Origin of the sequence: Pseudomonas inefficax (genome assembly GCF_032164165.1) — a bacterium.
In the GTDB taxonomy this organism is placed as follows: Bacteria; Pseudomonadota; Gammaproteobacteria; order Pseudomonadales; family Pseudomonadaceae; genus Aquipseudomonas; species Aquipseudomonas inefficax.
In genome coordinates this window covers 4,120,822-4,235,450 of sequence record NZ_CP134401.1, presented here as the reverse complement: position 1 = coordinate 4,235,450, position 114,629 = coordinate 4,120,822, and the positions used below count along the sequence as shown (strand labels likewise).

Genomic DNA, 114,629 nt, shown 5'->3' with positions numbered 1-114,629 from the left:
GGAAGGTTCGGGATCGCGCTTGCGCTTGTTGCCCATGCGCACGCCGATGTCCATCAGGAACTGGAAGAAGCCTTCCTGGTCCTCCAGGACATTGCTCCAGAACGGCGAGTGGTACAGCGCCACGGCGCCATGTACCAGCGCCCAGGCGGCGCAGTAGTGGAAATACGGCGGAACGTCTTCGAGCTTGCCTTCGCTGATTCGGCCCTTGATCAGCTGGGTCAGGCGGTCGAAGTTGGACGCACGGATGCTGTGCAGCTGTTCGACCATTTCCGGCACCTGGTTGCCCTTGACCACCTTTTCTTCCAGGCGGTCGAACAGCCGGTAGCGCTGCGGGTCGCGCATGCGGAACTCGAAGTAGGCTCGCGACAGGGCTTCCTTGTCGCGATCGACGTCGGCCGAATGCAACAGCGCGTTCAGGTCGCGCTCGTAGTCGAGCATCAGGCGCAGGTAGATCTCCGCCTTGGACTTGAAGTGCTTGTAGATCGTGCCTTTGCCGATGCCCACGGCGTCGGCGATCATCTCGACGGTGACGCTGTCTTCTCCCTGTTCCAGGAACAGCTTGAGCGCGGTGTCGAGGATTTCCTGTTCGCGACGGCGAAACTCACGGACCTTACGAGGTTCTTTCTGCATAGGAAGGACTGGATGACAATCGAAGCGGTTTATTATGCCTATCTTGCGGGAAATTGCACGGATCATCCAAGCATGTCTGTGTTTCACGATGCTTACTGCCATGCGCTGCGGGAGGAATGAAACCTTGGCGTATTCCAAATCTGTTTAAAAAACGATCAATATGCGCTGGCACTGCGCCAAACCTGACCAATACTTGAAGTGTTGGCGCGGCGCATCCCCCCCAAGTGGCGCGCCGATAAAGGTGCTCAGGGACCGCGTACCTTTGTTTTACTCCTAATGGTCTTAACCCGGATTCCCCCCCCAGAACCCGGGTTTTTTTTATGGGTTTCGGGGGCGAGGGCGCGGTAAGGGATTTCGGGGGATTGCATGGGAGCTTGCAGGTGCATGCCACAACCCATGCGGCGCCTGTGAGATCGAGCGCCGCCCGCGCGGCGCTTCGCGGGACAAGCCCGCTCCCACATTTGTTGCAACGTGGCCATGTCTGTGGGAGAGGCGTTGCCCGCCCTGGTGCATGGCTTGAGGTAGGTTGGGCGGCAGCAGCGCCAGCCGAGAAATTGAGTCAAGGCAACAAGGCTGGCAACCATGGCCTGACAGATTTGGCACGTTGCAACAAATGTGGGAGCGGGCTTGTCCCGCGAAGCGCCGCGCGGGCGGCGCTCGATCTCATAGGCGCTGAAATTGTTGTGGCAGGCTCCTGGTGCCCGGGCACCACCTCAAAGCCCTACGGCTCAGCTCACCCGCGCCAACGGGAACAAGCGCTTGAAGTTGGCAGTGGTCTGTTCGGCCAACTGTTCATAACTGGCCCCACGCAACGAAGCCACATACTCCGCCACCTCACGCACGTACTGCGGCAAATTCGGCTTGCCCCGATGCGGGATCGGCGCCAGGTACGGCGAATCGGTCTCCACCAGCAGCCGATCGACCGGCACCTGCCGCGCCACATCGCGCAGGGCATCGGCATTGCGGAAGGTAACGATGCCAGACAACGAAATGTAATACCCCAGGTCCAGCGCCGCCTTGGCCATGTCCCAGTCTTCGGTGAAGCAGTGCAGCACGCCGGCCTGCGGCAGGCTGGCCTCGCGCAGCAGCGCCAGGGTATCGGCACGCGCCGCACGGGTGTGCACGATTACCGGCTTGCCGGTCTGCCGCGAGGCCTCCAGGTGCAGGCGGAACGAGGCCTGCTGCAACTCGGCTGCTTCCGGCTCGTAGTGGTAATCCAGCCCCGTTTCACCAATCGCCACCACATGTGGGTGAGCCAGTTCGCGCAGCAGCCATTCCAGCGCCGGCGTTTCACCCGGTGCCAGGTCCAGCGGGTGCACGCCCACCGAGCAATCGACATCGGCGTAGCGCTCGCTCAGCGCCTTCACCGCAGCAGCATTTTCGGCACTGACGCCAATACAGAGGAAGTGCCCGACCCCTCGCTCACGCGCCGCCTGCAGGGCAGCATCGAGGGAGCCCTGGTGGGCGCTCAGGTCAAGACGGTCGAGGTGGCAATGGGAATCTACGAGCATGGGATAACGGCACACATGAAAAATGAAAATCAGCGGGCGCCCGGCAACTGCAGCCAGTGGGCCAGCAGCGATTCAAGCAGCAGGGCGCGGTTGAGGTTGGCCTTGCCCAGCACCTTCTGGCGTTGCTCCAGGATCCATGCCTGTACCTCCAGCACCTTGGCCTGACGGCTCTTCTGGGCCAGGTACTGCACCACCTTGCGCATATCGGCCAAGCCTAGCCCCTCCTCGTCCTGGGTCAACTGGTAGCGCAGGATCAGGTGCGCCCAATCGCAGAACCAGTCGAACAGCAGCAACAGCGGCACACCGTTCCAGGCATCAGCCAGCTGACTGGGGGATTGCTGCTGCTTGAGCAGCTTCTTTACCCCGTCGGTGACCAGCGCGCGCTGCTCGCGCACGCCTTGCGCCTGCAGGCTGACCGCCATCAGCGGCGAACCGGCAGCCAGGGTCAGCAACTCGTCGCGCTCGGCCTCGTCACTGTCGGGCAGCGCGCCGGCCAGCCAGGCCTGGCTCTGGGCCAGGCTGGGCTGCGGGCAGGCAACCTGCTGGCAACGGCTCTTGATGGTCGGCAACAGGCGGCTGGGCTGGTGGGTGACCAGCAGCAACACGGTATCGCCAGAGGGTTCTTCGAGGCTCTTGAGCAGGGCATTGGAGGCGTTGATGTTCATTGCCTCCACCGGCTCGATCAGCACCACCTTGCGCCCACCCAGCTGTGCGGTCTGCACTACGAAGGCCACCAGCTCGCGCACCTGATCGACCTTGATCGGTTTGTCAGCTTCCTCGGGTTCGAGGACAAAGTTGTCCGGATGGCTGCCGGCCTTGAGCAACAGACAGGACTTGCACCCGCCACAGGCATCCAGGCCTAAGGGCTGCTGGCACAGCAGACGCGCCATCAGGCGCTCGGCCAGGGCGCGCTTGCCGATACCCTGCGGCCCGTGCAGCAGATAGGCGTGGGCATGCTGGCTGCGACCGGCCAGTTGTTGCCAGAGGGCCTGCTGCCAGGGGTAGGCCTCAGCCACGGCAACGCTCCACGATGCCTGGTAGCAACGCATCGATGGCGCGCTGCACGGCCTCCAGCGACTGGCCGGCGTCGAGCAGACGGTAGCGCTGTGGCGCGTGCTCGGCGCGCTGCAGGTAAGCCTGGCGCACGGCTTCGAAGAACGCCTGGCCTTCCTGTTCGAAACGATCGAGACGACCGCGGGCGGCGGCGCGGGCCAGGCCCACTTCTACCGGCAGGTCGAAGACCAGGGTCAGGTCGGGGCGCAGGTCGCCCTGGACGAACTGCTCCAGGGTGGCGATACGCTCGACCGGCAACCCGCGGCCGCCACCCTGATAGGCGTAGGTGGCATCGGTAAACCGGTCACACAAGACGACGGCCCCGCGCGCCAGCGCCGGACGAATCACCTGCGCCAGGTGCTGGGCACGCGCCGCGAACACCAGCAGCAGTTCGGTGTCGGCCGCCATGCTTTCATCGCTGGGCGCCAACAGCAGCTCACGGACCTTTTCGGCCAGCGGTGTGCCGCCGGGCTCACGGCTCAGCACCACATCCAGGCCCTGCTCGCGCAGGCGCGCGGCCAGGTAGTCGCGGTTGGTGCTCTTGCCCGCGCCTTCGGGGCCTTCCAAAGTAATAAACAAGCCGCTCACAGGCAGTCCTTAATGTTGTTCGTCAGGCATCGGCCGCTCGGCCGCTTGCGCGCCGCCGGCAGGGGCGTCCTGCACAGGCGGCTGGTCGGGCGCTGGCTGCGCAGGTGACTCATCGGCAGGCGCCTCGGGCTGCTGGGCCTCGTCGGCACCTGGTTGTGGCTGTGTGTCTGGCTGCGATTGCGGCGCGGGGCTGGAGCGGTAGTCCGCACGGCGCTTGAGCTGGAACTCGCGCACAGCAGAGTTGTGGTCGTCGAGGTCGTCGGAAAACACGTGGCTACCATCGCCACGGGCGACGAAATACAGGCTGGTGCCATCGGACGGGTTGAGCGCCGCGTGAATCGCCTCGCGGCCAACCATCGCGATCGGGGTCGGTGGCAGGCCGGTGATGGTGTAAGTGTTGTAGGGCGTCGGCTCGCGCAGGTCGGCGCGGGTGATCTTGCCGTTGTAGCGCTCACCCATGCCATAGATTACCGTCGGGTCAGTCTGCAGCATCATGCCCAGACGCAGGCGCCGTACGAAAACGCCGGCGATCTGCCCGCGCTCCTGGGGTATGCCGGTTTCCTTTTCCACCAGCGAGGCCATGATCAGCGCCTGGTACGGGTCACGATAAGGCAGGTCGGTGCTGCGCTCGGCCCACTCCTTGGCCAGCACTTCGTCCAGGCGCATGTAAGCCTGTTGCAGCAGCTCGACGTCGGTCATGCCACGCACGAAGCGGTAGGTGTCCGGGAAGAAGCGCCCCTCGGGGAACACGCCGGTATGGCCAAGCTTGTCCATCACTTCCGAATCGGAAAGCCCGTCCAGGGTATGCTTGATCTTTTCATGCCTGGCCACGGCCGAGCGCACCTGGCGGAAGGTCCAACCTTCGACCAGGGTCAGGTTGTACTGCACCACATCGCCCCGGCGCCAGGCATCGAACAGTTGCTCCACGGTCATGCCAGGGGTCAGGCGGTACTCACCAGTGTGCAGGGGAGTGCCGGCCATGTTGAAGCGCCAGTACAGGCGCAACCAGACGGCATCGTTGAGCAACCCTTCGCTCTGCATGCGATAGAACATGCGATTGGGGTTGGTGCCATTGGGCACGTCGAGCAGACGCTCTTCTGTCACGTGCAGGGGCTGCTGCAGGACCGAGTTGACCTTCCAGGCCGACCAGCCCACGGCAAGGCCGGCGAGGATCAAGCCCATTTCCAGCAGCAGCAGGAATTTACGTCTCACGAATTCAGGTTTCCAGTAACGTACGGGCAACGGCCTGCAGTTTACGGGTGAGCGGGCCCGGCGACCAGTTTAGCGCGGCAACGCCGCGCACGGGCCAGACACCGTAGACGCTGTTGCAGACAAATACTTCATCGGCCTGCTCCAGCGCCTCGAACGGCAGGTCGCACACCTGCCCCGGGATGCCCAGCAGCGCTGCCTGCTCCAGCAACGCAGCGCGCATCACGCCAGCGACGCCACAGCGGCTGAGATCAGCCGTGAGCAGCACACCATCGCGCACCAGGAACAGATTGCTGTACACCCCTTCGATCACCCTGCCCTGCCCGTCACGCATCAGGCCTTCGGCATGTTCGCTGTCCTGCCATTCGGCACGGGCCAGTACCTGCTCCAGGCGGTTGAGGTGTTTGAGACCGGCCAGCAGCGGTTGTTCCCCGAGCCGGGTCTGGCACGGGAACAGGCGCACGCCATGCTCGGCATGTTCGACAGGATAGCTGGGCAATGGGCTGCCCTGCAGGATACGCCGCGGCGCGGCACCGGCAACCGGCGCGTAACCGCGCTGGCTGTCGCCACGAGTAAGAATGAGTTTGGCTACGCCATCTCCGAGCTGGCTGGCATAGCGCAGGAGTTCGTCGCGCACCAGCGCCAGGTCGGCACTGATTGCCAGCCGCTGGCAACCCAGCGCCAGGCGTGCGAGGTGGCCGTCCAGCAGGCTGGGCCGGCCACCACGTACGGCGATGGTCTCGAACAGCCCATCGCCGTAGGCCAGGCCGCGGTTCTGCAGGTTCACCGCAGCCGCCGGCTGGCCATCGAGCCAGCTTTGCATCAACCGGCGAACCGGCGGAACACCAGCGAACCGTTGGTGCCACCAAAGCCGAACGAGTTGGACAGCACCACATCGATCGGCATGCTGCGTGCCTGGTGCGGCACGAAGTCGAGGTCGCAACCTTCGTCCGGCTCGTCCAGGTTGATGGTGGGCGGGGCCATCTGGCTGTTGATCGCCAGCACGCTGAAGATCGCTTCCACGGCACCTGCAGCGCCCAGCAGGTGGCCAGTCATCGACTTGGTCGAGCTGACCGCCAGCTTGTAGGCATGCTCACCGAACACGCGCTTGATCGCCGCGACTTCGGCGATGTCGCCCGCTGGGGTCGAGGTGCCATGGGCATTGATGTAGCTGACTTCTTGCGGCTGGATGCCGGCATCGCGCAAGGCGTTGGTCATGCAACGGGCAGCGCCTTCGCCGGTGTCGGGCGGCGAAGTCATGTGGTAGGCGTCACCGCTCATGCCGAAGCCGACCAGCTCGGCATAGATGGTCGCACCACGTGCCTTGGCATGCTCCAGCTCTTCGAGCACCAGGGCACCGGCGCCGTCGGACAGCACGAAGCCGTCACGGCCCTTGTCCCACGGCCGGCTGGCCCGGCTTGGCTCATCGTTGCGAGTGGACAGTGCGCGGGAGGCACCGAAGCCGCCCATGCCCAGGCCGCACGCGGCCATTTCGGCGCCACCGGCGATCATCACATCGGCTTCACCGTAGGCGATGTTGCGCGCGGCCATACCGATGCAGTGGGTACCTGTAGTGCAGGCCGTGGCGATGGCGTAGTTCGGCCCTTGCAAACCCAGGTGGATCGACAGGAAACCGGAGATCATGTTGATGATCGAGCCCGGCACGAAGAATGGCGAAATACGACGCGGCCCCGAATCGTGCAGGGTGCGGCTGGTTTCCTCGATGTTGGTCAGGCCACCGATGCCCGACCCCATGGCCACGCCAATCCGCTCGCGGTTGGCGTCGGTGACTTCCAGGCCGGCATTACGCACCGCCTGGAAACCGGCCGCCAGGCCGTATTGAATGAACAGGTCGAGCTTGCGGGCCTCTTTGGCCGAGAGGTACTGCTCGACCTCGAAGCCCTTCACCGAGCCGCCAAAACGGGTGGAGTAGGCAGACAGGTCCGTGTGTTCGATCGGACCAATGCCACTGCGGCCAGCCAGAATGCCCTGCCAGGTGCTCGGTACATCGGTACCCAGAGGCGACAGCATACCCATACCGGTGACCACGACGCGTCTACGCGACACAGTACTCTCCTTTTCTAATCACAGAGTTTCTTGCCATTGCATTCAAGCAATGGAATGAAATGGCAACAAGCTCTTGGTGCGCGGTGAACAAAGCGGCCTGAAATGCGGGGCGCTCGCAAAGAAAAAACCGCACGCCGGCGAAGGCAGTGCGGTTTTCCCCGACAAGTAGCGTCGACTGGAGCGTCTTAGGCCTGGTGGGCTTTGACGTAGTCTACGGCAGCTTGAACGGTAGTGATCTTCTCGGCTTCTTCGTCAGGGATTTCGGTCTCGAATTCCTCTTCCAGAGCCATCACCAGCTCAACGGTGTCAAGCGAATCGGCACCCAGGTCATCGACGAAGGACTTCTCGAGAGTCACTTCTTCTTCCTTGACGCCCAGTTGCTCGGCGACGATTTTCTTGACGCGTTCTTCGATGTTGCTCATACCTAGGTTTACTCCTAATGGATATATGTCAGGCAGCTGGCCGGTGGCTAATTTTATAGAAAGACGTTCGCTTTTCAAGCTAAACGCACCTTCACACCAGTCACCACACCCGCTGCCTGGAATCTGGTTGCAGCTTTATAACGGATTTTAGGCTCGCAGTATGACTCTTTTTTTACGAAATCCGTCACATTGAGTTGCAGTTTTACATGTACATCCCGCCGTTGACCGGCACGGTGGCGCCGGTTACGTAGGCTGCGCCGTCGGAGGCCAGGAACGAAACCACCTTGGCGATTTCGTCGGCCTGGCCCAGGCGGCCCAGCGGGATCTGGGTCTGCAGGGCTTCGCGCTGCGCTTCTGGCAGCTCGCGGGTCATGTCGGTGTCAATGAAGCCCGGGGTCACCGAGTTGACGGTGATGCCACGCGAGCCCACTTCACGCGCCAGGGCGCGGCTGAAGCCTTCCAGGCCGGCCTTGGCGGCCGCGTAGTTGGCCTGGCCGGCATTACCCATGGCACCGACGACCGAGCCGATGCTGATGATACGACCCCAGCGTGCCTTGGTCATGCCACGCAGCACACCCTTGGACAGACGGTAGAGGCTGTTCAGGTTGGTATCGATCACATCGAACCACTCGTCGTCCTTCATGCGCAGCATGAGGTTGTCACGAGTGATACCGGCGTTGTTGACCAGGATGGCCGGTGCGCCGAACTGCTCGCCGATGGCGGCCAGTACAGCTTCAACCGATTCGGCGCTGGTCACGTTCAGTTCCATGCCGGTACCGGTGATGCCGTGCTCTTTCAGGGTTGCCGCAATGCGTTCGGCGCCGGAGGCCGAAGTGGCGGTGCCGATCACGGTCGCGCCCTGGCGGCCCAGCTCGAGGGCGATGGCCTGGCCAATGCCACGGCTGGCGCCGGTGACCAGTGCAACTTTACCTTGCAGGCTCATGCAAGCTTCTCCAAATCAGGCCAGCGCCGCGCGGGTGGCGGCGACGGCGTCAGGGGTGTTGAGGTTGTAGGTGGTCACGCCATCGGCGCAACGCTTGTTCAGGCCGGCCAGCACCTTGCCCGGGCCGCACTCGACCAGGTTGACGGCACCGTTGGCGGCCAGGGTCTGCACGCATTCGACCCAGCGCACGGGCTGGTACAGTTGCGCCAGCAGGTCGTGCTTGAGGGCATCGAGGCCAGCGGCAACGGCAGCGGTGACGTTCTGCACTACAGGAATTTGCGGGGCGTGCCATTCGATGGCGTTGACCGACTCGGCAAAGCGCTCGGCAGCCGGCTTCATCAGCGCACAGTGCGACGGCACGCTGACCGCCAGCGGCAGGGCGCGCTTGGCACCCTTGGCCTTGCACAGCTCGATGGCGCGATCGACGGCGGCCTTGTTGCCGGCGATGACAACCTGGCCTGGCGAGTTGAAGTTGACCGCGCTGACCACTTGGTCTTCGGCCGCTTCGGCGCAGATTTCCACGACCACGGCGTCATCAAGGCCGAGAATGGCGGCCATGGCACCATGACCGGCCGGCACGGCTTCCTGCATCAGCTGGCCACGGCGCTCGACCAGGCGCACGGCATCTTTCAGGCTCAGGCTGCCGGCGGCAACCAGGGCGCTGTATTCACCCAGGCTGTGACCGGAAACAAAGGCTGGCTTGGCGCCACCCTCTTCCAGCCACAGGCGCCACAGCGCGATGGACGCGGTGAGGATGGCCGGCTGGGTCTTGTCGGTCTGGTTGAGTTGCTCTTCCGGGCCTTCCTGGACCAGCTTCCACAGGTCGTAACCGAGTGCCTCGGACGCTTCCTTGAAGGTTTCGATGATCACTGGCTTCTCGGCGCCGAGCTCGGCGAGCATGCCCAGCGACTGGGAACCTTGACCGGGAAAGACGAATGCGAGAGATGCAGACATTGAACAAGCCCTTATGATCTTGTCGTCGGATAGGGTGCGCCAGGCCCTGGGCCAGGCGCGGAATCTGAAAGATTGGATGGAGACGGAACCTAAGCGGTCACATTTAAGCACTTCATCGGCGATATGCCTAAGGTCTTTGTTTACCTGTACCGGCCCTTTCGCGGGCTTGCCCGCTCCCACAGGGTTACCACAGGCCTGAAGGATGTGGGGCACCTGTGGGAGCGGGTTTACCCGCGAAGGGCCGGCACAGGCTACAGCAACAGATCTTCCAGCCGCCCATGCAAGCGCTGCGGCAGGTTTTCCTGGATCTCGATCAAGGCCCGCTGGATGGCACTCTGGAAGCCCTGCACCCCGGCCGAGCCATGGCTCTTGATGACGATGCCCTGCAACCCCAGAAAACTCGCGCCATTGTGCCGCGCCGGCGCCAGGTCGGCCTGCAGGCGCTTGAGCAGCGGCATGGCCACAGCCCCGGCAGCCCGCGACAAAACGCCCCCCTTGAACAACTGCTCGATGCGCGCGCCGATCATCGTCGCCAGCCCCTCGCTCGACTTGAGCAGGATGTTGCCAACGAAGCCGTCGCACACCACCACATCGGCTTCGCCGCGATACAACCCGTCACCTTCGACGAAGCCTATATAGTTGAGCCCGCGGGCGTTCTGCAACAGGCTGGCCGCCAGCTTGACCTGCTGGTTGCCCTTGATGTCCTCGGTACCGATGTTCAGCAGCGCCACGCGCGGCCGTTGCACACCCAGGGCCTGGGCGGCCACCGAGCCCATCACGGCGAACTGGTAGAGGTTCTCGGCGCTGCAGTCGACGTTGGCACCAAGGTCGAGCAACTGGCAGTAACCGGCCTGGGTCGGAATCGCAGCCACCATGGCCGGCCGGTCGATACCCGGCAGTGTCTTGAGCACGAAACGCGACAGCGCCATCAGCGCCCCGGTGTTGCCGGCACTGACGCAGGCCTGGGCCTTGCCGTCGCGTACCAGTTCGAGGGCGATGCGCATCGACGAGTCCGGCTTGCCGCGCAGCGCCTGGGATGGCCGCTCGTCCATGCCGACCACCTCGCTGGCGGCCACGATTTGCAGGCGCGCGCGATCCGCAGCCGCAAGGCCGCTGACAAGATCTTCAAGGAGGGAGGGTTGACCGACGAGGGTCAGATGCAGCGAGGGGGTAGCCGAAAGGCAGGCAATGCTAGCCTGGACAATGCTGCGGGGACCGAAGTCCCCGCCCATTGCGTCGATCGCGATGATCTGAGCGGACAAGGATTACTCGTCAGCGCCCTTGTCGACCACTTTGCGACCACGGTATACGCCTTCTGGCGAAACGTGGTGACGCAGGTGTACTTCACCGGTGGTTTTCTCTACCGACAGCGCGTTTTCCGACAGGGCGTCGTGCGAACGGCGCATGTCACGGGCAGAGCGGGATTTTTTGTTCTGCTGAACAGCCATAATTGATTAACTCCTAAACGTTTGGGTCACGCTTTAACTGCGCCAAAACACTGAACGGGTTGGACCGCGATACCTCGCCCTTGCTCGATTCGGGCTCGTCTGCGCCCGCCGGCTGCTGGCATTCTTCCGGATGGTGAGCAGGCACAATTGGCAAGGCGAGCAGAAGCTCCTCCTCGATCAATGCCTGCAGATCCAAAGGATCTTCGCCCAGTTCCAGCACGTCATAGCCTTTCGGCAACGACTGGGTATTCGCACCCTCCTTCACCACGGCGTAAGTACATTCGCTGTGGATCGGCAGGGTGACCAGCTCAAGACAACGCTGGCAAACCATCTTGACCTCGACGTCCAGCTCGCTGTGGATAACCACTACGTGCTGTTCATCTCGTTCAAAATCGAACTTCGCCTGCACCGTACCGACATTGTCGGAAAGCGGGTCGCAGAGTCTTTCCAAATCAGCGAGTTGCAGCGAACCGTTAAGGGTTACGCCACGATCGGCTAATTTGCGCGGGTCAACGTGAGGTGGAATCGGGTCATTCAACATAGGCGCAGCATTCTAGGGATGCCCCCCGCCCCTGTCAAAGGAAATTCGGCGGCATCGTGCGTGATAGAATTTGTTCAACTGATTCAGGAGTCTACCATGCTTCCTCTGTTACTGGCTTCCAGCTCTGCCTACCGCCGCGAACTGCTTGCGCGCCTGCGCCTGCCTTTCACCTGGGCAAGCCCCGATATAGACGAGCAGCGCCTGGATGATGAGCCGGCGATGGAACTGGTGCGCCGGCTGGCCAGGCAAAAAGCCGAGGCCCTGGCGGGCAGCCACCCCGGGCACCTGATCATCGGTTCGGACCAGGTTGCGGTACTGGGCGAGCAGGTACTGGGCAAGCCGCACACCTTCGAGCGGGCCTGCGAGCAGCTGCTGGAGTGCAGCGGGCAGCAGGTGAGCTTCCTGACCGGGCTGGCATTGCTGAACAGCGCCACCGGGCACTGCCAGGTGGACTGCGTGCCGTTTACCGTGACCCTGCGCGAACTGGACCGGGAGCGGGTGGAGCGCTATGTGGCGGCGGAACAGCCGCTGGACTGCGCCGGCAGCTTCAAGGCCGAGGGACTGGGAGTGAGTCTGTTCCAGAGCACGCACGGGTGCGATGCGACCAGCCTGATCGGGCTGCCACTGATTAGGTTGGTGGATATGTTGACCAGGGAAGGGGTGGTTATCCCGTAGTTCGCCTCAAGATTTTTGGCGCCTGGGAGATCGAGCGCCGCCCGCGCGGCGCTTCGCGGGACAAGCCCGCTCCCACATTTGTTGCAACGTGGCCATGCCTGTGAGGCCATGGTTGTCAGTCTTGACGGCATGACTGGAATTCGAGGTGGGCATTGGCGCCCCCCGTCTCAAGACATGCACCAAGGTTTGCAACCATGGCCTGACAGGTTCGGCACGTTGCAACAAATGTGGGAGCGGGCTTGCCCCGCGAAGCGCCGCGCGGGCGGCGCTCGATCTCACAGACGACGCAAAACCCAAGACAGCCATGCTGCACAAAATCAGCGCAATTGCGGCCCCTGGAACCCCATCCACATCGCCAAACGCTCGGCCACACTGGCCCCCACGCGCTTGGAGAAGCGATCGAGCGCCGACTCCTGCACGGTGAAGTCCACCAGGTCCTTCTCGCCCACGATCTCGCGCGCCACATAGCTGGCACTGCCCAGCCCATCGACCAGCCCCAGCTCCTTGGCCTGCTCACCCGACCAGACCAGGCCACTGAACAGCTCCGGATGCTCCTTGTCCTTCAGGCGCTCGCCCCGCCCCTGCTTGACCATGGCAATGAACTGCTGATGCGTGGTATTCAGCACGCCCTGCCAGAACTCGGTCTCTTCCGGCTTCTGCGGCGAGAACGGGTCAAGGAAGGCCTTGTGCTCGCCCGCCGTGTAGGTACGCCGCTCCACTCCCAGCTTCTCCATGGTGCCGACAAAGCCGTAACCGGCCGCCGTCACACCAATCGAGCCCACCAGGCTGGCCTTGTCGGCATAGATCTCGTCCGCGGCACTGGCGATGTAGTAGGCGCCGGAAGCACCAAGGTCAGCAATGACTGCATACAGCTTGATGGCCGGGTATTCAGCCCGCAGGCGGCGGATTTCGTCATACACGTAGCCCGACTGCACAGGGCTGCCGCCAGGGCTGTTGATGCGCATCACCACAGCCTTGGTCTTGCTGTCCTTGAACGCCTCGCGCAGGCTCTTGACGATATTGTCGGCGCTGGCCGGCTCCTGGTCGGCAATCACCCCGCGCACCTCGACCAGCGCGGTATGGCTGGTACTGCGCGACGCCGCCTTGTCCATGTCCATCAACGGTGTGAACAGGATCAGGATGCCGAACAGGTAGACGAAGGCCAGCAACTTGAAGAAGATCCCCCAACGTCGCGCCCGGCGCTGCTCCTGAACGCTCGCCAGCAGGGTCTTTTCCAGCAGCTTCCAGCTCTTGCGCTCTTCGCGCTCCTCGGGTTCGGCCTCGGGGGCTTTCCATTCGTCTGCCATGCTTACCTACCTTGGAAATGGAATTGCGGAACCACCCAGCCACTCACGCAACTGGGAAAAATGATCAATGCATACCTGCGGGCCGAATTCGGCCAGCGCCGACAGTGACATGGCACCATAGCCCACGGCCACCGAATGCATGCCGGCATTGCTGGCCATCTGCAGATCGAACGCCGAATCTCCGACCATCAGCGCACGCGCGGGTTCGACGCCGCAATGGCCGAGTATTTCCTCGAGCATCAGCGGGTGCGGTTTGCCTCGGGTCTCGTCAGCGGCGCGGGTGATGTCGAAAAACTGCTCCCAGCCGTTGGCCTTGAGCACCCGATCCAGCCCGCGACGGGCCTTGCCGGTGGCCACCGCCAGGCGGTAACCCTCGGCACGGAAGGCATCCAGCGACTCGACCACACCCTCGAACAGCGGCGAGGGCTGCTGGTCCAGGGCCATGTAGATATCGGCATAGTGCTGACGAAAGCTTTCGACCTGCGCAGGCGCCAGGTGCGGGTACAGGGTGTGGATCGCCTCGCCCAGGGCCAGACCGATGATGCCCTTGACCGCATCCTCGCTGCTTTGCGCCTCACCAGCACGCTCGGCGGCGGCATTCATCGCCTCGACGATACGCCCGATCGAGTCGGCCAGCGTGCCGTCCCAGTCGAAGATCAGTAGCTCATAGCCTTTTTTCATGGATCAGGACGCACTCAGACGTTCAACGGTTTTCGCCCAGACTTCATCCACTGGCGCCTCGAGCTTCAGCTCGCCACCATCCGGCAGCGGTACGGTCAGTGCGTAGGCATGCAGGAACAGGCGCTTGCCGCCCAAGTCACGAATTTCACGACTGAAGTCTTCGTCGCCGTACTTGCTGTCGCCAGCGATCATATGCCCGGCATGCAGGGTGTGCACACGGATCTGGTGGGTACGACCGGTGATCGGACGTGCCTCGACAATGGTGGCGAACTCGCCGAAGCGGCGCAGCACGCGGAACAGGGTCAGCGCCTCCTTGCCCTCATCATTGACTTCGACCATACGCTCACCGGAGCGCAGGTTGCTCTTGAGCAACGGCGCGTTGACCTGCTTCTTCGAGGTCGGCCAGTGGCCGCGCACCAGCGCCATGTAGCGCTTGTCGACCCCGTCGCCGCGCAGCGCGGCGTGCAGGTGGCGCAGCATGCTGCGCTTCTTGGCAATCATCAGCAGGCCGGAGGTATCGCGGTCCAGGCGGTGCACCAACTCCAGTTCCTTGGCGTCCGGGCGCAACTGGCGCAGCGCCTCGATCACGCCGAAGCTCAGGCCGCTGCCGCCATGCACGGCGATGCCGGCCGGCTTGTTCATCACGATCAGCGCCTTGTCTTCGTAGACGATGGCCGCTTCCAGGCGCTGCAACAAGCCCTGCGCTACCGGCGCCGGCTCGTCACGTTCCGGCAGGCGGACGGGCGGTACCCGCACGATGTCGCCCGCCTGGATCTTGTATTCCGGCTTGACGCGCCCCTTGTTGACCCGCACCTCACCCTTGCGCAGGATGCGGTACACCAAAGTCTTGGGCACGCCCTTGAGGGCCGTGATGAGGAAATTGTCGATGCGTTGGCCGGCAAGCTCCGGCGCGACTTCGATCAGCTGAACGCCGGAAGTCGGAGGGGTATTGGTCGTCATTGCGGGATCATAACAATTTTTTATGGAATTGAAGCACTTAATCATTGCTGCTATAGTCGCGAACGCCGCCAAAAGCGGCAGGCCAGTGGCACCAGGCTCGTTGCCGGTCCCTGACCAACGCAATTCTCCAGGACGCGAGGCCGTCCTACGGGGTGTTCGCCAGTTTACCGAATTGCCTGGAATCGCCACCAGCGCTGTGTAGAGAAGACCGAAAAAAAACGACAAGTGCGGTGTTTCACCTGCTTACCCGATTCTTTTCGCTGCACCTCTGCCCGCCCGTCGCTTCCACGCAACGCCCGGCGAATGCTTCGGAAATACCTGCCTTGGACATGAATGGCGCCAGCGCAGAACCTGCGTTGGCGAAAAATGCAACCCGTTGCGGATTCAGCGCGCGGCAGCACCCGAATTATCAGGGATACGTGCAGGGTGGAGATGCACAGCCCTCGGACCGTGTAGCACCGCGTCCGGCCCACCAGTCCACTGACGGCTGGCGAGCGGATAAGGTCCTGAACAGATGCCCCCGGGCGTCCACGGCTGACGGTTGATTCCTCCTCCTGACTGAGTGCACAAGGCCCGCTTGGTTGATTCGGATTCCAATTCGAAGCCACCGGGGCCTTGTTGGCACCGCAGCAAACAGGACGCGTCGTCGCGACAACGGCAGGCTGGGCAACCGGCTGGTGCCGAACGTCGCTCGACACGGGGGTGGCCCGGCCACCCTTTGCGCACCTTGGCACCGACCATGAGACGTCGTGTGTGCCGAACGCCGTTTCCGGCAGCCCGGAAACCGACGGTACAACATGAAAAGAATGCTGATTAACGCGACTCAACCCGAAGAGTTGCGTGTAGCCCTGGTGGACGGCCAACGTCTCTACGACCTGGACATCGAGTCCGGCGCGCGCGAGCAGAAAAAGGCCAACATCTACAAAGGCAAGATCACCCGCATCGAACCCAGCCTCGAAGCCGCCTTCGTCGACTTCGGCTCCGAACGTCACGGCTTCCTGCCGCTGAAAGAAATCTCCCGCGAATACTTCAAGAAGGCCCCCGAAGGGCGGGTCAACATCAAGGAAGTGCTGAGCGAAGGCCAGGAAGTCATCGTCCAGGTCGAGAAGGAAGAGCGTGGCAACAAGGGCGCCGCCCTCACCACCTTCATCAGCCTGGCTGGCCGCTACCTGGTGCTGATGCCGAACAACCCGCGCGCCGGTGGCATCTCCCGCCGCATCGAAGGCGAAGAGCGCAACGAACTGCGTGAAGCCCTGAACGGCCTGACCGTGCCGGGCGACATGGGCCTGATCGTGCGCACTGCCGGCCTTGGCCGCAGCAGCGAAGAAATGCAGTGGGACCTCGACTACCTGCTGCAACTGTGGACCGCCATCAAGGAAGCGTCCCAGGACCGCGCCGCGCCATTCCTGATCTACCAGGAAAGCAACGTCATCATCCGCGCCATCCGCGACTACCTGCGCCAGGACATCGGCGAAGTGCTGATCGACAGCATCGACGCCCAGGAAGAAGCCCTGACCTTCATCCGCCAGGTAATGCCGCAGTACGCCAGCAAGGTGAAGCTGTACGAAGACAGCGTGCCGCTGTTCAACCGTTTCCAGATCGAAAGCCAGATCGAGACCGCCTTCCAGCGCGTGGTCGACCTGCCGTCCGGCGGTTCGATCGTGATCGACCCGACCGAAGCCCTGGTGTCCATCGACATCAACTCGGCACGCGCCACCAAAGGCAGCGACATCGAAGAAACCGCCTTGCAGACCAACCTGGAAGCGGCCGAGGAAATCGCCCGTCAGCTGCGTCTGCGTGACATCGGTGGCCTGATCGTCATCGACTTCATCGACATGACCCCGGCGAAAAACCAGCGCGCGGTGGAAGAGCGCGTGCGTGAATGCCTCGAGGCCGACCGCGCTCGCGTCCAGGTCGGTCGCATCTCGCGCTTCGGCCTGCTGGAAATGTCCCGTCAGCGCCTGCGTCCGTCGCTGGGCGAAAGCAGCGGCATCGTCTGCCCTCGCTGCTCCGGCACCGGCATCATCCGTGACGTCGAATCGCTGTCGCTGGCCATTCTGCGCCTGATCGAAGAAGAAGCCCTGAAGGACCGCACCGCCGAAGTTCGTGCACAGGTGCCGATCCCGGTGGCAGCCTTCCTGCTCAACGAGAAGCGCAACTCGATCACCAAGATCGAACTGCGCACCCGTGCGCGCATCATCATCCTGCCGAACGATCACCTGGAAACCCCACACTTCGAAGTCCAGCGCCTGCGCGACGACAACCCGGAAGTGATGAACAACCAGTCCAGCTACGAGATCGCCGCCGCCGAAGCCGAAGAAGCGCCGCAGCCGACCGCCACCCGCACCCTGGTTCGCCAGGAGGCCGCGGTCAAGACTGCCCCGGCCCGCGCCAACGCACCGGTACCGGCCACTGTCGAAGAGCCGCAGCCTGCCGCACCGGCCGCCCCTGCCCCGGTCGCTCCGGAGCCAAGCCTGTTCAAGGGCCTGGTGAAGTCGCTGGTAAGCCTGTTCGCCGGCAAGGAAGAGCCTGCCGCTGCGCCAGTTGTAGCTGCCGCCGAGAAACCGGCCGCCGAGCGCAGCCCACGCAACGAAGAACGCCGCAACGGCCGCCAGCAGAGCCGCAACCGCAACGGCCGCCGCGACGAAGAACGCAAACCGCGTGAAGAGCGTGCCGAGCGCGCACCTCGTGAGGAACGTGCTCCACGAGAGGAACGCGCACCGCGCGAAGAGCGTGCACCACGTGAAGAACGGGCCCCACGCGAAGAACGTGCACCGCGTGAAGAGCGCGCACCGCGCCAGCCACGCGAAGACCGCCGCGGCAACCGTGGCGAAGAGCGCGTGCGCGAACTGCGTGAGCCACTGGACGCCACCCCTGCCGAGCGCGAGGAACGCCAGCCGCGTGAGGAACGTGTCGCCCGCGAAGAACGTGCCCCGCGTGAAGAGCGCGCACCTCGCGAGGAACGCGCCCCACGCGAAGAACGTGCACCGCGTGAAGAACGCACACCTCGCGAAGAACGCACACCTCGCGAAGAACGAGCTCCGCGTGAAGAGCGCGCACCTCGTGAAGAGCGTGCTCCTCGCGAAGAACGCGCCCCACGCCCACCACGTGAAGAGCGTCAGCCACGCGTAGCCGAAGAAGCCGCTGAGCAGGCTGCCGAGCTGGCCGAAGAGCAACTGCCGAACGAAGAGCTGCTGCAGGACGAACAGGAAGGCACCGATGGCGAGCGCCCGCGCCGCCGTTCCCGTGGCCAGCGTCGCCGCAGCAACCGTCGTGAGCGTCAGCGCAACGCCAACGGCGAGCTGATCGATGGCAGCGAGGAAGAAGGCAGCGAAGAGCAGCCACAACCGCACCAGGCCACCGAGCTGGGTGCCGAACTGGCTGCCGGCCTGGCCGTAACCGCCGCTGTCGCCAGCAGCAACATCAGTGCCGACGCCGAAGCCCAGGCCAACCAGCAGGCCGAGCTGGCCACCGCCGAAGTCGCCACCGTTGCGCAAACCGACGACAGCGAAGTCGCCCAGCCGGTCGAGCAGGCTGAGAAGGTCGAGCAGGTCGAAGCTGCCGCCAAGGCTGAAGAAGTGGCCGTGGCCCCAGTGGTCGAGCAGCCGGTCAGCGAGCCTGTGGCCGTGGTCGAGGCAACTGCCGAGCCCGTGGTCGAAGTCGCTCCGCAGCCAGTGGTCGAGCAAGCACCTGCTGCCGAACCGGTAGTGGTTGCCGAGGCACCGGTAGAAGCGCCTGCCGTCGAGGCCGGTGAAATCGAGCAGGCCCCGGCCGTGGTCGAAGCTGCTCCGGTTGCCGAGCAAGCCGCTCCAATTGTCGAAGCCCAGCCAGAAGTGGTGGCCGAGCCTGCTCCAGTGGCCGTCGAGCCTGCACCGGTCGAAGCCCCTGCGGCGGTGGAACCTGCCACTGTCATGCTGGCCAACGGCCGTGCGCCGAACGACCCGCGTGAAGTACGCCGCCGCAAGCGTGAGGCCGAGGCTGCCGCCAAAGCCGCGCAGGAAGCTGCTGCAGCCGCCGAGGAGCCAGCCCTGGAAGCCACCGATGAGCAAAAGCCTCATCACGGTTGATAGCCAAGGCTAAATGAAAAAGCCCCGCCAGTGCGAACTGGCGGGGCTTTTTCTTGGCTGGGCGTTTTGCCTGTACCGGCCTCTTCGCGGGTAAACCCGCTCCCACAGGGCCACCACCACCCTCAAGCCCTGCGAGGCCCCTGTGGGAGCGGCTTTAGCCGCGAAAGGGCCAGCCCAGTCAATGAATCAGTAGAGGTTAGGCTCCATCTCCAACTCCACCCCGAACCGCTCGAGGATATCGGCCTGGATCCGCCGTGCCAGTGCATGCATCTGCGCCCCGCTCGCCTGGCCGTAGTTGACCAGCACCAACGACTGCAAACGATGCACCCCGGCGTCCCCCTCGCGATGGCCCTTCCAGCCTGCCTGCTCGATCAACCAGCCTGCCGCCAGCTTCACTTGGCCATCGGCCTGCGGATAAGCCACCACCCCCGGGTGCTGCGCACGGATACGCTCGACCTGTTCCGCCGAGACCACCGGGTTCTTGAAGAAACTCCCGGCATTACCCAGCTCTGCCGGGTCTGGCAGCTTTTCGCGGCGAATACTGCAGATTGCATCACTGATCGCCTGCGCGGTCGGCGCGGTTACGCCCTGCTCGGCCAGGCGCTGACGCACCGGGCCGTAATCCAGGTGCGCCTGCAAAGTGCGATTCAAGGCAAAACGCACACGCAGAATCAACCAACGGCCAGGGTTGCGCTTGAAAAGGCTGTCACGGTAGCCAAAAGCGCACTCCGCCAAGCCGAAATCACGCAACTCGCCGGTCTCGCGATCCAGGGCGGTCAGGCCGGCGAACACATCCTTGATTTCCACGCCATAGGCGCCCACGTTCTGCATCGGCGCGGCGCCCACGGTGCCAGGGATCAGGCTGAGGTTCTCCAGCCCGCAATACCCCTGCGCCAGTGTCCACTGCACGAACGGGTGCCATGGTTCACCGGCCTCGGCCTCGACCACGATCCGTTCGCCATCGTCGCTGAGCACGCGCCGGCCACGGCTGGCCATATGCAGTACCAGCGCATCGATATCGCGGGTCAGCAGCAGGTTGCTGCCACCGCCAATCACCAGCACCGGCACGCCGCCTTGCTGCGCCTGGGCCAGCGACTGACGTACCTCCTGGTCATCATGTGCCTGGCTGAAGTAGCGCGCCTTCACATCGATGCCAAAGGTGTTGTAAGGCTTGAGCGATACCTGCTCCTGCCACTGCTCTGTCATAGCCGCCCCTTGATTTCCAGGACCAGCGCCTGGCACGCCGCTTCCACCAGGTCGAGCACCTGCTCGAAGCCGTCGGCACCGCCGTAGTACGGGTCTGGCACTTCATCCAGTGCTGCGCCATAGCGCCGCAGGAACAGGTCGAGCTCCCCCACTGCGGTGTGCGGGCGCATCGCACGCAAGTGACCAAGGTTGCTCTCGTCCATCGCCAGGATCAGGTCATATTCGGCAAAGTGCGACGCCTTGACCTGCTGGGCGCGCTGCTGCGACAGGTCATAGCCACGCGCCAGCGCTGCCTTGCAGGTGCGGCTGTCAGGCGCCTTGCCGACGTGCCAGTCGCCGGTGCCGGCCGAGGCCACATGCACCCGGTCGGCAAGCCCGGCAGCCTGCAATTGATGGCGCAGCACGCCTTCGGCGGTGGGCGAGCGACAGATATTGCCGAGGCAGACAAACAGGACGCGCATCAGGCCTCCAGCAAGCGCCGTACGCGCTCCAGGTCTTCAGGGGTATCCACGCCCACGGCAGGCGCCTCGATGGCGTCTTCGACGTGGATGCGTACGCCATGCCACAGGGCACGCAGCTGCTCCAGCGCTTCGGTCTGCTCGAGCCAGCACGGGCCCCAACTGACGAAGTCCTGCAGGAAACCGACGCGGTAGGCGTACATGCCGATGTGGCGACGATACGGCACGCCTTCCGGCAACAGGTTGCGGTCCTTGGCAAACGCATCGCGGGCCCAGGGCAGCGGTGCACGGCTGAAGGTCAGGGCCAGGCCGTTCTTGTCGCTGATTACCTTGACCGCGTTGGGGTTGAACACGGTTTCCGGCTCATGGATCGGCTCGGCCAGGGTGGCGATGCCGGCTTCCGGATGCGCCGCCAGGTTGGCTGCCACCTGGTCGATGATCACCGGCGGGATCAGCGGTTCGTCGCCCTGCACGTTGACCACGATGGCCTCGGCAGGCAGGCCGAGGTGCACGGCCACTTCGGCCAAGCGGTCAGTGCCTGACTCATGGTCGGCACGAGTCAGCAGCACTTCGGCGCCGAAGGCCTTGCAGGCCTCTACGATGCTGGCGTCGTCGGTGGCGATGACCACGCGGCTGGCGCCGCTCTTGCGGGCCTGTTCCCATACATGCTGCACCATCGGCTTGCCGGCGATCGGCAGCAATGGCTTGCCCGGCAGACGCGTGGAGCGCAGCCGGGCGGGGATTACCACGGTGAAGTCCAGGCTCATTTGTCCAGACGCTCGTCGTCGGTCAGGGTGCGTGCCTCGCTTTCCAGCATGACCGGGATGCCGTCGCGAATCGGGTAGGCCAAGCCAGCGCCCTTGCTGATCAGCTCGGTCTTGTCGGCACTGAGCTTGAGCGGGCCCTTGGTGATCGGGCAGGCCAGGATATCGAGCAGTTTGGTGTCCATTGGAGGCTTCCTTTAGGCCAGGTGGCCGGGAATTGAAAAAGGGCTCAGGGCTTGCGCAGCAAGCGTTGCAACTGGTTGTCGAACCAGGCGCTGAAGGCCGGGGTGGGCTGCGCCTCGACGGCCAGGTACCACCAGTCGTCAGCAGCGAAGGCCCGGCATTTCACCGCATCCTTTTCGGTCATGACCAGCGGCAGCGGCGGGCTGAAGGCCAGGCTCTGTGCGCTGAACTGTGCATGGTCGGCAAAGGCATGCGGCACCGGCTGCCAGTTTAGCCCCAGCAGGGTATTGAAGAAACGTTGCGGGTTGCCGATACCGGCCACCGCATGCAGGCGTTGGCCTGCGGGGAAATGGTCAAGCGCGCGGCGCTCACCAGTCCGCAGGTTGACCAGGGTGGACGGCTGCAGGCGGAAGCCGAAACCATCGGCGCGGTCTGCGCTGGCACCATTGAACAACACTGCGTCAGCCTCGTGCAGGCGCTCGGCCGGCTCACGCAGCGGCCCCGCCGGCAGGCAGCGGCCATTGCCCAGGCCTCGGGCGGCATCGATCAGCACCAGCTCCAGGTCGCGCGCCAGGCGGTAGTGCTGCATGCCGTCGTCGCACAGGATCAGGTCGAGGGGTTCGCTGGCCAGCAGGGCCTGCACGGCGCGGGAGCGGTCGGGGTCGATCATCAGCGGCACGCCGGTACGCTGCACGATCAGCAGAGGCTCGTCTCCGGCCTGCCCGGCTACCTGGTCGGCCTGCACGCGCCAAGGTAGCTGCGGCGGCTTGGCGCCATAGCCACGGCTGACCACGCCCACCTTCAGCCCCTGCTGCCGGCAGTGCTCGATCAGCCACAGGATCATCGGCGTCTTGCCGGTACCACCCACGGTAATGTTACCCACCACGATGACCGGCACCGGGGCCCGGTAGCTGGCGCTTTCGCCACTGAGAAAACGCGCCCGCTTGCGCGTGACCACGCGGCGATACAGCGCCTCCAGCGGGCGCAGCAGCGCCAGGGCCGGGTGCCCGGCGTACCAGGCGGCGAGCAGACGGTCGGCGAAGGCCATCAAGGCGTGCCCTGGGCCGCCTCGACGGTGGTCATGCGCAACTGGCTGAAACCGAGCTTGCCGGCAGCATCCATTGCGGTGACCACAGCCTGGTGCGGGGTCTTGCCGTCGGCGCTGATCGCCAGCGGCAGCTTGTTGTCACCACCCGACTCACGCTCGATCGCCTCGCTCAGGGTGGCCAGGTCGCTCTTGGGCAGCAGGTGGTTGTTCACCGAGTACACGCCTTCGGCGCTGATGGTGATTTCCACCAGCTTGCCCTGGTCGGGCGGCGCCTGTTCGGCGCTGGCGGCTTCGGGCAACTCGACGCGCAGTTGGGTCTCGCGAGTGAAGGTGGTGGTGACCACGAAGAACAGCAGCAGGACGAATACCACGTCGATCAGCGACGCCAGGTTGATGTCGACGTTCTCCCGCTGGCGGTTGCGCCGGAACTTCACGCCTTGCCTCCGGCCACTTCCACTTCACGGTCGCCCTGGATCACTTCCACCAGCTTGATCGCCTCCTGCTCCATGCCTACCACCAGCTCGTCGATGCGGCGCAACAGGAAGCGGTGGAAGAACACCGCCGGGATACCGACCATCAGGCCGGCCGCTGTGGTGACCAGGGCCTTGGAGATACCACCGGCCAGCACTGCGGCGTTGGCGGTCATCTGTGAGCCCATGAAAGCGCTGAAGATGTCGATCATGCCCAGCACGGTGCCCAGCAGGCCCAGCAGCGGGGCCATGGCAGCGATGGTGCCGAGGGTGCTGATGTAGCGCTCCAGTTCGTGGATGACACGCGAGGCGGCCTCCTCGATGCATTCCTTCATGATTTCGCGGCCATGGCGCGAATTGGCCAGGCCGGCGGCAAGGATTTCGCCTAGTGGCGAATCGGCGCGCAGGGCCTTGAGCTTGTCACTGGTCAGTTGCTTGTCCTTGATCCACATCCACACCTGGCCCAGCAAGTGCGGCGGGGTCACGCGACTGGCGCGCAGGGTCCACAGGCGCTCGACGACGATAGCCATGGCTGCGATGGAGCTCAGAATGATCGGCAGCATCATCCAGCCACCGGACTTGACCAATTCCCACACAGTAAACGCCCCTTTGGAAAAAGGCCGCCACTCTACCATAGGCGCGCCGGGGGCTCATCTGCCGGAGGTCAGGGAATTGACCGGGCCAGTTTCCACCTTGGGCTTTGGGGCGTCTGAACTCGCCTCTTCGCGGGTGAACCCGCTCCCACAGGTATTGCGCTGCTCTCAAGCCTTGCGCCGTACCTGTGGGAGCGGGTTAACCCGCGAAAGGGCCAGTTCAGCTACCGCCAACATCACGCCAGAAGCGCCGCTGTCGGCGCATACTCTCGACCTCCCCCAGCCTCCCCAACACCAAACGCAACGCCCCCTGCTCCGCCGTGTCATGCATCACCACCCCATGCCGCCGATAACGTTCGACCACCTGCGCATGCGGGTGGCCGAAGCTATTGTTGCGCCCGCGCGAGATCAGTACCCCGCGCGGCGCCGTGGCGCGGATGAAGGCCTCGCTGGACGAGCTGCGGCTGCCATGGTGCGGCGCCTGCAACCAGTCGATACGCGGCGCCTCGGTGGCCGACAGCCAGGCTCGCTCGGCACCGGCTTCCATGTCCCCCGCCAGCAACAACCGCTCACCCTGCGCCTCCACCAGCAACACACAAGAACGGTCATTGCTGCTGCGCCCATCAGCCCAGCGCCACAGCGAAAAGCGCACGCCATCCCACATCCATCGCTCGCCACTGGCACAAGGTTGCAATTGCATGTCATCCAGCACTTCGCCGGCGATCACCCGTTTGACCGGCAGGCCACGCTGGATTGCCCCAGCACCACCAGCATGGTCGGCATGGGCATGGCTGATGAGCATCAGGTCCAGGCTGCCCACCCCCAGCTTGCGCAAGGTTGGCAACACCACCCGCTCGCCCAGGTCGCTCTCTCCCCTGGCCGGCCCGGCGTCGTAGAGCATGTTGTGATGGCGGGTGCGCAACAGCACCGCCAGCCCCTGGCCGACGTCCATCTGCCAGACCTCGACTTGCCCGAAAGGCACCGGCGCCTTGGGCACCCACAGGGCCAGCAGCATGATGCCGCCCAAACCACGCAGCGGCACGCCACGGGGCAGCAGTACCAGCAGAGCGCCCAGGCACACCAGCAACCAGGCCCACAACGGCAGGGCTGGTGGCAGCCACGCCGACTGCTGCTGCGCGGCCTGCGCCAGCAGCCGGAACAGCACATCGAGCAGCCCCCCCGCCAGCCAGAGCAATGCCTCCCCTACCTCGCCCAACGGCAGCAACAAAGTGCCCAGCAGCGCCAATGGCAGTACCACCAGACTGATCCACGGCACCGCAACGAGGTTGGCCAGCGGCGCACTCAGGCTCACTGGCAAACCCGTAGCCAACAGTACCGGCAGCAAGCCGATGGCAATCACCCATTGAGCCCGGGTCCAGGCCTGCCAAGGGCGCCAGCCGCCCAGGCGGGCACTGAAGCAATAGACAAGCGTGGCCACGGCCGCGAACGATAGCCAGAACCCCGGCAACAGCGCGGCCAACGGTTCGACCAGCAGCACCGCGTCTAGCGCCAGCAACAACGGCAAGGTCGCGCCAAGATGGCGATAGCGCAGGCGCCAGAACAACACCACGGCCAGCATCAGGCAGGCCCGTTGTACCGGCACGCCTGCACCGGCCAGCCAGCCGTACGCCAACGCTGCGGTCATGGCCAGACCGCAGGCACAAGGCAGCCATGGCAGCCGTGCCGGCCACAGCCCCCAACGCGCCAGCCAGGCAACCAGACCATACAGCAAACCGGCAACAAGGCCGATGTGCTGGCCAGAGATCACCAGCAGGTGCACCGTGCCGGTGGCCTGCAACGTTTGCCAGTCCTCCCGGGCCAGGCCCGCCCCGTCGCCAAGTACCAGCGCCACCAACGCTGCCTGCTGGCCATTGGCCTCGACTGCCAACAGGTGCTGGCGCAGCGTGTCGCGCCAGCCGCCGGCAACCGGCGCCAGCAACTGCCCGGCCTTGACGGTACCGGTCGCACCGACCCGCCGCGCCAGCAGTTGCGCCTCACGATCCGGCCCATGCGGGTTAAGCAACCCGGCCGGGCGCTGCAAGGTCACCGCCAGCCGCCACTGCTCGCCCGTGCGCAGCGGCGGGCCATCGAACCAGCTCAGTTGCAGGCGCTGTGGCAGTTCTGCCCGCCGCGAACGGGGCGCGTCCAGCTCGAAGCGCACACCTTGCGCAGTCCGGGTCGGCAGGCCGACCACCTGGCCCTCAAGCCACAGGGTGCGTCCGTCCAGCCCGGCGGCCAGGCGGTCATCCAGCGCCTGCTGTGCGGACCAGCAGGCCCAACACAGGCCTAACAGAAAACAGCCCAGCGGCCACAGCCGGGTGAACAGGCCGGCGCCACCGGCTACTGCCAGCAGCACCAGCCATCCGACCGATGGCAATGCGGGGAGAAAGCCCAGGCACAACAGCCCGAGCGCGAGCGCAAGCATCCCTGTGCGCATAGAAGTAGAGCTCCAGAAGCAAAATCATCTTCTGAGGGATAGCCCAATTGCCGGCAGCGCTTGCTCAACAATTGTCACAAACTCTAAACGAGGCTGAGCGGGAATCAGGGCATACTGCCCGGATAAACGCTCCGGGAGCCTACATGCCGCGCCGACTTTTCAAACGCTACATGCCGGACCCGACCAGTATTCGGGAACACAAGTCCTTACGCTTTTTCGGCAAGTTGCTGCACGACCCGAACCTCTGGCACCTGAACCGCCACTCGGTGGCGCGGGCCATGGGCGTTGGCCTGTTCGCGGCGCTGATCCCGATGCCGGCGCAGATGCTGCTGGCCGCCGCGCTGGCCATTCCGTTGCGCGGCAACCTGCCGATCGCGGTCAGCCTGGTATGGCTGACCAACCCGCTGACCATGCCACCGGTATTCTTCGTCACCTACATGACCGGCGCCTGGCTTATGCAGGTACCGCCGCGTACCCTGCCCGACGAACTGACTTTCCAGTGGATTACCGACCAGCTGTCGACGCTGTGGCAACCCTTCCTGCTCGGCTCGGTGGTGTGCGGCGTGGTGCTGGGGATCCTTGGCTACTTCACCACCATGTTCTACTGGCGCTGGTGGGTGGGCCGGCAGTGGCGTCGCCGCCAATGCCGGTGCAAGGCTTCAGGCACGCATGCCGCGGCCGCTGACCAGCAGGCGCACGCACACCAGGTAGAGCACTGCGGTAGCGACCAGCATGAAGGTAATCGCCGTGCCAATGCTGATATCCGACACCCCTAGGATGCCGTAGCGGAACGAGTTGACCATGTGCAGCACCGGGTTGGCCAGCGACACGGTCTGCCAGAACGGTGGCAGCAGGTTGATCGAGTAGAACACCCCGCCCAGGTAGGTCAGCGGCGTCAGAACGAAAGTCGGGATGATCGAGATGTCGTCGAAGTTGCGCGCGAACACCGCGTTGACGAAGCCCAGCAGCGAGAAGATGGTGGCAGTCAGCAGCACCACGACCACGGTCACGCCCAGGTGGTGCACCTGCAGGTGGGTGAAGAACAGCGACAGGAAGGTCACGATCACGCCCACCGCCAGCCCGCGCAGCACGCCGCCCAGCACATAACCGACGAGAATCGTGTGCGGTGAGACCGGCGATACCATCAGCTCCTCGATAGAGCGCTGGAACTTGCTGCCGAAGAAGCTCGATACCACGTTGCCGTAGGAGTTGGTGATCACCGACATCATGATCAGCCCCGGCACGATGTACTCCATGTAGGTGAAGCCACCCATGTCGCCGATCTGCCGGCCAATCAGGTTACCGAAGATGACGAAATACAGGACCATGGTAATCGCCGGCGGCAGCAGGGTCTGCGGCCAGATACGCAGAAAGCGCCGCACTTCGCGGTAGACGATGGTGTTCAGGGCGACCCAGTTGGTGCGCATTTCCACACTCATACGGCCACCTTCGACAGGTTTTTTTCCACCAGGGACACGAACAGCTCCTCGAGTCGGTTGGTCTTGTTGCGCAGGCTCTGCACTTCGATGTTCTGCAGCGCCAGCTGGCCGAACAGCGCGGTGATGCCAATGTCCTTGTCCACCTGCACTTCCAGGGTGTGCGGGGTCAGCAGCCGGCACGGGTAGCCCTGCAGCACCGGTGCAGTGGCCAGGTCCTGCCTGATGTCGAGGACGAAGGTTTCGACATGCAGCTTGCCCAGCAACTGGCGCATGCTGGTGTTCTCGACGATGGTGCCGTGGTCGATGATGCCGATGTTACGGCACAGCTGCTCGGCCTCTTCCAGGTAGTGGGTGGTGAGGATGATGGTGATGCCCTTCTGGTTCAGCTCGGTAAGGAAGCTCCACATCGACCGGCGCAGCTCGATATCCACGCCAGCGGTTGGCTCGTCGAGAATCAGCAGGCGTGGCTCGTGGATCAAAGCACGGGCAATCATCAGGCGGCGCTTCATGCCGCCGGACAGCGAGCGCGACTGCACGTCACGCTTGTCCCACAGGCCGAGCTGGGTCAGGTACTGCTCGGCACGCTCCTTGGCCACCTTGGGCGGGATGCCGTAATAACCGGCCTGGGTCACGACGATGTCGAAGGTTTTCTCGAACTGGTTGAAGTTGAACTCCTGCGGTACCACGCCCAGACAGCGCTTGAGTGCCGACGGCTCGCGATCCAGATCGTGGCCGAACACGTTGACCGTGCCGCTGGTCTTGTTCACCAGGGTAGAGAGGATGCCGATGGTGGTGGACTTGCCCGCGCCGTTGGGGCCGAGCAAGGCGAAGAAGTCGCCTTCGGCAACATCCAGATCGATGCCCTTGAGGGCCTGGAAGCCGTTGCCGTAGGTCTTGGTCAGCTGTCGGATGGACAGGGCGGAACTCATAGCGGGTCACTTACCGAGAAAAAGGTGCAGGACACGCCAGGTAAAGGCACTGGCGCAGTGAGTGCGGCCAATGGTGCTTGGCCTGGCCGCACAAGTACAGTCATGTGTATTGATAATGACTATCGAAGTAGCCGTGGTGTTCGATCAGGTCAGCGCGGTCATTACCGCTGCCTGGTACGCAGGGCGGGCCTTGAGGCGCTCGTACCAGGCCTGCAGGTGCCGCATGGCCGGGCGCTCGATGGGCATTTCGAACCAGGCATAGATGAAACTACCCAGTGGGATGTCACCCATGCCGATCTGGTCACCGGAAAGGTACGGTTGTTTGGCCAGGGCTTCGTCGGCAATGGCCAGCAGTTGGGCGCATTGCTTGTGCGCGGCGTTGATCGCCACCCAGTCGCGCTGGTCCTCCGGGGTGCGCAACAGGCCCCAGAACAGTGGGCGGAACGGCGTGGCAAAGGACGAGGTGGTCCAGTCCATCCACTTGTCCGCCACGGCGCGCTGACGCGGGTCGCTCAGGTACCAGCCCTGCTCCGCGCCGTACTCGGCGCACAGGTAGCGGACGATGGTGTTGGATTCCCACAGGGTCAGGTCGCCGTCTTCCAGCATCGGCACCAGGCCATTGGGGTTGCGCGCGCGGTAGTGCGGCTCGTTGACCACGCCGAAGGCGCCGCCGGCGTCGATCGACTCGAAGTCCAGGCCCAGTTCATGGGCGATCCACAGTGCCTTGCGCACATTGCTCGAATTCTTGCGGCCCCAGATCTTCAGCATGACAACGTCCTTATGCATGAGTGCAGAGGCCAGCAGTGTACTGCAATCGTCCTCCGTTATCGAGATTGACCGCAGCCTTCAAATGACGCGTTTTAAACTTTCAACTGATAAAAATGCCAGTAGACATATAGTAATTACAGCCCAACACTAAAAAATACTCCCTCCTGAGATCCAGCCAATGAGCACACCCTCTCAAGAACTAAACCCAGAATGGGTACTTTATGGGTTTTGCCCGATTGACAAAGTCCACCAGCACTGGAAAAATTTTTACCAAGCCCAATCAACAAATACGCTAAACAATGAAATCATCACTACCAAACGAGATCTGGTTACCGGTGAACGTTGGGAGAGAAGTTCAATTTACCTCGGGCCGACAATACATGAATACGACACCTACTTTCGAAGCGCTACTATCCGCCGTCGAGTAGCAAAAGATACCCGCATCGTGACCAGCAGGGACAAAGGGATGCGAGGAAGCACCATCAGAGAGCTCAGTGATTACGGGCCCAGAGATGAAAGCACACTCACCTTCGTTATCGACCTGGACAGCAGCTACCTGACCCTCGAATATGACGATGTTTCTGCGGTAAGCTGGCATTGGAAAAAGACGCCAAAACTGAGCTGGAGCGGCGCCCCCGAGGACATGTTGATCTTTGAAAGGTACTATGCAGAACAGAAGAAAATCCTCTTGACCCGCTTGCCACTGTTGGTGCACAAACTGAATCTTTGGATTTACCTTGATTTCAGTATAAAGGATACCGTGCAGTGGATGGCCTACACATTGCCCTATGAGGAGCCCCCTGCCCCCCTGGCGCTCCCTGAGCAACAAATAGATAATGTCAACTTGATCATGTCCCTTGTTGCCAAATATTATCCCATCGTTGCGGGCGGCACCCCGCCGAGCGATATAGGTTTTTTTCCCGGCATCATCTTGCCTCCCCTCGGTTGGCTGTATACCGAGGGGGGCTTGATGTATCCGGATGTATTCGTGGCAACATTCTCCAACATCGACCCCAACAACATGAGCAACAACCACCTTGGCGATACGCCTGAGCCATTGCGAGCGGTTCCGCTGGCCACGACCATCTCCTCGACCGCAGGGCCACAGAAGCTGATAGCCACCCCGCAATCTGCCAAACCTAATTGGAGCGTCGAGCAACCGGGCGCAGGATCGATCAAGACCATTGACGGCGTTCAGCACTATCAGCCCCCCGCGCCCCTCAGCCCTAACGCCATTGTCAACCCCGATTGCAAGACCCTCATCCCCGCCATGCTCAAAAGCAGTACGCGGCAAATACTCCTGCCGGCGGTGGCCGATATTCTCAAGGCAACCGCCAGTATCGGTGAAGCCCACGCCACCTGGGTATCGGAATACTTCGCTCAAACGCACTATTTCAAGGCCGCGAAACAACTAGGCAAACTGCAACTGTCGATGTATTACACCTCGATGACAGGCAACGAAGTGACCGTGCCATTAAAAAACATCACCTGGCATGTTCTGGCAGGCAACGGCAAGGTCAACAGCCAAGGGGTATTCACGCCTGACAGCGAGGCGCCGTCACCCTGCACGGTGATATTGGCCGTGGATGTTGACGAGACCGAGGCGGATCAAAGCTGGTACTGGGCCATGACCATCATTCCACACCCGTTCCTCGAGGTAGACGCCATGCTCGAGCTTTTCAGCGACTAGCAACTGCCTCTCCCAAGCATCACGGCACACGAACTCCGCCAACCATACTCTGTCACTGTTCTGAGCAGGCCTTTGCAGCCAGGCTGTCTACGCTTGTTGCATCGGCTTGAAGCCCACGGTCACGGAGAAAAGACTATGTTGCTGTTGTGGTTGGCGGTCATGGTACTAGGCGCAGCCTATCTCACCCACCGGCGCTTGCCGCCCTTGCAGATACTCGGCGCGGTGGCAATCTATGTGCTGCTGATGGGCCTGTTCGGCAATGCACCCGGCTGGCTGTTGGCGGTATTGTGGCTGGCGCTGGCACTCAAAGCCGCTTTGCTCATGCTGCCGCAGTGGCGCCGCCAGGTGCTCACACGCCCTGTTTTCAACTGGTTCCGGCGCACGCTACCGCCCATGTCGCAGACCGAACGCGAGGCCATCGACGCCGGAACCGTGTGGTGGGATGGTGAACTGTTCAGTGGCCGCCCCAACTGGCAAAACTTGCTCGACTACCCGTCACCCACGCTGACAGAAGAGGAGCAGGCGTTCATCGACGGCCCCACCGAACAGCTCTGCGCCATGGTCAGCGACTGGCAGATCGGCCAGGATCTGGACCTGCCGCCCGCGGCTTGGGCCCATATCAAGTCCCAAGGCTTCTTCGCCCTGATCATTCCCAAGGAATATGGCGGCAAAGGCTTCTCGGCCTATGCCCATTCCCAGGTCGCGATGAAGCTCGCCACCCGTAGCGGCGACCTGGCCTCTACCGTGATGGTGCCCAACTCCCTGGGGCCTGCCGAACTGCTGCTGCACTACGGCACCGAAGAACAGCGAAACCACTATCTGCCGCGCTTGGCCCGGGGCGAAGAAATTCCCTGCTTTGCCCTCACCGGCCCAATGGCCGGTTCCGACGCGGGCGCCATGCCAGATACCGGCGTAGTCTGCCAAGGGCAGTGGCAAGGTGAAACCGTGATCGGCCTGCGCCTGAACTGGGAGAAGCGCTACATCACCCTGGGGCCCGTCGCCACCCTGCTGGGGCTCGCATTCAAGGCCTACGACCCGGACCACCTGCTGGGTGACCGCGTGGAGCTGGGTATCAGCCTGGCATTGATCCCTACCGATACACCGGGCGTGGAAATCGGCAAACGCCACCTGCCCCTCGGTGCCGCATTCATGAATGGCCCCAATAGCGGCAAGGATGTCTTCGTACCGCTGGACTTTCTCATCGGCGGCAAGGACATGCTCGGCAAGGGCTGGATGATGCTGATGAACTGCTTGTCGGTCGGCCGTTCGATCTCGCTGCCGGCCGTTGGCACCGGCGCGGCCAAGTACACCAGCCTGGTGACGGGGCAATATGCCCGCATCCGCGAACAGTTCAACGTACCGCTGGCCGCGTTCGAGGGCATCCAGGAGTCCCTGGCGCGCATCGGCGGCAACGCCTGGCTGATGGACAGCGCACGCTTGCTGACAACCAAAGCCGTGGATCTGGGTGAAAAACCCTCGGTGCTGTCGGCCATCCTCAAGTACCACCTCACCGAACGCGGCCGCGAATGCATCCGCCACGCCATGGACGTGCATGGTGGCAAGGGCATCATCATGGGGCCCAACAACTACCTGGGGCGAAACTGGCAGGGCGCGCCGATTTTCATCACGGTCGAGGGCGCCAACATTCTCTCGCGCAACTTGATGATCTTCGGCCAGGGCGCCATTCGTTGCCACCCGTTCGTACTCCAGGAAATGGCGCTTGCCGGGCGTGAGGACCACGACCAGGCACTCGGCGAATTCGATGACCTGTTGCTGAAGCACATGCTGTTCGCGGTCGGCAATGCCGCCAGCACACTGGTGCTTGGCCTGGGGCTGGGCGCGCTGGAAAAGGCCCCTGGCGACAGGTTGAGCCAAGGCTACTTCCGCGCACTGAATCGCCAGGCTGCCGCCTTCGCCCTGCTGGCCGACCTGTCGATGATGTTGCTGGGCGGGGCGTTGAAGCGCCGCGAGCGATTGAGTGCCCGCTTGGGCGACGTATTGAGCTACCTCTACCTGTCATCTGCTGCACTCAAGCGCTACCACGACCTGGGCTCGCCAGAGTACATGCAGCCGTTGCTGCGCTGGGCGCTGGAGGAGAGCCTGGGCCAGGCGGAAAGTGCCTTGGACCGTTTGCTCGACAACTTCCCCAACCGCTTCGTCGGCTGCGCCTTGCGCGTGCTGGTATTCCCGTTTGGGCGCCGCCACACCGGGCCGAGCGACGAACTGGATGCCGAAGTGGCCGAGTTGCTGGGGCGCCGCAAGGGCGACCCTGCCCTGGAGCAGCTGTTGGCCGGCTGCTTCCGGCCCGAGGCCGACGGTGATGCGGTGGCTGCGTTGCAGCGTGCATGCGATGCGCTGGACGACACCGCCCCCTTGCACAAACGTTTGGCCCAGGCGCTCAAGGAGGGCGTGGTGCAGCCAGCGCCGGGGCAGTGCCCGATCGATGCCGCTGTGCAAGCGGGTGTCCTTCAACAGCAAGAAGGCCAGCAGCTGCAGGCCGCCGAGCAAGCGCGCCGGGCGGTGATCGCAGTGGATGCCTTCGACAAGCAATACTTGCAGCCCATACCGGGCCAGGTACGCTGACCAGGTTTCAAACAGGGCCGCCAAGCGGCCCTGCCAGGCTTTCACCTGGCCACAAGCCACGTATACTTCGCGCCCGTTTCAACATTTCGAGGACCTCACCATGGCCACCCCTAACCTGGACTATCACCTGCAACTCCTCCAGCACCTGCGCACCATTCTGGTAGCGCTGGGTGAAGCCGACCAGGTACCAGAGGAAAGCCACGCCCTGTTCCTCGAACGCTTCGACGAACTGCTCACCTTGCTGCCTCAGGACCCGCTGGAAAGCCAATACCTTGGCCAGGACCTGATCTGCCAGGTCATTCAGCGCTACCCACAAATTGCCCATCTGGTACCCCGTGACCTGCTGTGGTTCTTCGGCGGCGACTGCCTGCATTTCATGCCGGACGAGGAGCTGGCGCTTTATCAGAGCCTGGAAGAGCGTCGCCATGAAGCCGAGCAACGCGGTGAGCCCTTTGACTGGCACCAGCAAAAGCAACTCCTCAGCCAGGCAGGTCAGCCCACCGATGACTGAAACCTGTGGCGACTCACAGGCAAACGAATGATCCACCACACATGCTGATTTAACTTACATACCCGCCGCCTCCGCCCTCCTAAGCTCCCCGTCCCGGCTGGTTTCACAAGACCAGCCGGTATCGACAGATCCGGCCTGACGCCTGTCTGATGTCAGGCCTTCCTATAGAGAACGGGGATAACAGTCATGCAAAAGTTATTGGTAACCGCGGCCCTGGCCTTGGGCCTGAGCAGCACGGCATTCGCCAACACGGGCAACATTCAATTCAAAGGGGCGATCACCAGTGGCACCTGCTCGATCGAAATCATCGACCCGGTAACCGGGGGCAAAATGGATAACGTCCGAATGGGCAATGTCGCCAGCGGACGCTTCAACACAATTGGCGACGAAGGCAACTCTCACCCTTTTGCCATGCGTGTCACTCCCGGCACTGGATGTGATACCACCACCAACCAGGGCTATGTAACGTTCAAAGACAAATACGGCGCTGTAGGCGCTGCCGGCGAGCTGCACGCACTGGTCGCTGGCGGGGCAACCAACCTGGGCCTGGCCATCAAGGACAATACCGGAACCCTGATTGCCAATGGTAGCGAGTCCAAAGCCTACGACCTGGACGACAGCGCCCCGACCGACATGCTGTTCTACGCGGCCTACCGCGCCTTCGGCATCCCTGTCACGGCAGGCGACGCGAACACGGACATCGGCTTCGTCTTTGATCTCAAGTAACACCGTTCCAGGCCGCACGATGTGCGCCTGGATCCACCCGCTACACATGGGCCTTCACATGAAATCCATCCAACCCTCCCTCGGCTTGCGACAAGCCATGCTCGGCCTTTGTCTGGCCGTTTGCCTACCTGCCGCCGAGGCAGCCCTGACCATCAGTAATACACGCGTGGTCCATGCCAGCGACGCGCGCAGTTCTTCGGTCGTGGTCGCCAACCCGAGCACCAAGGTTTTCGCCGCCCAGACCTGGGTCAATACCCACGAGGACAATACCGACACCGCCGTCCCCCTGATTGCTACCCCCAGCCTGTTCCGTCTGGACCCTGGTATGGAGCAACTTGTGCAGATTCAGAACTTGCCGAACGACCTGCCAACCGACAGGGAATCCCTGTTCTATTTCAACCTGCAAGAGATTCCACAAGTACAAGACCGCAGCGAAAACGTGCTGAACATCGCGATGCGCACGCGCATCAAGGTGTTCCATCGCCCAAGCCAGCTAAAGGGGCGCCCTGAAGACCATGTCAAGCACCTGCAGTGGTCGATACGCAAGATTGAAGGCGTGCGCCACCTGGTGGTGAACAATCCTTCCCCCTACCACTACACTTTCAGCCGCCTGGAGTTGAGCGATGGCAAGCAGACCGAGAAAGTGCGCAGCATGGCCATGGCTGTGCCATTCGGCGAGCAAACCTACCGTCTGAGCAACACCGCCTTGCGAGCAAAGTTGCAACTCACGTTTTCCACGATCAACGATTATGGTGTCGCAAGCGCTGCCACCACTGCAGTGCTACAACTCGACGAATGAAATCAAGGCAACACTTCCAGATCTTGCGAGCCCAGGTTCGGTGCAGAGGGCCACGTGTGGCCCCCATCGAAGCTGACCGTTGCAAACAGCTGCAGCCTGGATCCCAGCTTGAGCGTCTGCAGCCAGCTCTTGGGCACGACCAACGTATCATCACCGCCAATCAGTCGATCCCTGATTTCATTCTCATTCACCTGGTGGGGTCCCACCTCAAATGTCACCGGCTTGGTTGGGTCAATGCCTTTGAGGTCAATCCTGAGCACATGATCCGTGCTTACATAGGCCCATGTACCGATGCGAAGGTGCGCCTCATCGGTAATAACATCGCTTAATTTCAAGTAGCCCACCTCCGCTTCGTTGATCTGCGGAATCGGGTAGTAGGGAGCAAAGGCCAACACCCTCACCTGTCGATGCGGAGTGACCGACTCAACTACCTGACCATCGAAGGTGGTGACCTGATAATAAAAGGGCAACGTTTTGCCAGATTGCATGGCGAGCTTGTCCCGGGGGATCAGGAACTGCCCCTTGACCTCTGACTCTTCCAGGGTCAACGAGCCCAACTCACCGGGTTCCCCCCATTGCAGCACCAGCGTGTCTTGCGGATAGACCTCCGCCTCCTCAGGCAGTACTCCAAACAGGTCGCCAGTCAAGGCTTTCAGATCAAGCGTGAGCGTAGCTCCCGTGCCGCTTGCTTTCGGTAGCTCCGGCCACGGTAACTGCCGAGGAACAATTTCTGCAGCGACATCAAGATCGACGATACGCGCACGGGGGCTCTGGTTGCCCGCACGGTCCTTGATACGGTAATACGCATAGCGCACACCATCCTCGCGGTCACGAATCATCTGGCCGTCGAACACCAGTTTCACTGGTTGGCCGATATCTGCCAGGTTCAGGGTGCGCTCGCCCGCGTACTCCTCATCGTTCAGCTTACGGTTCCAGAAGTAAGTGATCGTGTCACCCACCGCAAGTACCTTGTAATCAGGCACCAGGGCCTCCAACTTATCGCCGTTGAGTGCCAGGTATTGGGCTGTCACGCCGTTGTTCAAGACCTCGTCCGGAAACACCAACATGCCTTCATCCCCGCCGAGTGCAGGCGGCTCGCGGTCGATTGTCAGCTGTAAAACCTTCGATCGGCCGGTTTCCCCATTGTAGATCTGAACCTCGTAATGAAGCGTTGGTCTGCCGTGCAACAAGTACTCGGTTCCCACTTCAATGATCAAATCCGCAGGCAACACTTTCGATGTGAAGGTTCTCGCTGTGTGTACAATGAATCGCCCCTGGTTTCGTAGACACCTCCAAGCCTCATAATGAGGCCCAAATAGGAGGTGCCATGAGTCGTCAGCGTTACCCCGAAGAATTCAAGATCGAAGCGGTCAAGCAAGTGACCGAGAAAGGCAAACCTGTCGCCGATGTCGCCCAGCGCCTGGGCATGTCCGTGCACAGTCTTTACGCCTGGATCAAGGTCTACAGCAAGCCCCAAGAGCAGCGTCAGCAAGACGACGATCAGCAGGCCGAACTGCGCAAGCTACGCGCTGAACTCAAGCGCGTGACGGAAGAGCGAGACATCTTAAAAAAGGCCGCCGCGTACTTTGCCAAGGAGTGCGGCTGAAGTACGCCTTCATCAAGAAGCACTCGACTGATTACCCGGTGCGGCGCCTTTGCCAAACCCTCAAGGTGCACCCCAGCGGCTATTACGCCTGGCTGGCCGAGCCTCAATCTGCCCGAGCAAAAGAAGATCAACGTCTGCTTGGCTTGATCAAACACGCTTGGCTGGAAAGCGGAGGTGTATACGGCTACCGCAAAATTCACGATGACCTGCGTGAGCTGGGAGAGGAATGCGGCCGAAATCGAGTCAGGCGCTTGATGCAGGCGGAGGGGCTGCGTTCTCAAACGGGCTATCGGCGGCGTCCAGGGTTCTATGGTGGAAAACCAACAGTGGCCTCGCCCAACCACCTCGCGCGGCAGTTCAAGGTAAGTGAGCCGAACAAGGTCTGGGTGACAGATATCACTTACATCCGCACCTATGAAGGGTGGCTCTACCTCGCGGTAGTGCTGGATCTGTTCTCACGCCAAGTAATTGGTTGGTCAATGAAGCCAAGGATGTGCAGCGACCTGGCTATCGACGCGATGTTGATGGCTGTTTGGCGACGCAAGCCTCAGCAGCAAGTTATGATTCACTCAGATCAAGGCAGTCAGTTCAGTAGCTCGGATTGGAAAAGCTTTTTGAAGGCCAACAATGTAATCAGCAGCATGAGCCGGCGGGGAAACTGCCACGACAATGCCGTAGCCGAGAGCTTTTTCCAGCTTTTGAAGCGAGAGCGAATCCGACGAAAGATCTACACAACCCGTGAAGAAGCCCGAAGTGATATTTTCGATTACATCGAGATGTTCTATAACCCTAAACGCCGACACAGCAGTGCTATGCAGCTGTCTCCAGTAGAGTATGAGAAACGCTATTTCCTGAGCTTGGAGAGTGTCTAGAAAACCAGGGGCGATTCAAAGTGATGCTTTTGCCAGTCTTGAATTTGCCATCTTTTGTCTGCGTCCAGCTGGTCTGGATTGGCCTTCCCCCCGATGCCACTGTGCCAATCGGGTCCGTCACATCGTAACGCCAGATATGGTCAGGGCCAATTTCACAATATTGCTGGCCCCAGGAATCGAACAGCATCGTACTGGAAAGCACCAGGTCTTTATCCCCCAACCAGTCATACTCATCCTCGGCAATCAAATTGCCCAGCGGATCGAAGTAAGCCTCATAGTTCGTCCGGAACGTATCCCGCCGCGAGGCTTGCGCCGCATCGGCGTCATACCGCTGGGTTTTGACGACTTTGTTGTTTCCATTGACGTATGTCTGGGTGGCCACGCCGCTGACGTTATACTCAATCTGGCTGGCTTGTTGGCCCAGGGTGGAGGTAAGGAAGTATTGATAACGGCGAGAGGCCTCATAGTCGGGATCATCGGGTGACACGGTCTCCTTGACGACGCGGCGCAGCCCATCGTACTCACAGGCAATTTTTACATCGTTATCATCCTGGCTCAGCATCGGTTCACCGAACAATACCGAATGCTGAACCGTTATCTCCTTGCTGGAATCACGTAGCTGCCCGTCCTCCATCACTTCGTCATGATCAAAGCCGATAACCGTCTGAGTTTCTTCAAGTATCGGATGTGACTGTGGTGTCAAAATCTCATAGCCATACGTGGTCAGTGTCTCTTGTTCATTTCGCACAACCGTCTGGGATTCAATACGGCCATGACGCAAGCTGTCCGATGTCGACCTGATATGCACGTAGTTTGTTTCACTCAACAGCCCACCGGGTTCCATGCTGCCCTCGTACAGGCTCTCGCGCTCCACTTCCAGCCAGTACTCGCCCAGCTTGCGTCGGAGCGTCCGATCGAGTTTGGAAACGATACAGTCGATAGGCGTATAACGATAATGCTTGAGCAGCACCCTGGCCTGCCCTTCCAAGCCCGGCTTTTTGCTAGGCGTGGTGGTGGTCGACTTGACACTGCGCTGGAACCCTTGCGGGTCCGGTGGGCAACCGTCCTCACCGTCCTTGTCGTAGTAGGCGTAGGTGGTGACGATGCCGTTGGGCTGTTCTTCAAGGATCAGGTTGCCATGTTCGGGATCGTACTCGGTGGTGGTGACTTCTTCACGCAGGGCGGTGCTGTCGCTTTCCAGCCGCCAGCGCTGGGTCACGGTGTAGGGCTGCTGGAAGTTGTTCAGCTGATACTCGAAACCGACGTTCGGGATTTCGTGGTAAACCGTCTCGGTTTCCTGGATATGCCAGTCCTGCTTGCGCGCATCTTCCGTCACATCTTCGATGACATCGCCGTACTGCGCGGTGGTTTGCAGGGTCAGCAGGTGATGGCGGTTATAGCGGTAGCTGGCCTTGCGCAACTCTTTGCCTTCGCTGGCCTCGCTGACGTGGACTTCATAGAAGTAATCGCTGCTTGCCCGGTACAGGTTGTCCTTGTCCTTTTCCCAGTTCAGCCCGCTGCCAAAGCCCAGGAAGTTGCGGTCGTTGGGGTAGCTGTAGGTGGTAGTCAAGGCCGGCTGATTGGCAAGAGGATCGACCGTGTGGGTTTTGACCCGTGGGATGCGGGCCACTGGGGCGCCGGCGAGGAGCTGGTGACCGGCATCGTCGTAGGTGATCGTCTCGATGCTGCCCAGCGGCGTCTCGACCCGGGTCAGGCAGGTCATGTTCTGCGTCGTGGCGCTGTTCTCATATTTGAACCGCCAGCTACCACGATCATGGCTCGGCAGGGTCACGCGCTCTACCCGACGGTCCTTGAGCGCTACCTCGTAACGGGTTTCGCCGAAATCTGGGTGCAGATGGTAGGTGATCAGGTTGTTCTCATAGGTGACGGACAGCAGCTTCAGGCCGCTACGGTCGACGATGCTGGACAGGCAGCGATGTTCGCCGAACCGGCCTTCATGGCTCAGCTCGATCCAGCGGCCCGATGGCGCATAGACCCGATGAGGCACGGCAATATCGAGCCCGCCCGAGCGGATGACTTTCAGCTGTTCCACCATGCCCGTGCGGTGCACGATCCTGTACTCGCCGTTGCCATCGTCCAGGAAGCGGAAGCTCTTGAGCTTCTGCTCGCTGATTTTCGGTTCGGCGCCACCGCCATCGACATGGAATTGTTCGCCGGTGTGTACCTGCAGCGAGCTGGTGGTGGGGGTGTAGCGGCTGAGGTTGAGGGTCCAGCCCTTGCCAAAGCCAGTGTCTTCTGGCGTCAGGGCATTGAAGGCCAGGCGCAAGGGGAGATTGGGGCCGATCAGGTAGTTACCGACCAGTGACAGCAGTTCGATGCCGAGGGTGTACTGGCCGGTGCGTGGGTCGACGCTGTGATTCAGGAAACTTAAAAAATTGAACGCATTCGAATGGACGATCGGTTGGCTATTCATACAAATAAACTCTGCTCGTGTAGGAAGCGCGGGGCGAACTTAGCTAGTTCACACCCGACTGCAATTCAAGTAACAGTTTGTTGCGCCGATGAGCACCCACTTCGTAATTGAATTGAAGGTAGTGGCGATTACCTTCATTATCTACAAGCATGAACTTGAATGGCCGATCCAACCCCTCGGGTATCTCATAGAGTTCAAGACTATCTTCCGGATGACGGTACGAAAAATTCGACAGCCGAACCAGGCCCACCATAAACTCACCCCGTGCAGGCCCTTGATGGTCTGCAAAATCATCTCTCAACTGAACACGGCGCTGTGCATTCAACCGCTGCAACCACCCAGACAACGTAAACTTCTCATTTGACTCACTGCCTCCCAAGGCAAAGCACGTATAACTTACGCCTCCTTCAGAGAATTGCTCTGACTCCCAGCGTACGGCGGATTTATTGTCATCGGGGCCCAGCACCACACTTACAAATGGAATACGCACGCCTTGCCGTTGCAGGTTGAGTCGGTAGCTATCTTTCGTCCACTCCATGTAACTGAACGTATCACCGTCATAAATTTGACCATTCGGGTCCTGATCAACACGAGTGACCCCGACAGTGTAAGCGTCAACTGAATAAGCCGGACGCTCCACCCCCTGGAGCTTGACCACCCCATTATCTGAGGATACGACTTGCGAATTAAAAGGCATATCATCAGCCGCTCGGGTAAAAACAGCATAGAACTCCTGCGCCAGCACGCTCGTCGTTTGCAGATAGTATCGTTTGTACACCGTAGCCTGTTCATTATGGAGCTCGGCAGCTGACACCGCGCCAGAGCCAGTCAACATTGCATAGCGAGGGTTATGAAGCAAATTGACTTTCCAGGAACCTGGGTCAGAACTATCCTCGGGGGGTGTAAAGCCCACATCGCCTTCAATAATTGGCAGTTCGCTGCCACCCCTCGAGTAGAACCTGAGCGTACTGAGGTCTTCCGGGCTGACCTTAACGTCCGGTTCCCCTTCATTTACCTTCGTTTGAATGGTTACCAATACCTCGATCTGCTGCAGGCCATTGGCATACCCTCGGCCCGCCCCTGTTGCCTTCACATAGAACTTGTCCAAATCCACCCAACTGGTCGGCTGTATGGATTTGGCCGTGCGTGTACCGTGCTCGATAATTGCGTAACCGGTAAACTGATCGTCCTGGCTTGCCATGACTACACTGCAGGACCTTGTCGAAGCTGCGGGTGGTGTATAGCGCCCACTGTTTTCATCGATATGACCGTCTCCGAAAACCTCCCATCTATAGCCGTCAAGGTTGACGCCTGGTTTTGCTCCCCAGCTAACTTTGAAGTCCATTGGGCCGGTGGTGTGTTCCCTGCGCACGTAATGCGGGGTTACCACCCGGGCCGCCGGCCAGACAATCATGACCACGCAGGCGCTGCCCGTCACCTCACCATCGGTAACCTCAAACTGCTGTAGCCGAACCAATGGTAGAAAAGTGTCTGATATATGCGGCGTAAAGCTATTCTCTGCACCTTCCGAGGCACCGAACTCGCCCCATACCTCACCCACCACTCTCCACTTCAAGGTTTTGCCATTCCCTCCTGATGCTCGCATCTCGATCGCCGGCTGACCGAGCTCCCAGACTGCAAGCCGCGGGTAGATCTGAATCGCCTCACGGGCCTCCACCACCAAGGCTGTACCGGATGATTCCTCTCCAGTTTTCTGCCCGTCCACCAGGACCAGTTGCGTTTGCTTGACAAACTCCGTCGACGCCTTGCTGGTGTAAACCCCTTCCTGGGTCATGCTGCCGCTGGCACTGGTAAGGTAGGTATTGGTCGCGCTCCAGTCCGCATTGGCGACACCCTTCAAGGCAAAGGCCTGAGTATTGCCTGCGGCAAGCGTTGCCAAGGCAGGCTCGACTCGACGTGTTTCCGGGGTGTCTTCCAGACTACCCAGCGTTACACCATTTCTGCCTTTCATCTTCCAGGTAAGTTGCCGCTGGTTTCGCAGGCTCAGTGCTTGAGCCGCGACAGTGGCATGGTAGCCACACTTGTCAATGTAGTCCGCGCCCAATATGGCCACTTGCGGGCCCGCATCACGCGTCAACCAATAGGGTAACGGAGCGTTGGGCAACGGCAGGGTTCCCTCTTTGACATCACTGTTCAATTGCATGAACAACAGCACCGCGCCATCACCCTCGGCATCAGGCTCCGCTGTCCAGGGGGCGGGTTGTGTCAGCACCTTCACATAATTAGGATCGAAAGCGCCGTAACCGCGAAGATCCCAGCTAAGCAACTCGCTGACCGGCATCGTCTTGAGCCACTTACCCAAGGCATTCGCTATGACTTGCTGGGCGTAATCCGTGCGCCCCAGGTTGCAGCTGAATTGCTCGGCACTGGACCAGTCAATGTTCACGGTCAGGTAGCCGTTATCACTATCGACAGCAGTGCTCACCTGAACCCGCGCTTGTAGATAGAGCCCCATGCCCTTGACGATGTTTGAACTGGACTCGATCAACGGCGGATGACCGGGCAGCCTGGTAACCACTGTGAAGTCGCCTGTAATCAACTCCAGGCGCGCATTGACCCAGTCGTCCAGCTGGTTTGTTCTGCTGAAGTCCAGCTCAGGTGGCCCCATGACCAGCCCGGAAAACTCAGCCCATTGCCGGCCACCATTATGGATGGCAAAGGTATCATTGAACGCAGGTGAAAAGCTTTGCAGGCGATAGCGCTCAAGAAACCGCTCTTGCAGTTGCAGATCCAGGGCAGCTTTGCTCACGCCAAAGATCGCACCCCAGCCCAGCGTTGAATCAACTTCAATATTGGCGCTTGAACCCTGCACGATATCATTAGCCATGAGACACCTCCTGAGCTGCGTCACCGAGAATACTGTTCAATTTTTCCAGCGAAACAAATGGCACCGGAATGATCTTGTAGCCGAAGGCCTGCAGGTCAATTATCTCCTTGCCGTCTTCATCGTAGGCCAACGTAATATGTAACCCTGCAACGGCGATATAATGCTCATGTACACCTGCCTTCGGCGTATAGACTCCCGTGTTCTCGTCAAGCGTCCCTTTACCCACCAGCAAACGCCACCATACTTCCTCAGGTTGTATCTGGCGTTCACCTCCGGTGAATGTCTTAGTCCAAAGTCCCATTTGCAATGCAGCCGTTTCCCCTCTCGACTTAGCCTCCTGGACCTTGACGAAGTATTGTCCTACCGACATCAAGGGAACAATCATGGCTATTTCGTTCGAAACACCGTGGGACGCACTCTTGATCATCACTTTGTCCACACGCAACACGTAATCCAGCAGGTCCTCCAGAGGAGATGACCAGCCTTCCTCAGGCACCTTAATCTCCGCTTTATACTTCCAGATCTGTTGTACAAGAGGATCATCGTCCGTAACCACGTCGCCTTCCGCATTACCTTCGACTGTTGCCGTCAATGCCTTTCCATCAACTGATGCTGCCCATAGGGTGAACTCGGCTCCTGTGGCAACACTCGCCACCAAAGGGAACACCGAGAGCGGAGTAGCTACCACGTTGACCAAAGCCTTGCCCGTCCACTCCCCTTTACTGGCAGTTACAATCACCCGCTTGAACGTGTGCCCAAAACTTTCGGCAGGCGGTGGTGTATACACACCATTTACGATTTCTCCCGCATTTCCCGTATCACCAGGCACATTTTCGACATCCCAGTGGAATCCGCTGGAGGCGGGTTCAATTGTGAATGTGAAAGGCACCCCCGCTGCGACAACGGGCATCGCGGGCGTCAGTGTGTATTCAGTGCGTGCAGCCGACAGTTTGCCCAACACACACATGTCACCGGGCACCCGCAAGACGTCGGGCTCCACAACACTTTCATCACTGAATAGCAGCCCGTTGAGCCGGAAGGCATCGAGCTCCAAACCCAGGGCCCTGAGGTCTTCCTGCAGCCATTCGAACTTTTCACGCATGTCCTGCCTGACGCTAACCAGACCCTTGTTGTATTCATCTCTGGCTACTACATTATCGCTTCCACGAACACGCTGATGTACGGTATCGAAGGTGTAATTACCCGACCCTGCCTTGAGCGCTATGTGTTTACGCCCGTCAACGGATGTCAATGACCACTGAAAACGCTGACTGAACGTCCAACTCGAGATGTAATAGCCTTCATAATAAACACTGCTCCATCCTGTACCTTGATAGTGACTGTAACGCCCGGTCCCTTCACACTCCTCTGTGGAACCCCTCCAATTCACGGCAAAATCTTCGCCAATAATTTCAGCACGCAAACGCTGATCGTCCCCCGCTACGTATTTCGAAAACTTACATTCAAACTTATCTACCTTGAACCCTCTCCAAACATTTGACTCTTCATAGCCATCTGACTCCCACGCGTACTGCATGCTTCCATTAGTCGCATAGTAGGCGCGCACCAACTCTCCCGGTTTAGTGCTCGGCTTGAACTCTACCCCTTTCAACTGTTCACGTTTGCCAAGCTCATGGACAAACAATTGCCTGAGAATCAGATCATTGGAAAGTACCAAGTTGCTCGTATACTCCCCCCCTTGGGCAACAGGTACATCATGTCTTTATTGGGACCGTCCCCCGCCTTGTTCCCTTTCAGCGCGACGAATATCAAGACCAGCCCGTCTTCAAAGCCGTCGCTACCCCAGACATTTGCCTCGTCACCTGCCTGGGTGCGGATGATGAAAACCCCAGGCTGCAATGCATCCTCGTCGTTGAGCCTCAACTGGCTCAGAGGGTAGACCTTTTCTGATTCTTTGAAATTTTCGTCAATATAGTTTTGCAAGTGCTTCGCGAGAATCGCAGCCTGAATGTCATTATCAACACCATTAAAATAGCTCTGAAGCACGTTTTTCGCACTCATATCGAGTACGACTTCACCCGCCTTGCCCACGCCACCAGTAACCGCTTTGAGCTTAATATCCATCTGCAGCGTCGGCCCAACCAATCCATCAACCATTGCGACACGCATGATTTCTCGCCGAGTGGTGCCCGGCGGCTGTTCAGCCTCGATCATCTTCCCCGATACACTACGCAACTGCAAACGCGCCATCGAATCGTCAATCGAGGCATTGATGAATGACAACACTGGCGTAGTGACCTGCAGACTCTCGAGATAGTGATAAACCCTGCCAGCAACCGTTTCGACCTTATCGTCGATTAACGGCAGGTAAGACTCGTTAGCGTGAAAACGATCGATATAGTCTTGCTGCATTATCTGATTAGTCTTACCCCTGGCGAACGCCAGCACCGCATCCCAGCGAAAGGTCTGAGGCTTTTCCTTCATTTTTGTTATAAATTCTTCTACAGTTTGCTTTTTCATGGTACCTCCTGGCACTGAGCGGTCGCCACTCATTCGAGAATCTGGAAATCCAGCGATGGGAACAATGTTTCGGATACATCATCAAATCGTACGCTCACATTTACGTATAACAGTTGACCCACCTTCAGCTTTTTCAATTCAACCAGCGGCAGCGGTAGGGTAAACTCTATGTTCTCAATCTCTTCACTGCTTACCGGTCGCCCCGCACGCAGGTCAAGTGCATAAGCCGATCCATCTTCTTTAACCCCTACCAGTGCAATAGTCAGCGGTTGCCCTTCGGCTATGAACGTCCATCGCCGTAGCACCAACGTGGCATCCTTCTCGCCCAGAGACTTGATCGAAAGCCCCCCCGGCTTCACTTCTTCACATCTAATCAGCGGATAACTTGTTCGCGGCAACGGTTGTATACGCAACTCCAAGGCTGGAGAGTCCGAAGTACCGTCAACGCGATATCTCACCGGGAAGCGCTTGCTCGTGTCAGCGGCGTCGCGCCCCATGTTGGCACCCAAGGCAGTTGGTGGTACCCGAAATCGGCGAGGCTTGTCAGGTTCATGCTCAAGGACAATGCACTTTCCACGTACCGGATCACCGTCAGCATTCACACTGAGTTTCTCGCCTGGACGCAACTCAAACTCTTCCGGCACGTCGACAAACATCCCGAGCGTCACGTTAGCGGCTGGGATAACAGCACCGTCAGTTTCTGCTGCCGCACCCACCACATTAGGAAGTACCCATTTACGGGGTTTTTCCACCATCAACTGCAGTCGCTGGGATGTCACGCCGCGGCCTTTGCGGGCGATCTGATAAAAGAGGTTTACCTCAAGGTCAACACTGGCACGCAGCGAATCGGGCGGTATCACAAATTGCATCTCACTGCCTTCAACACTGCTGGCATCCAAGTGAATGCTCTGCACCTGAGTGCTATCGGCTTCGCCACTCCACCAGTACAACAGCGCGACATCTCCAGCCTTCACACCCGGTGCTTGCCGAATGCGAACGGTCAGACCTTGTGGAAAACGCCCAGGATCGAGTGGGCCACCGGCGTATCTGTCGATCGTTGGTGGGTCAAGTAGTGCCTCATCGTCCTTCCGGGCAGGGTAGTTATCACGTATCTCGAAATCTTGAGCCGAAGATCTCAATTCAACGGCTTGCCCCTCCAGCTTCAGCAGGTAGTAAAATTGCGCACGACCGCCAACGCGAAACTTATTCTTCGGCACCCTGAAACGCAGAACTTTTCCTACATCTTCCTTTTCCAAGACATACGTATATTTCGTCGGTACTGGCGGTATGAGATCATCGTCTTCGTCGCGGATTTCTGCACACAACGTTACGGTATCGCCCTCGCCCATGGTCTGATAGGGTGCGACCCAGATATTGGCACCACTACCATCCAGTTCGCTTACCGCAATAACTCGATTATGCGATTCAAGAATGAGTGGCACTGAGAGCGCCTGCTCAACGGATGGAAGCAAACCAATGTTGCAAAAAACCCGGAAGGACTCATTCTGCTCAGCGTCATTAATGTAATAAGAATAGTAGGCCGTCCCACCCAGCGCCTCGCTCAGAATGCGATTGCTGATCTTGATTAACTGCCCCTGCGGGTCAGGATCTCTGACCGGTATGATCTGCTCAATATCGTCAAATGGTTCCCCCGCAGGGCTGGCCCCCACCCATCTCACGTGGATTTCATCGCCATCCTTCATGCCGTCATACTTTATATAAGTATCAAGATCCTCCCCCCCCAGCCCCACGACATCCACTTCATGGTCGGCCGTCAAGCCGGGAATATTAGGCATTGGGAGCCGTTCTGCTCTCACAGGCCTACTGTTCGTCGTTTTCATTGCAACGCCCTGAGCGATAGTGATTTCGCCTGATTATTCAAGGCTTCCACTGGTTTGCCTACTGTCAGAAATGCTAGGTCAGCCACCTAGCAAAACTGTCAGGTGCCCACACCCTCTACATTCGTTAACCTTGCATCAGGCGCCCTTATCACCTGCAAGTACGTTATTTATATGCTGCGGCCCCTAGGGCACGCGCTTATCTATCAAAGGAGCACAACCCCATGGCATTCGGAATAAAAAATCCCTCACGGCACCTGCGCTGCGGGCTGTTATTTTCCTCGGTCTTCATCGTTTCAATGGGCATATTGACCCATACCAGCTCCGCCCTGGCTGCGGGGGAGGGAACAATTACGCTCAGAGGTAAAACAGGTGATGTGCTAGACCCAGAAAATGACAGCCGCGGTTCGTGTCAACTTTCTATTCCCAGTGTCGCCGCGGGGCGCACGATCCGATACCAGATCAATAGCCCCGCCTCCCCTTGCTACACGCTTCGAGTTGACACAATAGAAATCGAGAAGGCGCCTTCTGCAGTAAGCATCTTGTTAACCGATGATTATCACTGCTCGACCGAATTGGGCAGCGAACATCATGCTCGTCGCGACCCGGAGAGCAATAAAAATTTCTCCATCGAACTTAAAACAACGCTTGCTGGTTCAACGCTCGTCTCGGAAAGTCTCAGCGGACTCATGGCCTATAAAGGTAAGTTCGTCACCAACATGGACAACATGAACAATCGCAGCAAGGGTTTCAGAGTCGAGAACGCTTCCGCCACGGCCAATGATCGAATCAGCTACAACCTTTCCTGCGTGCAGGTCACCGTTTCAGAAGGCCCTAGCCCCCCTGAAACGGTCGATGTCAAATTTACTACACCCTCAGACTGGATCGACGCCGGCAAAGAAAGCGAAAGCGAAGACTTCGATTGCCCTGAAGGCACCGTAATGGTGGGGCGCCAGCATCTGGGTAATGAGAATGCAAAAACTTATTACAAGTGCGCCAAACTTGGCAGCGATATAGTACAAGAAAAATCCACATGGACCGTCAAGTTCCCGGAATGTGGCTACCGACTAAAAGAGGACGACGACGACGATTTCACAACCTGCACCGACGCCTTGAATTACGACAAGAATAAACAAGAATATATTTATGCCTCCTGCAACCCAGATGAAGTCATGGTCGGGCGCTTCCATGAAGGCGATGAAAATCAATTATCGCAAATTCAATGCAGCAAACTTTACCAAGACAGCAATAAACCAGAAAACCGGTTACAGGTAATACCCTCCAGATGGCAGGGCCCCGTGGCGGAAAGCGAAAGCGATTACACCTGCCCTGACAACCAGGTACTGATTGGTAGAGCTCACCGGTCAGACGAAAATGGCTATACCCAGTGGCAATGCGCGAGCCTGAAAGCTCCTAAGTCTGCCAATTAAGCCAATTAAGCCAATTAAGCCAATCGGTATACACAGGAGCCTATCATGACGCTTTCAGCGGCCCACTCCAACGCGTACAACAACCTCAGTTTTGTGAATCACAGCGTCGACCCACGCACCGGCCAGTACACTCTTGGCATTGACCTGATGGCAGTGGTCGGCAACTACCTGATCGGCCCCAACTTGCCCTTGCGTCTGGCCTTCAACGCCCTGACGCCAGAAGACACTGGCTTTGGCAAGGGCTGGACCCTCAACCTCAGCCGCTACACCCCCACCACCAGCTCGCTGCAGGTACACACCGGCGAACAATTCCATGTCGATGGCGGTGGCGCCGAACCGAAAATCAGCGAGCAGAAGCTCAAGAGCTTCCGCTTCCTGGACGATGGCAACGGCGAGTACAGGATCGTGCACCGCACGGGCATGGTGGAACAGCTGAAAGTCATCCGCTCGGGCGGGCTCGATATTGCCGTGCCTCATCGGGTCTATGCGCCATCGGGCCGCTGGATCGAGCTGAGCCATGAAGGCCGGTTCGGCGAACATCGCTGCCTGTCCAGCATCGTCGACCGTAGCGGCCTGAAGCTGCTGTCCGTCACCTATGAGAACAACCTGATCACCTACCATCTGCACCCAGATTTCGGCGAAACCCGTTACGAGGTAGCGCTCAAGGACCGTCGGGTAGAGCGCGTGACCCTGCCGAGCCATGATCGTGGTAGCTGGCGGTTCAAATATGAGAACAGCGCCACGACGCAGAACATGACCTGCCTGACCCGGGTCGAGACGCCGCTGGGCAGCATCGAGACGATCACCTACGACGATGCCGGTCACCAGCTCCTCGCCGGCGCCCCAGTGGCCCGCATCCCACGGGTCAAAACCCACACGGTCGATCCTCTTGCCAATCAGCCGGCCTTGACTACCACCTACAGCTACCCCAACGACCGCAACTTCCTGGGCTTTGGCAGCGGGCTGAACTGGGAAAAGGACAAGGACAACCTGTACCGGGCAAGCAGCGATTACTTCTATGAAGTCCACGTCAGCGAGGCCAGCGAAGGCAAAGAGTTGCGCAAGGCCAGCTACCGCTATAACCGCCATCACCTGCTGACCCTGCAAACCACCGCGCAGTACGGCGATGTCATCGAAGATGTGACGGAAGATGCGCGCAAGCAGGACTGGCATATCCAGGAAACCGAGACGGTTTACCACGAAATCCCGAACGTCGGTTTCGAGTATCAGCTGAACAACTTCCAGCAGCCCTACACCGTGACCCAGCGCTGGCGGCTGGAAAGCGACAGCACCGCCCTGCGTGAAGAAGTCACCACCACCGAGTACGATCCCGAACATGGCAACCTGATCCTTGAAGAACAGCCCAACGGCATCGTCACCACCTACGCCTACTACGACAAGGACGGTGAGGACGGTTGCCCACCGGACCCGCAAGGGTTCCAGCGCAGCCTCAAGTCGACCACCACCACGCCTAGCAAAAAGCCGGGACTGGAAAGCACTGCCCCGGTACTGATCGAGCGATACACCTATACGTTGTACAATGCGCTGCCCGACGCGACACGCCCTCATGGCGTTACCGATCAATGGCTTGTGCTGACACAACAGACGTTGCATGAACAGATCAGCGAGGGTGAACGCCTGCTGCACACCCTCAACAAGGGCATCTACAAGGACGAGAATTCGCCCTACCTGTATGGTCGCCAGGCCTACGAAGAACAAACGTTTTACCCAATCGACGCACCTGCGGGCACCTTGCGCAACCTGCTCAAGCAGATGACCACCCGCACGGATTGGACCCACCTGCCACGCGATCCAGAGAAGCCATACGCCGATTACGGCATCACTGAGACGGTCAAAGGTTTCGAGCTTAGCGAACGAAAAGTTACACATTACCTGTCTGCAGTGTCCGGCGCTGTCGTTTCAACTGAAGACATGCACGGCACACAGACAATCTATGAGTATGACGACCTGAACCGCCAGACGCAGGCAATCGTGTCACCTACGGGTAACAAGGCAAAGCGCAGGTATAGCTACCAGTTGGCAACATCTGCCGGCGAACGTTTGACTCAGATCACCGAGGATGCCAATGGGGTAATCACTCGCACGGTGTTCAATGGCGCCAACCAGGTCGTGGAACAATGGCGCGAAATCAGCGACCCACAGTACTCGACATTGCGTCTACCCGAGATGCAAACCTACCTGGCCAAGTACAACGGCCTGGGCCAACTGGTCGAAGAGACCTTCTTCGACCATGGTGATGGGTTTGAAGACCAGCAGTTGTCCATGACCACCCTGTTCAGCTATGGCCCCTGGGGCGAGCTGACCAAGACCACCTATCCTGACAAGACTTGCCTGCACAGTGCCTATCGCCCGTTGAGCAAGGTCAATGACGAGGACCGTTACCTTTACGACTTCACCGCCAACTGGGAGACCAACCCAGATACCCCCGATGTACGGCTCAATCACCAGATCCAAAAAAGAAACCTGTTCAACAAACCCGTACAGGTGAAAAATCTTGGGCCAGCCAAGGAAGCGCTCGATCGCTATGACTATTACTATGACGGCAGTGGCCGCTGCACCCGCGAGGAAAGCCGGGTGCGTGAACCTGACAGCAAGGCCGAGTTGCTGCGCATCACACGCTTTGAATATGATGCCTATGACCGTATGACCAAAACCATACGGCCGAACCAGACTGCACTCAGTCGCAAATTTGCCGCCCATTCCGCCGAAGAGTTGGTCGAGCAACTGCGCCTGCACGCCGCAGGTGACAAAGAAGGCACAGTAGTGTCCCTGCGTGAATACGACGACCTCAGCCGCCTGAAAAGCCGGGTGGCAGGGCCGCGCACTGAGAAGTACACCTATGGCGAAAAAAATGACCAGATGGTCCCTTCCCGGCGCACGAGCAAACTGCGGACGTTCGACTACGAGTACTTGTTGGACCTGACCACTACGCCAAGCGCCATCACTGCGGGTGGGAAGCGCAGCGTATTCACCTTCGACCCCACCAGTGCCGCACTCAACAACGCCGATAACGATCAAGGCAAACGCAAATACGTTTACACAGACCAAGGCTACCTGCTTCACGAGGAATGGACCGACACTCAGACACCGGACACCTACCATCGTGATTACCGTGATTCGCTGCAAGGCCGCACCTTCGCACTGGACGACAGTAATGGCATGTCGACCCACCACGGCTATGACGCTCATGGACGCCTGATATGGACCACCCAGGGCCGACTGCGCGCCGATTTCACTTACGACAACAATGGCCGCCTGCAATTTACCCGTACGCGCGACCTTGACAGCGACTACACCCTGCAGTGCGAGCAACAGTATGACAGCCGCGGCCGGGAAGAAACCCGCATCCTGACGCTGTTCAAGGGTGAAACGCCCGGCGAACTGAAGATCATCAGGCAACGCTGGCGCGACGACGGCATGCTGCACAGCAGGTCTCTTTGGCGTGGGGACCAGCAGTTGCTGCAGGAGATCTTCAGCTATGATCCCCTCGACCGGCTCATCGGTTATGTCTGCGAAAGCGAAACGGGTGACTACCCGCGCAATGCCAAAGGCCGCCCGATCAAGGAACAGTCCTATGAATTCGACGACCTCGACAACCTGATCTACAGCCGTACCGACTTCGCTGGCGGCGATGCGGACAAGGCTTACTTCAACTGCGAAGGGTTCCAGTTGAAGAACGCCACCCACACCCATGCCGACTACCTGCCTTCAATGGATTTCGCCTACGACGATGATGGCAACATGCTCAATGACGAGTGGGGACACAAGCTGCGCTATGACGAATCTGGCCGCTTGCAGGAAGTGCGCAGCCAAGACGACAAGCAAACGCTGCTGACCTACCGCTACGACGGCCATGGCCACCTGATCGGCGTGAAAGCGGCCGAGGGAGAAGAGGAACTACGGCGCTACCAAGGCAACCGACTGGTCTGTACCCGGGCAGGCACGACCGACCTCTACTACCTGCACGATGGCGAACGCCCACTGGGCCTGCAACACGGCAAAGCCCCTGCTGCGCCGCGGCTGTACTGGACCAATATGGCGAACAGTGTGATTGCCGAAAGCGCGCAGGCCGATCTTGAGGATGCCAACTACACCGCGTGGGGCGATACCCCAGAGTCACTTGCATTGACCGGGCTGCTGGCCTTCAACGGCGAAGTCCGAGAACGGGCCATGGGCTGGTACCTGCTGGGCCGCGGTTATCGAGCCTACAACCCTGGCCTGATGCGCTTCCACAGCCCTGATGAGCTTGACCAGGAAGACGTCGGCATCAACCCGTACCTTTACTGCCATGGCAACCCTGTCATGTGGCGCGACCCTACTGGGCATGCCGCCAGCCCCATGGCGCCTCCCGACCAGGTTGGAAGCAGGCGTAAAAAGCCGAGCAAGACAGCTGCGTGGGTCACACTTGGGGTGTCAATAGCCGCCGCCATCCTTACCGTTGGCACCTTCGCGCCAGTCGCGCTCGGGGCGGTCACCGCAGCGGCTGCCGGGATAGCCTTGAGTGCTAAAACCGCCTTCTGGCTGACTGTGGGAACTATCGGCACTAGCTTGATAGTCGCTGGTTTGACTGTTCAGGGTCTTGGCGTCACGGAGGACGATCCGAACAAGAGCAATGTGCTGACGGCAATTGGTGGTGGGCTGGTTTTCCTAGGGAGCATGCTGACAGGCGCGGCTGCATATTATGGTTCATCTAGCCTGGTCAAAGATATTGCTAAGTTCGCATCAAGCAGCCCCGAAAATCTCGTTGTTGTACAGTCGACAAGTGGGTTCGGCTTTAACCGATACAAGGCGCAGGCACTGACACAAATGGGAGCGAACAAGCCAGGAGAAACTGGTGCTGCTGGGCCGGCAGGCCCGGCAGGCAAGCGAGGACGAGCAGGCGAGCAAGGACCAGCAGGCGAGCAAGGCCCGCAAGGACCAGCAGGCAAGCGAGGACCAGCAGGCAAGCGAGGATCAGGCTTAACTAAAGAAGACGTGCGGCAAATAGTCGCTGATATGACCGGTAACGTACACAATGACGTACCGTCTACTAGCCGGCCATTCCAAAACAAAGGTTCATTCAATGTACCCAAGAAGATCGTGACAAGCGACTTACGTCATACGACTCCCGAAGCATTCATGGACAAGTAAGCCCTAGCCACCATTACTCTCGCTAAGAAAGGGGAGTAATGGTGGCTATTTTACCAAACGACTTATCCCCCAACCTCTCAGACACCCCCTACATCTCCTACCCGACGCTCTCCTTAATCTCACGCGCTCACCGCTCACATCCCCGGCCCTACCGGCACCGGAGTTGAGCCAACACCTGCGCGCGGTGGCTCGCCACCGAGTAGATTACCGAGAATACCTATGTGCCCTCTCCCCCAGCGCTGGCGAGGCATCACGCCCTTGCTCGCCCTCGGTGGCAGTTACCTGGCAGCGCCTGCCTGCCTGGCACTGGCCAACGAACCCCCGCTGCAATTCCAATCCGGCTTCCTGCACCAGTCCAGCGGCCACGCCCCCGGCAGCGCCGACCCCGCCCTGCGTGCCCTGGCAAACGAGCAACGCTTGGCCCCCGGGCGATATCACGTGGAGGTCCGCGTCAACCTGGCCCCCGCTGGCGAACACGACATCGAATTCCAGCAACGCCAAGGCCAGCCAACACTGAACCCATGCCTGGCCCCAGGGCTGCTGTTCAGCCTTGGGCTGCGCGAACGCAGCCTGGCTAAACCGGAACTGGCCAAGGCACTGTGCATCGACCTGCCCGCCCTGGTGGAGGGTGCCCAGGTGGAGTTCGATTCGAGCCGCCTGCGCCTCGACCTGTCCATTCCCCAGGCAGCGCTGCAACGCGACAAGGCCGGCACCGTCGCCCCGGACCAGTGGGAGCACGGTATAAATGCTGCATTCGTCAATTACCAAGCCTCGGCCATGCACAGCAGCCAGCGCGACGGGCGCAGCCGCAGCCAACACGACCTGCTGCTCAACAGCGGCCTGAACCTGGCCGGCTGGCGCCTGCGCAGCAGCCAGAGCCTGCGCGAGGATGGCCAAGGGCACCGTCGCTGGCGCCACAGCAATACCTATGCCCAGACCGACCTGCCCGCCACTTGGGGCACATTGACCCTGGGCGAAACCTACAGCGGTGGCGAGGTGTTTCGCAGCCAACCCATCAAAGGCCTGCAACTGGCCTCCGACCTGGGCATGCTGCCAGATACCCTGCAAAGCTATGCCCCGGTAATACGCGGCGTGGCCCAGAGCCGCGCCAAACTCGAGATACTGCAGAACGGCTTCCCCATCTACAGCACCTACGTCGCCGCCGGTCCCTATGAAATCGACGACCTCAGTGTCGGTGGCGGCAGCGGCGAACTGGAAGTGGTGCTGACCGAGGCCGACGGCCAGGTACGCCGCTTCACCCAGCCCTACTCGACCCTGACCAACCTGCTGCGCGATGGCATCTGGCGCTACAACCTCGCGGCCGGGCGCTACAACACCGCCAACGGTGACGAAACACCCCAGCTGCTGCAGGGCACCCTTGCCCGTGGTATCGGCTGGAGCAGCACCCTGTATGGTGGCATGTTGACCAGCGACGACTACAGCGCCAACGCCTTGGGGCTAGGCAAGGACTTTGGCGCGGCCGGCGCATTGTCGTTCGATGTCACCCATGCCCGCAGCGACCTGGGCACAGCACTTGGCCAGGTCAGCGGCAACAGTTACGCTGCCCGTTATGGCAAGGCGTTTCCTACCCGTACACACCTGCGCTTTGCCGGCTATCGCTACTCCACCGAGGGCTTTCGCGACTTTGACGAAGCCGTGGCGCAACGGAACAACGACCAGCACTGGCCAGGCAGCCGCCGCAGCCGCCTGGAAGCATCGATCTACCAGCAACTGGGCCGCAGCAGCTCGCTCAGCTTCAACCTGAGCCAGGATGACTACTGGCAAACCCAGCGCCAGCGCCGTCAATACCAGTTCTACTTCAACACGCATCACAAAGGCATCAACTACAGCCTGTTCGCCTCGCAGTCACTCAACAAGACCCACGACAACGACCGCATTCTCGGCCTCAGTCTGTCCTTCCCTCTGGACTTCGGCCTGGGCAGCAGCGTCACCTTGGACACCCAGCAACAGGCTGGGCGTTTCAGCCAGCGCGCCAGCCTCAGTGGCGGTGCATTGGACAACCGCCTCAATTATCAGGCAGCTCTGGCCAATGATGGCCAGCAGAACAAGAGTGCCGAGCTATCGGCCGGCTACCTGACTCCGCACGTCAACTTTGGTGCCGGCTATTTTGAAGGCAACGACTACCGCAATTTGTCGGTCAACGCCAGCGGCTCCGCGCTGGTGCACGGCGATGGCTTGGTGTTCAGCCCCAGTTTCGGCGAGACCAACGCGCTGATCCATGTACCCGACACCCCCGGCGCCGGCATGGAAAACGCGACAGCTGCGCGCACAAACGCCAAGGGTTATGCCCTTGCACCGCACCTGCAGCCCTATCGGATCAACCGCCTGACACTCACCACCGACCAGCTCGAACCGGATGTGGAAATCGACAACGGCACAGCCCAGGCCATACCGAGACGAGGCGCAATCGTGCAGCGCACGTTCGCCGCACGTCGTGTTGCGCGCCTGGTACTGACCCTGCTGAACACCGAGGGTAAACCATTGCCTTTCGGTACTCAGGTCCAGGATACCCAGGGCAAGACGCTGGCGGTGGTGGGACAAGGCGGCCAAGCGCTGGTGGCTACCGAAGCAACCAGTCAGGTGCTGAAGGTGCGATGGGGCGAGCAACTGGCCGAGCAATGTCAGCTATCGATCAAGCCCGCCAGCATGCGTCAGCAGCAGGGCTTCTACTTTCAAACCCTGACCTGCCCCGCCACTGAAGCCTGATGACTTCTGCCCAACAACGGAACCTATTCATGCGACCTCAACGATACCTGCCAAGCTTGTTTGCCCTGGGCCTGGCCCTTGGCACACAGCTAATCAACCTACCGCAGGCCCACGCCATTCCAGGTTGCACCTGGCAAGGGGCGAGCGGCACGGTCGGCCACAGCGTCAACCTGGGCGAATTCTGGGTGCCCAGGGATGCCGAGCTCGGCACCGTCATCGGCTCCGTCCAGCGCTTGGTTTCAAAGGACCCCTCGAATCGGGAAATCCGCTGCGACAACGACGGCAGCAGCGTACTGACATTCCTCATGCCTGCCACTGTACCGGTGCATGGCAAACCGCTACCGCCCGTTAACGGCTGGGACGTCACCGGTAAAGTACTGGAAACCGGCATTACGGGGGTCGGCCTGTACATCCGCCTCAGGCACCCCTATACCGGGGCCAACAACGGCTTTCGACCCGTCGACGGTCATCCAGCCGTACCCTATGAAGGCCACAATACGGTAAACATCTCGCCATCACCGCTACTGATAAACGACCTGAATGCCGATTACTACCTGATCAAGACTGGCCCCATACCGGCAGGCCGCACTCACTTCAACACACGAGTTGCAACAGGCACCATCACCGACCTCGGTCCGGCGCTTCAGTTGAGCGTGGGAGCAGGCGTGAACCAGGCGCAATGCACGCTCAAAGCCGATGCGGTGAGCGACAACCCGGTTAGCTTGGGCCCCCACGATGCCGCCATCTTCTCCACGCCTGGTGATACTTCGCCGCCGGTCAACTTCCACATCACATTGAGCGACTGCGAGGATGACCCGGCAGGCAGCGTGGCGCGTGCGCACATTCGCCTGGAAGGCGCACTGGGTTCAAGTGTGATCGACCCCAGCCTCGGGTTATTCAGCCTCAATGACAGCTCTCCGGCGCAAGGCATTGCCATCCAGCTACTGCGCAGTGACAGCTCACCCATGACGCTTGAACAAGACGAGCCGGTAACCTGGCTGACGATCGGCGACACACGCCTGGATTTCAAGGCACGTTACTACCAGAATGGCCCAACGGTTACGGCAGGGCCCGCCAGCGGGGCACTGAAGTTCACCATCAGCTATCGCTGATGCCCTATGCCAGGGGCGCAGGACGCGCCCACTGGGGGGCTTGCGAAATTTAAACATGTAACGCAAAAAGGGACCTTAGGGTCCCTTTTTGCGTTACATGTTTGGAGCGGGAAACGAGACTCGAACTCGCGACCCCGACCTTGGCAAGGTCGTGCTCTACCAACTGAGCTATTCCCGCATTTTGAAGCTTTACCACTATCGGCGTGAAGCGCCTTGAAGACCTTCACCACCACTGCACCGCATAGACGCCACAGTATTTAAACTGGAGCGGGAAACGAGACTCGAACTCGCGACCCCGACCTTGGCAAGGTCGTGCTCTACCAACTGAGCTATTCCCGCATTTGGCGTCCCCTAGGGGACTCGAACCCCTGTTACCGCCGTGAAAGGGCGGTGTCCTAGGCCACTAGACGAAGGGGACACACGACACTTTTCAGTGCACCAGGTTTGAACCTCACGATTCAGTCTGGATTTTCTTTTCCTGCCCCGCCGTCAGGCGTTGCCGGAGAAACTGGAGCGGGAAACGAGACTCGAACTCGCGACCCCGACCTTGGCAAGGTCGTGCTCTACCAACTGAGCTATTCCCGCAATTTGGCGTCCCCTAGGGGACTCGAACCCCTGTTACCGCCGTGAAAGGGCGGTGTCCTAGGCCACTAGACGAAGGGGACACGCTGCTGGCATTACTGCCTGCTTTCACTCCCTGCGGCGTTTCGCTGTGTGCTTTACGCTGCAAGTGGCGCGCATTCTATGGATGGTTGGTACAGGCGTCAACCCCTTTGTAGAAATTTATTTAAATCAATGACTTCCGGATGGGTTGGGGTGCAGTTGCGGGCCGGTGTGCCGATATAGATGGAGGGGTGCCTGTACCGGCCACTTCGCGGCTGAAGCCGCTCCCACAGGTACATCACTGCACTTGAGGCCTGTGATGTACCTGTGGGAGCGGCTTCAGCCGCGAAGTGGCCAGTGCAGGCATGTAGCCGCTGTTCGTCTCCAGGCGAACTCACTACACTCAAGGGTGTAATTCTTCTTCAATGAGGCATTAACGGTGACACCACTTCTGATCACCCTGCTCATCGTGGCGGGCATCGCGTTGCTGATCGTGATCGGCTACCTCAACAATGTGGTCGAGAACGGCAAGCTCGAACGCGCCCGGATGAAGGTCGAGCTGGCCGACCGCCTGCGCCGTTGTGGCGAAATCACCGAGACCTTCCCCGGCCAGTTCATGACCCCGGCGCTGAAGCTGCTGCTGACCCGCCTGGAGCTCAACCTGAACCAGCGTCAACTGGCGATGGACAAGCACAACGCCGGATTCAAGGCGCGTATTGCCGAACTGGAGGCGCTGATTGCCCTAGGCGGGCAGATTCCGGTGAACAACCCGCCCAACCCGATCCAGACCGAGATCAAGGCCAAGGATGTGCGCTTCCTGCTGGAGGCTTTGCACAACCAGGTGACTCGCGCCGCCCAGGAGGGCTTCCTGCCCACGCCCGAGGCCAAGCAATGGGTCAAGGAAGTCCGCCATATCCTGGTGCTGCTGCATATCGAGTTCTTCAACAACCTCGGCCAGCAGGCCCTGCAGAAGAACCAGCCAGGCCAGGCGCGCCTGGCTTTCGAACGCGGCGTGCAGTACCTGCGCAAGCAGCCGGAGCCCAAGGTGTATGAAGAGCAGCTGACCTACCTGGAGAAGCTGCTGGCCCGGGCCAATGCCCAGGTGCTGGACCGCATGGCCCCGGCGGAGGATGAGCAGAATGAACTGACCCAGGGGCTCAAGACCGATGAGGAAGAGACCTGGAAGAAGAAAGTGATGTACGACTGATGCTTTAACCTGTACCGGCCTCTTCGCGGCTAAAGCCGCTCCCACAGGGAGCGCATCGCCCCCAAGCTTGATGCCATCCTTGTGGGAGCGGCTTTAGCCGCGAAGGGCCGGTACAGGCAACGACCATCAGCAGTCGGTCAGCTCCAGAAAAATCGCCGCCAACCGCTCCAGCCCTACCTGATCCGCCTCACTGAACCGCCCAAGTTTCGGGCTGTCCAGGTCCAGCACACCAATCAACCTGCCCTCCTTCACCAGCGGGATCACCAGCTCGCTGTTGGACGCACTGTCACAGGCAATGTGCCCAGGGAACGCATGCACATCCTCTACCCGCTGGGTCTGCCGGGTGGCCGCAGCTGCTCCGCACACGCCCTTGCTGAACGGGATCCGCACGCACGCCACCTGACCCTGGAACGGGCCCAGCACCAGTTCTTCGTTGCGATTGAGGTAGAACCCGGCCCAGTTCAGGTCGTCCACCTGGTTATAAAGGAATGCCGAAAACTGCGCGGCATTGGCGATGAAGTCACGCTCGTCGGCAAACAGCGCTTGCACTTGCGCCGCCAGCAGGTTGTAGCCGTCGAGGCCGGCGCCACTGGCATTGAGGTCGATCATTTACTTTTGCTCCAGCAATTGCAGCCCGACCCAGTAGCGGGCGAACTGATAGGCACAACGGCCATTACGGTTACCGCGGCCGGTGGCCCAGCGCACGGCGAGGATGTCGAGTTCTTCGCTGCGCTGCCAGGCCAGGCCGGCAGTTTGCGCGAGCTGGCCGATCCAGTGCTCGACCACGTTCAGGAAATGCTCCTGGGTAAAGGGGTAGAACGACAGCCACAGGCCAAAACGGTCGGACAGGGCAATCTTGTCCTCCACCGCTTCGCTGGGGTGCAGCTCGCCGTCAACGCGCTTCCAGTTTTCGTTGTCGCTCTCCTTCTCCGGCACCAGGTGGCGGCGGTTGGAGGTGGCGTACAACAGCACGTTGTCCGGAGCCTGCTCGAGCGAGCCGTCGAGCACGCTCTTGAGCACCCGGTAGTCGCCCTCCCCGGCTTCGAACGAGAGGTCATCGCAGAACAGGATGAAGCGCTGCGGCAACTTCTGCAGCTGCTCGACCACACGCGGCAGGTCGGCCAGGTGGTCGCGCTCGATTTCGATCAGGCGCAGGCCGGCACCTGCGTGCTCGGCCAGCAGGGCGCGGACCAGCGACGACTTGCCGGTGCCACGCGAGCCCCACAGCAGTGCATGGTTGGCCGGCATGCCGTTGATGAACTGATGGGTGTTGCGGCCGAGCTGGTCACGCTGCTGGTCGACGCCGATCAGGTCGCTGAGGCGGATATCCAGGCTGACTTCCAGCGGCAGCAGGTAGCCGCTGCGGCCATCGCGCTGCCAGCGCGCGGCCAGGGTGGTGGCCCAGTCGATGTCCGGGCGCTGGGCCGGCAACAGGGGTTCGAGGCGGGCCAGTACCGATTCGGCGCGGTCCAGGAAAGCAATCAAGCGGGCGTCCATGAAAACTCCTGCAAATTTTTGGATTCTAGGCTGCTGTGCCGGCCTCTTCGCGGGTAAACCCGCTCCCACAGGGCTCGCACCAGGCCTGAGGGCGTTGCAGTACGTGTGGGAGCGGGTTCACCCGCGAAGAGGCCGGCACCAGCAATTGAGCAATCAAGGCTGAATGTGCGACAGACCCACCAGTAGCCGGGGTTGATCGGCTATGCTTGCGCAGCGCAAGGGACGTGAAACCGGCTCGGGACACATGGATATCAAGTTCACCAATCGCCTGTCATACAAGCAAGCCCGGTTGACAGTCCTGGTCGGCTTCATCCTGGGAACATTGCTCAGTCTCATCCAGATCGGCATCGATTATGCCAGCGAAGACGCGTCCATCAACCGTGAAGTGCGTGCCTTGCTGCAAATCAGCCACAACCCGGCCTCGCGCATCGCCTACAACATCGACTCGGAACTGGCCCTGGAGCTGACCCGCGGCCTGCTGCAGTCACCAGCGATCGTCCGTGCGCGGCTGATCGATAACAACGAAACAGTGCTGGCCGACGTCGAACGGCCGCGCCTGGAGGACCGCTACCGGCCGCTCAGCGACTTCCTGTTCGGCGAGCAGCGCCAGTTCAGGGAACGCCTGTACCTGACCCACATGCCCGAGGAATACCTTGGCACCCTGTACCTGGAGGTAGACACCTATGCCTTCGGCAGCCGCTTTCTCGACCGTGCCGGCATCACCCTGCTCAACGGTTTCGCCCGCAGCCTGGTGCTGACCGGCATCCTCCTGGCGCTGTTCTACATGATGCTGACCAAGCCGCTGGTGACGGTGATCGGCGCGCTCAGTGGCAGTGACCCGCGCAAGCCCCGGCAAACCCGCGTGGCCTGCCCGCATGGCCACGAACACGACGAGATCGGCGTACTGGTGAGGGTCGCCAACCAGCAGTTTGTCAGCATGGCCACCGAGATCGAGCAGCGGCGCACCGCAGAAAACCGCCTGACCCAGTACCTCAACGAGCTGGAAGATATCGTCTCGGCACGCACCAACGAACTGAAGGCCAGCAACAGCAGCCTGAGCCTGTCCAACCAGGAGCTGGAAGAAGCCCGCCGCCGGGCGCTGGACATGGCCCAGGCGCGCGCCGCCTTCCTCGCCAACATGAGCCACGAAATCCGTACCCCGCTCAACGGCATGCTCGGCATGATCGCCCTTGCCCTGGACAGCCCGCTGCCCAGCGAGCAACGCCAACAGCTGGCGATTGCCCATGACTCGGGCAAGGTGCTGGTGGAGTTGCTCAACGATATTCTCGACCTGTCCAAGTTCGATGCCGGCCAGCTGGAGCTTGAACGCATTCCGTTCGACATGGGCTCGATGGTCGAGGACACCGCCAACCTGCTGTCACAGAACACCGCGCAAAGCGTGGAGCTGACCTGCCTGATCGCCCGCGACTTCCCCAGCAGCGTGCTTGGCGACCCCACACGGGTACGGCAAATCGTCAGCAACCTGCTGTCCAATGCCCTCAAGTTCACCCGCTTCGGCCGCGTGGATGTACGGCTGACGACCATTGTCGGCGGTGTGCGCCTGGAAGTGCGCGACACCGGCATCGGCATCCCCGAAGAAGCCCAGGCGCGGATCTTCCAGCCGTTCACCCAGGCCGGTGCCGGCATTACCCGCCAGTACGGCGGTACCGGCCTGGGCCTGGCGCTGACGCGCAACCTGTGCAAGGCCATGCAGGGCCACCTGCATATCAAGTCCGACCCGGGCTTCGGCAGCCGCTTCACCGCCGAGCTACCGCTGCCCGTGCACACCGAGGCCATCCCGCCAGCACCGTTGCACGGGCATGTGGCTGCGCTGAACGCAGCCGGCAGCGGGCTCGATGAACTGTTGCAGGACCTGCTGCCCGCCTGGGGCCTTGCCTACCAGCGCCATGACAGCAGCGCGGGGCTGGACGCCTCGGCCATCGACCTGCTGATCACCGACAGCCTGGACCAACTGTTCGAACTGCGCCCGGCGCTGAAGACACCGATCTTGCTGGTGACTGCCTACGGCAACTTCCTGCCCAGCGAACAGTCGGTCGCCCTCGCCCCCCTGCACCAACTGGCCCGGCCGCTGTCGCGCAACGCCCTGTACCAGACCCTGCGCCGCACCTTGCAGGGCCACGAGCCCGAACACCCGCTGGCCACCCCTGCCATCACCCTGGAGCAAGGCCGCGCGCGCATCCTGCTGGTGGAGGACAACCCGGTGAACCAGCTGGTGGCAAAGGGCATGCTGGCCAAGCTCGGCTGCCAGGTGCAGCTGGCCACCCAGGGCGCCGAGGCCCTGGAGCTACTGGAACAGGACGAGTTCGACCTGGTGCTGATGGACTGCAACATGCCGGTGATGGACGGCTACGAGGCCAGCCGGCGCATCCGCCAGAGCGGCCGCTGGCCCGACCTGCCGATCGTCGCTCTCACCGCCAACGCCATGCCCGAAGAACGCGAGCGCTGCCGGGCAGCGGGCATGAACGACTACCTGGCCAAACCGTTCCGCCGCGAAGAGCTGCTGGCACTGGTCGACCACTGGGTACCCGTCAACGGCTGAGTAGGCGCTCGATGTCGGCTTCCAGGGCCTGCGGCTTGGTGGTGGGAGCGTAGCGCGTTACCTGGCCAGAGGCCGGGTCGACCAAGAACTTGGTGAAGTTCCACTTGATCTTCTGGCTGCCCAGAATGCCCGGGGCGCGCTGCTTGAGCTCGGCGAACAGCGGGTGGCTGCCGGGGCCGTTGACCTCGACCTTGCGAAACAGCGGGAAGCTCACGCCGAAGTTGCGCTCGCAGAACTGGGCAATTTCCCGCGCATCGCCCGGCTCCTGCTTGCCGAACTGGTTGCAGGGGAAGCCCAGCACCACCAGGCCGCGTGCGCGATAGGCCTGCCACAGTTGCTCCAGGCCTTTGTACTGCGGGGTAAAGCCGCACTGGCTGGCGGTATTGACCACCAGCAGCGCCTTGCCGGGGAAGTCGCCGAGCTTCTTGTGCTCGCCGCCCAGGGTCACGCAGGGGATGTCCAGTATCGATCCAGCCATGGTCGGGCTCCGGTCAGTCGCGCGGGCGCAGGTCGATGCACACCGAGTTGATGCAGTAGCGCAGGCCGGTCGGTGGCGGGCCATCGGGGAACACGTGGCCCAGGTGCGCATCGCAGCGGGCACAGGTGACTTCGGTGCGGATCATGCCGTGGGATGTGTCGCGGATCTCGATCATCGCGCTGTCCTCGATGGGCGCGTAGAAGCTCGGCCAGCCGCAGCCGGAATCGAACTTGGTCTGCGCATCGAACAGTGGCAGGCCGCAGCAGATGCAGTGGTAGATGCCGTCGCGGCGCTCGCTATTGTACTTGCCGCTGAACGGCCGCTCGGTGCCTTTGAGGCGGCACACCTGGTACTGCTCGGGGTCGAGCATCGACCGCCATTGTTCCAGGGTTTTCTCGATCTTTTGCATGTAGGGACCTCGGCAGGCTGAATTTCGCTGCGCACCGTCTTTTCCGGGGCGCGGGTGGCACGTATATTAGTTGGCTTCGTGTGCCAGGCGTTCAGTCTGGCACCCGCTTCCTGCCCTTTCAAACCTTTCGGCGGGGCGTAGCGCGTTTTCTCAATCGGGATCCCATCATGCAGTTCAGCAAATCGAACAAGCTCGCCAATGTCTGCTACGACATTCGCGGCCCAGTGCTCAAGCACGCCAAACGCCTGGAGGAGGAAGGCCACCGCATCCTCAAGCTGAACATCGGCAACCCGGCGCCGTTTGGCTTCGAGGCGCCTGACGAAATCCTCCAGGATGTGATCCGCAACCTGCCCACCGCGCAGGGCTACAGCGACTCCAAAGGCCTGTTCAGCGCGCGCAAGGCAGTGATGCAGTACTGCCAGCAAAAAGGCATCGAAGGCGTCACCATCGAGGACATCTACCTCGGCAATGGCGTGTCCGAGCTGATCGTCATGTCGATGCAGGCACTGCTCAACAACGGCGACGAAGTGCTGATCCCGGCTCCCGACTACCCGCTGTGGACCGCCGCCGTGAGCCTGGCCGGCGGCAAACCGGTGCACTACCTGTGCGACGAGCAGGCCGACTGGTTCCCCGACCTTGAGGACATCAAGGCCAAGATCACCCCGAACACCAAGGCCCTGGTGATCATCAACCCGAACAACCCGACCGGCGCGGTGTACTCCAAAGAACTGCTGCTGGGCATGCTGGAACTGGCCCGCCAGCACAACCTGGTGGTGTTCTCCGACGAAATCTACGACAAGATCCTGTACGACGAAGCCGTGCACATCAGCACCGCCTCGCTGGCCCCCGACCTGCTGTGCCTGACCTTCAACGGCCTGTCCAAGTCGTACCGGGTGGCGGGCTTCCGTTCCGGCTGGCTGATCATCTCCGGGCCCAAGCACCACGCGCAAAGCTACATCGAAGGCATCGACATGCTGGCCAACATGCGCCTGTGCGCCAACGTGCCGGCCCAGCATGCCATCCAGACCGCGCTGGGCGGCTACCAGAGCATAAACGACCTGGTGCTGCCACCGGGCCGCCTGCTGGAGCAGCGCAATCGCACCTACGAGCTGCTGAACGACATCCCGGGCGTGAGCTGCGTGAAGCCGATGGGGGCGCTGTATGCATTCCCGCGGATCGACCCGAAAGTGTGCCCGATCCTCAACGACGAGAAGTTCGCCCTTGACCTGCTGCTGTCGGAGAAGCTGCTGATCGTTCAGGGTACCGCGTTCAACTGGCCGTGGCCGGACCACTTCCGTGTGGTTACCTTGCCGCGGGTGGATGACCTGGAGGCGGCGATTGGCCGGATCGGGAATTTCCTGAAGGGTTATTCGCAGTAAGTGCTGGCCCTGGGGGCGCTTTGCGCCCCTTTCGCGACACAAGGCCGCTCCTACAGGATTACGCGATCATTTGTAGGAGCGGCCTTGTGTCGCGATGGGCCGCACAGCGGCCCCAACATTCCCACAGGATGTTTCTTACATCCTGCAACGCTCTATCCCACAGCCCCCACGCCATCCTCTGCCATACTCCGCCGTACACAGTTTGAAATAGTCGCCCGATTGAATCGACACGGCCGGCACCTTATATACCCCGCAGTAAGCGACAATTCATCCGTCAGGAGAACGTAACAACCATGATGCGCATTCTGTTGTTTGTAGCCACCAACCTTGCGGTGGTGCTGGTTGCAAGCATTACCCTGAGCCTGTTCGGTTTCAACGGGTTCATGGCCGCCAACGGGGTCGACCTGAACCTCAGCAGCCTGCTGGTGTTCTGCGCCGTGTTCGGTTTTGCCGGCTCCCTCGTCTCGCTGTTCATCTCCAAGTGGATGGCGAAGATGACCACCGGCACCCAGATCATCAGCCAGCCGCGCACCCGCCACGAGCAGTGGCTGCTGCAAACGGTCGAAGAGCTGTCTCGTGAAGCAGGCATCAAGATGCCTGAAGTGGGTATTTTCCCGGCATACGAGGCCAACGCCTTCGCCACCGGCTGGAACCGCAACGACGCACTGGTCGCTGTGTCCCAGGGCCTGCTGGAGCGTTTCTCGCCCGATGAAGTGCGCGCAGTGCTGGCCCACGAAATCGGCCACGTGGCCAACGGCGACATGGTCACCCTGGCGCTGGTGCAGGGCGTGGTGAACACCTTCGTGATGTTCTTCGCGCGCATCATCGGCAACTTCGTCGACAAGGTGATCTTCAAGAACGAAGAAGGCCAGGGCATTGCCTACTACGTGGCGACCATCGTTGCCGAGCTGATCCTGGGCATTCTGGCCAGCATGATCGTGATGTGGTTCTCGCGCCGCCGCGAATACCGCGCCGACGAAGCCGGCGCACAGCTGGCCGGTACCACGGCGATGATCGGCGCCCTGCAGCGCCTGCGCGTGGAGCAAGGCCTGCCGGTGCACATGCCCGACACCATGAAGGCGTTCGGCATCAATGGTGGCCTGAAGCACGGCCTGGCCGGGCTGCTGATGAGCCACCCGCCGCTGGAAGACCGTATCGAGGCCCTGCGCCGTCGCGGTTGATCCAACTGGTAAGCGGAAAGGGCGACTTCGGTCGCCCTTTTTTGTACACCTGTGCCGGCCTCTTCGCGGGTAAACCCGCTCCCACAGGGATCCCGCAATCTTCAGGCCTGTGGTGTTCCAGTGGGAGCGGGTTCACCCGCGAAAGGGCCGGTACAGGCTACACACTTGTCAGCGGCTGACTCGGTAAACCCGCTCCAGCAAACTCGATACCCCGGCCTGCAAAAACTTCGGGCTCTCCTCAATCACCTCGACAACTTCCAGCTCATCCACCTGCCAGCCGGCAAACCCCTGCCGCAGCTCTTGATCCCCTACCGAAAACGGCGGCCCGCCCAGCAAAGCCTGGTCGTAATCCAGAGTCACCACCACCCCCTGGCAACTCGTCGGCAGCAAACCCGACAACAGCTGCATGTAAGCCCCACGCATCTGCGACGGCAAGGCAATCACCGCAGCCCGGTCATAAAGCCCCGCGCAGTCCCCGATATCCTCTGCCTGCAACGCAAAGATATCCCCACACCAGAGCTCCACGTCACCGCTGCGCCAAACCTCGAAAGCCCCCCGCTGCCCCACCTCGGCCTGTAGCCCATGCTCGCGGAAGAATGCCTCAACCGCACGCCGCGACAGCTCTACGCCCAACACGCGATGCCCCTGCCCGGCCAGCCAGGCCAGGTCAAGGCTCTTGCCGCACAACGGCACCAGCACACGGCTGCCCGGCACCAGGCCAAGCGTTGGCCAATACTTCTGCAGATAAGGGTTCACCTGCGCCTGGTGAAAGCCGATCTGGTTGTCGGCCCACCGCTGCTGCCAGAACGCTGGCTCCATGATCACTCCCGATTTTTAGATGGTTTGTCGGTAAAAGTTGGTTTGGATTTCGATCTGTGGTTGATCGAAGATGATTGCATCTTAACCGCCAGGACCCCGTCATGCTGCCCAGCCTGTTCATTTCCCATGGTTCCCCCATGCTTGCCCTGCAACCCGGCGCCAGCGGGCCGGCGCTGGCACGGCTGGCCAACACCTTGCCCCGGCCGAAAGCGATCTTGGTGGTGTCGGCGCACTGGGAAACCCGCGAACTGCTGGTGACCGGCAGCACACGACCAGAGACCTGGCATGATTTCTATGGCTTCCCACCGGCGTTGTATGCAGTGCAATACCCGGCGCCAGGTGACCCCACCCTTGCCGGCCAGGTCAGCGAACTGCTGCAGTCTGCCGGGCTGCCAGCCCGACTGGACGCGCAGCGGCCATTCGACCATGGCGCCTGGGTACCGCTGTCGCTGATGTACCCGGATGCGAGCATACCGGTAGTGCAGGTTTCACTGCCCAGCCACATGGGGCCGGCGCTGCAGGTCAGGGTGGGCAAGGCGCTGGCGGGGCTGCGTGGCGAGGGTGTGCTGCTGATTGGTTCGGGCAGCATTACCCATAACCTGGGCGAGCTGGACTGGCATGCCGGGCCGGATGTGATCGAGCCTTGGGCGCAGGCGTTTCGGGACTGGGTAGTGGAAAAGCTGCAAGCGGATGATCAGGAAGCGTTGCTGGGTTATCGGCAGCAGGCGCCATTTGCGGTGCGTAACCATCCCAGTGATGAGCATTTGCTGCCGCTGTTCTTTGCCCTTGGGGCTGGGGGCAAGTTTGCAGTGGTGCACCAAGGGTTCACCTTGGGGGCACTGGGGATGGACATTTATCGGTTCGACTGAAAGGCCTCTTCGCGGGTGAACCCGCTCCCACAGGGTCTCCACAGATTTCAAGGCTTGTGCTGTACCTGTGGGAGCGGGTTTACCCGCGAAAAGGCCGGCACAGGCAAAAAAATCCCCAGCCAAGGCCGGGGATTTTTTCATTGCGCCAGGATCAATCCTCGCGGTAGCGACGCAGCTTCAGCTGCTTGCCAGCCACGCGGGTGTCCTTGAGCTTGGACAGCAGCTTTTCAAGGCCATCTTCCGGCAGCTCGACCAGGCTGAAGCTATCACGCACCTGGATGCGGCCGATGGCGTCACGGGCCAGACCACCTTCGTTGAGGATCGCGCCCAGCAGGTTCTTGGCAGCGATGCCGTCACGGGCACCCAGGGCAGTGCGGCAACGCACACGGCCTTCAGCCAGCGGCAATGGCGCACGGCGCTCGCGGTCACCACGCTCCGGGCGCTCGCCACGCTCACCACGCTCGGTACGCTCACCACGCGGGGCGAAGCTCGGCACCAGTGGCTGCTCACGCTCTACCGCAGCCAGGTCCAGCGCCTGGCCATTGGTGGCCTTGCGCAGCAGGGCCGAAGCCAGAGCGCGGGCACTGCAACCCAGGTCGTTGGTCAGGCGGTCGAACAGGTCGCCGTGGGTGGCTTCTGCTTCGGCTACCAGCGGCGCCAGGCTGTTGGTCAGCTTCTTGATGCGGGCGTCCAGCACGGCCTGGGCATTCGGCAGGCGGGCTTCGGCAACTTTCTGCCCGGTTACGCGCTCGATCACCTGCAGCATGCGGCGCTCACGCGGGGTGACCAGCAGCAGTGCACGGCCTTCGCGACCGGCACGGCCGGTACGGCCGATACGGTGTACGTAGGATTCCGGATCGTACGGCATATCGACGTTGAACACGTGAGTGATACGCGGTACGTCCAGGCCACGGGCAGCGACGTCGGTAGCGACAACGATGTCCAGGCGGCCATCCTTGAGCGAGTCGATCACGCGCTCACGCTGGTTCTGGGCGATGTCGCCGTTCAGCGCGGCAGCCTTGTAACCCTTGGCTTCCAGCGCAGAGGCCAGGTCCAGGGTGGCTTGCTTGGTACGCACGAAGGCGATCAGCGCGTCGAACTCTTCCACTTCCAGCAGACGCAGCACAGCCGGGATCTTCTGGTCGGCGTGGACCATCAGGTGGGCCTGGTCGATCGCGGTAACGGTCTGGGTCTTGCTCTGGATCTTGACGTGCTTGGGCTCGCGCAGGTGGCGTTCGGCGATCGAGCGGATCGACGACGGCAGGGTGGCGGAGAACAGCACGGTCTGGCGGCTGGCCGGGATGGCATCGAAGATCACTTCGAGGTCGTCCATGAAGCCCAGCTTGAGCATCTCGTCGGCTTCGTCCAGTACCAGGTACTGCACGGTCGACAGGACTTTTTCGTCACGACGCAGGTGGTCGCACAGGCGGCCCGGGGTGGCCACGACGATTTGCGCGCCGTTGCGGATCGCACGCAGCTGTGGGCCCATCGGGGCACCACCGTAGACGGCGACCACGTTCACGCCCGGCATCTGCTTGGCGTAGGTTTCGAAAGCGGTAGCAACTTGCAGCGCCAACTCACGGGTTGGCGCCAGGATCAGGGCTTGCGGTTCGCGCTTGCTCACATCGATCTTGTTGAGGATCGGCAGGGCGAAGGCAGCGGTCTTGCCGGTGCCAGTCTGCGCCTGGCCGATCATGTCGTGACCGGCGAGGATGATCGGGATCGATTGTTGCTGAATGGCGGACGGCTCTTCGTAGCCGGTCGCCAGAACGGCAGCAACAATATTCGGATTGAGATCGAGAGCGGCGAAGCCGCCGGTTTCCTGGGTCATGGGTCTGCCTCTAGGTGCATCCGCAAAGACCCATGCTCCAAAGCTGCACAAGCCATGAAAGACCGACAGGTCACCCAGGCAGCTTTGGCGGCGGGGATTTGCGAAAACGATTGAAAAAGAAAACGTGGGAAAGTCCGCCTAGCGGACGTGCAGCCGAAGCTGGACTCGGAGGGTTTGCACCACCTGATTTTGCGGTCCGCTAAAAGACCGGCGCGTACTATACCCGAAATAGTGCGGGTACGTGAGGAATATTTTCAGGGTGTCCGGCCAGTATCAGGCCATCAGCAATATGCGGCTGAAACGATTCCAGTCTGCGATACCGCGTCGCCCGCTCCCACAGGTACAGCGTTGCTCTCAGGTCCATGACATCCCTGTGGGAGCGGGTTTACCCGCGAATCAGGCGACGCGGTATTCAGGTAGCCGGCCGAATCTCGCGGATCAGCCCCTCGAGGCTATACCCCAGACGCGGCGCCAGCGCCTCGGCCCGGGCCCTCAGCCCATCCAGGTCCAGTGTCTGCTCCAGGTCCGACGGCACCAGCAGGATCACATTGCCCTCCTTCACCGGCAGCTCCCAGTAATGCCGGTGGTACAACCCGCGCAGCAACGCCGCGCCCAGCGGCTTGCCGTCGTCGGTGGCCCACTGGTTGATCACCAGCCAACCACCCGGGTTCAGCTGCTGCTGGCAGTTTTCCAGGAAGTTCCACGCCAGGTGGCCCACCCCCGGCCCATGGTCGGTGTACAGGTCGACGAACAGCAGGTCGGCCTTCTCGGCCGTGGGCAACAGCTCCAGGGCATCGCCGATGCGTACATACAGCCGCGGGTCGTCGTCCAGGCCCAGATACTCCATGGCCAGGCGCGGTACGTCCGGGCGCAGCTCGATGGCCTCGATATCGTCCAGCGGCAGAAATTTCATGCAGGCCTGGGTCAGCGTGCCGGCACCCAGGCCGAGAAACAGCGCGCTCTCCGGCTGCTCGTGGCACAACGCGCCCACCAGCATGGCACGGGTATAGTCATACTCCAGCCAGCTGGGGTCGGCCGTGAACACGCAGCTCTGCTCGATCGCATCGCCGAACTCCAGAAAGCGGTAGTCGTCGACTTCATACACGCTGATGACGCCAAAGGCGTCCTCCACCCGTGCCAGTAGCCGCTCTTGCCGTTCCGCCGTCATGCTTGCCACCCACCCGCGCAAAAACGCGCATTGTCCGCCAACACCCTCGATGCAACAAGCGCAGCGCCAACTGTTACCATGGCCCATAGCCTACAACCGACAAGACCGAGCCCGAGATGAACCAACCGTGGAGCCCCGACAGCTGGCGCGCCCTGCCGATCCAGCAGCAACCGACCTACCCCGATGCCGCGCACCTGCTGAAGGTCGAACAGACGCTGGCCAGCTACCCGCCGCTGGTGTTCGCGGGCGAGGCACGCGAGTTGCGCCGGCAGTTCGCCGAGGTCACCGAAGGCCGCGCCTTCCTGCTGCAGGGTGGCGACTGCGCCGAGAGCTTCGCCGAGTTCTCGGCGGCGAAAATCCGCGACACCTTCAAGGTGCTGCTGCAGATGGCCATTGTCATGACCTTCGCCGCCGGCTGCCCGGTGGTCAAGGTCGGGCGCATGGCCGGGCAGTTCGCCAAGCCGCGCTCAGCGGGCGATGAAACCATCGGCGACATCACCCTGCCCGCCTACCGTGGCGACATCGTCAACGGCATCGGCTTCGACGCGAAAAGCCGCATTCCCGACCCGGAGCGCCTGCTGCAGGCCTACCACCAGGCCACCGCCAGCCTCAACCTGCTGCGCGCCTTCGCCCAGGGCGGGTTTGCCGACCTGCACCAGGTGCACAAGTGGAACCTGGACTTCATCGCCAACTCGGCGCTGGCCGACAAGTACCACCAACTGGCCAACCGCATCGACGAAACCCTGGCATTCATGCGCGCCTGCGGCCTGGACAGCGCGCCACAGCTGCGCGAAACCAATTTCTTCACTGCCCACGAAGCACTGCTGCTGAACTATGAAGAAGCCTTCGTGCGCCAGGACAGCCTGACCGGCGATTACTACGACTGCTCGGCGCACATGCTGTGGATCGGCGACCGCACCCGCCAGCTGGACGGTGCCCATGTGGAGTTCCTGCGCGGCGTGCACAACCCGATCGGGGTCAAGGTTGGCCCGAGCATGAACCCTGAAGAACTGATCCGCCTGATCGACACGCTGAACCCGGCCAACGACCCCGGGCGCCTGAACCTGATCGTGCGCATGGGCGCCGGCAAGGTTGGCGACCATCTGCCGGGGCTGATCCGCACCGTCGAGCGCGAAGGGCGCAAGGTGCTGTGGAGTTCCGACCCGATGCACGGCAACACCATCAAGGCCAGCAGCGGCTACAAGACCCGCGACTTTGCGCAGATCCTGGACGAGGTGAAGCAGTTCTTCCAGGTGCACCAGGCCGAGGGCAGCCATGCCGGCGGCATCCACATCGAGATGACCGGGCAGAACGTCACCGAATGCATCGGCGGCGCCCGGCCGATCACCGAAGATGCGTTGTCTGACCGGTACCACACCCACTGCGACCCGCGCATGAACGCCGACCAGTCGCTGGAGCTGGCCTTCCTGATCGCCGAAACCCTCAAGCAGGTGCGACGCTGAGCGCTTTTCGCTTTTCGCTTTTCGCTTTTCGCTTTTCGCTTTTCGCTTTTCGCTTTTCGCTTTTCGTTTTTGATCTTGCTTCTAAGCGCGCGATAGTTCAGGCGCTGCCGATTGCGACTTCAGGAGGCCGAGCGAAGGGACTGCGGAGGGAGGTGACGGGCATGGATGCCCGTCAAGCGCTGAGGCCCCATGGATGGGGCCTGCAGCGCGTACTCCCGGGAGCAGGCCCGTAGCGAGGGGACCCCGGAGCGCAGCGTAGGGGCCGGATGATGGGAGCGGACGGTTTTTGGTTCCTTTTTGCCACGACAAAAAGGGACCCGCCGTAAGGGCGGAAGGGTGAGCCAGCGTCGCCATCGCAAACGGACTGTTCGCCCTATCAAAACCGGCGCTTAAGCTTTTTGGCTTTTGGCTTTTGCTTTTTGCTTTTTTGGATGCGGGCATTCACATCGAGCAGACATTCATTCGCGATGGTGGCGCGAAATCACCTTTCCGCCCTTACGGCGGGTCCCTTTTTGTCGTGGCAAAAAGGAACCAAAAACCGTCGGCTCCCATCATCCGGCCCCTTCGCTTCGCTACGGGGTCCCCTCACTACGGACTTGCTCCCGGGAGTACGCGCTGCAGGCCCCATCCATGGGGCCTCAGCGCTTGACGGGCATCCATGCCCGTCACCTCCCTCCGCAAGCCCTTCGCTCGGCCTCCTGAAGTCGCAATCTGCGTCGGCTGGACTACCGCGCGCTTAGAAGCAAAATCAAGAGTGAGAGCGAGAGCGAGAGCAAGAGCAAGAGCAAGAGCGGCTGCCACGCTTGGCATCACTTGCTCAGCGGGTCATCCCAGAAATGCCGTTCGGCCTCTTGCTGGATATCCGCCCGACTCAACCCCAGGTCGTGCAAGGTTGCGTCACTGAGGCTGGCCAGTTCCTGACGTTGGCGGTACAGCTGCAGCCAGCGCGCCGGGCGCTGCAGGGCGGCATGCCACAGGTGGTTCAGGGAAAAGGCAGGTTGCTGGATGCTGCTGACATGACCTTTCATCGTGAAGCCCTCCGTGTTGATGGCTCCAGTCTCGCGCCAGGCATAAGATCAATCCAACGAATGTTTCTGATGCCATGCATCTCGGAGATTGATGCAATGTCCCAGTACCAGAGCCTCGATGCGGACGTACTGCGCACCTTCGTGGCCATCGCCGAGCAGGGTGGCTTCACCCGCGCCGGCGAGGTGGTCAACCGCACCCAGTCGGCGGTGAGCATGCAGATGAAACGCCTGGAGGAGGACATCCTGCAGCGCCAGCTGTTCGAGCGCGACGGCCGCCAGGTGCGCCTGACCGCCGAGGGCCAGGTGTTGCTGGGCTATGCCCGGCGCATCCTCAAGTTGCATGGCGAAGTGTTCAACACCCTGCGCATGCCGCACATGGTCGGGGTAGTACGCATCGGTACGCCGGATGACTATGCCATGCGCTTCCTGCCGACCATTCTGTCGAGCTTTGCCCAGGCTTACCCGCTGGTGCAGGTGGAGGTGCATTGCGACTCCTCCAAACAGCTGATGCTGCGCCAGGACCTGGACCTGACCATCGTCACCCGTGAGCCGGGCAACGAGATTGGCCAGCTGCTGCGCCAGGAACGCCTGGTCTGGGCCGCCGCGGAAGGCTTCTGTCCGCAGGAGCAACGCCCCATGCCGGTAGCCTTGTTCAATACCGACTGCTTCTGCCGGGCCTGGACCTGCAATGCCCTCGAGGCCCAGGGCATCGACTACCGCATCGCCTATACCAGCCCGAGCCTGGCCGCGATCTTTGCCATTGTCACCGCAGGGTTGGCGGTGACCGCACAGTTGCAGAGCCTGATTGGCGGGAATATCCGCATTCTGGGGGAGAGCGAAGGGTTGCCGCAGTTGCCCGTGGCCAATGTGATGCTGGTGCGCAGTACCCAGAACCCTTCACCGATCACCGATTGCATGGCCGACTACATTGTCGAAGGGTTCAAGTGATTTGGGGCTGCTGCGCAGCCCGTCGCGACACAAGGCCGCCCCTACAAGGGAACGCGATCCCCTGTAGGAGCGGCCTTGTGTCGCGATGGGCCGCAAAGCGGCCCCAAAATCTCAAAGCTCAAACCCGAGCATCACCGCACACACCACCAAAAACACGCAGAACATTGTCCGCAACACTTTCTCCGGCAACGCATGGGCCAACTTCACCCCCCAGCTGATACTCAGCAAGCCGCCCACCGCCAATGGCACCCCCACACCCCAGTCGACACTGTGGTGCACCCCGTAGGTCACCAGAGTTACCAAGGTACTCGGCGCCGCCAGCGCCAGTGACAGCCCCTGCGCCACCACCTGGGTGGTACCGAACACACTGGTCAGGATCGGCGTGGCCACCACGGCCCCACCCACCCCGAACAAGCCACCCATGGTCCCGGCAAAACTGCCCAGCACACCCAGCCACGGCCAGGCATAGCGCAACTCGGCGCTGGGCGGTGTCACCTTCATGAACATCCGCGCCACGTTCCACACTGCCAAGGCCACCAGAAAGCCGACAAAGCCCAGACGCATGGAATGCGCATCCAGCCCCACCGCCCAGATCGACCCCAGCCAGGCGAACACGAAGCTGCACAGCGACAACGGCAGCGCATGGCGCAACTCGATGCGGTTACGCTGGTGATAACGCCACAGCGCCAGCAGCACATTGGGAACCACCATCACCAACGCCGTGCCCTGCGCCAGTTGCTGGTCCAGGCCGAACAGAACGCCCAGGGCGGGAATCGCGATCAGCCCACCGCCAATGCCGAACAGGCCGCCCATGGTTCCCAGGGCCGCACCCAGCACGATATACAACAACCACTCGATCATCACGGCCTCACCCGCCTATGCATACAATGCGAGCATGCTAACGATTGCGGGCTGGCGGGGAAACGCACAGCAGCGCACAATGGCTATGCGTTTTTCGCAAAAGCAAGGCAGCCATGAGCCCCGATACCCTGACCGACCAGCTAAGCCTGTTCCTCGATGTGCTGGAAACCGGCAGCTTTTCTGCCGCCGCCCGCCGCCACCCGCTGACGCCGTCCGCCGTGGCCCGGCGCATCGACAACCTGGAAAGCGCCGTGGGCAGCCGCCTGTTCACCCGCAGCACCCACGCCGTGCGCGCCACACCTGCAGGCAATGCCTTTGCCGAACGGGCCAGGCGCATCATCGAGGAACTGCGCCTGGCTCGCGCCGAAGCGGTGTCGCTGAGCAATGCCCCCGAAGGCCTGATCCGTATCGACGCCCCCGCCGCATTCGGCCGCCGCCACCTGGCCCCGGCCATCGCTGATTTCCTGGTCGCCTACCCGGGCCTGGATGTGCAACTGCGCCTGATCGACAGCTTTGTCGACCTGCATGGCAGCCACCTGGGCGAGGTCGACCTGGTGCTGCGCGCCGGCCCCCTGGCCGATACCCGGCTGGTCGCCACGCCATTGGCCTACATGGTGCGCATCGCCTGTGCCAGCCCTGCCTACCTGGCCAGCCGCGGCATGCCCACCTGCCCCAGCGAGCTGCCCGGGCACGACGGCCTGGACTGGGACGGCCTGGCGCCGCCATTCGCCTGGCGTTTCAACGTGGCCGGGCAAACCCGCCTGTACCGCCCCTCGCGCATGCGCATGGCCGCCAACAATGCCGAAACCCTACTGTTCGGCGCCCTCGCCGGCTTGGGCATCGCCCACCTGCCCACTTGGCTGATCAGCGAATACTTGCTGCGCGGCGAGCTGATGCCGTTGTTTTGCGACGGTGGCTTGCCCAAAGCGGAAAGCAGCGGTATCTACGCGCTTCGCCTGGAACATGAAACGAACTCTCGCAGCCGTTTGCTGCTCGAATTTCTCAAGAGCCGCTTCAGCCCGATTCCACCCTGGGACCTGGCCTTGCGCAGTGAACTGCGCGAATAAAGCGCGCACTAACGATCAGCGTGCCAGACTTTCCCATTGATTACTTTCAAGGACCTGCATGAACGCCAACACCCAAGCCTCTTGTGACGAGCTGCTGCTGGACAACCAGGTCTGTTTCGCCCTGCACTCCACCTCGTTGCTGATGACCAAGGTCTACAAACCGCTGCTGCAGGCCCTGGGCCTGACCTACCCGCAGTATCTGGCCATGCTCGTGCTGTGGGAGCATGACGGCCTGACCGTCGGCGAGATAAGCCAGCACCTGCTCACCGACCCTGGCTCGCTGACGCCGCTGCTGAAGCGCCTGGAAAGCGAAGGCCTGCTGCAGCGCAACCGCAGCCGCGAGGACGAGCGAGTGGTACTGGTGCAGTTGACCGACAAGGGCCGCGCCTTGCAGCAGCAGGCCAGAGAAGTGCCGCAGTGCATTCTCAAGGCCAGCGGCCACAGCCTGGAACAGCTGCAGCAACTGCAGGCCGACCTGCTGGCGCTACGCGAGAACCTGCAGAAAAACCTCTGACAGCTATGCTGTGCAATGGCCGTTCGGATGAGCGGCGAAGATTTATCTTGCGCACAAACTAATTGCGCGCTAATTTAAATCCCACACCAACCCGCGCCCTCCTCCAGACGGGGAGCGCACAGCACATTAGCGAGGCTCAAGATGCAAAAGGTCACTCCGCTGTACATCGCAGAAGCTACCTCCACCGGTGGGCGCGACGGCAAATCCCGTTCCAGTGACGGCAAGCTGGTGGTCAGCCTGAGCACCCCCAAGGAACTGGGCGGCGCAGGCGGTGACGGCACCAACCCCGAGCAGATGTTCGCCGCCGGTTACTCGGCTTGCTTCATCGGTGCCCTGAAGTTCGTGGCCGGGCAGGAGAAAAAGGCCCTGCCGGCGGACGCCTCGATCACCGCGAAGGTGGGCATCGGCCAGATTCCGGGGGGGTTCGGCCTGGACATCGACTTGCACATCAACCTGCCGGGCCTGGCCCAGGCGGATGCAGAAGGGCTGGTGGAAAAGGCGCACAAGGTGTGCCCGTACTCCAACGCCACCCGCGGCAATGTGGATGTGCGCCTGCACGTGACCGTGTAAGGCTGTGGGAGCGGCCTTGCGTCGCGATGGGGCGCGAAGCGGCCCCAGAATCTCGGGTACCCTTGATATCGCCGGGGCCGCTTTGCGGCCCTTTCGCGACACAAGGCCGCTCCCACAAAAGCAAGAGCCAGCATCGAGAACCGCAAAAACGCAGGCATGAAAAAACCCGGCCAAGGCCGGGTTTTTGCGTTTCACAAGAAGGATTACTTCTTGGAACGGCCTTTGAAGCTGTTGTCGCGAGTGTCGATATCGATCCACTCGTCGATCTGGATGAAGTCGGCAACCGAGATCTCGGTACCGTTCTTCAGCTTGGCAGGCTTCATGACCTTGCCCGAGGTGTCGCCGCGTGCGGCGTTCTCGGTATAGACAACCTGACGGCTGATGGTGGTCGGCAGTTCAACCGATACCAGGCGGCCTTCAAAGAACACGGCTTCGCAGACGTCTTCCATGCCTTCTTCGATGTACGGCAGAACGGCTTCGATGTCCTCGGCGTTCAGTTCGTACATGGTGTAGTCGGTGGTGTCCATGAAGGTGTATTCGTCACCGTTGATGAACGACAGGGTCGCTTCTTTGCGATCCAGGATCACGTCGTCCAGCTTGTCGTCTGCACCGTAGACGGTTTCGGTCTTGTAGCCGGTCAGCAGGTTCTTCAGCTTGGTCTTCATGATCGCGCTGTTACGGCCCGACTTGGTGAACTCAGCTTTTTGAACCAGCCACGGGTCGTTGTCGATCCGCAGGACGGTACCGGGTTTCAGTTCTTTACCAGTTTTCATTACGAAGTATCCGAATCTGGATGGATTTATAAAAATCGAGGCCGCGTATCATAGCGAATTTCGGTAAAAGTGTACTAGCGCTGTGGCAAGGTCCGGCTGAGTGGCCTGTCGCGCCGCCCAAAGCCGCGCATGCTGCTGCAGCTCCGGCCAGTGCTGGCGGGCCGCCTGCCAGGCCTGGCCCATGTCACGGTCCATGTTCCAGGCTCGCCACAAGCCCAGCAGGGCGGCATCGGCATCGCCTGACAACCCGTGTCGATAATGCGCGAGAAACGCTTCGAGCTTTTCCCAATGGGCATTCTCGTCCTGCACGTAAATGTGCCACAGCATCGGCTGCCCGGCCCACTGTGCACGCACGAACGAGTCTTCGCCGCGCACGGCATTGAAATCACAGCTCCACAGCAACCGGTCGTAGTCGTCCTGGCTGACGAAAGGTAGCACCTGCACGGTCAGCGCCCCTCGCTTGCACAAGCTGCCCACTTGCAGCTCCACCTCGCCAAGCCACTGGCTGAGCCCCGCGACAACGCGCCCTTGCGGTACCAGCAGGTGACAAGGTTGCTCGCCTGAGGCCAGGGCATCAAGCCAGTTGCCCAGTTGCGGGTTTTCATAGGCGAACAGGGAAATCAGCAACGTCCCCGCTCCAGGGTTAACACCAAGCCCCTGCAAGAAGGCCTGCCGTGCGCCTTGCTGGAACGCATCACGCCGCGCCAGCAGCGAGCCCTCGCGCAGCAGGCCACCGGTTTTTTCGGTAAAGCCGGGAAAGAAGAATACCTTGCGCAAGCCATTGGGCTGCGGCGAAGGCAAGCCATGGCAACCCTCCACCCAGTCCTCGGCACTGAGGTATTCGAGGTTCAGCCACAGCGGCGGCGTGGCGCGAGCACGCATTGCCTCTACATAAGCTGCTGGCAACTGGCAGGCGAAGGCACCGATTACCACATCAGCCGGCGCCACCGGCAGCCAGGCCACCGGCCACTGGCGCACATCCACACCGTGCTGCCACTGCTGCGGGGCGTTGGCATCGGCCCCGGGGCACATGGGCGTGAACGCATTGAGGTCATCCACCCACAGCCGCACTGCCAGGCCGTGCTCGGCCACCAGCTGCCGGGCCAGGCGCCAGGTCACGCCTATATCGCCGTAGTTGTCGACGACACTGCAGAAGATGTCCCAGGTGGCTTTCATGTGCCCTGCCCTCGCCCAGCGGAAAAACCGCGCATTCTGCGCATAAATTGTCGCTGACAAAAGCACCTGCGCGGAAAAATGCCCAGGCGCATGCGACAATGCACCCCGAACACCCTGCCAGGAGGCTGCCATGCCGCGCCACCGTGAACTGAAGATCACCCTCAAGCCGTTGCCGTTGATCGTGTGCGTTGCCTTTGGCCTGTGGCTGGGCGCCGTGGCGATCGCCGCCAGCCTGTGGCTGGCCCTGCAACTGTGGCCACAGCAGGTACAGCCGCTGGCCCAGGCGATGGCCCCCGCCGCATACCGGCCTGCCACGCCGCCAGCGCCAGCCCCTGCGGCGGATGCCCAGGCGCAAATGTTCGAACGCTACAAGGACATCCTGCACAAGCAGGAGCTGCAACAGGCCGCCGAGGCCGCCCAGGGCAACCCGCGCAACCTCAACAGCCCCAAGTGCCAGTTCTGGCTGCAGCAGAACCGCACCGCGCCCACCGACAAAAGCCAGGCCAACGTGCTGGAGTTCTGTTACTGACCATGGACAAGCCCAGCCTGCTGGCGCAGATCGTCGCCGCCCTCGAACATGACCTGAATGTGCTGACCCGCGCGGCGCAAACCGCGTACGAAGCCGCCACTGCCGAGGAGAACATCGCCGAGAACAAGTACGACACCCTGGGCCTGGAAGCCTCGTACCTGGCCACCGGCCAGGCCCGCCGCAGCGCCGAGATCCGCAAGGCGCTGGTGACCTACCAGCAACTGCTGCTGCGCGATCATGACCCGGCACGCGGGGTGCAGGTGAGCAACCTGGTGACGCTGGAGGATGAACATGGCGGGCAGCGCCGACTGTTCCTCGGGCCCGAGGCGGCGGGGTTGAAGATTGGCGCGGGGGATGGGCTGGTGACGGTGATTACCCCGCGCTCGCCGCTGGGGCAGCAGTTGCTGGGCAAGAAAGTTGATGATGAGGTGAGCCTGGGGGCGCAGACTTTGATCATTGTCGATGTTGTCTGAGCAGGCCTCTTCGCTCCTGAAGCCGGTGTTGCCCCTGTAGGAGCAGCCTTGTGCTGCGAAGGGTCCCTGAGCAACACAGAAAATCTTTTTGCCTTACCGGCCCATTCGCAGCACAAGGCTGCTCCTACACCGATTGCAAGGCATCGAACCGCCCCGCCAGCCCCTGCTTCTCGAACTGCTCCACGACAAAATCGATAAATGCCCGGGTCTTGCCCGGTAGCAGCTTGTGCTCGGCGAAATACAGGCTGATATGCCCATCATCCACGTACCAGTCCGGCAGCACCCGCCGCAGCCGCCCGCCGTCCAGGTACGGCACGGCAAACGGCAGGCTCACCAGGGCAATCCCCAGGCCCTGCTCGGCCACCGCGCAAGCCGCATCCGAATCGCTCATGGTCATCGCCTGGCGCAACTGCAACGGCTGCTGCACCTGCCAACGACTGGTCAGCGGCCATGAACGCACCCGCCCGGTCTGCGGCGAGCGGATCAGGATACCGTCATGCCGTTGCAATACCTGCGGGTCGTCAATCGGTGCGTGCCGGCCCAGGTACGCCGGCGCTGCCACCAGCACCCGGTGCGCCGGGGTCAGCTTGCGTGCCACCACCCCCGGAGGCAGATCGAAGCCTCCGCCAATCGCCGCATCGAAGCCCTGGCCGATCAGGTCGACCTGGCGGTTGTCGAAATGCCAGTCCGGGGTAATGGCCGGGTAGCGACGCAGAAACTCAGACAGCAACGGCAACACATACAAGCGCCCGAAGACCGTGCCCATGCTCACCCGCAACAACCCGGCCGGCTGGCCTTCGCTGCTGGCCAGGTTGGCCACGGCGTACTGGATGGTGCGGAAGCTGTCACTGACCTCGCCCAGAAACCGCTGCCCGGCCTCCGTCAAGGTCAGCTTGCGGGTACTACGCTGGAACAACCGCACCCCCAGGCGCGCTTCCAGTTGAGCAACATGCTTGCCCACGGCAGCCGGGGTAATGCTGAGGCGCCTGGCGGCCTCGGCAAAGCTGCCGACTTCGGCACTGCGAATGAAGCATTCCAACGCGTTGAACGATTCCACGGCCATGATTGGCAACCAAAGGTTCACTCTGCTGATAGTGATTGCCATCTTATCAGCAGGTAATCAAGCGCCGATACTGCGTCCATCCAAGGCATTCCAGCCTGGCTACAGCAGGAGATCAACATGTCCAAGCAACACACACTCGAAGGCAAGGTGGCCCTGGTACAAGGCGGTTCCCGCGGCATCGGCGCAGCCATCGTGCGACGCCTGGCCCGCGAAGGCGCGCAGGTGGCTTTCACCTATGTCAGTTCCGCCGGCCCGGCGCAGGCACTGGCGCAGGAAATTACCGAAAACGGCGGCAAAGCCCTGGCCCTGCGGGCCGACAGTGCCGACGCGGCGGCCGTGCAACTGGCCGTGGATGACACCGTGAAGGCCTTCGGCCGGCTGGATATCCTGGTCAACAACGCCGGCGTGCTGGCGGTAGCGCCGCTGACCGAGTTCGACCTGGCCGACTTCGACCACATGCTGGCGGTGAACGTGCGCAGCGTATTCGTCGCCAGCCAGGCCGCGGCACGCTACATGGGCCAAGGCGGGCGCATCATCAACATTGGCAGCACCAATGCCGAGCGCATGCCGTTTGCCGGTGGCGCCCCCTATGCCATGAGCAAATCGGCGCTGGTCGGCCTGACCCGCGGCATGGCCCGTGACCTTGGGCCGAACGGCATTACCGTGAACAACGTGCAGCCAGGGCCGGTGGACACCGACATGAACCCGGCCAGCGGCGAATTCGCGGACAGCCTGATCCCGCTGATGGCGATCGGGCGGTATGGCGAGGCGGATGAAATTGCCAGCTTCGTGGCTTACCTGGCGGGGCCTGAGGCGGGGTACATTACCGGGGCCAGCCTGACGGTCGATGGCGGGTTTGCCGCCTGATTGACGGGTTGCCCGTTCCGCCCTCTTCGCGGGTAAACCCGCTCCCACAGGAATACCACGGCTTTCGAGTACTGTGGTGACCCTGTGAGAGCGGGTTTACCCGCGAAGAGGCCGGCACAGGCTATCCACTTATCCACCTGCCACGAGAAGCACATGCACACCCCCACACTCAGCCGCGCCCTGATCCTGCTGATGGCCACCGCCACCGGCCTGGCCGTCGCCAGCAACTACTATGCGCAACCGCTGCTGCACAGCATCGCCCAGCAGTTCGGCCTGAGCACTGCCAGTGCCGGCAGCATCGTCATTGCCGCACAACTGAGCTACGGCGCCGGCCTGTTGCTGCTGGCGCCGCTGGGCGATCTGTTCGAGCAGCGCCGGCTGATCACCGTGATGACCGCCATTTCCACCCTGGGCCTGATCATCAGCGCCTGCGCACCGAGCCTGCCGTGGCTGATCCTTGGCACTGCGCTGACCGGGCTGTTCTCGGTGGTGGCGCAGATCCTCGTGCCCATGGCCGCGACCCTCAGCGAGCCACACCAGCGCGGGCGCGCGGTCGGCACGTTGATGAGCGGTTTGCTGCTGGGCATCCTGCTGGCACGCACCGCCGCCGGGTTCATGGCCGAACTCGGTGGCTGGCGCAGCATCTACGTACTGGCCGCAGTGCTGATGGCCATCACCGCCGTGGCGCTGTACCGCAGCCTGCCGCAACACCACAGCCATGCCGGGCTGAAATACCCGGCGCTGATCGGCTCGGTGTTCCGCCTGTTCCTCGAAGAACCGGTGCTGCGCCTGCGCTCGCTGCTCGGCCTGCTGGCATTCAGCCTGTTCGCCCTGTTCTGGACGCCACTGGCGTTCCTGCTGGCGAAAGGCCCGTACCACTATTCGGATGCAGTGATAGGCCTGTTCGGCCTGGCCGGTGCAGCGGGTGCGCTGTCGGCCAACTGGGCCGGGCGCCTGGCCGACCGTGGCAAGGGCTCGCTGGGCACCACCGTGGGGCTGGTGGTATTGCTGCTGTCGTGGGTGCCGCTGGGCTTTGCCGAGCAGTCGTTGCCGGCCTTGCTGCTGGGCGTGCTGATGCTCGACCTGGCAGTGCAACTGGTGCATGTGAGCAACCAGAATGCAGTGATTGCCCTGCGGCCCGAGGCGCGCACGCGGCTGAATGCCGGGTATATCACCTGCTACTTCATTGGCGGGGCCTTGGGGTCGCTGCTGGGCACGCAATTGTTCCAGCGCCAGGGCTGGATAGGGATCGTGGTGGCCGGGTTGGTGATTGGCGGGCTGGCGTTGCTGGCGTGGCTTGCTTCCGCCCGCAAAGCTGACGCATAACCCCTGTAGGAGCGCCAGCCTGAGAGTGACAATGCACCGCACGACCCTCTGTCGCATGGCCGTTGACTTGCCTGCCCCGGCAGCGCTCAGTAGTCGCTGGCCAATGCCCTTTCCCTGACAGGACGACGTCATGACAAGACTCACGGTGCAATCCGGCGATTTCTTGCAAGGTGAAGGCGAATATCGCAACGGATCGCTCACACTCAAGACCCCGCGCAGCCCCTCCCCCGGCGAGCGGATTTCCCTGGCGCGCATCAGCGACCTGCGGCTGGCCAGCCTGGAATCCAACCGCAGCCTGGGCAGTGCCCTGGGCTGGGGCGTGGCCGGTGCACTGGTGGCCGGGCCGGTGGGGTTGCTGGCCGGGTTGTGGCTGGGTGGCAAGGAAGAAGAAGCTACCTTCCTGGCTACTTTCAAGGACGGGCGCAAGCTCATGGCCATTACCGATGGCAAGACCTGGTCGAAGATCGATGACAACTGGCGGCAGCACAGGCGGCCGGCCAGTAAAGGCTGACTGGATATCGGACGGTCCGGATCGTTTTATGTTGAAGGCGGCTGTAAGATGCCGCCTTTTTCATGGCCTGTGCCGGCCTCTTCGCGGGTAAACCCGCTCTCACAGGGATATCACTGCACCTGAGGATAGTGATTTTCCTGTGGGAGCGGGTTTACCCGCGAAGAGGCCGGCACAGGAGTGCGCATCCAGGAGCCCCACCGCATGCCCCCGCGTCACCCCCGCCTGCCCCTGAGCCTGCTCAGCCTGGGCCTGGCCCTGCATTGCCCCCATGTGCTTGCCGAAGACAGCGTGCTATTGGCCCCGCTGCAGGTGTCCGACACCTACGCCAACGACGGTTACCAGGCACGCCAGGCAGCCGTGGGCGGCTTCCAGCCCGCGCCCTTGCTCGACACCCCGGCCTCGATCAGCGTGTTCAGCCAGCAACTGCTGGAAGACCGCCAGGTGCGCCAGCTCAGCGAAGTGCTGCAAAGCGATGCCTCGGTGGGCGAAAGCTACGCCCCCATCGGCTACTACGAAAACTTCAATGTGCGCGGCTTCGAGCTGAATGCCGCCAGCAGCTACCGCATCAATGGCCAGACCATCGCCGGCGAGCAGAACGTGGCCCTGGAGAACAAGCAGCAGGTTGAGCTGCTCAAGGGCCTGTCCGGGCTGCAGAGCGGTGTCTCGGAGCCGGGCGGCCTGGTCAACTACGTGACCAAGCGCGCCGAAGACGTGCGCAGCGTCACGGTGTCGGCCAACGAACAAGGCGAACGCTACCTGGCCACCGACCTGGGCGGCTGGTTCGGCAGCGAGCGGCAGTTCGGCCTGCGGGCCAACCTGGCCCACGAAGACATCCGCTCCTACGTCGACCACGCCGACGGCAAGCGCGACTTCGCCTCGCTGGCCTTCGACTGGCAGATCAACCCGGATGCCACCTTGCAGCTGGATGCCGAATACCAGCACCGCGAACAGCGCTCGGTGCCGGGTTACCAGCTGCTCGGTGGCAGCGAAGTACCCCATGGCATCGACCCGGACGACCGCCTGGCCTACCAGCACTGGGCCAAGCCGGTGCAGAACGATTCGCTGAACCTGGGCGGGCGCTTCGAGTATCGTTTCAACGAAGCCTGGACAGCGGCCTTGAGTGCCTCGCGCAGCAAGGTGGTGATCGATGACTACAGCTCGTTTGCCTGGGGCTCGAGCGAAGGCGCGTTCTTCGCCAGCAACGGCGACTACGACATCTACGACTTCCGCAGCCCCGACGACACCCGCCGTACCGACGAGGCGCAGGCCATGCTCAACGGGCATTTCGATGCGCTGGGCGTAGGACATGAGCTGACCGTGGGCACCAGTGCGCAGCGGCGCACGCTGGATCAGCGCCCCAGCTATATGGAATGGGTAGGTACAGGCAACATCTACACTGGTGCACCGGCCTTTGACCCATCCGACAAGCCCATCAGGTCTAGCGAACGTCGCCTGGACAGCCGCCAATACGGGTTGTTCGTGAGCGACCGCATCAGCTTCAACGACCAGTGGCAGACCGTAGTGGGTGCCCGAGAAGTACGCCTGGACGAGAAAACCTGGAATGAGGACGGCGTTGCCGGTCGCCATACCCGGCAGTACGAGTTGCTGCCCAACGCCGCGCTCATCTACAAGCCACAGCCGGATACCACGGTATATGCCAGTTATTCCAAAGGCCTGTCGGCCGGCGGTACCGCACCCTGGTTCGCCGAGAACAAATTCGAAATACTCGCACCGACTACCTCGCACCAGCTGGAACTGGGCCTCAAGCACGACTGGCAAGGCCTGAGCTTCAGCGCCGCACTGTTCCAGATCCGCCAGGCATACCAGTACGCGCGCCCGGACGGCGCCGGCCACTTCACCTACGTGCAGCAAGGCCAGCAGAAGAACACTGGTCTGGAGCTGGGCGCCAGTGGCTGGGTGACATCGAACCTGCAGCTGCAAGCCAACGCCGCGGCCATTCGGGCGCGAGTGCAGAACAGCGGGACTGATGCCTATGAAGGCCACCAGGCGATCAACGTGCCCAGGTTCCGGGCAGCGCTGCAGGCGGAATACACCCTGCCGGTACCGGGGTTGGCACTGCTGGGCGGGGCGCGTTACAGCGCCAGCAAATATGCGAGCCAGGCAGGGAATGTGGAAGTTGGTGGGTACACGGTATTCGATGTGGGTAGCCGCTACCGCACGCGCATTGGGGGATATGACACGGTGCTGCGGCTGACTGTGGATAACGTGTTCGACAAGCGCTATTGGCGCGATGTGGGGGATTACCTGGGGGATAACTACCTGTTCCAGGGGGCGCCGCGAACGGCTCGGCTTTCGGCTTCGGTCAGCTTCTAGATTTTTTGGGGCTGCTTTGCAGCCCTTTCGCGACACAAGGCCGCTCCTACAGGGGACCGCGCACGCTTGTAGGAGCGGCCTTGTGTCGCGAAAGGGCCGCAAAGCGGCCCCCAAAGGCCCCAAAAACAAAAAGCCCCCGGCTTCTCAGCTCGGGGGCTCTTCGTAGAATGTGGCGGTGAAGAAGGGATTTGAACCCTTGATACGATTTCTCGTATACACACTTTCCAGGCGTGCTCCTTCGACCACTCGGACACTTCACCGTTTCTCTTCAAGCCTTGCAGCCTGTCGAGGTGCGCTAATTTAGTGAAAGACCTTCCCTTTGGCAAGCATTTTTTTCAATTTTTTCATGCATTTGCATTTAGGGCCCGGCGAACGCTGACCGACCAGTCAGCCTTACTGCTTTACCTCGCCCCTGGCGCTGGGTAACGTCGTCGCCACGCCAACAAAAGGACTCTGCCATGAGCGAGCTGATTACCTACCACGCCGAAGACGGCATCGTCACCCTGACCCTGAACAACGGCAAGGTCAACGCCATCTCGCCAGACGTCATCGCCGCCTTCAACACCGCGCTCGACCGCGCCACCGAAGAACGCGCGGTGGTGATCATCACCGGGCAGCCCGGCATTCTGTCTGGCGGCTACGACCTCAAGGTGATGACCAGCGGCCCCAAAGAGGCGATCAGCCTGGTCACCGCCGGCTCCACCCTCGCCCGCCGCCTGCTGTCGCACCCGTTCCCGGTGGTGGTCGCCTGCCCGGGCAACGCCGTGGCCAAGGGCGCCTTCCTGCTGCTGTCGGGCGACTATCGCATTGGCGTCGAAGGGCCGTACAAGGTATGCCTGAACGAAGTGCAGATCGGCATGACCATGCACCATGCCGGCATCGAACTGGCCCGCGACCGCCTGCGCCGCTCGGCCTTCCACCGCTCGGTGATCAATGCCGAGGTGTTTGACCCGCAGGGCGCGGTAGACGCCGGCTTCCTCGACAAGGTGGTGGCGGCCGAGCAGTTGCAGGATGCGGCACTGGCTGCGGCGCGGGAGCTGAAGAAGCTGAACATGCTGGCGCACAAGAACACCAAGCTGAAGGTGCGCAAAGGGCTGCTGGAGGCACTGGACAAGGCGATCGAGCTGGATCAGCAGCATATGGGCTAGCCGGGCCGGCCTCTTCGCGGGTGAACCCGCTCCCACAGGGAACTCCCAACCTTGAAGGTGTGGCGATCCTGTGGGAGCGGGTTCACCCGCGAAAGGGCCATCACAGGTTCGCACCTCAGGGTTTGCCCCGACCAGTGCACATCCGTACACTCCCCGGCGACTGTCTGGTGTGAGTCGTACCATGCTTTATTCATTGCGCATGTTCCTGCTGGCGCTGCATTTCCTTGTGGTTGGCGCCCTGGGCCTGGTCATTGGCCTGTGCCGCCCCTTCAACCCCGACAACAGCCGCGTGTTCGCCCGCCTCTACAGCCTGCCGGCCACCTGGCTGATGCGAATCAGGGTCAAGGCGGAAGTCGGCCCGCTATGGGATCACCCGCCAGGCTGCGTGATCGTCGCCAACCACCAGTCCAACTACGATCTGTTCGTGTTGGGCCAGGTGGTGCCCCAGCGCACTGTCGCCATCGGCAAGAAAAGCCTGGGCTGGATCCCGCTGTTCGGCCAACTGTTCTGGCTGGGTGGCAACGTGCTGGTCGACCGCAAGAACGCCTACCAGGCACGCAAGGCCATGCAGAAGACCACCCGGGTACTGCAGGACGACACCTCGATCTGGATTTTCCCCGAAGGCACACGCAATCCCGGCGAGCACCTGCTGGCCTTCAAGAAAGGTGCATTTCACATGGCCATCGAGGCCGGCGTGCCGATCGTGCCGGTATGCGTCAGCCGCTATGCCGGGCGCCTGAACCTGAACAGCTGGCGCCAGCGCACGGTGATCGTGCGCTCGCTGCCACCGATCGCAACGACGGGCATGACCCTGCAGGACCTGCCGGCGCTGATCGAACAGTGCCGGGGGCAGATGCAGCAATGCATCGACCGCATGGAAGGGGAACTGGCCAAGCGCTAGGTTGCTCTTGAGCCCACTACAGCCCAAGCTGTAACCCGTGTCCAACCGGAATAAGCGAACAACCATGGGTCGAGTCGTGGCATCGGCGGTGTACAGCGCCGGCAGAAAGGTCACCAACATCAGCATCGATGAAGGCAGCGAATGGGCCCGCAAGCCAGGGCACTTTGTGTGGATCGGTCTGGAAGAGCCCAACGCAGAGGAACTGGCCAACCTGCAGTGCCAGTTCAACCTGCACGAACTGGCCATCGAAGACGCCCTGGAAAAACACAGCCGCCCCAAGCTGGAAACCTTCGGTGACGCCCTGTTCATCGTCACCTACTCGCCGGTGCGCCACGAAGGCAAACTGGAGTTCATCGAAACCCACATCTTCGCCGGCAACGGCTACATCATCACCTGCCGCAACGGCCACTCCAAATCCTATGCCCTGGTGCGCCAACGCTGCGAGGCGCGGCCGTTGCTGCTGGAGCATGGCGAAGATTTCGTGCTGTATGCCTTGCTCGACTTCGTCACCGAGAACTACCAGCCGGTCAGCGAGGCCATTCATGGCGAGATCGAAGAGCTCGAGCAGAGCGTGCTTGGCGGTTCGCTGCAAGAGGACGATATCCGCCGCTTGCACAGCTTGCGCCGCGATATCCTGCGCCTGCGCCGCTACGTGGCACCGATGGTGGAAGTGAGCGAGGAGCTGCAGCGCCTGAGCTTCCCGTTCATCGACAAGAACATGCGCCCGTACTTCCGTGATGTGCAGATCCACGTGACGCGGCAAATGGAAGACCTGGCCGGCATCCGCGACATCGCCAGCCAGACCATCGAGATCGGCATGCTGCTGGAGTCGTCACGGCAGAGCATCGTGCAGCGCAAGTTCGCGGCCTGGGCGGCGATCCTGGCGTTCCCCACGGCAATTGCCGGGGTGTACGGGATGAACTTCCAGAACATGCCGGAGCTGGGGTGGCACTACGGGTATTTCGGGGTGCTGGGGGTGATCGGGCTGGGCTGTACGGCGTTGTATGCCAGCTTCAAGAAATCGGGCTGGCTTTGAGATTGTCGGGGCCGCTTTGCGGCCCATCGCGACACAAGGCCGCTCCTACAGGGGATCGCGTCAGTCAGGTTATTCGCGATCCCTGTAGATGGGCTGCAAAGCAGCCCCCAGCCATCACGCTGCAGAATCTTTGCGCACCGGCTGCTGGATAAACCGCAGCATCCACTCCCCCACCAGGTCGCCCTGGTGCTCGGTGGCCAGGCTGGCCACGGCTTTGTGGTACACCTCATCACCCAGATACTCCTGGCGTGCATCGAGCAGCGCACGGGAGTAGTCGTGCACGAACTCGGGGTGCCCCTGGAAGCACAGCACCTGGTCACGAATGTGGTAGGCAGCGTTCGGGCAGAAGTCGCTGGAGGCGATCACCGTGGCGCCTTCAGGCAACTCGGTCACCTGGTCCTGATGGCTGATCAGCAAGGTCAGCTCCGACACCTCCGGGTCCATCCACGGCGCATGGGCCGCCAGCGAATAGCGATGGATACCCACGCCCCAGCCCTGTTCGGCACGCTCGGCCTTGCCACCCAGAGTCAACGCCAGCAACTGGTGGCCGAAACACACACCCAGCAGCTTCTCGCCACGCTCGTACAGTTTCAGCAGGTAGGCCTTCAGGGTCTGGATCCACGGGTCGGTACCAAACGAGTCGGCTTTGCTGCCCGTCACCAGATAGGCATCGAACACTTCGCTGTCGGCGGGGTAATCGCCGTTCATCACGTTGTACACACGAAATTCAGCGGCGATCGGCTGACGCGAGAAGAGCTGCTCGAACATCCTGCCGTAGCCCTGGTACTGCGCGGTCAACTCCGGTCGCAGGACATCGGTTTCAAGGATGCAGATGCGTAACGACATAGGGATAGTCCTGAACGACATAGGTGGGAATCTGCTGTAGAGACTGACGCGAAAGGCACGTACAAGCAAGTAGGCCGCACTGACGAACGGTCACATTTCGTCGGTGACTTGCTGGCACTTGCGCCACCGTCTAGCGAGAGCATGCCAGCCGAATGGCAATTGGCCTCATAGCCAGAAGAAATCAATTATCAGCAGGGTTAGAACAAAGGGTTCTCAAACATGGATGACGTACACCCTACTGTTGGTTGTATATCCACTTTCAAGAGGCAGCAGTCAAGGCGTCACCAACGCTACTGCGATCGACCCGAAGCGCGACAGGGAAGCCAACGGGTATTCAGGAATAACAACAAGAAGGCGGTCCGCCATGTTCAGACAATCGAAAATTCGCCAAGCTGGGCTGATTCTCTTCGCCACGACTTTGCTGCTGATCCTGCCGAACCTCACACGTTTGTTCGGCTGACTGCCGCTGTGGCGTCAACAGGCAACGCACAGGTAACCTGCTGGCCTTGATGGTCGGAGATTACCCATGCGCCATTGCCTTGCACTGTTAGTGTTGCTCCTGAGCCTGCCGCTGTCGGCGGCGCAACTGCACCTTGAACTGGGTGCCACGACGCGCCAGTGGAGCAGTGCCGAACTGCTCGACCACCCGCAAGCCCGGGACATCAGCATCGACCAGGACGTTTCCTACAAGCAGCCCATGCGTTACCGGGCGGTGCCGCTGGCCGTGCTGCTGGACGGTGTGAGCGCCAACGACCACCTGCAGGCGGTGGCGCTGGACGGTTTTGCCGCCGAAATGCCAGCGGCGCCACTATTGCAGCACGGGCCGGCACAGGCCTGGCTGGCGGTGGAGGAGCCGGGCCGGCCATGGCCACCGCTGGGCCAGGGCAAGCCGAGTGCGGGGCCGTTCTACCTGGTGTGGACTGCACCGCAGGCCAGCGGCATCCGCCCGGAGCAGTGGCCGTTCCAGATTTCCACGATTCGCAAGCTGGCCTCTGTCGAGGCGCGTTTGCCGGCACTGCTGCCCGACCCGAAGCTGCCGGCTGACAGCCCGGTGCGCCGGGGCTTTGCCTTGTTCCAGCAGAACTGCCTGGCGTGTCACCGGCTGAACGGCGCGGGGGATGCGCAGGTGGGGCCGGACCTGAACGTGCCGCATAACCCGACCGAGTATTTTCGGCCTGAATATCTACGCCAGCTGATTCGTGACCCGCAGAGCCTGCGGCAGTGGCCGCAGGCGAAGATGCCGGGGTTTGCGGAAAGTGTCTTGAGTGAGCCGGAGCTGGATGAGTTGCTGGCCTATTTGAGGCATATGGCTGGGCGCAGGCCTTGAGAAACTGGGGCGCTTTGCGCCCCTTTCGCGACACTAGGCCGCTCCTACAAGGGTACGCGCACGCCTGTAGGAGGGGCCTTGTGTCGCGATGGGCCGCAAAGCGGCCCCAAATTCCCAAAATCTCAGGCTATGGGCCGCTCCTGCTTGACCCCCCACCCTTCCACCTCACCGCCATAAGGTGTCACCAGCTGCTCGAAGGCCTCTTCGAAGTCGCCAATCCCGCCATGGGTGGCATACATGACCTTGCTCAGTTCCAGATGCCAGGCACCGTCGCCCAACTCCTTAACCTGGGCATTCAGCGATTCACCGCGAAACTGCCCGGCCGCGCGGCGGGCCCCTGCTTCGTCGGGGAATATGGCGTAGAACTCGATGGGGTGGATCTGGGTGAAGTCGAAACCGCCTGCCTTCATCTGGCGCAGGACGTTGCTGCTGATATCGTCGTTCTGGCTGCTCATGAAACGTCCTCCTGAATAATGCGATGGATAGACTTTCCGTGCACTACGCACCTGCCGGCAGCGGCCGGGCAGTTCGAGCTGATGCAAGACGCGAAGGGATGCGGTGCCAGCCCGCAGAAAAGGCCGGCACCTTCATGCAGCGTAGTGCCTGCCAGGGCACCACGCAAACGTGTGGTTCAGGGCGTTTCCTGGATGCTGGTGATGGTCACGCCACTCTGTTCCTTGAGCCAGCGTGCGGTGGGTGAAACAGTGCGGTCCTGGAAGTCGTTGAGGTCCAGCTCGTCCATCACCGGGAACAGGTGCGAACGGATGGCCCGCGCAGCATCCTCCTCGCTGGGGCACTGGTCGCCGCGCAGCGTCAGGGTGGTGAGCACGCCTTTCTGATCGGCAAAGATGACTTCCCACTCTTTCATCGAACGACCCCTCTCAGTCAACGAACATCGGGTGTGTGATGCCTGAATAAATGACCTTGGGGCGGTGAGAATGTTCAGTCTGTGCCGGCCTCTTCGCGGGTAAACCCGCTCCCACAGGGATATCACTGCCCTCGGACCCTGTGATATCCCTGTGGGAGCGGGCATGCCCGCGAATGGGCCGCAAAGCGGCCTCTGTTGCAGCCTTACTTCGGTGTGCCGTGCACCACACCGGCGGTGTTATCCAGCAGGCTCTTGGTCGCGGTCTGGATATACGCTTCCAGCTTCTTCAGCATTTCCGGCTGGTCCGGGCTTTCGATCAGCTCGGCCTTGAACTCGCTGCCCAGCTGGTAGCGGTACATGCGCGGGGTCATGTCCTTGGACTCGATCAGGATGCGGTCGCCCTGCACCAGGCCGACGATCTGCTCGCTGCCCGATGGCTTGATCATGCCCACACCCTGGTCGCCCTCAGGCAGGTTGAGCAGGTCGCGGCCCCAGCACTGGTGACGAGCCTGGCCACCCAGGCGGCCCATGATGGTCGGCACGATGTCGACCTGGGTGCCCACGGTATGGTTGACCGCACCGAACTTCTCCTGGATGCCCGGGGCAATCAGCAGCAGCGGCACGTTGAAGCGGCCCAGGTCCAGCTCGGTGACCTGCTGGTGGTTGCCAAAGCCATGGTCGCCAACGATGACGAACAGGGTTTCCTTGAAGTACGGCTCCTTGCGCGCCTTCTCGAAGAACTGCCCCAGCGCCCAGTCCGAATAGCGCATGGCGGTCAGGTGCTCGTCCAGGCGGCCCTGGCCGGTTACCGGCTCTACCGGCAGGTCCTTGGGCAGCGCGTAGGGGGTATGGTTGGACAACGTCTGCAGCAGCGCGTAGATCGGCTTCTTGCCATCGTGCTTTGCCAGCTCTTCGTTGCCGCGGTCGAACATGTCCTGGTCGGAAACGCCCCAGGTCGGGTCGGAGAACACCGGGTTGACGAAGTCGTTCCGGCCAATGAAGGTGGTCATGCCCTGGTTGCCGAAGAAACCGGACTGGTTGTCCCAGGCGAAGTCGCCGTTGTAGACGTACACATCGTCGTAATCGCGGGCGCTGAGCAGGGCTGGCAGCCCGGACAGCTTGTGGCCGCCTTCCGGGGTCTGCATCAGGTATTCGAAGCCTGGCAGGTTGGGGAAGCAGGCCATGGTGGCGAACATGCCCTGGTGGGTATGGGTGCCGTTGGAGAAGAAGCGGTCGAACAGCAGGCCCTCTTTGGCCAGCTTGTCGAAGTACGGGGTGATGTTGTTGGGGCTGCCCAGCGCGCCCACCGAGTGGCCGGCGAAGCTTTCCATCAGGATCACCACCACGTTCTTGATCGGCAGGGTGCGCTCGGCCGGCGGCACGAAGTCGCGGCGGATGGCAGCCTCGTCGGCATCGACCAAGGTGTCGTTGGCAGTCAGCAGCTGCTCGCGCACGCTCTGCGTGGCCACGTCCTGCTCCAGCACCGGCTTCCAGATATTGGCGCGGTCTTCGCCGAAGCGGCTCTTGGCAGCATCGATCAGGGTCAGGGTGCCGTTCAGGCCCAGCTGGTTGACGAAGTTGGAATCGGTGGTGAAGGCATCACCCCAGCGCATTGGCGGGCCCTGGCGCAGGGTGCCACGGGCGGCGACCACGGCCACCAGCAGGATCACCATGAACACTGCCAGGCGGTTGTACCACGGCGCCGCGCGGCGCTGCAGGGTGACCTCGCCGGCGCCGTTGCCCCGGGTGATGCGGTCGATGCCCTTGAACAGCAGGCTCAGCAGCCAGGTGCCGAACAGCCAGGCCAGCAGGTAGCGCACCACCGGGAAGCCGTACCAGAGCATGCTCAGCACGGTCTTCGGGTCTTCCTTGATGTACTGGAACACCAGACCGTTGAGGCGCTGGTGGAACTCGCGATAGAAGTCCAACTCCATCAGGCCGAGGAACATCACCACGCTCGAGGTGATGGTCAGCCAGAAACGGAACAGGCCACGGCGGGCCATGGCCCAGGGGCTGAGGATGGCCAGCAGCAGCGGAATGCTGATGTACACCACCACGCGCAGGTCGAAGCGCAAGCCGTTGAGGAAGCCTTCGGCGACGGTCGCGCTGGGGGTATCGCCGATCATGTCGCTGTTGTAGACCAGCAGCGCCAGGCGCACGAGGCTGAGCATCAGCATGATCACCAGGCCGCTGAGCAGGGTGTAGGCCAGGTGGGATTTCAGGGTGGGCGAGAACGACGCTCGCGCGCCCCGTTGCTTCAAGGCGTCCGGGTTAGCCATGAATGGGAAGGTCCTAGGATTGCGGGTTTGCGGAGATGGCGCAGGTGTATACCAACGCAGCATTGTGCGGGTGCGGATTCTGTTTAAACCAATGTGAAAATTTTGTCACGGGGGTGTTGCCGTTTTTGTCCCTGATGGCCTCTTCGCGGGTGAACCCGCTCCCACAAGTACTCCACTCCCCTCAGGCCCAGTGATATCCCTGTGGGAGCGGGTTTACCCGCGAAGAGCCCAGCACAGGCATTCAGATCCGCACATTCCCCCGCGGCCCGGCGATCGCCCAGATAACCAGGCCCACCACCGGCAGCAAGGCGATCAGCAGGATCCACAACACCTTGATGCCCACTTCACTGCCACTCTTGATCACATTGAGGATGGCCCAGATATCCAGCGCCAGAATGATCAGCCCGACCAGGCTGTTGAACGTCGACCCCATGCCAAATCTCCCGTGAAAGGCTTTTGCTGCACAGCATAGTCAGCTATCACGTCAATAGAAGGGAATCCTTGGCCGTTTGCGTGGGTCACTGCTTAAACTGCTGTATCCATCGATTTCGAGGTTGCCATGCCCCCCGCCCATACCCACAGCGTCGCCCTGCCCTCGCCCGTCAGCGCCTGGCGCCAACAGATGCACGAAAACCCCTGGATCGGTGCAGGCCTGGCCCTGAGCATGCTGGTGGTACTGGTACTGCTGGGGGCGAGCCTGTGGAACGCGGTGAACGGCGACCACGCCGATAATCTTCACCTGGCCGCACTGGGCGGGCTGTCCGGCTTTGGCGCCACGGCGCTGGGCGCGGTGCTGGCGGTGGTGCTGCGCGATGTCAGGGCACGCACCCAGGATGTGATGCTGGGTTTTGCCGCCGGCATGATGCTGGCGGCCAGTTCGTTTTCGCTGATTCTGCCAGGCCTGGACGCCGCCCGCGAGATCACCGGCAACGGCCCGGCTGCGGCCTTTACCGTGGTGCTGGGCATGGGCCTGGGCGTGCTGCTGATGCTGGGCCTGGATCGCTTCACCCCGCATGAACACGAGAGCACCGGCCCTTGTGGCCCAGAAGCCGAGCGCATCAGCCGGGTGTGGTTGTTCGTGCTGGCGATTACCCTGCACAACCTGCCTGAGGGCATGGCCATTGGCGTGAGCTTTGCCAATGGTGACATGAACATCGGCCTGCCGCTGACCAGCGCCATCGCCATCCAGGACATCCCCGAGGGGCTGGCCGTGGCGCTGGCCTTGCGCGCCACCGGGTTGTCGAACCTGAAGGCCGCGCTGGTGGCGATCGGGTCGGGGCTGATGGAGCCGCTGGGTGCGGTGATCGGCCTGGGGATTTCGACCGGCTTTGCCCTGGCCTACCCGGTGAGCATGGGGCTGGCGGCGGGGGCGATGATCTTTGTGGTGAGCCACGAGGTGATTCCCGAAACCCACCGCAATGGGCATCAGACAGCCGCGACCCTGGGGTTGATGGGTGGGTTTGCGGTGATGATGTTCCTGGATACTGCGCTGGGCTGAAGCTTGAAGCTGCCTGCCGGCCACTTCGCGGGTAAACCCGCTCCCACAGGGATATCACTAGGCCTGAGGGGAGTGATATCCCTGTGGGAGCGGGTTTACCCGCGAAGAAGCAGAAGATGAAATCAGATGTGCACGGCGACCTTCAGGGCTTCCAGGGCCGGCTCGACCTTGATCCCCACCTCTGCCCCCAGCTCCAGCACCCGCGCCAGGTCGTTCTGCCCCACCATCACCATCTGCAGCTCGTCATCCAGCAACTGGCTGAAGTTGAGCAGCACGTAACCACCCGCCTCTTTGTTCAGCGCCCCCATCTGCACCTGGATGCGGTTGAGTGCGGTCAGCGGCTCGGTGCGGGCCAGTTGCTTGGGCTTGAGGGTGAACGGCACGCTCTGGTCGAACGAATCGCTGATCTGCTGAAACAGCTCCTGGTAGCTGTCGGCCTGGAACACCACGGTGTCCGGCAGGCTGCCCAGCACCACCCATTCGCCCAGGGGGATGGGGAAGCTGTCGTCGTAGTTGATGTCGGGGTTGGCGGACAGGAACGCGGCGGGGTCGGCGTAGGCCTGGGCGGCCTCGTCGGCGATGCGCTCGATGTCTTCCTCACGCATGCAGCCAGCGGCAATGAGGCGGATGAATTCGAGCAACTGAGTTTTCATGAAAGGGGGCCTGCGACGGGTGAAAAGTCGCCAAGGATAGCCGCAAATGCCCCCTTGCGGTTAGCCGGCCAGCACTTGCAGGCGCGCTGCAGCGTCCACGGCGCCCATGGTTTGCGCTGCCATCAGCGCGGTGGAACCACGGGCATCCTGACGGGCCGGGTCGGCACCCTGGGCCAGCAGGTAGTCGAGGATTTCGCTGCGGTTGAACATGGCGGCCAGCATCAGCGCGGTGCGGCCATCCTGCGCGGCAGCGTCCACCGGTACGCCGTGCTCCAGCAACAGGCGGATCATGGCCAGGTCGCCCTTGAACGCAGCGCCGGCGATGGGCAGCTGGCCGTTATCGTTGGCAATCAGCGGGTCGGCGCCATGCGCCAGCAGCACCCGCACTGCATCGTGGTGGCCGTGGTAGCTGGCCAGCATCAGCAGGGTGTCCCCCTTGTGATTGCGCAAGTTGGGCGGCAGGCCGCTGGCCAGCAGGCGCCCGAGCATCTCGGCATCGCCCTGGCGGGCACGCTCGAACACCTGCTCGGCAAAGGCGGCTGTTTCGTCGTCGGTCATGGTGGCGGGCGTGGGTTGGCTGGACATTTGGAACCTCCTGGCAGAAATCGTTGCCCAAGTTTTTGTCAGGCAAGGCTGCCGGGTCAAAGGTTCAGATTCTATCGGGCCGATAGCTGGCGGCGAGTCGTGCAATATGCACTGTGCAAAATGCACGACCGTGCAGGTTGCACGACAACGCTTTCAGCAGATAAACGCAACCTACTGAATTCAAAGAGATTTTTCAGAAAAAACATCCTGGCACGGTCACTGCAAACATCAACTCATGTCTGCCACGCAACAGCCAGGAGTTGATATGGACCTCATCCAGGAAAAGTTCGTTTCGGTATTTTCGGCCTATCAGGTGGATACCCAGGCCCGCCCTGACGGCGGTGTAATGCTGACCCTGCGCGCTGCTGACGGCAAGGTCACCCGCCGGGTGCTGACCTATGCGCAACTGCACAGCGCCGAGCAGCTTTCGTGGGCGATCAGCGCGATTCGCCGGGATCTGGCCGAGCAGGCCAGCGAGTTGCCGGTGATTTCGATGCTGCAGAGCCAGCAGCGGTTTGCCTTGCCGACTTATCGCTGAGTTTTGAGTTGGTTGATCTGGCCTCTTCGCGGGCTCGCCCGCTCCCACAGGCATCGCGCCGCCATCAGGCTCGGCGTTATCCCTGTGGGAGCGGGCAAGCCCGCGAACAGGCCGGCAAAGCCATCACAATTCATCAATGCCCAGGAACGCCCGCGCAGTCACATCGCCGGTAAACCTCGGCTGCATACCCTGCTCACTGCCATACAACCGTAACGCCAGGCAAAACGGTGTATCGCCCAGCTCGACCCAGCGCCGGGTCCCCGCCGGCATCACCAGCTGGTCACCCTTCTCGCACAGCACCGAATACACCCAATCCCCCAAACGCAGGCCAACCTGTGCCCGCCCGCTGACCACGGCAAACACCTCGTCGGCGTCATGCACATGCTCATCGCGCACATCCACCTGCGCCGGGGCCTCACCATCACGGTTGAGCACCACGAAGGCCTTGCTGCCATGCGCGGTCATCAACTGGTCCAGGTGCTCGCGACAAGCCTCCAGCACCTCATCCTGAGCCGTGCCCGGGCGCACCCGCAGGCCATGCTCGGCATGGGCGAAGCGCACGCCCTGCTCGGCCAGGGTGACGACGATATCGTCGTGGTGGGTCAGCACCTTGTTCGGCAGGTCCGGGCTGGAGGGGTGGAAAACGCAGAGAATGCTCATCAGGGACGGGTCCTGGTCGGTTGCGAACAAAGGGCAATGATAACGGCTGCAGCCAAGGCTGCGGCACTGGCCATACCAAAGGTGAAGGTGGGGCCCAGCAGGTTCCAGCTGTAGCCCGAATACAACGCCCCCAGCGCACCACCGGTGCCCGACAGCGCCGCATAAAGCGCCTGGCCCTGGCCCTGCTGACGGGCGCCGAAGCTGGCCTGGACGAAAGCGATGCTGGCGGCATGGAAGCAGCCGAAGGTGGCCGCGTGCAGCACCTGGGCGAAAACCAGCACCGCCGGCTCATCGGCCAGGTTGCCCAGCAACAGCCAGCGCAGCGCCGCCAGCACGAAGCTGGCCAGCAGCACCCGCTGTACCGAAAAACGCGCGAAGATGCGGCTCATGGCCATGAACACCAGTACTTCGGCCACCACCCCCAGTGCCCACAGCAAACCGATGGCACCCCGGGTATAGCCCAAGTGTTCCAGGTGCAGGGTGAGGAAGGTGTAGTACGGCCCGTGACTGAGCTGCATCAGGGCCACGCAGGCATAGAACGCGACCACCCCGGGCGCCCGAAGCTGCTGCAGGAAACCACCCGCGCCGCTGCGCTCGCCCTGCTCCGCTGGCTGGGCATTGGGCACCCACAGGCTGGCGGCGACGATGCCGGCCATGATCGTGACCAGCGCCACCGGGTAGATATCCAGGCTCAGCCACTCGAACAGCCGGCCCAGGCCGACCACGGTGAGGATGAAGCCGATCGAGCCCCACAGGCGCACCTGGCTGTAGCGCGCGGTCTGCCCGTGCAGGTGGGCCAGGGTGATGACCTCGAACTGCGGCAGCACCGCATGCCAGAAGAACGCGTGCAGGGCCATGACCAGCGCCAGCCAGGCGTAGCTTTTGCCAAGGAAGATCAGGGCGAAGGTGGCCAGGGTAGATAGCGCGCCCAGGCGCACGATCAGCAGGCGCTGGCCGGTGCGGTCGCCCAGCCAGCCCCACAGGTTGGGGGCGATGCAGCGCATCAACATCGGAATGGCCACCAGCTCGCCGATGCGTGCCGCAGAAAAGCCCAGGTGGTCGAAGTACAGCGCCAGGAACGGGGCGGTTGAGCCGAGCAGGGCGAAGTAGAACAGGTAGAAGCTGGACAGGCGCCAGTAGGGGATTGGTTGCATGGGGGTGGCCTTGTGGGGACCTGTGCCGGCCTCTTCGCGGGTGAACCCTCTCCCACAGGTACCTCACTGCCCTCAGGCCCAGTGATATTCCTGTGGGAGCGGGTTTACCCGCGAAGAGGCCGGCACTGGCGAATCAGAGCTGGCCCAGCACCGGGGTATTCACCTTCACATCGGCATTCTGCGCGCGGTGGCGCAGCAGATGGTCCATCAGCACGATAGCCATCATCGCCTCGGCGATCGGCGTGGCGCGGATGCCCACGCACGGGTCGTGGCGGCCTTTGGTGATGACGTCCACCGGGTTGCCGTCGACATCGATGGAGCGGCCCGGGGTGGTGATGCTGGAGGTCGGCTTCAGCGCCAGGTGGGCAACGATCGGCTGGCCCGAGGAAATACCGCCGAGGATCCCGCCGGCATTGTTGCTGAGGAAGCCTTCCGGCGTCATTTCGTCACGGTGCTCGGTGCCGCGCTGGGCCACGCTGGCGAAGCCGGCGCCGATTTCCACGCCCTTGACCGCGTTGATGCTCATCAGCGCGTGGGCAAGTTCCGCGTCCAGGCGGTCGAAGATAGGCTCGCCCAGGCCCGGCATGACGCCTTCGGCGACCACGGTGATCTTGGCACCCACCGAGTCCTGGTCACGACGCAGCTGGTCCATGTAGGCCTCCAGCTCGGGCACTTTGCTGGGGTCAGGGCTGAAGAAAGCGTTCTGCTCCACCGCCTCCCAGGCCTTGAACGGGATTTCGATCGGGCCCAGCTGGCTCATGTAGCCGCGCACGGTGATGCCCTGGGTGGCCAGGTACTTCTTGGCGATGGCACCGGCGGCCACGCGCATGGCGGTTTCACGGGCCGAGCTACGGCCACCGCCGCGGTAGTCGCGGATGCCGTACTTGTGGTGGTAGGTGTAGTCGGCGTGGGCCGGGCGGAACAGGTCCTTGATCGCCGAGTAGTCCTTGGATTTCTGGTCGGTGTTGCGAATCAGCAGGCCGATCGAGCAGCCAGTGGTGCGGCCTTCGAACACGCCGGAGAGGATTTCCACCTCGTCGGCTTCCTGGCGCTGGGTGGTGTGCCGGCTGGTGCCGGGCTTGCGCCGGTCGAGGTCGTGCTGCAGGTCGGCGAGGGAAATTTCCAGACCCGGTGGGCATCCATCGACAATGGCGACCAACGCCGGGCCATGGCTCTCGCCAGCGGTGGTGACAGTGAACAGCTTGCCGTAGGTATTGCCGGACATGGACGCTCCGCGAGATCTGCCTGAAGTGAACGAAAGCGGCAGTATACAGATGGATTGATCGCCTGTGCTGGCCTCTTCGCGGGTAAACCCGCTCCCACAGAGTCATCACAAGATGCAAAAATTGTGCTGTACCTGTGGGAGCGGGTTTACCCGCGAAGAGGCCGAACCTGCATGCACGGTCCGAGAACCTTCCCACCCACACTGGGTCAAACCTTCATCTCCCCAAGTAGTACCGCATGATGTCGCGCCTCGTCGCCCTCTTCTTCCTCCTGTGTACCAGCCTGGCCCAGGCCGCCGCCCCCACTGTGCTGCAGCGCCCGATCGACCTCGACACCGGCCAGGGCGTGCTGCACGGCAGCCTGCTGCTGCCGCAACAGGCCACCCCGCCGCCGGTGGTGCTGATCATCGCCGGCTCCGGCCCCACCGACCGTGACGGCAACAACCCGGCGTCAGGCCGGGTCGACAACCTCAAGCGCCTGGCCCTGCTGCTGGCCAGCGAGCACATCGCCAGCGTGCGTTACGACAAGCGCGGGGTGGCCGCCAGCCAGCCGGCCACGCCCGACGAGCGTGACCTCAGCGTGGATCGCTACGTGGCCGACGTGGTCGCCTGGAGCCACAAGCTCAAGGCCGACCCACGCTTCGGCCCGTTGATCCTGATCGGCCACAGCGAAGGCGCGCTGATCGCCAGCCTGGCCGCCGAGCAGGCCGGCGCCAGCGCGGTGATTACCCTGGCCGGCAGCGGTCGGCCGCTGGCCGAGGTGCTGCGCGAGCAACTGGCCCAGCGCCTGCCGCCGGCGCAACTGGCCGGCGGCAGTGCCCTGCTCGACCGCCTGCAGGCCGGACAGACCAGCCTGGAGGTGCCTGCGCCGCTGCGCCAGGTGTTCCGCCCCAGCGTGCAGCCCTACCTGATTTCGCTGTTCCAGCAGAACCCGGCGGCGGCCTTTGCCCGCCTGCCCATGCCCGCGTTGATCGTGCAGGGGCGCAACGATGTGCAAGTGAGCGTGGTCGACGCCGAACGGCTGAAGGCGGCCAAGCCGGACGCCCAACTGGTGCTGATCGATGGCATGAACCACATGCTGCGCATCAGCCCCAAGGCGATGAGCCAGCAGCGCGAAAGCTACCTCAACCCTGAACTGCCGCTGGCCAGGGAGCTTGGCGAGCAGATTGTGACGTTTATTCAGCATTTGCCTTCTGCCTGAGCCTCAGGTCTTGGCCGGTACGGCCGATAATTTCGGTATCAGCGGAACATTGGGGCCGCTGGCGCGCCCCATCGCCGGCAAGCCAGCTCCCACAGGAATACCACAGGCCTGAATGCCATGCGGTCCCTGTAGGAGCTGGCTTGCCGGCGATGGGCTGCACAGCAGCCCCTGCCGCATGCTCGTATCCAAGGACAAGCCCTGATGACAACCGCCCCCGCCGCCGTAGAGCCGGCCGAAGAGCCCGAGGAAACCGCCGCCCTGCCCTGGGCCGAGCTGGCCGTCGAACATTTCCAGCTGTTGCGCCTGGCCGCCCTGCCCACCGACCGCAACACCGGCGCGCGGCCGCTGCGCTTTGTGCAGTTCGGCTATGCCGAGCGCCATGACCAGGCCCACAGCCTGTTGCGCATGGAAGTCCAGCTGCCCGGGCAGAAGGTACACAAGGAAAAGAACCGCCTGGACATACGCGTCGACCACGCCACGCGCCTGGTGCGCATTGGCGATGAACATGGCCTGCAACTGGAACCTTTGAACCGTGGCCTGGGCCGTTTCCTGCTGGCCCAGGCCGCGCAGTGGCTGCAGCGCAAGTGGTCGCACTACCGGATCGAGGGCATGGCGCTGCCGAGCAAGGATGCGCTGAACGAAGACTCACGCCTGCGTCGTGACCACTGCCTGCGCGGGGTGGGGATCGAGGTGGAATACGAGGACAGCCAGCACCTCAAGGGCCGTACCGTGGAAATGACGGTGGGCCAGCTCAAGGGCGCGTGGAACAGCGAGCGCTTGCAGCGAGTGGAGATACTGGATGCTGCCGGCCTGCTGCAGCAGGCTGACCAGCAATTGCAAGAGAAGGAAGGGCAACTGCGTGAGCGGGATGAGCGGGTAGCCAAGTACCAGCGTGAAGACAGTGGGCTGCGCTTTACCATTACCTGCCTGGTGGCGTTTGCGGTGTTCCAGGCGGGGTTGCTGATCTGGATTGCCACGCGCTGACGCCGCGTCGCCTGCTTCGCGGGCTTGCCCGCTCCCACAGGAACTGCGTCGCACCTAAGGGCAACGCCATACCTGTGGGAGCGGGTTTACCCGCGAAGAGGCCATGAAATCAGACCCGGGCCTTGAACAGTTCCTGATGCTGGCGGCACTGCTCGGCAGTCAGCATGAACACCCCGTGCCCGCCGCGCTCGAATTCCAGCCAGGCAAAGTCCACCTCAGGGTACAGCGCCTCGACATGCACCTGGCTGTTGCCCACCTCGACAACCAGCAAGCCCTTGTCGGTCAGGTGGTCCGCCGCTTCGGCCAGCATGCGCCGCACCAGGTCCAGGCCATCGTTGCCGCAGGCCAGGCCCAACTCCGGCTCGTGGTGGTACTCGGCCGGCATGTCGTCGAAGTCCTCGGCATCGACATACGGCGGGTTGGACAGGATCAGATCGAAACGCTGCCCCGGCAAACCGCCAAAACCGTCGCCTTGCACGGTATACACGCGCCCGTCCAGGCCGTGACGTTCGATGTTCTGGTTGGCCACTTCAAGCGCTTCGAACGACAGGTCGGCCAGCACTACCTCGGCCTCGGGGAAGACGTCGGCGGCAACGATGCCGATGCAGCCAGAACCGGTGCACAGGTCGAGAATGCGCGCCGGCTCGCTCGCCAGCCACGGCTCGAAGCGTTTCTCGATCAGCTCGCCAATCGGCGAACGCGGCACCAGCACGCGCTCGTCGACGATGAACGACATGCCGCAGAACCAGGCTTCGCCCAACAGGTAGGCGGCCGGCACGCGCTCTTCGATTCGGCGCTTGAGCAGGTGCTGCAGGCGTACCCGCTCGTCGTCCTCGAGCATGCAGTCCAGGTAGCTGTCGGCCACCTCCCACGGCAGATGCACCGCCCCGAGAACCAGCAAGCGGGCCTCGTCCCAGGCGTTGTCGGCACCATGGCCGAAGAACAGGTCGTGCTCGTGGAAGCGGCTGACCGCCCAGCGGATGTAGTCGCGCAGCGTGCGCAGGCGGGATGTGATCACGGGGTACTCCTAATTCAGACCGGACAAAAGTCTAACAGCCCCACCCGCACATTTGTTCCTTTGCCTTGCCCAAAGGCTAGCCACAAGCCAGTAACCATGCCGCTTGCGTTGTCAACCATTCCCATTGGCGCCAAGGCAGGGGAGAATAGGTATACAAAAGCCCTATCCAAGGAGCCCTTGATGTCCGTTCCAACCACGATGTTTCGCCTCACTGGCCGCGATTACCCGCCGGCCAAGCTGAGCCACGCCAGCCTGATCATCATCGATGCGCAAAAGGAGTACCTCAGCGGGCCCCTGGCGCTGTCGGGCATGGACGAGGCCGTGGCCAACATCGCCAGGTTGCTCGACGCCGCGCGCAAGAGCGGCCGTCCGATCATCCACGTCCGCCACCTGGGCACTGTCGGTGGCCGCTTCGACCCACAAGGGCCGGCCGGCCAGTTCATTCCGGGGCTGGAGCCGCTGGAAGGCGAAATCGTCATCGAAAAGCGCATGCCCAACGCATTCAAGAACACCCAGCTGCATGAAACCCTGCAGGCGCTGGGCCACCTGGACCTGATCGTCTGCGGCTTCATGAGCCACTCCAGCGTCAGCACCACGGTACGCCGCGCCAAGGACTATGGTTACCGCTGCACCCTGGTGGAAGACGCTTCGGCTACCCGCGACCTGGCATTCAAGGATGGGGTGATCCCGGCCGCGCAGATCCACCAGTGCGAAATGGCCGTGATGGCCGACAACTTCGCTTGCGTGGCCCCCACCGCCAGCCTGATCTGATCAGCCAGGCAACCGCCCGGCAGCCGGGCGGAACCCGATGGGCGGCCCCAGGTCCAATTCCGGATATCCACAGAGGAGAGCGGAATGAAGCTCAAAGGCAGTTTCGACGCCAAGCGCCTGCGCCCGCGCGAACCGCGTAACTGGGGCGCCCGCCTGGCGGCCGGCCTGTCGGCCATGCTGGCGACCCTGGGCGTGCTGCTGGCGATGGCCGGCGTCGCCGGCCTGCTGGGCAACTACCCTGCCCTGGCGGAGCTCAATGCCAACAAACCGCTGGCCGGCATCCTCACCGTGGCCGGCTTGCTGCTGCTGTGGCTGGGCGTGCGCTTCTGGCGGCGCAGCCGCATTCGCCTGCGCCGCGGGCGGGAACTGAACCTGTCGCCGCACCTGATGAAAAAACACGACTGATAATTTTGTGTCGCCTGTGCGGGCCTCTTCGCGGGTAAACCCGCTCCCACAGGGCCCCACTGCCCTCCGGTCCGGTGATATCCCTGTGGGAGCGGGTTCACCCGCGAAAGGGTCGGCACAGGCTGCACAAGCCCCCACAGTCGCGTAAACTACGCCGCCCACGTGGAGGCATCATGCAAGACGACGATTTTTCCCTGTTCAAGGCCGAAGTGCGCGGTGTCAAACCGATCCGCCACGACCGCGCCGAAGTCGGCAAGCCCAAGGCCGACCGCCAGAAGCTGGCCGGCCTGCGCCAGGCGGCGACGGTGCGCAGTGACAAGGCGCTGGTGATCGACGGCATGTCCGACCAGTTCGTCATCGACGTTGGTGCCGAAGACGAGCTGATGTGGCGCCGCGATGGCGTGCAGGAAGGCCAGCTGCGCAAGCTGAAGCTGGGGCAGATCCCGTTCGAGGGCAGCCTCGACCTGCACGGCATGACCGTGGAAAAGGCCCGCGAAACCCTGTGGGACTTCATCGCCGAAGCCACCAAACTGGAAGTGCGCTGCGTGCGGGTGACCCACGGCAAGGCCGCGCGCCTGGACGGCAAGCGCCCGATGATCAAGAGCCACGTCAACACCTGGCTGCGCCAGCACCCGCAGGTGCTCGGTTTTGCCTCGTGCAACGCCCGCCACGGCGGCACCGGCGCGGTGTATGTGATGCTCAAGCGAACCATGCTCGAAGGCCGCGACGAGTAACGCCGCGCTTGCAGCGCCGCCCTCACCGCCGTACCCTTCGTTTTTGCGATTTTTTCCCACAGGTAGATCCATGTCCCTGGAACAGAACTACACCGAGATCCTCAGCCAGATTGGCGAGGACGTCTCCCGTGAGGGCCTGCTCGACACGCCCAAGCGGGCTGCAAAGGCGATGAAGTACCTTTGCCGCGGTTATGAGCAAACACTGGAAGAAGTCACCAACAACGCGCTGTTCAGCTCTGACAACAGCGAAATGGTGCTGGTCCGGGACATCGAGCTGTATTCGATGTGCGAACATCACATGCTGCCGTTCATCGGCAAGGCGCACGTGGCCTACCTGCCCAAGGGCAAGGTACTGGGCCTGTCGAAGGTGGCGCGCATCGTCGACATGTACGCCCGCCGCCTGCAGATTCAGGAAAACCTCAGCCGCCAGGTTGCCGAGGCCGTGCAGCAGGTAACCGGTGCCGCCGGCGTTGCCGTGGTCATCGAAGCCAAGCACATGTGCATGATGATGCGCGGTGTCGAGAAGCAGAACTCGACCATGATCACCTCGGTGATGCTGGGTGAGTTCCGCGAAAACGCCGCCACCCGCAGCGAGTTCCTCAGCCTGATCAAGTGATTGGCTGCTGACCCCGAGCCGACCCTGCCGGGTCGGCTTTTTCATTTCAGGAGTTGCCCATGATCGTCAAAGCCCTGCGGGTTGGCCTCGGCCAGCTCATCGTGTTCGGCGACTGGATCAGCCGCCCGGCCAAGCGCAAGCGCGACGCCGCCGCCCAGGCCCGCGTCGAGCAAGCGGCCCAGGGCCTGGCGCTGTACCAGTTCCACGCCTGCCCGTTCTGCGTCAAGACACGCCGCACCCTGCACCGTTTGAACGTGCCGGTGGCGCTGCGCGATGCCAAGAACGACCCGGTGCACCGCCAGGCCCTGCAGGAAGGTGGCGGCCGGGTGAAAGTGCCGTGCCTGCGCATCGAAGAAGCGGGCAAGGTGACCTGGATGTATGAGTCCAAGGCGATCATTGCCTATCTGGATGAGCGGTTCGCTTCGGCCTGACAGTTTGTAGATTTCCTGTACTGGCCCTATCGCCGGCAAGCCAGCTCCCACAGGTACCCCGCTGACCTCAGGTCCAGTGATATCCCTGTGGGAGCGGGTTCACCCGCGAAGAGGCCGGCACAGGCTAGAAACTAGCCCACCATCGGCACATGCCGTGGGTGGCTGCTGACCCGCTCCAGCCACGCCCGCACCGCCGGGTAGTCGGCAAGGTCGAACCCGCCCTGCTGCGCCACATGGGTGTAGGCGTACAACGCCACATCGGCAATCGAATATTGCTCGCCGACCAGGTACGGCGTCATCTGCAGCTGCCGCTCCATCACCCTCAACGCCTTGTACCCACCCTTGTGCAGCTTGCGGTACTCCTCCAGGCGCTCGTCCGGCAACCCCAGGTAGAACTGGATGAAACGCGCCACGGCAATGTACGGCTCATGGCTGTACTGCTCGAAGAACTGCCACTGCAACACTTGGGTGCGCAGGCGCGGCTCGGTGGGCAGGAACTCACTGCCATCGGCCAGGAAGTTGAGAATGGCATTGGACTCCCACAGGTAGCTGCCGTCTTCCAGCTCCAGCACTGGCACCTTGCCGTTGGGGTTCATCGCCAGGAACTCGGGCGTTTCGGTCTCGCCCTTGAGGATGTCCACCGGGTGCCATTCGTACGGCCGGCCCAGCAGGCTCAACATCAGCTTGATCTTGTAACAGTTGCCCGACTGGTAGTCGCCATAGACCTTGTACATCGCCCTTCCACTCCCAAGCAGTTCTGCATTTGCGCCCAATAGTTGGCGACTGTACGGCTAAAAGCAATGGCCGCTGTATGGCAAGGATCAACCTTGCTCGCTGTAGTCTGAAAAAACTGCTTACACCTTTACAAGGATTTTGTTCATGACCGATGCCACTTCCGCACGCCTGCGGCCCCTGGCAGACAGCTCCCCGTCGGCGGTGGTCGCCGGCTTCATCGCCATGCTCACCGGCTATACCAGCTCGCTGGTGCTGATGTTTCAGGCCGGCCAGGCAGCCGGGCTGACCAGCGCGCAGATTTCCTCATGGATCTGGGCGTTGTCGATTGGCATGGCGGTGTGCAGCATCGGCCTGTCGCTGCGTTACCGCACTCCGATCACCGTGGCCTGGTCCACCCCCGGCGCCGCCTTGCTGATCACCAGCCTGGGCGGGGTCAGCTATGGCGAGGCGATCGGCGCCTACATCACCTGTGCCGTGCTGGTGCTGATCTGTGGCCTGACCGGCAGCTTCGAGCGCCTGGTCAAACGCATCCCGGCCTCGCTGGCCTCGGCGCTGCTGGCGGGCATCCTGTTCAAGATCGGCAGCGAAATATTCGTTGCCGCCCAGCACCGCACCTTGCTGGTACTGGGCATGTTCTTCAGCTACCTGCTGGTCAAGCGCCTGTCGCCGCGTTACTGCGTACTGGCCGCGTTGCTGGTGGGCACGGTGCTGTCCGGCGCCCTCGGGCTGCTGGACTTCAGCGGCTTCCACCTGGAAGCGGCCACACCGGTGTGGACCACGCCAAGCTTCTCGTTGGCGGCGACCATCAGCATTGGCATTCCGCTGTTCGTGGTGGCGATGACCTCGCAGAACATGCCGGGTGTGGCCGTGCTGCGCGCGGACGGCTACCAGGTGCCGGCCTCGCCGCTGATTTCGGCTACCGGTTTTGCCTCGCTGCTGCTGGCGCCGTTTGGCTCGCACGGGGTCAACCTGGCAGCGATCAGCGCGGCGATCTGCACCGGGCCGCATGCCCATGAAGACCCGGCCAAGCGTTACACCGCGGCGGTGTGGTGCGGGATTTTCTATGGCATTGCCGGGGTGTTCGGCGCGACCCTGGCGGCGCTGTTTGCGGCGCTGCCGAAAGAGCTGGTGCTGTCGATTGCGGCGCTGGCGCTGTTCGGCTCGATCATGAACGGGCTGACCGTGGCCATGAGCGAGGCGCGTGAGCGGGAGGCGGCGGTGATTACCTTCATGGTCACGGCTTCGGGGCTGACCTTGTTCTCGATCGGCTCGGCGTTCTGGGGGATTGTCGCGGGGGTGCTGGCCTTGATGATCCTCAACCCGCGCAGGGCCTGAAGATATTTGTTGCCTGTGCCGGCCTCTTCGCGGGTAAACCCGCTCCCACAGGAATACCACAGGGCTGAAGGCTGTGTGTTCCCTGTGGGAGCGGGCGTGCCCGCGAAGAGGCCGGTATGACAGAAGGTGTTCTGTAGCATTGCTGGCCCCTTCGCAGTACAAGGCTGCTTCACTGGACCTGAAGGCAGTGGGGTACCTGTGGGAGCGGGTTCACCCGCGAAGAGGCCGGTACAGGCAACACAAAGCCCAGGCCCGGATCACAACCTGAAATGCCCCACCATCCCCTTCAGGTCGGTGCCCAACTGCGCCAGCTCGATACTCGACCGGGCATTGTCCTGCATCGCCAACGCCGCCTGATCGGCACTGCCACGAATCTGCGTGACGCTGCGGCTGATCTCTTCCGCCACCGAGCTCTGCTGCTCGGCCGCCGCGGCAATCTGCTGGTTCATCTGCTGGATCAATGACACCGCCGCGGCAATGCTGCCCAGCGCGCTTTCGGTCTGCAGCGCATCAGCCACCGCCAACCGCACCAGCTCGGTACTGCCGCGAATCTGGGCCACCGACTGCTGGGCATTGCCGCGCAGGCTGGCGACCAAGGTCTCGATCTGCTCGGTAGACTGCCGGGTACGCCGCGCCAGCGCACGCACCTCATCAGCGACCACGGCAAAGCCACGCCCCTGCTCACCCGCCCTGGCGGCTTCGATAGCCGCATTCAGCGCCAGCAGGTTGGTCTGCTCGGCCACGCTCTTGATCACTTCCAGCACATCGCCAATGGTGTGGATCTCGGCACTGAGGCTGTCGATACCGGCGCTGGCCGTCTCCGCCGCCGCCGCCAGCTGCTCGATGCGCTGCATGCTCTGGCGCACCACCTGCTGGCCGGAATCAACCTTCTCGTCCGCCGCCTGGGCCGCCTGCGCCGCCTCTTCGGCATTACGCGCCACATCGTGCACAGTGGCGGTCATCTGCTGCATGGCGGTGGCCACCTGCTCGGTCTCTTCCTTCTGGCTGCCTACCTCGCGGTTGGTCTGCTCGGTCACCGCCGACAGCGCCTGCGCATTGCCAGCCAGTTGCTCGATGCCTTGCTGCAAGCCGCTGACAATGCCCGACAGGCCCGCCGCCATCTGCTGCATGGCCTGCATCAACTGCCCTACTTCGTCACGGCGTGGCGCCTGGGCGTCAAAGCTCAGCTCGCCGGCAGCAATGCGCTGGGCGCGGGCAATCACATGCTTGAGCGGCCCGACCACGGCGCGGGTGATCAGCCAGGCGGCCAGCACTCCCACCAGCAGCGCCAATGCCGTGGCCAGGCCGATGGCCACGGCATTGCGTTGCAGTTCGCCCTGCAGGGCCTGTTCCTGCCCCAGGTAGGCCTGGTCGACCCGGCTGGTGGCTTGCTCGGCACTGGCCTGCAACTGCGCCTTCAAGCCCTGCTCGCGGGCCAGCTGGTCAGTGTATTCGTTGAGTTTTTCCGAGAAGCTGCCAATGTGCCCCGCCACTTCGCCCAGCACGCTCTGGTAGCCGGCATCGCTGACCGCCCCCTGTAACTGGCTGACCAGGCTGGCGGCCTCGACAGTCTGGGCGATGCGCTCCTGGCTGACGCCCTCTTCGCCCTTGCGGCTTTTTTCCAGGCGTACCCGCGCTTCGTCCATGGCCTGCAGCATCAGCCGCGACACCTGCGCCACCTGCGCGGCCTGCTCGAGGAATGCACCGCCTTGCTGGCCCTGGGACTGTTTGAGGGTGTACACGCCATCATCGGCCAGGCCGGCCTGCAGTACGTCGAGGTTGTTGGCCACGCTGGACACCGACCAGCTGGCCATGTCCAGCGCCAGCTCCTTGGCCTGCACCGCCTCGACAAAGGCTTCGAACGCCTGGCCATAAGCCGCCAGGTCGGTTTCTGCCGCCGCCAGCGCCGGCAGGCCACGGGCGCGCTCGGCCAGGCCCTGCAGGCCACTGCGCAAGGCCTCGGCTTGCTGCAGGTCGGAGCGCAGGGCAAAGGCCTGCTCGTGCTGGCGCAAGCGCAGCAGGTCGGTATTGAACTGGGCCAACTGGCGCAAACTGTCGAAGCGCTGGCCAACGCTGTGTAGCGCGGCAATGCCAATGGCCGCCACCGCCAGGGTCAGCACCAGCACCAGGGCAAAGCCCAGGCCAAGTTTGCGGGCCATGCCCAGGTTGGCCAGCACACCGTGCTTGCTCGCGCCCATGCCGATTCCCCTTCTGCGTGCGAGGTTATCCCGAAGGCCAAGGGTGGCAACGTTGCCAGCCGATGAACAAGGGCCTGGCGTCAGAATGGTGTCAAATAGCTATGAGCGTGTCGCTATCAGCTTGGCAGAGGTCGCCCTGCGTGCTGAAGGAAGGCCTGGGCGCGGGAGTCCTGCCCGTAGGCGACATTGATGCGCAGCCAGGCGCTGGCCGCGCCCTGGTAATCGAAGGCGCTGCCGGGGGTGAGCAGCACATCGTGTTCCAGGGCCAGGCGCTCCAGGCTGGCGAAATCCCGGCCTGGCACGCAGGCCCAGACGAACATGCCGCCGTAGGGCTCGCAGAACACCTGCCAGCCCGCCTGTTCCAGCTGGCCGAGCAGCCTGGCCATGTGCTGCCCCAGGCGCACACGCAGGCGCTGCACGCTCTTGCGGTAGCTGCCGTTGGCCAGCATCTGCCCCACCACCTGCTCGGCAAAGCGCGAGGTGCCGATGCCGCTGACCATCTTCAATTCGGCCAAGCGCGCCAGCAATGCCGGGTCGGCGACCAGGTAGCCGACCCGCAGCGAGCTGCTGAGGGTTTTCGAGAAACTGGCCATGTAGATTACCCGCTGCTCGCTGTCGAGGGTGGCCAGGTGGGTGGCCGGGCCTTCCTGGAAGTCGGCGTAGATATCGTCCTCGATGATGCGCAGATCGTGCTCGCGGGCCAGCTCCAGCAGGCGGTAGGCCACCTTGGGCGTCAAGCTGGTGCCGGTGGGGTTGTGGTACAGGCTGTTGATGAACAGGCAGCGCGGCTTGTGCGCGGCCAGCAGGGCTTCGAGGGTGGCCAGGCACGGCCCCTCGGCGGTGCGTGGCACCGGCAGCATGTGCACCTGGTGTTGGCGCAGCAGGTTGTACAGGTTGTAGTAGCCGGGGTTTTCAACCAGCACCGTGTCGCCTGGGCGCAGCAGGGTGCGCACCAGCAGGTCGAGGCCGTGGCTGGCGCCGTGGGTGGTGAGGATACGTTCGGGCCCGGCGGCGATGCCCAGCTGCGCCAGGCGCTTGTGCAGCTGCTGGCGCAGGCTGGCCAGGCCCAGGGGTGGGCAGTAGTCGAACAGGTCCTGTGGGTTGCCCCGGCTGACCTGGCGCACTGCCTGGGCCAGTTCGGTGGCGGCGCGCCAGCTGCTGGGCAACCAGCCGCAGCCCAGCTTGAGCAATTCGTCATGGCCCTCGCGGAACTGCCGCCAGCTGCCGTCCCCGGCCTCGCCCCAGGGTTGGGCGTCTTCCACGGCCAGGCCGGGTTTGCGCTCGGCGACGAAAAAGCCGGTGCCGTGGCGGGCCTCCAGCCAGCCGCTGGCGACCAGGCGGTCGTAGGCTTCGATCACACACGACGCACTTACGCCCTGGCTGCGTGCCAAGGCCCGGATCGACGGCAGACGTGCGCCGGGGCGCAGGCGTTGCTGGTCGATCCAGGTTTGCAGGTGGTCGGTGAGTTGCTGTACCAGCGGGGTGGTGCTGGTGCGGTCGAGTGGCAAGTGCATGGGGCAAGTGTTCGCTGGTTTTGAGCGAACAGTTAAGCATAAAAGGGTTGGCGGTGTGTCTGGTGAGGGGAATGGGCAGGCATCAGAGTTGGCAGGCCCGGCCCTTTCGCGGGTGAACCCGCTCCCACAGGGGTCGCACCCAACCCGAGAGCGGTGTCGTACCTGTGGGAGCGGGTTCACCCGCGAAAGGGCCAGTACAGACACTACAGAACCAGGACCCCTACCATGCCCACCGCCCCGGCCCGCCTGGCCTTCGCCCTCTGCCTGATCACCCTGGCCGTCAACCTGCAGGCCCCGCTGTACATCAC

The 114,629-nt window shown here is 62.1% G+C and carries 101 protein-coding genes, 6 tRNA genes and 3 pseudogenes (2 of these 110 only partly in view); 44 read left to right on the top strand and 66 right to left on the bottom strand.

Translation table 11 applies throughout. The features are described 5' to 3' along the window. From RIN61_RS19140 to RIN61_RS19080, 13 genes are all read right to left on the bottom strand, one after another. Positions 1-630 carry the 5' portion of a TetR/AcrR family transcriptional regulator gene (locus RIN61_RS19140; RefSeq protein WP_003260720.1) on the bottom strand. Its footprint begins 6 nt before the window's first position, so only the first 630 of its 636 coding nucleotides appear in the window; its start codon is at positions 628-630; its stop codon lies beyond the left edge, outside the window. A gap of 728 nt (positions 631-1,358) precedes the next feature. Next, positions 1,359-2,141, bottom strand: a complete 783-nt coding sequence (locus tag RIN61_RS19135; RefSeq protein ID WP_112253328.1) for a TatD family hydrolase — start codon at positions 2,139-2,141, stop codon at positions 1,359-1,361. A 29-nt stretch (positions 2,142-2,170) separates the two neighbouring features. Then, positions 2,171-3,157, bottom strand: coding sequence for a DNA polymerase III subunit delta' (locus tag RIN61_RS19130; protein WP_112253329.1), 987 nt, complete (start codon positions 3,155-3,157; stop codon positions 2,171-2,173). After that, the gene (gene tmk / locus RIN61_RS19125) at positions 3,150-3,782 is read right to left on the bottom strand and encodes a dTMP kinase (protein WP_112253330.1); all 633 of its coding nucleotides are present in this window, start codon (positions 3,780-3,782) and stop codon (positions 3,150-3,152) included. The genes RIN61_RS19130 and tmk overlap by 8 nt, the downstream gene beginning before the upstream one ends. 9 nt (positions 3,783-3,791) lie before the next feature. Continuing rightward, positions 3,792-4,994: an endolytic transglycosylase MltG gene (gene mltG, locus RIN61_RS19120; RefSeq protein WP_112253331.1), complete on the bottom strand. Its 1,203-nt coding sequence runs from the start codon at positions 4,992-4,994 to the stop codon at positions 3,792-3,794. A 4-nt stretch (positions 4,995-4,998) separates the two neighbouring features. Next, positions 4,999-5,814 (bottom strand): aminodeoxychorismate lyase, encoded by an 816-nt coding sequence (pabC, locus tag RIN61_RS19115; protein ID WP_207879740.1) that lies wholly within the window; start codon positions 5,812-5,814, stop codon positions 4,999-5,001. Beyond that, on the bottom strand, positions 5,814-7,058 hold the full coding sequence (gene fabF / locus RIN61_RS19110) for a beta-ketoacyl-ACP synthase II (protein ID WP_112253333.1): 1,245 nt from the start codon (positions 7,056-7,058) through the stop codon (positions 5,814-5,816). Before fabF ends, pabC begins: the two co-directional genes overlap by 1 nt. Before the next feature lie 185 nt (positions 7,059-7,243). After that, positions 7,244-7,480, bottom strand: coding sequence for an acyl carrier protein (gene acpP, locus RIN61_RS19105; RefSeq protein WP_016715141.1), 237 nt, complete (start codon positions 7,478-7,480; stop codon positions 7,244-7,246). Positions 7,481-7,682: 202 nt separating this feature from the next. Further along, the gene (fabG, locus tag RIN61_RS19100) at positions 7,683-8,423 is read right to left on the bottom strand and encodes a 3-oxoacyl-ACP reductase FabG (RefSeq protein ID WP_003247160.1); all 741 of its coding nucleotides are present in this window, start codon (positions 8,421-8,423) and stop codon (positions 7,683-7,685) included. A gap of 15 nt (positions 8,424-8,438) precedes the next feature. Continuing rightward, positions 8,439-9,377, bottom strand: coding sequence for an ACP S-malonyltransferase (fabD, locus tag RIN61_RS19095; RefSeq protein WP_112253334.1), 939 nt, complete (start codon positions 9,375-9,377; stop codon positions 8,439-8,441). A 251-nt stretch (positions 9,378-9,628) separates the two neighbouring features. Next, complete coding sequence (gene plsX / locus RIN61_RS19090) at positions 9,629-10,639, bottom strand: phosphate acyltransferase PlsX (RefSeq protein WP_133970747.1); 1,011 nt, start codon at positions 10,637-10,639, stop codon at positions 9,629-9,631. Positions 10,640-10,642: 3 nt separating this feature from the next. Then, positions 10,643-10,825 carry a 50S ribosomal protein L32 gene (gene rpmF, locus RIN61_RS19085; RefSeq protein ID WP_003247154.1) on the bottom strand — a complete coding sequence of 61 codons (183 nt, stop codon included), beginning with the start codon at positions 10,823-10,825 and terminating at the stop codon, positions 10,643-10,645. A 13-nt stretch (positions 10,826-10,838) separates the two neighbouring features. Continuing rightward, positions 10,839-11,366 (bottom strand): YceD family protein, encoded by a 528-nt coding sequence (locus tag RIN61_RS19080; protein ID WP_313853414.1) that lies wholly within the window; start codon positions 11,364-11,366, stop codon positions 10,839-10,841. A gap of 96 nt (positions 11,367-11,462) precedes the next feature. Between RIN61_RS19080 and RIN61_RS19075 the strand changes: the two genes are divergently transcribed. Continuing rightward, the gene (locus RIN61_RS19075) at positions 11,463-12,041 is read left to right on the top strand and encodes a Maf family protein (RefSeq protein ID WP_133970746.1); all 579 of its coding nucleotides are present in this window, start codon (positions 11,463-11,465) and stop codon (positions 12,039-12,041) included. A 317-nt stretch (positions 12,042-12,358) separates the two neighbouring features. Here the strand turns inward: RIN61_RS19075 and sppA are convergent, their stop codons facing one another. The 3 genes from sppA to rluC are packed head-to-tail and all read right to left on the bottom strand — an operon-like array spanning position 12,359 to position 14,989. Further along, positions 12,359-13,348: a signal peptide peptidase SppA gene (gene sppA, locus RIN61_RS19070; protein WP_207879769.1), complete on the bottom strand. Its 990-nt coding sequence runs from the start codon at positions 13,346-13,348 to the stop codon at positions 12,359-12,361. Positions 13,349-13,354: 6 nt separating this feature from the next. Continuing rightward, positions 13,355-14,029, bottom strand: a complete 675-nt coding sequence (locus RIN61_RS19065; RefSeq protein ID WP_252379360.1) for an HAD family hydrolase — start codon at positions 14,027-14,029, stop codon at positions 13,355-13,357. A gap of 3 nt (positions 14,030-14,032) precedes the next feature. Further along, a complete protein-coding gene (gene rluC / locus RIN61_RS19060; protein WP_025338212.1) occupies positions 14,033-14,989 on the bottom strand; it encodes a 23S rRNA pseudouridine(955/2504/2580) synthase RluC in 957 nt (318 codons plus the stop codon). Between the two features lie 797 nt (positions 14,990-15,786). Here rluC and rne point away from each other — a divergent pair. Next, a complete protein-coding gene (gene rne, locus RIN61_RS19055) occupies positions 15,787-19,056 on the top strand; it encodes a ribonuclease E (protein WP_181457378.1) in 3,270 nt (1,089 codons plus the stop codon). Positions 19,057-19,242: 186 nt separating this feature from the next. Here rne and murB read toward each other — a convergent pair whose 3' ends face one another. The 8 genes from murB to RIN61_RS19015 form a co-directional block, all read right to left on the bottom strand. Beyond that, on the bottom strand, positions 19,243-20,262 hold the full coding sequence (murB, locus tag RIN61_RS19050) for a UDP-N-acetylmuramate dehydrogenase (RefSeq protein WP_112253340.1): 1,020 nt from the start codon (positions 20,260-20,262) through the stop codon (positions 19,243-19,245). Then, a complete protein-coding gene (locus RIN61_RS19045; protein ID WP_112253341.1) occupies positions 20,259-20,723 on the bottom strand; it encodes a low molecular weight protein-tyrosine-phosphatase in 465 nt (154 codons plus the stop codon). The genes murB and RIN61_RS19045 overlap by 4 nt, the downstream gene beginning before the upstream one ends. Next, complete coding sequence (gene kdsB / locus RIN61_RS19040; RefSeq protein ID WP_207879767.1) at positions 20,723-21,487, bottom strand: 3-deoxy-manno-octulosonate cytidylyltransferase; 765 nt, start codon at positions 21,485-21,487, stop codon at positions 20,723-20,725. The genes RIN61_RS19045 and kdsB overlap by 1 nt, the downstream gene beginning before the upstream one ends. Next, positions 21,484-21,669, bottom strand: coding sequence for a Trm112 family protein (locus RIN61_RS19035; RefSeq protein WP_003247142.1), 186 nt, complete (start codon positions 21,667-21,669; stop codon positions 21,484-21,486). Before RIN61_RS19035 ends, kdsB begins: the two co-directional genes overlap by 4 nt. Before the next feature lie 44 nt (positions 21,670-21,713). Continuing rightward, the gene (lpxK, locus tag RIN61_RS19030) at positions 21,714-22,715 is read right to left on the bottom strand and encodes a tetraacyldisaccharide 4'-kinase (RefSeq protein ID WP_112253343.1); all 1,002 of its coding nucleotides are present in this window, start codon (positions 22,713-22,715) and stop codon (positions 21,714-21,716) included. Continuing rightward, positions 22,715-23,149 carry an ExbD/TolR family protein gene (locus RIN61_RS19025; protein WP_046617071.1) on the bottom strand — a complete coding sequence of 145 codons (435 nt, stop codon included), beginning with the start codon at positions 23,147-23,149 and terminating at the stop codon, positions 22,715-22,717. The genes lpxK and RIN61_RS19025 overlap by 1 nt, the downstream gene beginning before the upstream one ends. Then, complete coding sequence (locus RIN61_RS19020; protein ID WP_016391244.1) at positions 23,146-23,781, bottom strand: MotA/TolQ/ExbB proton channel family protein; 636 nt, start codon at positions 23,779-23,781, stop codon at positions 23,146-23,148. The genes RIN61_RS19025 and RIN61_RS19020 overlap by 4 nt, the downstream gene beginning before the upstream one ends. Before the next feature lie 217 nt (positions 23,782-23,998). Then, positions 23,999-26,215: a DNA internalization-related competence protein ComEC/Rec2 gene (locus RIN61_RS19015; RefSeq protein WP_252379357.1), complete on the bottom strand. Its 2,217-nt coding sequence runs from the start codon at positions 26,213-26,215 to the stop codon at positions 23,999-24,001. A gap of 143 nt (positions 26,216-26,358) precedes the next feature. On the opposite strand from RIN61_RS19015, the pseudogene RIN61_RS19010 reads away from it, so the two are divergent. Next, positions 26,359-26,865: pseudogene (locus RIN61_RS19010) on the top strand (DUF2062 domain-containing protein); the annotation flags it as partial. A gap of 9 nt (positions 26,866-26,874) precedes the next feature. On the opposite strand, the gene RIN61_RS19005 reads toward RIN61_RS19010, so the two are convergent. The 3 genes from RIN61_RS19005 to RIN61_RS18995 all read right to left on the bottom strand — a co-directional run bounded on the left by RIN61_RS19005 (position 26,875) and on the right by RIN61_RS18995 (position 29,351). Further along, positions 26,875-27,654 carry an ABC transporter permease gene (locus tag RIN61_RS19005; RefSeq protein ID WP_112253345.1) on the bottom strand — a complete coding sequence of 260 codons (780 nt, stop codon included), beginning with the start codon at positions 27,652-27,654 and terminating at the stop codon, positions 26,875-26,877. After that, a complete protein-coding gene (locus RIN61_RS19000; protein ID WP_133970736.1) occupies positions 27,651-28,583 on the bottom strand; it encodes an ABC transporter ATP-binding protein in 933 nt (310 codons plus the stop codon). The genes RIN61_RS19005 and RIN61_RS19000 overlap by 4 nt, the downstream gene beginning before the upstream one ends. 144 nt (positions 28,584-28,727) lie before the next feature. Then, complete coding sequence (locus tag RIN61_RS18995; RefSeq protein WP_313853400.1) at positions 28,728-29,351, bottom strand: glutathione S-transferase; 624 nt, start codon at positions 29,349-29,351, stop codon at positions 28,728-28,730. Between the two features lie 178 nt (positions 29,352-29,529). On the opposite strand from RIN61_RS18995, the gene RIN61_RS18990 reads away from it, so the two are divergent. The 5 genes from RIN61_RS18990 (at position 29,530) to RIN61_RS18970 (ending at position 35,660) form a co-directional block, all read left to right on the top strand. After that, on the top strand, positions 29,530-31,041 hold the full coding sequence (locus tag RIN61_RS18990) for a hypothetical protein (RefSeq protein ID WP_313853398.1): 1,512 nt from the start codon (positions 29,530-29,532) through the stop codon (positions 31,039-31,041). Positions 31,042-31,176: 135 nt separating this feature from the next. Further along, entirely contained in the window at positions 31,177-33,624 is a 2,448-nt protein-coding gene (locus RIN61_RS18985) for an acyl-CoA dehydrogenase (RefSeq protein WP_252379355.1), read from the top strand. A 100-nt stretch (positions 33,625-33,724) separates the two neighbouring features. After that, complete coding sequence (locus tag RIN61_RS18980) at positions 33,725-34,135, top strand: PA2817 family protein (RefSeq protein WP_112251868.1); 411 nt, start codon at positions 33,725-33,727, stop codon at positions 34,133-34,135. 186 nt (positions 34,136-34,321) lie between these two features. Beyond that, the gene (locus RIN61_RS18975) at positions 34,322-34,861 is read left to right on the top strand and encodes a fimbrial protein (protein ID WP_207879759.1); all 540 of its coding nucleotides are present in this window, start codon (positions 34,322-34,324) and stop codon (positions 34,859-34,861) included. 58 nt (positions 34,862-34,919) lie between these two features. Beyond that, entirely contained in the window at positions 34,920-35,660 is a 741-nt protein-coding gene (locus tag RIN61_RS18970; protein ID WP_215521116.1) for a fimbrial biogenesis chaperone, read from the top strand. 2 nt (positions 35,661-35,662) lie between these two features. Here RIN61_RS18970 and RIN61_RS18965 read toward each other — a convergent pair whose 3' ends face one another. Next, entirely contained in the window at positions 35,663-36,877 is a 1,215-nt protein-coding gene (locus tag RIN61_RS18965; protein ID WP_313853393.1) for a hypothetical protein, read from the bottom strand. A 110-nt stretch (positions 36,878-36,987) separates the two neighbouring features. Between RIN61_RS18965 and RIN61_RS18960 the strand changes: the two genes are divergently transcribed. After that, positions 36,988-38,138, top strand: a protein-coding gene (locus RIN61_RS18960; RefSeq protein ID WP_087535084.1) for an IS3 family transposase whose coding sequence is annotated in 2 segments (ribosomal slippage) — positions 36,988-37,222 and positions 37,222-38,138 — 1,152 coding nt in all. Because the reading frame shifts where the segments join, the coding sequence is not laid out codon by codon here. Here the strand turns inward: RIN61_RS18960 and RIN61_RS18955 are convergent. The 5 genes from RIN61_RS18955 to RIN61_RS18935 are packed head-to-tail and all read right to left on the bottom strand — an operon-like array spanning position 38,077 to position 47,697. After that, entirely contained in the window at positions 38,077-40,572 is a 2,496-nt protein-coding gene (locus RIN61_RS18955) for a hypothetical protein (protein WP_313853391.1), read from the bottom strand. The two genes, RIN61_RS18960 and RIN61_RS18955, sit on opposite strands and share 62 nt — an antisense overlap. 43 nt (positions 40,573-40,615) lie before the next feature. Continuing rightward, a complete protein-coding gene (locus tag RIN61_RS18950) occupies positions 40,616-43,420 on the bottom strand; it encodes a hypothetical protein (RefSeq protein ID WP_207880049.1) in 2,805 nt (934 codons plus the stop codon). Further along, positions 43,413-45,098, bottom strand: a complete 1,686-nt coding sequence (locus RIN61_RS18945; RefSeq protein ID WP_313853389.1) for a hypothetical protein — start codon at positions 45,096-45,098, stop codon at positions 43,413-43,415. Before RIN61_RS18945 ends, RIN61_RS18950 begins: the two co-directional genes overlap by 8 nt. Continuing rightward, positions 45,077-45,901, bottom strand: a complete 825-nt coding sequence (locus RIN61_RS18940) for a hypothetical protein (RefSeq protein ID WP_313853388.1) — start codon at positions 45,899-45,901, stop codon at positions 45,077-45,079. The genes RIN61_RS18945 and RIN61_RS18940 overlap by 22 nt, the downstream gene beginning before the upstream one ends. 29 nt (positions 45,902-45,930) lie before the next feature. Next, entirely contained in the window at positions 45,931-47,697 is a 1,767-nt protein-coding gene (locus tag RIN61_RS18935; protein WP_313853386.1) for a hypothetical protein, read from the bottom strand. 266 nt (positions 47,698-47,963) lie between these two features. Between RIN61_RS18935 and RIN61_RS18930 the strand changes: the two genes are divergently transcribed. From RIN61_RS18930 to RIN61_RS18915, 4 genes are all read left to right on the top strand, one after another. Beyond that, positions 47,964-49,169 carry a hypothetical protein gene (locus RIN61_RS18930; RefSeq protein WP_313853384.1) on the top strand — a complete coding sequence of 402 codons (1,206 nt, stop codon included), beginning with the start codon at positions 47,964-47,966 and terminating at the stop codon, positions 49,167-49,169. Positions 49,170-49,214: 45 nt separating this feature from the next. Further along, positions 49,215-54,320, top strand: a complete 5,106-nt coding sequence (locus RIN61_RS18925) for an RHS repeat-associated core domain-containing protein (RefSeq protein WP_313853382.1) — start codon at positions 49,215-49,217, stop codon at positions 54,318-54,320. 219 nt (positions 54,321-54,539) lie between these two features. Then, positions 54,540-57,047 (top strand): fimbria/pilus outer membrane usher protein, encoded by a 2,508-nt coding sequence (locus RIN61_RS18920; protein WP_215521533.1) that lies wholly within the window; start codon positions 54,540-54,542, stop codon positions 57,045-57,047. 29 nt (positions 57,048-57,076) lie between these two features. Then, positions 57,077-58,159 carry a fimbrial protein gene (locus RIN61_RS18915; RefSeq protein ID WP_112251867.1) on the top strand — a complete coding sequence of 361 codons (1,083 nt, stop codon included), beginning with the start codon at positions 57,077-57,079 and terminating at the stop codon, positions 58,157-58,159. 102 nt (positions 58,160-58,261) lie between these two features. Here RIN61_RS18915 and RIN61_RS18910 read toward each other — a convergent pair. From RIN61_RS18910 to RIN61_RS18890, 5 genes are all read right to left on the bottom strand, one after another. Then, a tRNA-Gly gene (locus RIN61_RS18910) sits at positions 58,262-58,337 on the bottom strand. 85 nt (positions 58,338-58,422) lie between these two features. Then, a tRNA-Gly gene (locus RIN61_RS18905) sits at positions 58,423-58,498 on the bottom strand. Positions 58,499-58,501: 3 nt separating this feature from the next. Next, positions 58,502-58,577: transfer RNA gene (locus RIN61_RS18900), tRNA-Glu, on the bottom strand. A 91-nt stretch (positions 58,578-58,668) separates the two neighbouring features. Continuing rightward, positions 58,669-58,744, bottom strand: a tRNA-Gly gene (locus RIN61_RS18895). 4 nt (positions 58,745-58,748) lie between these two features. Continuing rightward, positions 58,749-58,824: transfer RNA gene (locus RIN61_RS18890), tRNA-Glu, on the bottom strand. A gap of 377 nt (positions 58,825-59,201) precedes the next feature. Between RIN61_RS18890 and RIN61_RS18885 the strand changes: the two genes are divergently transcribed. Beyond that, complete coding sequence (locus RIN61_RS18885; protein ID WP_112251866.1) at positions 59,202-59,969, top strand: hypothetical protein; 768 nt, start codon at positions 59,202-59,204, stop codon at positions 59,967-59,969. A 126-nt stretch (positions 59,970-60,095) separates the two neighbouring features. Here the strand turns inward: RIN61_RS18885 and RIN61_RS18880 are convergent, their stop codons facing one another. Together RIN61_RS18880 and RIN61_RS18875 are read right to left on the bottom strand one after the other, a co-directional pair. Beyond that, positions 60,096-60,578 (bottom strand): GAF domain-containing protein, encoded by a 483-nt coding sequence (locus RIN61_RS18880; RefSeq protein ID WP_003260813.1) that lies wholly within the window; start codon positions 60,576-60,578, stop codon positions 60,096-60,098. Beyond that, on the bottom strand, positions 60,579-61,466 hold the full coding sequence (locus RIN61_RS18875) for an ATP-binding protein (RefSeq protein ID WP_112251865.1): 888 nt from the start codon (positions 61,464-61,466) through the stop codon (positions 60,579-60,581). 202 nt (positions 61,467-61,668) lie between these two features. Between RIN61_RS18875 and RIN61_RS18870 the strand changes: the two genes are divergently transcribed. Next, the gene (locus RIN61_RS18870) at positions 61,669-64,026 is read left to right on the top strand and encodes a hybrid sensor histidine kinase/response regulator (protein ID WP_112251864.1); all 2,358 of its coding nucleotides are present in this window, start codon (positions 61,669-61,671) and stop codon (positions 64,024-64,026) included. Here the strand turns inward: RIN61_RS18870 and RIN61_RS18865 are convergent. Further along, positions 64,016-64,504 carry a glutathione peroxidase gene (locus RIN61_RS18865; RefSeq protein ID WP_112251863.1) on the bottom strand — a complete coding sequence of 163 codons (489 nt, stop codon included), beginning with the start codon at positions 64,502-64,504 and terminating at the stop codon, positions 64,016-64,018. The two genes, RIN61_RS18870 and RIN61_RS18865, sit on opposite strands and share 11 nt — an antisense overlap. 13 nt (positions 64,505-64,517) lie before the next feature. After that, on the bottom strand, positions 64,518-64,913 hold the full coding sequence (msrB, locus tag RIN61_RS18860) for a peptide-methionine (R)-S-oxide reductase MsrB (protein ID WP_112251862.1): 396 nt from the start codon (positions 64,911-64,913) through the stop codon (positions 64,518-64,520). A 167-nt stretch (positions 64,914-65,080) separates the two neighbouring features. On the opposite strand from msrB, the gene RIN61_RS18855 reads away from it, so the two are divergent. Further along, positions 65,081-66,292, top strand: coding sequence for a pyridoxal phosphate-dependent aminotransferase (locus tag RIN61_RS18855; protein WP_112251861.1), 1,212 nt, complete (start codon positions 65,081-65,083; stop codon positions 66,290-66,292). 293 nt (positions 66,293-66,585) lie between these two features. Then, positions 66,586-67,473 carry a protease HtpX gene (htpX, locus tag RIN61_RS18850; protein ID WP_112251860.1) on the top strand — a complete coding sequence of 296 codons (888 nt, stop codon included), beginning with the start codon at positions 66,586-66,588 and terminating at the stop codon, positions 67,471-67,473. Positions 67,474-67,641: 168 nt separating this feature from the next. Here htpX and RIN61_RS18845 read toward each other — a convergent pair whose 3' ends face one another. Next, the gene (locus tag RIN61_RS18845) at positions 67,642-68,292 is read right to left on the bottom strand and encodes a thiopurine S-methyltransferase (RefSeq protein ID WP_112251859.1); all 651 of its coding nucleotides are present in this window, start codon (positions 68,290-68,292) and stop codon (positions 67,642-67,644) included. A 101-nt stretch (positions 68,293-68,393) separates the two neighbouring features. Between RIN61_RS18845 and RIN61_RS18840 the strand changes: the two genes are divergently transcribed. Beyond that, a complete protein-coding gene (locus RIN61_RS18840; RefSeq protein ID WP_112251858.1) occupies positions 68,394-69,161 on the top strand; it encodes a DODA-type extradiol aromatic ring-opening family dioxygenase in 768 nt (255 codons plus the stop codon). Between the two features lie 151 nt (positions 69,162-69,312). Here RIN61_RS18840 and RIN61_RS18835 read toward each other — a convergent pair. Continuing rightward, positions 69,313-71,026, bottom strand: a pseudogene (locus RIN61_RS18835) (DEAD/DEAH box helicase). A 378-nt stretch (positions 71,027-71,404) separates the two neighbouring features. Beyond that, positions 71,405-72,160: a spermidine synthase gene (locus RIN61_RS18830; RefSeq protein WP_112251856.1), complete on the bottom strand. Its 756-nt coding sequence runs from the start codon at positions 72,158-72,160 to the stop codon at positions 71,405-71,407. A gap of 116 nt (positions 72,161-72,276) precedes the next feature. Here RIN61_RS18830 and RIN61_RS18825 point away from each other — a divergent pair, with 116 nt between their 5' ends. After that, positions 72,277-73,623, top strand: coding sequence for a class II 3-deoxy-7-phosphoheptulonate synthase (locus RIN61_RS18825; RefSeq protein ID WP_215521538.1), 1,347 nt, complete (start codon positions 72,277-72,279; stop codon positions 73,621-73,623). Positions 73,624-74,432: 809 nt separating this feature from the next. Here the strand turns inward: RIN61_RS18825 and RIN61_RS18820 are convergent. Beyond that, positions 74,433-74,651: a DUF1127 domain-containing protein gene (locus RIN61_RS18820; protein ID WP_003260420.1), complete on the bottom strand. Its 219-nt coding sequence runs from the start codon at positions 74,649-74,651 to the stop codon at positions 74,433-74,435. Positions 74,652-74,747: 96 nt separating this feature from the next. Here RIN61_RS18820 and RIN61_RS18815 point away from each other — a divergent pair, with 96 nt between their 5' ends. After that, positions 74,748-75,599, top strand: a complete 852-nt coding sequence (locus tag RIN61_RS18815) for a LysR substrate-binding domain-containing protein (protein WP_061552405.1) — start codon at positions 74,748-74,750, stop codon at positions 75,597-75,599. Positions 75,600-75,710: 111 nt separating this feature from the next. Here the strand turns inward: RIN61_RS18815 and RIN61_RS18810 are convergent, their stop codons facing one another. After that, entirely contained in the window at positions 75,711-76,460 is a 750-nt protein-coding gene (locus RIN61_RS18810) for a sulfite exporter TauE/SafE family protein (RefSeq protein WP_112251848.1), read from the bottom strand. A gap of 113 nt (positions 76,461-76,573) precedes the next feature. Here RIN61_RS18810 and RIN61_RS18805 point away from each other — a divergent pair, with 113 nt between their 5' ends. The 3 genes from RIN61_RS18805 to RIN61_RS18795 all read left to right on the top strand — a co-directional run bounded on the left by RIN61_RS18805 (position 76,574) and on the right by RIN61_RS18795 (position 78,611). Then, positions 76,574-77,527, top strand: a complete 954-nt coding sequence (locus tag RIN61_RS18805; RefSeq protein ID WP_112251847.1) for a LysR family transcriptional regulator — start codon at positions 76,574-76,576, stop codon at positions 77,525-77,527. A gap of 58 nt (positions 77,528-77,585) precedes the next feature. Next, entirely contained in the window at positions 77,586-78,041 is a 456-nt protein-coding gene (locus RIN61_RS18800; protein ID WP_215521542.1) for a MarR family winged helix-turn-helix transcriptional regulator, read from the top strand. A gap of 141 nt (positions 78,042-78,182) precedes the next feature. Continuing rightward, positions 78,183-78,611, top strand: coding sequence for an organic hydroperoxide resistance protein (locus RIN61_RS18795; RefSeq protein WP_013971531.1), 429 nt, complete (start codon positions 78,183-78,185; stop codon positions 78,609-78,611). A gap of 203 nt (positions 78,612-78,814) precedes the next feature. Here the strand turns inward: RIN61_RS18795 and efp are convergent, their stop codons facing one another. Then, positions 78,815-79,384, bottom strand: a complete 570-nt coding sequence (gene efp, locus RIN61_RS18790; RefSeq protein ID WP_013971530.1) for an elongation factor P — start codon at positions 79,382-79,384, stop codon at positions 78,815-78,817. A 48-nt stretch (positions 79,385-79,432) separates the two neighbouring features. Next, a complete protein-coding gene (earP, locus tag RIN61_RS18785; RefSeq protein ID WP_112251845.1) occupies positions 79,433-80,560 on the bottom strand; it encodes an elongation factor P maturation arginine rhamnosyltransferase EarP in 1,128 nt (375 codons plus the stop codon). A 130-nt stretch (positions 80,561-80,690) separates the two neighbouring features. On the opposite strand from earP, the gene RIN61_RS18780 reads away from it, so the two are divergent. Further along, positions 80,691-81,089 carry a hypothetical protein gene (locus RIN61_RS18780; protein WP_112251844.1) on the top strand — a complete coding sequence of 133 codons (399 nt, stop codon included), beginning with the start codon at positions 80,691-80,693 and terminating at the stop codon, positions 81,087-81,089. A 2-nt stretch (positions 81,090-81,091) separates the two neighbouring features. After that, positions 81,092-81,562, top strand: coding sequence for a GreA/GreB family elongation factor (locus RIN61_RS18775; protein WP_313853366.1), 471 nt, complete (start codon positions 81,092-81,094; stop codon positions 81,560-81,562). 124 nt (positions 81,563-81,686) lie between these two features. On the opposite strand, the gene RIN61_RS18770 is transcribed toward RIN61_RS18775, so the two are convergent. Continuing rightward, positions 81,687-82,625: a LysR family transcriptional regulator gene (locus tag RIN61_RS18770; RefSeq protein WP_112251875.1), complete on the bottom strand. Its 939-nt coding sequence runs from the start codon at positions 82,623-82,625 to the stop codon at positions 81,687-81,689. Positions 82,626-82,742: 117 nt separating this feature from the next. On the opposite strand from RIN61_RS18770, the gene RIN61_RS18765 reads away from it, so the two are divergent. From RIN61_RS18765 to RIN61_RS18750, 4 genes are all read left to right on the top strand, one after another. Then, on the top strand, positions 82,743-83,492 hold the full coding sequence (locus RIN61_RS18765; protein WP_112251842.1) for a 3-oxoacyl-ACP reductase family protein: 750 nt from the start codon (positions 82,743-82,745) through the stop codon (positions 83,490-83,492). Positions 83,493-83,645: 153 nt separating this feature from the next. Further along, positions 83,646-84,818, top strand: a complete 1,173-nt coding sequence (locus RIN61_RS18760) for an MFS transporter (protein WP_112251841.1) — start codon at positions 83,646-83,648, stop codon at positions 84,816-84,818. 130 nt (positions 84,819-84,948) lie between these two features. Continuing rightward, positions 84,949-85,329: a hypothetical protein gene (locus RIN61_RS18755; RefSeq protein ID WP_112251840.1), complete on the top strand. Its 381-nt coding sequence runs from the start codon at positions 84,949-84,951 to the stop codon at positions 85,327-85,329. 201 nt (positions 85,330-85,530) lie between these two features. Continuing rightward, positions 85,531-87,663 carry a TonB-dependent siderophore receptor gene (locus RIN61_RS18750; protein WP_313853361.1) on the top strand — a complete coding sequence of 711 codons (2,133 nt, stop codon included), beginning with the start codon at positions 85,531-85,533 and terminating at the stop codon, positions 87,661-87,663. Between the two features lie 170 nt (positions 87,664-87,833). Here RIN61_RS18750 and RIN61_RS18745 read toward each other — a convergent pair. After that, positions 87,834-87,923, bottom strand: a tRNA-Ser gene (locus tag RIN61_RS18745). Positions 87,924-88,121: 198 nt separating this feature from the next. Between RIN61_RS18745 and RIN61_RS18740 the strand changes: the two genes are divergently transcribed. The 3 genes from RIN61_RS18740 (at position 88,122) to RIN61_RS18730 (ending at position 90,748) form a co-directional block, all read left to right on the top strand. Next, the gene (locus tag RIN61_RS18740; protein ID WP_207878765.1) at positions 88,122-88,811 is read left to right on the top strand and encodes a crotonase/enoyl-CoA hydratase family protein; all 690 of its coding nucleotides are present in this window, start codon (positions 88,122-88,124) and stop codon (positions 88,809-88,811) included. Positions 88,812-88,992: 181 nt separating this feature from the next. Further along, positions 88,993-89,712: a lysophospholipid acyltransferase family protein gene (locus RIN61_RS18735; RefSeq protein ID WP_207878767.1), complete on the top strand. Its 720-nt coding sequence runs from the start codon at positions 88,993-88,995 to the stop codon at positions 89,710-89,712. A 64-nt stretch (positions 89,713-89,776) separates the two neighbouring features. Next, on the top strand, positions 89,777-90,748 hold the full coding sequence (locus RIN61_RS18730) for a magnesium and cobalt transport protein CorA (protein WP_015269363.1): 972 nt from the start codon (positions 89,777-89,779) through the stop codon (positions 90,746-90,748). A gap of 114 nt (positions 90,749-90,862) precedes the next feature. On the opposite strand, the gene RIN61_RS18725 is transcribed toward RIN61_RS18730, so the two are convergent. Beyond that, positions 90,863-91,594 (bottom strand): amidotransferase, encoded by a 732-nt coding sequence (locus tag RIN61_RS18725; RefSeq protein WP_112251836.1) that lies wholly within the window; start codon positions 91,592-91,594, stop codon positions 90,863-90,865. A 526-nt stretch (positions 91,595-92,120) separates the two neighbouring features. Here RIN61_RS18725 and RIN61_RS18720 point away from each other — a divergent pair. Further along, positions 92,121-92,921: a c-type cytochrome gene (locus RIN61_RS18720; RefSeq protein ID WP_112251835.1), complete on the top strand. Its 801-nt coding sequence runs from the start codon at positions 92,121-92,123 to the stop codon at positions 92,919-92,921. A gap of 122 nt (positions 92,922-93,043) precedes the next feature. Here RIN61_RS18720 and RIN61_RS18715 read toward each other — a convergent pair whose 3' ends face one another. The 4 genes from RIN61_RS18715 to RIN61_RS18700 all read right to left on the bottom strand — a co-directional run bounded on the left by RIN61_RS18715 (position 93,044) and on the right by RIN61_RS18700 (position 96,501). Then, on the bottom strand, positions 93,044-93,376 hold the full coding sequence (locus RIN61_RS18715; protein ID WP_003260395.1) for a ribonuclease E inhibitor RraB: 333 nt from the start codon (positions 93,374-93,376) through the stop codon (positions 93,044-93,046). 176 nt (positions 93,377-93,552) lie between these two features. Beyond that, positions 93,553-93,789: a hypothetical protein gene (locus tag RIN61_RS18710; RefSeq protein ID WP_112251834.1), complete on the bottom strand. Its 237-nt coding sequence runs from the start codon at positions 93,787-93,789 to the stop codon at positions 93,553-93,555. A 203-nt stretch (positions 93,790-93,992) separates the two neighbouring features. Further along, on the bottom strand, positions 93,993-96,068 hold the full coding sequence (locus RIN61_RS18705; protein ID WP_112251833.1) for an LTA synthase family protein: 2,076 nt from the start codon (positions 96,066-96,068) through the stop codon (positions 93,993-93,995). 241 nt (positions 96,069-96,309) lie between these two features. Further along, positions 96,310-96,501 carry a PLDc N-terminal domain-containing protein gene (locus tag RIN61_RS18700; protein ID WP_012271091.1) on the bottom strand — a complete coding sequence of 64 codons (192 nt, stop codon included), beginning with the start codon at positions 96,499-96,501 and terminating at the stop codon, positions 96,310-96,312. Positions 96,502-96,627: 126 nt separating this feature from the next. Between RIN61_RS18700 and RIN61_RS18695 the strand changes: the two genes are divergently transcribed. After that, positions 96,628-97,566, top strand: a complete 939-nt coding sequence (locus RIN61_RS18695; RefSeq protein ID WP_112251832.1) for a ZIP family metal transporter — start codon at positions 96,628-96,630, stop codon at positions 97,564-97,566. Between the two features lie 122 nt (positions 97,567-97,688). On the opposite strand, the gene RIN61_RS18690 is transcribed toward RIN61_RS18695, so the two are convergent. Continuing rightward, positions 97,689-98,219 (bottom strand): hypothetical protein, encoded by a 531-nt coding sequence (locus RIN61_RS18690; protein ID WP_112251831.1) that lies wholly within the window; start codon positions 98,217-98,219, stop codon positions 97,689-97,691. Between the two features lie 60 nt (positions 98,220-98,279). Next, complete coding sequence (locus RIN61_RS18685; protein ID WP_112251874.1) at positions 98,280-98,804, bottom strand: ankyrin repeat domain-containing protein; 525 nt, start codon at positions 98,802-98,804, stop codon at positions 98,280-98,282. Between the two features lie 265 nt (positions 98,805-99,069). On the opposite strand from RIN61_RS18685, the gene RIN61_RS18680 reads away from it, so the two are divergent. Then, positions 99,070-99,342 carry a DUF3509 domain-containing protein gene (locus tag RIN61_RS18680; RefSeq protein ID WP_112251830.1) on the top strand — a complete coding sequence of 91 codons (273 nt, stop codon included), beginning with the start codon at positions 99,070-99,072 and terminating at the stop codon, positions 99,340-99,342. Positions 99,343-99,465: 123 nt separating this feature from the next. On the opposite strand, the gene RIN61_RS18675 is transcribed toward RIN61_RS18680, so the two are convergent. The 3 genes from RIN61_RS18675 to aroC all read right to left on the bottom strand — a co-directional run bounded on the left by RIN61_RS18675 (position 99,466) and on the right by aroC (position 102,381). Beyond that, the gene (locus RIN61_RS18675) at positions 99,466-100,002 is read right to left on the bottom strand and encodes an oxidase (RefSeq protein WP_112251829.1); all 537 of its coding nucleotides are present in this window, start codon (positions 100,000-100,002) and stop codon (positions 99,466-99,468) included. Next, complete coding sequence (locus RIN61_RS18670; protein WP_112251828.1) at positions 100,002-101,156, bottom strand: MFS transporter; 1,155 nt, start codon at positions 101,154-101,156, stop codon at positions 100,002-100,004. Before RIN61_RS18670 ends, RIN61_RS18675 begins: the two co-directional genes overlap by 1 nt. 133 nt (positions 101,157-101,289) lie before the next feature. Next, entirely contained in the window at positions 101,290-102,381 is a 1,092-nt protein-coding gene (gene aroC / locus RIN61_RS18665; protein ID WP_112251827.1) for a chorismate synthase, read from the bottom strand. Positions 102,382-102,617: 236 nt separating this feature from the next. Between aroC and RIN61_RS18660 the strand changes: the two genes are divergently transcribed. Then, positions 102,618-103,580 carry an alpha/beta hydrolase gene (locus RIN61_RS18660; RefSeq protein WP_112251826.1) on the top strand — a complete coding sequence of 321 codons (963 nt, stop codon included), beginning with the start codon at positions 102,618-102,620 and terminating at the stop codon, positions 103,578-103,580. Between the two features lie 201 nt (positions 103,581-103,781). Next, on the top strand, positions 103,782-104,564 hold the full coding sequence (locus tag RIN61_RS18655; RefSeq protein WP_207878776.1) for a hypothetical protein: 783 nt from the start codon (positions 103,782-103,784) through the stop codon (positions 104,562-104,564). Between the two features lie 109 nt (positions 104,565-104,673). On the opposite strand, the gene prmB is transcribed toward RIN61_RS18655, so the two are convergent. After that, positions 104,674-105,582, bottom strand: coding sequence for a 50S ribosomal protein L3 N(5)-glutamine methyltransferase (gene prmB / locus RIN61_RS18650; protein ID WP_112251824.1), 909 nt, complete (start codon positions 105,580-105,582; stop codon positions 104,674-104,676). A gap of 180 nt (positions 105,583-105,762) precedes the next feature. On the opposite strand from prmB, the gene RIN61_RS18645 reads away from it, so the two are divergent. The 5 genes from RIN61_RS18645 (at position 105,763) to RIN61_RS18625 (ending at position 108,539) form a co-directional block, all read left to right on the top strand. Further along, positions 105,763-106,353: a cysteine hydrolase family protein gene (locus RIN61_RS18645; protein ID WP_025338152.1), complete on the top strand. Its 591-nt coding sequence runs from the start codon at positions 105,763-105,765 to the stop codon at positions 106,351-106,353. An 84-nt stretch (positions 106,354-106,437) separates the two neighbouring features. Beyond that, complete coding sequence (locus tag RIN61_RS18640) at positions 106,438-106,758, top strand: hypothetical protein (RefSeq protein WP_024086500.1); 321 nt, start codon at positions 106,438-106,440, stop codon at positions 106,756-106,758. Positions 106,759-106,931: 173 nt separating this feature from the next. Continuing rightward, the gene (locus RIN61_RS18635; protein WP_103462871.1) at positions 106,932-107,492 is read left to right on the top strand and encodes a Smr/MutS family protein; all 561 of its coding nucleotides are present in this window, start codon (positions 106,932-106,934) and stop codon (positions 107,490-107,492) included. Between the two features lie 70 nt (positions 107,493-107,562). Next, positions 107,563-108,108 carry a GTP cyclohydrolase I FolE gene (gene folE / locus RIN61_RS18630; protein WP_013971502.1) on the top strand — a complete coding sequence of 182 codons (546 nt, stop codon included), beginning with the start codon at positions 107,563-107,565 and terminating at the stop codon, positions 108,106-108,108. A 59-nt stretch (positions 108,109-108,167) separates the two neighbouring features. After that, positions 108,168-108,539: a glutaredoxin family protein gene (locus RIN61_RS18625; RefSeq protein WP_003260822.1), complete on the top strand. Its 372-nt coding sequence runs from the start codon at positions 108,168-108,170 to the stop codon at positions 108,537-108,539. A 131-nt stretch (positions 108,540-108,670) separates the two neighbouring features. Here RIN61_RS18625 and RIN61_RS18620 read toward each other — a convergent pair whose 3' ends face one another. Further along, positions 108,671-109,273, bottom strand: a complete 603-nt coding sequence (locus RIN61_RS18620) for a glutathione S-transferase family protein (RefSeq protein ID WP_103462872.1) — start codon at positions 109,271-109,273, stop codon at positions 108,671-108,673. 145 nt (positions 109,274-109,418) lie between these two features. Between RIN61_RS18620 and RIN61_RS18615 the strand changes: the two genes are divergently transcribed. Continuing rightward, on the top strand, positions 109,419-110,609 hold the full coding sequence (locus RIN61_RS18615; RefSeq protein WP_112251821.1) for a benzoate/H(+) symporter BenE family transporter: 1,191 nt from the start codon (positions 109,419-109,421) through the stop codon (positions 110,607-110,609). A gap of 257 nt (positions 110,610-110,866) precedes the next feature. Here RIN61_RS18615 and RIN61_RS26835 read toward each other — a convergent pair whose 3' ends face one another. The 3 genes and pseudogenes from RIN61_RS26835 to RIN61_RS18605 all read right to left on the bottom strand — a co-directional run bounded on the left by RIN61_RS26835 (position 110,867) and on the right by RIN61_RS18605 (position 114,321). Further along, on the bottom strand, positions 110,867-111,730 hold the full coding sequence (locus RIN61_RS26835) for a methyl-accepting chemotaxis protein (RefSeq protein WP_370290417.1): 864 nt from the start codon (positions 111,728-111,730) through the stop codon (positions 110,867-110,869). Continuing rightward, positions 111,728-112,255, bottom strand: a pseudogene (locus tag RIN61_RS26830) (HAMP domain-containing protein); the annotation flags it as partial. The pseudogene RIN61_RS26830 and the gene RIN61_RS26835, both read right to left, overlap by 3 nt. Before the next feature lie 668 nt (positions 112,256-112,923). Next, positions 112,924-114,321 carry an aminotransferase-like domain-containing protein gene (locus RIN61_RS18605; protein ID WP_313853341.1) on the bottom strand — a complete coding sequence of 466 codons (1,398 nt, stop codon included), beginning with the start codon at positions 114,319-114,321 and terminating at the stop codon, positions 112,924-112,926. Between the two features lie 225 nt (positions 114,322-114,546). Between RIN61_RS18605 and RIN61_RS18600 the strand changes: the two genes are divergently transcribed. After that, positions 114,547-114,629 carry the 5' portion of an MFS transporter gene (locus tag RIN61_RS18600; protein WP_112251818.1) on the top strand. It continues 1,087 nt past the right edge of the window, so only the first 83 of its 1,170 coding nucleotides appear in the window; its start codon is at positions 114,547-114,549; the stop codon falls past the right edge of the window.

Coding starts and splice junctions, on each gene's coding strand:
- RIN61_RS19135 (WP_112253328.1), bottom strand. CDS start 2,141: ATGCTCGTAGATTCCCATTGCCACCTCGACCGTCTTGACCTGAGCGCC.
- pabC (WP_207879740.1), bottom strand. CDS start 5,814: ATGCAAAGCTGGCTCGATGGCCAGCCGGCGGCTGCGGTGAACCTGCAG.
- acpP (WP_016715141.1), bottom strand. CDS start 7,480: ATGAGCAACATCGAAGAACGCGTCAAGAAAATCGTCGCCGAGCAACTG.
- fabG (WP_003247160.1), bottom strand. CDS start 8,423: ATGAGCCTGCAAGGTAAAGTTGCACTGGTCACCGGCGCCAGCCGTGGC.
- fabD (WP_112253334.1), bottom strand. CDS start 9,377: ATGTCTGCATCTCTCGCATTCGTCTTTCCCGGTCAAGGTTCCCAGTCG.
- rpmF (WP_003247154.1), bottom strand. CDS start 10,825: ATGGCTGTTCAGCAGAACAAAAAATCCCGCTCTGCCCGTGACATGCGC.
- RIN61_RS19080 (WP_313853414.1), bottom strand. CDS start 11,366: ATGTTGAATGACCCGATTCCACCTCACGTTGACCCGCGCAAATTAGCC.
- RIN61_RS19075 (WP_133970746.1), top strand. CDS start 11,463: ATGCTTCCTCTGTTACTGGCTTCCAGCTCTGCCTACCGCCGCGAACTG.
- sppA (WP_207879769.1), bottom strand. CDS start 13,348: ATGGCAGACGAATGGAAAGCCCCCGAGGCCGAACCCGAGGAGCGCGAA.
- RIN61_RS19065 (WP_252379360.1), bottom strand. CDS start 14,029: ATGAAAAAAGGCTATGAGCTACTGATCTTCGACTGGGACGGCACGCTG.
- rluC (WP_025338212.1), bottom strand. CDS start 14,989: ATGACGACCAATACCCCTCCGACTTCCGGCGTTCAGCTGATCGAAGTC.
- rne (WP_181457378.1), top strand. CDS start 15,787: ATGAAAAGAATGCTGATTAACGCGACTCAACCCGAAGAGTTGCGTGTA.
- murB (WP_112253340.1), bottom strand. CDS start 20,262: ATGACAGAGCAGTGGCAGGAGCAGGTATCGCTCAAGCCTTACAACACC.
- RIN61_RS19045 (WP_112253341.1), bottom strand. CDS start 20,723: ATGCGCGTCCTGTTTGTCTGCCTCGGCAATATCTGTCGCTCGCCCACC.
- kdsB (WP_207879767.1), bottom strand. CDS start 21,487: ATGAGCCTGGACTTCACCGTGGTAATCCCCGCCCGGCTGCGCTCCACG.
- RIN61_RS19035 (WP_003247142.1), bottom strand. CDS start 21,669: ATGGACACCAAACTGCTCGATATCCTGGCCTGCCCGATCACCAAGGGC.
- lpxK (WP_112253343.1), bottom strand. CDS start 22,715: ATGGCCTTCGCCGACCGTCTGCTCGCCGCCTGGTACGCCGGGCACCCG.
- RIN61_RS19015 (WP_252379357.1), bottom strand. CDS start 26,215: ATGCGCACAGGGATGCTTGCGCTCGCGCTCGGGCTGTTGTGCCTGGGC.
- RIN61_RS19005 (WP_112253345.1), bottom strand. CDS start 27,654: ATGAGTGTGGAAATGCGCACCAACTGGGTCGCCCTGAACACCATCGTC.
- RIN61_RS19000 (WP_133970736.1), bottom strand. CDS start 28,583: ATGAGTTCCGCCCTGTCCATCCGACAGCTGACCAAGACCTACGGCAAC.
- RIN61_RS18995 (WP_313853400.1), bottom strand. CDS start 29,351: ATGCTGAAGATCTGGGGCCGCAAGAATTCGAGCAATGTGCGCAAGGCA.
- RIN61_RS18990 (WP_313853398.1), top strand. CDS start 29,530: ATGAGCACACCCTCTCAAGAACTAAACCCAGAATGGGTACTTTATGGG.
- RIN61_RS18985 (WP_252379355.1), top strand. CDS start 31,177: ATGTTGCTGTTGTGGTTGGCGGTCATGGTACTAGGCGCAGCCTATCTC.
- RIN61_RS18980 (WP_112251868.1), top strand. CDS start 33,725: ATGGCCACCCCTAACCTGGACTATCACCTGCAACTCCTCCAGCACCTG.
- RIN61_RS18975 (WP_207879759.1), top strand. CDS start 34,322: ATGCAAAAGTTATTGGTAACCGCGGCCCTGGCCTTGGGCCTGAGCAGC.
- RIN61_RS18970 (WP_215521116.1), top strand. CDS start 34,920: ATGAAATCCATCCAACCCTCCCTCGGCTTGCGACAAGCCATGCTCGGC.
- RIN61_RS18955 (WP_313853391.1), bottom strand. CDS start 40,572: ATGAATAGCCAACCGATCGTCCATTCGAATGCGTTCAATTTTTTAAGT.
- RIN61_RS18950 (WP_207880049.1), bottom strand. CDS start 43,420: ATGGCTAATGATATCGTGCAGGGTTCAAGCGCCAATATTGAAGTTGAT.
- RIN61_RS18940 (WP_313853388.1), bottom strand. CDS start 45,901: ATGAAAAAGCAAACTGTAGAAGAATTTATAACAAAAATGAAGGAAAAG.
- RIN61_RS18935 (WP_313853386.1), bottom strand. CDS start 47,697: ATGCCTAATATTCCCGGCTTGACGGCCGACCATGAAGTGGATGTCGTG.
- RIN61_RS18930 (WP_313853384.1), top strand. CDS start 47,964: ATGGCATTCGGAATAAAAAATCCCTCACGGCACCTGCGCTGCGGGCTG.
- RIN61_RS18925 (WP_313853382.1), top strand. CDS start 49,215: ATGACGCTTTCAGCGGCCCACTCCAACGCGTACAACAACCTCAGTTTT.
- RIN61_RS18920 (WP_215521533.1), top strand. CDS start 54,540: ATGTGCCCTCTCCCCCAGCGCTGGCGAGGCATCACGCCCTTGCTCGCC.
- RIN61_RS18915 (WP_112251867.1), top strand. CDS start 57,077: ATGCGACCTCAACGATACCTGCCAAGCTTGTTTGCCCTGGGCCTGGCC.
- RIN61_RS18880 (WP_003260813.1), bottom strand. CDS start 60,578: ATGATCGACCTCAATGCCAGTGGCGCCGGCCTCGACGGCTACAACCTG.
- RIN61_RS18875 (WP_112251865.1), bottom strand. CDS start 61,466: ATGGACGCCCGCTTGATTGCTTTCCTGGACCGCGCCGAATCGGTACTG.
- RIN61_RS18870 (WP_112251864.1), top strand. CDS start 61,669: ATGCTTGCGCAGCGCAAGGGACGTGAAACCGGCTCGGGACACATGGAT.
- RIN61_RS18865 (WP_112251863.1), bottom strand. CDS start 64,504: ATGGCTGGATCGATACTGGACATCCCCTGCGTGACCCTGGGCGGCGAG.
- msrB (WP_112251862.1), bottom strand. CDS start 64,913: ATGCAAAAGATCGAGAAAACCCTGGAACAATGGCGGTCGATGCTCGAC.
- RIN61_RS18855 (WP_112251861.1), top strand. CDS start 65,081: ATGCAGTTCAGCAAATCGAACAAGCTCGCCAATGTCTGCTACGACATT.
- htpX (WP_112251860.1), top strand. CDS start 66,586: ATGATGCGCATTCTGTTGTTTGTAGCCACCAACCTTGCGGTGGTGCTG.
- RIN61_RS18845 (WP_112251859.1), bottom strand. CDS start 68,292: ATGGAGCCAGCGTTCTGGCAGCAGCGGTGGGCCGACAACCAGATCGGC.
- RIN61_RS18840 (WP_112251858.1), top strand. CDS start 68,394: ATGCTGCCCAGCCTGTTCATTTCCCATGGTTCCCCCATGCTTGCCCTG.
- RIN61_RS18830 (WP_112251856.1), bottom strand. CDS start 72,160: ATGACGGCGGAACGGCAAGAGCGGCTACTGGCACGGGTGGAGGACGCC.
- RIN61_RS18825 (WP_215521538.1), top strand. CDS start 72,277: ATGAACCAACCGTGGAGCCCCGACAGCTGGCGCGCCCTGCCGATCCAG.
- RIN61_RS18820 (WP_003260420.1), bottom strand. CDS start 74,651: ATGAAAGGTCATGTCAGCAGCATCCAGCAACCTGCCTTTTCCCTGAAC.
- RIN61_RS18815 (WP_061552405.1), top strand. CDS start 74,748: ATGTCCCAGTACCAGAGCCTCGATGCGGACGTACTGCGCACCTTCGTG.
- RIN61_RS18810 (WP_112251848.1), bottom strand. CDS start 76,460: ATGATCGAGTGGTTGTTGTATATCGTGCTGGGTGCGGCCCTGGGAACC.
- RIN61_RS18805 (WP_112251847.1), top strand. CDS start 76,574: ATGAGCCCCGATACCCTGACCGACCAGCTAAGCCTGTTCCTCGATGTG.
- RIN61_RS18800 (WP_215521542.1), top strand. CDS start 77,586: ATGAACGCCAACACCCAAGCCTCTTGTGACGAGCTGCTGCTGGACAAC.
- RIN61_RS18795 (WP_013971531.1), top strand. CDS start 78,183: ATGCAAAAGGTCACTCCGCTGTACATCGCAGAAGCTACCTCCACCGGT.
- efp (WP_013971530.1), bottom strand. CDS start 79,384: ATGAAAACTGGTAAAGAACTGAAACCCGGTACCGTCCTGCGGATCGAC.
- earP (WP_112251845.1), bottom strand. CDS start 80,560: ATGAAAGCCACCTGGGACATCTTCTGCAGTGTCGTCGACAACTACGGC.
- RIN61_RS18780 (WP_112251844.1), top strand. CDS start 80,691: ATGCCGCGCCACCGTGAACTGAAGATCACCCTCAAGCCGTTGCCGTTG.
- RIN61_RS18775 (WP_313853366.1), top strand. CDS start 81,092: ATGGACAAGCCCAGCCTGCTGGCGCAGATCGTCGCCGCCCTCGAACAT.
- RIN61_RS18770 (WP_112251875.1), bottom strand. CDS start 82,625: ATGGCCGTGGAATCGTTCAACGCGTTGGAATGCTTCATTCGCAGTGCC.
- RIN61_RS18765 (WP_112251842.1), top strand. CDS start 82,743: ATGTCCAAGCAACACACACTCGAAGGCAAGGTGGCCCTGGTACAAGGC.
- RIN61_RS18760 (WP_112251841.1), top strand. CDS start 83,646: ATGCACACCCCCACACTCAGCCGCGCCCTGATCCTGCTGATGGCCACC.
- RIN61_RS18755 (WP_112251840.1), top strand. CDS start 84,949: ATGACAAGACTCACGGTGCAATCCGGCGATTTCTTGCAAGGTGAAGGC.
- RIN61_RS18750 (WP_313853361.1), top strand. CDS start 85,531: ATGCCCCCGCGTCACCCCCGCCTGCCCCTGAGCCTGCTCAGCCTGGGC.
- RIN61_RS18740 (WP_207878765.1), top strand. CDS start 88,122: ATGAGCGAGCTGATTACCTACCACGCCGAAGACGGCATCGTCACCCTG.
- RIN61_RS18735 (WP_207878767.1), top strand. CDS start 88,993: ATGCTTTATTCATTGCGCATGTTCCTGCTGGCGCTGCATTTCCTTGTG.
- RIN61_RS18730 (WP_015269363.1), top strand. CDS start 89,777: ATGGGTCGAGTCGTGGCATCGGCGGTGTACAGCGCCGGCAGAAAGGTC.
- RIN61_RS18725 (WP_112251836.1), bottom strand. CDS start 91,594: ATGTCGTTACGCATCTGCATCCTTGAAACCGATGTCCTGCGACCGGAG.
- RIN61_RS18720 (WP_112251835.1), top strand. CDS start 92,121: ATGCGCCATTGCCTTGCACTGTTAGTGTTGCTCCTGAGCCTGCCGCTG.
- RIN61_RS18715 (WP_003260395.1), bottom strand. CDS start 93,376: ATGAGCAGCCAGAACGACGATATCAGCAGCAACGTCCTGCGCCAGATG.
- RIN61_RS18710 (WP_112251834.1), bottom strand. CDS start 93,789: ATGAAAGAGTGGGAAGTCATCTTTGCCGATCAGAAAGGCGTGCTCACC.
- RIN61_RS18705 (WP_112251833.1), bottom strand. CDS start 96,068: ATGGCTAACCCGGACGCCTTGAAGCAACGGGGCGCGCGAGCGTCGTTC.
- RIN61_RS18700 (WP_012271091.1), bottom strand. CDS start 96,501: ATGGGGTCGACGTTCAACAGCCTGGTCGGGCTGATCATTCTGGCGCTG.
- RIN61_RS18695 (WP_112251832.1), top strand. CDS start 96,628: ATGCCCCCCGCCCATACCCACAGCGTCGCCCTGCCCTCGCCCGTCAGC.
- RIN61_RS18690 (WP_112251831.1), bottom strand. CDS start 98,219: ATGAAAACTCAGTTGCTCGAATTCATCCGCCTCATTGCCGCTGGCTGC.
- RIN61_RS18685 (WP_112251874.1), bottom strand. CDS start 98,804: ATGTCCAGCCAACCCACGCCCGCCACCATGACCGACGACGAAACAGCC.
- RIN61_RS18680 (WP_112251830.1), top strand. CDS start 99,070: ATGGACCTCATCCAGGAAAAGTTCGTTTCGGTATTTTCGGCCTATCAG.
- RIN61_RS18675 (WP_112251829.1), bottom strand. CDS start 100,002: ATGAGCATTCTCTGCGTTTTCCACCCCTCCAGCCCGGACCTGCCGAAC.
- RIN61_RS18670 (WP_112251828.1), bottom strand. CDS start 101,156: ATGCAACCAATCCCCTACTGGCGCCTGTCCAGCTTCTACCTGTTCTAC.
- aroC (WP_112251827.1), bottom strand. CDS start 102,381: ATGTCCGGCAATACCTACGGCAAGCTGTTCACTGTCACCACCGCTGGC.
- RIN61_RS18660 (WP_112251826.1), top strand. CDS start 102,618: ATGATGTCGCGCCTCGTCGCCCTCTTCTTCCTCCTGTGTACCAGCCTG.
- RIN61_RS18655 (WP_207878776.1), top strand. CDS start 103,782: ATGACAACCGCCCCCGCCGCCGTAGAGCCGGCCGAAGAGCCCGAGGAA.
- RIN61_RS18645 (WP_025338152.1), top strand. CDS start 105,763: ATGTCCGTTCCAACCACGATGTTTCGCCTCACTGGCCGCGATTACCCG.
- RIN61_RS18640 (WP_024086500.1), top strand. CDS start 106,438: ATGAAGCTCAAAGGCAGTTTCGACGCCAAGCGCCTGCGCCCGCGCGAA.
- RIN61_RS18635 (WP_103462871.1), top strand. CDS start 106,932: ATGCAAGACGACGATTTTTCCCTGTTCAAGGCCGAAGTGCGCGGTGTC.
- folE (WP_013971502.1), top strand. CDS start 107,563: ATGTCCCTGGAACAGAACTACACCGAGATCCTCAGCCAGATTGGCGAG.
- RIN61_RS18625 (WP_003260822.1), top strand. CDS start 108,168: ATGATCGTCAAAGCCCTGCGGGTTGGCCTCGGCCAGCTCATCGTGTTC.
- RIN61_RS18620 (WP_103462872.1), bottom strand. CDS start 109,273: ATGTACAAGGTCTATGGCGACTACCAGTCGGGCAACTGTTACAAGATC.
- RIN61_RS18615 (WP_112251821.1), top strand. CDS start 109,419: ATGACCGATGCCACTTCCGCACGCCTGCGGCCCCTGGCAGACAGCTCC.
- RIN61_RS26835 (WP_370290417.1), bottom strand. CDS start 111,730: ATGGCGGCGGGCCTGTCGGGCATTGTCAGCGGCTTGCAGCAAGGCATC.
- RIN61_RS18605 (WP_313853341.1), bottom strand. CDS start 114,321: ATGCACTTGCCACTCGACCGCACCAGCACCACCCCGCTGGTACAGCAA.